Genomic DNA, 115343 nt, shown 5'->3' with positions numbered 1-115343 from the left:
GACGGGCAGTGGTTGCGATGGGCGGTGCCCGGCGCCACCAGGGAGACATCGAGCCGGCAGCCGACGCACCGGAACGCGTCGCCGCGCGCCCCGGCGGGCCCGTGGAGCACGTCCTTGGCTCGCTGGGGACGCCGCCGCCCGGCCGGCCGGGCTCTCCGCCGCGTCACAGGTCACCGAACGCTTCGAGCGGGAACGGCGGCTGAGCCAGGGGACGTACGGCCATCCGCATGAGGATCAGCTGGTTGTCGTCCCCGCAGACGGGGTTCGAGGTCAGCTCGTCGCAGCGGACACACCGGTGGACGACCATCCAGTCACCGGTGCGGAGCACCGCGATGGAGATCGGGGTCATCCGGCCCTCGCAATCGGAGGGACCGCCCTCGACCTGGTCGACGAGGTGCCGGGAGTGGAGGCAGCTGGGGCAGTGGTTGCGCCGACCGCCGTCGGGCGCGGACGCGGCGACGGTCAGCCCGCAGCGGACGCAGGTGAAGGTGTCCAGCGAGGACACGGACATGGGTGAGGACATGGTCGTGCGGTGGCGGGGGTTGTCGTGTGACACCCGGATACTCCTTGCCGAAGGTGAGGAACGAAGCAGCAGGGAAGTACCGAGCACCCCTCGTGTCGGAGCGCCGGAGCGCGTGGCGCGCGTCGGGGTTCGGCCGCGGGCCGTGGTGCGTCAGCAGACGGTGGACGTACGGCGGCGGCTGCGCACGCGGTCAGGCCCGGTCGCCCCGGCGCCACAGGCGCGACGAGGGAGGCTCGGAACCACTGGCCGGGGCATACATCAACTGCTTTCCAGGGCACACGGCCCAGAGGTCACCTGCGGTCGGGCACCGCGGTCGAGGCGCGAGCACCGTAACAACGGGGGCGGCGGCCGGGCCACCGAATTTCACTGCCTTTTAGAAGCATCCGCTCCCGGCACCGGCCGAGAAATGCCCTGGGAAGCGGGAAGCGGGAAGCGGAGATCGGGAAGCGGGAAGCGGGGAACGGGAACAAGGAACAGCGGGAAGCAGAGAACGAAGACCGAGGAACAGGAGCCCACCCGTGCCACCGACCCGCACCACCTCCACCGCAGCGACACCATCCCGCCACCGGGGTTGGCTCACGCTCCTGCTGTTCCTCGCCCTCTGCTACGGCGTGGCCGCCGCGGGCGCGATCGCGACAGGTGACGCGGGCAGCACCTACGCCGCCCTGGACAGGCCCGCATGGGCCCCGCCCGGCTGGCTCTTCGGCCCGGTGTGGACGGTGCTGTACGGGATGATCGCGGTGGCGGGCTGGCTGGTGTCCCGCCGCCCCGGCCCGGGCCGCCGGCCGGCGCTCGTGGCGTGGGGGGTGCAACTGGCGCTGAACGCGCTGTGGACGCCGCTGTTCTTCGCGGCCGAGCAGTACGGACTCGCCTTCCTCGACATCGCCCTGCTGCTGGCGGCCGTGGTGACCACCGTGCTGCTCTCGGCCCGGGTGGACCGGCGCGCGGCCTGGCTGCTGGTGCCGTACCTGCTGTGGGTCGGCTACGCGTCGGCGCTGAACCTGGCGCTCTGGCTGGCCAACTGACGTCCGGGCACGGGCAGGAAGCGGCCACCGCGACAAGGGCGGCCCTTCCGCGCCCACCTGCACCTCCGGGCGCGCGCGGGACGCGGACGACGTCTTAATGCGTCGACAGGGCCCCGGGCCACCCGGCAGAGTGCCTGCCCGTGACGAGCAGCGAACTGTGGACCCGCGAGACCGCCGACCGCTACGACACCGAGGAGGCCGAGAACTCCTCACCCGCCGTCCTCGGCCCCGCTCTCGACTTCCTCGCCGAGCTGGCCGGAGACGGCCGGGCCCTGGAGTTCGCCATCGGTACGGGACGTGTGGGCATCCCGCTGCGGGAACGTGGCGTACCGGTGGTGGGCATCGAGCTGTCCGAACACATGGTTGCGGCGCTGCGCCGCAAGATCGACGAGAGCGCGCTCCCGGTCACCATCGGGGACATGGCCACCACGACGGTCCCCGGCACGTTCACCCTGGTCTACCTCGTGTACAACACCATCTCGAACCTGCTCACCCAGGACGAGCAGGTCGAATGCTTCCGCAACGCGGCACGCCACCTGGAACCTGGTGGCCGATTCGTCATCGAACTGGGAGTGCCGCCACTTCGCTCCCTGCCGCCCGGCCGGACCGCGGTGCCGTTCGACGTCTCCGAGCGGCATCTCGGCTTCGACACGTTCGACCTGGTGGAACAGATCCTGGTCTCGCACCACCTCACGCGCGACGGTGACGACGGCCGCTACCGCCGGAGCAACTCCCGCCACCGGTACGCCTGGCCGGCGGAGCTGGACCTGATGGCGAAGATCGCCGGCCTCGGTCCGGAACGCCGCGTCGCGGACTGGGACGGGACGCCCTTCACCCAGGACTCGCCCCGACACATCTCCGTATGGCGCAAGCCTGCCTGATTTTTCTTGCTGGGACCCATCCGGACGAGCCATGGCTCCGAACAACACAGTGAGGGCCAAGGCACCGGCCCTCACCTGCGCCGTTCGGGGGTGTGGCGGCCCCCCGCCCCCGAACGGCTGCCACGGCGCCGACACGCCCTCCACCGAACCGCTCCAACGGCGGTGACTGGCTCGGCGTCCCGGGGGTATCCGGCGCACATGGCCTTCATCAAGCGTGTAGCCCTCGCCCCTCGCGCTGTACGTCAGCTCCGGCGCGTCCGCTCGGTGTACGCCGTGGGGATGGCGCTCTCCCTGCTCGGGCTGGTCCTCCAGATGGAACGTGATCCCGGTGGCCGGCAGACGCACCTCGCGGCGGTCCTCCTGGTGGCGTTCACCGCCCTGCTCGGGCTGACGGCCGTCCAGCTGTGGCGGCACACGAGGACCCGCCACTGCAGCACGGCGAAGAAGCTGACCCGCGCCGCCTGACGCGTCACCGCGGCATGCCTGGAGCGGCGGTGCCGGGGGTACGTCCGGTGCGCGAGGGACTGTTGGGCCCAGGGGCCCAGCACGGGCCCAAATCCCCTGCGCCACGAGGCGGTTGACCTGCTGTCCTGCGTGGGTCCGGCTGCTGTGCCCTTGACGGCGGTAGGGCGGGACGGGTTCGCTGAGACGCGAGCCACCCCCCGCACCCCCCTCTCCTGACGGACCCGCCGGAGGACGCCCCCATGCCGATCGTCCTGCCCCGCCACCGCGCGAGAGCGGCCCTGCCCACGGCCGTACGCCTGACCGTGGCCCTCACGCTCGCCGCACTCCTGGGCCCCGCCGCCACGTCCACCGCCGTGGCAGCTCCGGCGGCCACGGCCCCCACCGCGACGGCCGAAGCCGAGTCCGCCGCCCCGGCCGCCCTCTGCAACAAGCACTGCGACGCCCGCGACCCGGGCGCCGCGACCTCCGACCGCGTCCCGGTCACCGCCACCCTCTACGGCCGCTCCATCGCCCTCCACCTCTCCGACAACGATGTCATGGGCTGGGCCGCCATCGACAACGGGGCGGCCGGCGACCAGACCTGGCTGGACCGCTCCTTCGACGGCGGCCGCACCTGGGCCTCGGGCAGCAAGCTCGGTGCCACCGTGACCCCGGCCGGCCGGACCGGCTGGCGCTCGCAGATGTACAACGTGGACGACTGGGGCACCGGGGGCATCGGCGCCCTCCGCGCCTGCGGAAAGGCGGGCGACCGCGCGGAGATCGCCTGCACCGGCTGGGCCCGCGTCGACTGGAACGCCAACAGCCGCAGCAAGGCGGCGGCGACGGCCCTGATGATGAACTACGACCGCGGCTCCGGAAGGTTCACGGGCTGGTGGACCTCGGCCACCGCGCTCACCTCGTTGATCGACAACATCCGCGTCAGCCACATGCCGAGCTACCGGTACGCCATCGCCAACACCTTCGAGAAGCTGCGCACGGCGGAGGGCGGTGACTTCACCAACTCCTATCTGGACGACACCGGTTGGTGGGGCCTCGCCTGGGTGGCGGCGTACGACCTGACCGGCGAGCGGCGCTACCTGGACACCGCGCGCAAGGACGCCGACCACATGGCCGCCTACTGGACGGGCACGTGCGGCGGCGGTGTGCAGTGGGCCACGGACAAGCCGTACAAGAACGCGATCACCAACGAGCTGTACATCCAGCTCAGCGCCGCGCTCCACAACCGCATCGCCGGTGACACGACCTACCTCCGGCGGGCGAAGGACGGCTGGGCGTGGTTCAGTTCCAGCGGCCTGATCAACTCCGGCAACACGGTCAACGACGGTCTGCGGGACGACTGCACGAACAACGGCGACACAACCTGGACGTACAACCAGGGCGTCGTCCTCGCCGCCCTGGCCGAGCTTAACCGCGCCACCGGTGACCCGACGCTCCTCACCCGTGCCCGCACCCTGGCCGACGCCTCGACCACCTCGTCCTACCTCAACCCCGGCGGCACCCTCCACGAGCCGTACGAACCCGACGGCACCGGCTGCACGTCGGACGGCGACTCCTTCAAGGGGGCGTACGTCAGGGGCCTCGGCCTGCTCAACAAGGCGCTCCCGGACCGCCCGTACAGCGCCTACCTGCACCGCCAGGCCGACACGGCGTACGCGGAGAACCGCACCAGCCTGGACCAGTACGGCCCCCACTGGGCGGGCCCGCGCAAGGACCTGGGCAACGGCTGTCAGCACAGCGCGCTGGACCTGATGAACGCGGCCGAGGACAGCTGACCGGCCCGACCCCACCCCTGGCACCGCCGGACCCCACCCCCGGCACCGGCGGACCCCACCCCCGGCACCGCCGGACCCCACCCCTGGCACCGCTTCGGGCCGCACCCCGCCCCGACACCACCGCTTCGAGCCGACGTACGCCTGCGAAGGAGCCCTCCGATGCCCGCACCACGTCCGTCCCGGCCATCACGCGCCCTGCGCCGAGCCCTGACCGTCACCGTGACCGCCGCCACCCTGGTCCTCGCCTCCGCGACCATGGCGCACGCGGCCCCGCCACGACCCCTGCCCGGAAACGCGGACGAGCTGGAGCGGACGTTCCAACCCGCCCTGGACTACGACAAGGACGGCTGTTACGCCACCTCCGCGATCGGCCCGGACGGCACCATCGCACCGGGCCTGAAGCTCGGCGGCGCACTCAACGGCGACTGCCGGGACCGCTCCGATCTGGACAGCAGCAACGCCTACTCCCGCGCGAAGTGCGACAACGGCTGGTGCGCGATCCTCTACACGTACTACTTCGAGAAGGACCAGGTCGCCCCTGGAGGGCTGTTCGGAGGCCATCGCCACGACTGGGAACACGTGGTGGTGTGGGTGAACGGCAACAAGGCCGAGTACGTGGCGACCTCGGCCCATGGCGACTTCACGGTCCACAAGGCCGCCGACGTCCCCTTCGACGGCACGCGCCCCAAGATCGTTTACCACAAGGACGGCGCGAGCACCCACTGCTTCCGCAAGGCCACCGCCAAGGACGAACCTCCGGAGAACCACCTGGGCGCCTGGCACTACGCGCCGCTGGTGGGCTGGAACGGCTACCCGGCCGGCCTGCGGGACAGGCTGCTCGCCGCCGACTTCGGCAAGGCGACGATCGGCATCAGGGACGACCGCTTCACCGGCCACCTGGCGAAGGCCCTCCCGAAAGGTGTGCCGTTCGACCCGGCGAGCTGATCGCAGAGCGAGGACGCCCGGTGCCCCGACCCGGTTCACCCGGGGCGGGGAGGCACCCGCGATGAGGTACGCACCACGGCGGGCCTCCGGTCGGCGACTCACCCGGTCCGCGGGTCCGCCCCCTCCGGCCACCCCGACCGGTCAAGGCTCGACGGCACCCGGCGGACGGCATCCGCTGTACGGGTGAAGGAACGGCCGACGGCAGCCGGGAGCCGCGACACCGCTCCTACGATGGGTGCCCGCGCCGATCCTGGGAGCCACCGTGCCGGACCACATCCCGGACCGCCCGCCGAAGACCCCACCCCCGCCGAAGCGCCCGATCTCCCCGCCGCGCCCGGATGCGAGCCTCGCGACCACGGCGCGGGTCGGGATGCTGGTACGGAACCGCCGCGCGGCGAACTGGCAGCTGGAGGCGGCCTCTTGGTCACCGGTAAGGGCGGCGGCCCATGTGCTGCGCAGGCTCCACGAGTGGGGCCACGCTGAAGTGAACGGGCCCGCGCAGGAGTTGACAGAACTTCTGGTGCGCACGGCGGTCGCGGACGGCGGCCGCAGGGTGTCCGTACACCTAGCGGACCAGGGCCGAGAGGCGCTGATCGTCGCACTGTCCCACCAGCCGGTGCACGCGGCTGCGGATCCTGACCTGCTGCCTGAACTCGCCCGGCTGGGAGCGAAGTCGTGCGGCACGGACACGGCGGAGGACGGCAGGCGGGTGTGGGCGGTGTTCGCCCTGTAGGGAGCCCTACAGGGGGAGCAGTTCGTGGTGCGCGGTTCGTCGGCAATTGCCTCAGCGCTTGACGCGGTCACGGACGGCCACGCCGGTGAGGCCCAGCAGGACGGGTTCGATGACGCGCGAGGCCATGCCGATGCAGGTGCTGGCAGCGGTCAAGTCCCGCCCGGAGGAGCGGAAGACCACAGAGCTGAGAGTGACGCCCGGAGCCGCCTCGAAGCGTTTCCCGGAGAAGCGGTCCTCGCGGGACCACCCCAGCAGGTCCCCCAGCCGCGCAAGGGCGTCACGAGCGGCATCCTGCGTCTCGCCGCCGAGTCGGACCGAGGCCGCCGCCTCCAGCACCAGGGAGATCCTGACCTGGGCGGGGGAGACCGTCGCCGCCATCGAGAAGCCCGCTCCGGAGGCCGCGAAGCTGCCTGCCGCCAGGGCCACCAGGGTGAGCCCCGCCAGGGCCACCAGGGCGAGCCCTGCCCGGAACACGCTGTAGCCGAGGGCGAGCGGGAGCCAGAGCGGCAGCACCGCGACGGTGCCGGAGATCCAGCGGTTCGAGGACTTCATCGGCCGGCAGCGGCCGACCGTGGACGCCCTGCTCGCGGAGGCGTACCTGGGCGTAGGGCCCGTGGCGTAGGCGGCCTTCCCGGCCGCGAGCCGGACTGTCAGTGGCGGACGGTAGCGTCGGATCATGTCCAACATGGCCGTCATCGAAGGGGTCCTGGAGAGGATCACGTACGCCAACGAGGAGAACGGGTACACGGTCGCCCGCGTCGACACCGGGCGCGGGGCCGGGGATCTGCTCACGGTGGTCGGTGCGCTGCTCGGCGCGCAGGTGGGTGAGTCGCTGCGGATGGAGGGCCGTTGGGGCTCGCACTCGCAGTACGGCAAGCAGTTCACCGTCGAGAACTACACGACCGTCCTGCCCGCCACCATCCAGGGCATCCGCCGCTATCTCGGCTCCGGGCTGATCAAGGGCATCGGGCCGGTGATGGCCGACCGGATCACCACCCACTTCGGCGTCGACACCCTCGACATCATCGAAAAGGAGCCGAAGCGGCTCGTCGAGGTCCCCGGGCTCGGCCCCAAGCGCACGAAGATGATCGCGGCCGCGTGGGAGGAGCAGAAGGCGATCAAGGAGGTCATGGTCTTCCTCCAGGGCGTCGGCGTCTCCACCTCCATCGCCGTCCGTATCTACAAGAAGTACGAGGACGCCTCGATCTCCGTCGTGAAGAACCAGCCCTACCGGCTGGCCGCCGATGTCTGGGGCATCGGGTTCCTCACCGCCGACAGGATCGCCCAGGCGGTCGGGATTCCGCACGACAGCCCCGAGCGGGTCAAGGCCGGTCTTCAGTACGCCCTCTCCCAGTCCTCCGACCAGGGGCACTGCTACCTCCCCGAGGAGCGGCTCATCGCGGACGGGGTGAAACTCCTACAGGTCGATACCGGCCTGGTCATCGAGTGTCTGGCCGAGCTGGCCGCCGATCCGGAGGGTGTCGTACGGGAGAAGGTGCCGTCGCCCGAGGGGGGCGAGCCGATCGCCGCTGTCTACCTCGTGCCGTTCCACCGGGCCGAGCTGTCTCTCGCCGGGCAGCTGCGGCGGCTGCTGCGGACCGGGGAGGACCGGATGCCGGCCTTCCAGGACGTGGACTGGGAGAAGGCGCTGGGCTGGCTGGCGACGCGTACGGGGGCCTCGCTGGCGCCCGAGCAGGAGGAAGCGGTACGGCTCGCGCTCAGCCGGAAGGTGGCCGTCCTGACCGGTGGGCCCGGCTGCGGGAAGTCGTTCACCGTGCGGTCCATCGTCGAGTTGGCGCAAGCCAAGCGGGCGAAGGTGGTGCTGGCCGCGCCCACGGGGCGGGCCGCCAAGCGGCTGGCCGAGCTGACCGGGGCCGAGGCGTCCACCGTGCACCGCCTGCTCGAACTGAAACCTGGCGGGGACGCGGCGTACGACCGTGACCGTCCGCTGGACGCGGATCTGGTCGTCGTCGACGAGGCGTCCATGCTTGATCTGCTGCTCGCCAACAAGCTCGTGAAGGCCGTGGCACCCGGTGCCCACCTCCTCCTTGTGGGCGATGTCGACCAGTTGCCCTCGGTCGGGGCGGGGGAGGTGCTCAGCGACCTGCTCGCGGAGGGCAGTCCGGTCCCCGCCGTCCGGCTCACCCGGATCTTCCGGCAGGCCCAGCAGTCGGGGGTGGTCACCAACGCCCACCGGATCAACGCGGGGAAGCCCCCGCTCACCGAGGGGCTCAGCGACTTCTTCCTCTTCGTCGAGGACGAGACGGCGGACGCGGGCAAGCTCGCCGTCGATGTGGCGGCCCGTCGCATCCCGGCCAAATTCGGTCTCGACCCGCGCCGTGACGTGCAGGTCCTCGCGCCGATGCACCGCGGGCCGGCGGGCGCCGGTGAGCTGAACGGGCTGCTCCAGCAGGTCATCACGCCGGGCCGGCCCGACCTTCCCGAGAAGCGGTTCGGCGGCCGTGTCTTCCGCGTCGGCGACAAGGTCACCCAGATCCGCAACAACTACGACAAGGGCGAGAACGGCGTCTTCAACGGCACGGTCGGCGTCGTCACCGCCCTCGACCTCGACGAACAGAAGCTCACCGTCCGCACCGACGAGGACGAGGAGATCGGCTACGACTTCGACGAGCTGGACGAGCTGGCGCACGCGTACGCCATGACGATCCACCGTTCCCAGGGCAGCGAGTATCCGGCCGTCGTCATCCCCGTCACCAACAGCGCCTGGATGATGCTCCAGCGGAACCTGCTCTACACGGCCGTCACCCGTGCCAAGAAGCTCGTCGTCCTCGTCGGGTCCCGTAAGGCGATCGGCCAGGCCGTCCGCACGGTTTCCGCAGGCCGACGGTGTACGGCGCTGGATTTCCGGCTCCGAGGCGGCTCCGGAGAAGACTTCTCGTGACTCCCGCACAGAAATGATCGATCAAATCGGTGGGAAACATCACGGAGGTCTTCCGGAACCGCAGTCAAGGGGGCAGGATGAGTAAGTTGGCGGCACTCAGTGCCGCCAGTAGGTCCAATGGACGACCCCGAGTGCACTCTCCTGAGCCGAATGGGGGAGGGTGGAGACAGTCAGGGCACCTCGAAGAAGAGGCACTACGTCGGTGAGGGATGACGTGAGCGAGCACACCAACAACGCTGTAGTACTGCGGTACGGCGATGACGAGTACACCTACCCGGTGATCGACAGCACCGTCGGCGACAAGGGCTTCGACATCGGGAAGCTCCGGGCCAATACCGGCCTGGTGACGCTGGACAGCGGATACGGCAACACCGCCGCCTATAAATCCGCCATCACGTACCTCGACGGTGAGCAGGGCATTCTGCGCTACCGCGGATACCCGATCGAGCAGCTCGCCGAGCGCTCGTCGTTCCTCGAGGTCGCGTACACGCTGATCAACGGCGACCTCCCCAAGGTCGACGAGCTGGCGACCTTCAAGAACGAGATCACCCAGCACACGCTGCTGCACGAGGACGTCAAGCGGTTCTTCGACGGCTTCCCGCGTGACGCCCACCCGATGGCCATGCTCTCCTCGGTGGTCAGCGCGCTGTCCACGTTCTACCAGGACAGCCACAACCCGTTCGACGAGGAGCAGCGCCACCTCTCGACGATCCGCCTCCTGGCGAAGCTGCCGACCATCGCGGCGTACGCGTACAAGAAGTCGATCGGCCACCCCTTCGTCTACCCGCGCAACGACCTCGGGTACGTCGAGAACTTCCTGCGCATGACCTTCTCGGTCCCCGCCCAGGAGTACGAGCTGGACCCGGTCGTCGTCTCGGCGCTGGACAAGCTGCTCATCCTGCACGCGGACCACGAGCAGAACTGTTCGACCTCCACCGTCCGTCTGGTCGGCTCCTCGCAGGCGAACATGTTCGCCTCGATCTCCGCCGGCATCTCGGCGCTGTGGGGCCCCCTGCACGGTGGCGCCAACCAGTCGGTGCTGGAGATGCTCGAAGGCATCCAGGCCAACGGCGGCGACGTCGACTCCTTCATCCGCAAGGTGAAGAACAAGGAGGACGGCGTCCGCCTGATGGGCTTCGGCCACCGGGTGTACAAGTCGTTCGACCCGCGCGCCAAGATCATCAAGGCCGCCGCCCACGACGTGCTGTCCGCGCTCGGCAAGTCCGACGAGCTTCTCGACATCGCGCTCAAGCTGGAGGAGCACGCGCTCTCCGACGACTACTTCGTCTCGCGCAACCTCTACCCCAACGTGGACTTCTACACCGGTCTGATCTACCGGGCCATGGGCTTCCCGACCGAGATGTTCACCGTGCTCTTCGCGCTCGGCCGCCTTCCGGGCTGGATCGCCCAGTGGCACGAGATGATCAAGGAGCCGGGTTCGCGTATCGGCCGCCCGCGCCAGATCTACACCGGCGAGGTCCTCCGCGACTTCGTCCCGGTCGAGGGCCGCTGACCCGATCTCGTTACCGCTCGGTCGAGGGTCGCTGACCCGGGCCCGACCGCGCACCACCCGGCCTGGGGCCGCTGACGCCTCCAGCCGGTCTCGTACCACCGCATCACCTCGCACCACCCCGTAGTGCCCGGCCTCTTCGGCCGACTGCCTTCGCCCCGCGTACCGCGCTTCGCACAGAGCGCGGTGTCCGGGGCGATTCGGCGTTACGGGGGCCGCCGTGGGCGCTGGAGCGGGCGTTACGGGGCCTCCTGGGCGCTGAACCGGGAGCGGGGAGGTCGTTCCTGGGCCCCCGGGGCCCTGGGCGCCCCTGAAGCGCGAGAAACGCCCTGCCGCCGATCCCCCCACGGGTCGACGGTCAGGGCGCTTCCCATATCCCGGAGCGGATTCCCCCCACGGGATCCGGCCGGGCGTCTGAAGGGAGCCGAAGCTCCCGTTGTTGTGCTGTGCTGCGGTCTGCCGGGGTACGTACGCACGGGAGGGCCGCTCAAAGCTCCCCGGTGCACGTGCCCCGGCTCAACGCTTGCCACAGGAGCGTCCCCCAAGACACTCCATCGGACGTCCCCCAAGACATCCTTGGCATCGCACTCTAAGACTCACGACCCCACCAGATGGTTACCCTGAAACCGGTGTGATCTAAATCTCTTTGTGGAAGTTACGTGAAGGCACGCAACCGAAGGCTGTTCGTGACGACGAACACGGACGAAAACGCCATGGCGGCTCCCGCGATCATAGGGTTGAGCAGGCCACTTGCAGCCAGGGGCAGCGCCGCAACGTTGTACCCGAAGGCCCAGAAGAGGTTGCCCCTGATGAGGGAAAGAGTACGCCTGGAAAGGCGGATTGCGTCAGCAGTCACCTTGAGATCTCCACGAACCAACGTGAGGTCGCTCGCTTCGATCGCCGCATCCGTCCCGGTACCCATCGCCAGCCCCAGATCTGCCGTGGCCAGAGCCGCCGCGTCGTTGACCCCGTCGCCGACCATCGCGACGCTCCGGCCCGCCGCCTGAAGGCGCTTGACCACCTCCACCTTCTCCTCGGGGAGCACCTCGGCATGGACCTCGTCGATGCCCACCTCGCGGGCCACGGCCTCGGCCACCGTCCGGTTGTCGCCGGTCAGGAGGACGGGCCGCAGCCCCAGGGCCCGTAGCTGGGCCACGGCGGCCGCGCTGCCGTCCTTGACGGCGTCGGCCACCCCCAGCACGCCCCGGGTCTTTCCGTCCCAGGCCACGGCGACCGCGGTACGTCCCTGCTCCTCGGCCTCCGCCAGGGCGGCGGTCAGCTCCGGGGGGAGGGCGATGCCCGCGTCGGTGAGGAGGCGGGGGCGGCCGACGAGGACGGTGTGTCCCTCGACGACGCCCTGGACGCCGAGTCCGGGGATGTTGGTGAAGTCTTCGGGTGTGGGGAGGGTGGTCCCGTCGAGTCGGTCGACGGCGCCTGTCGCCACGGCCTGCGCGATGGGGTGTTCGGAGGAGTGCTCCACCGCGCCCGCCCGTCGCAGGACGTCTTTCTCGTTTGTGCCTTCGGCGGTGTGGGCGGTGAGGAGGGTCATCTTGCCGGTGGTGACGGTGCCGGTCTTGTCGAGGACGATGGTGTCGACGCGGCGGGTGGTTTCGAGGACTTCGGGGCCTTTGATGAGGATGCCGAGCTGGGCGCCGCGTCCGGTGCCGACCATGAGGGCGGTGGGGGTGGCGAGGCCGAGGGCGCAGGGGCAGGCGATGATCAGGACCGCCACGGCCGCCGTGAAGGCGGCGGTGGGTCCGGCGCCGGTGGCGAGCCAGAAGCACAGGGTGCCGAGCGCGAGCACGATGACGGCGGGGACGAAGACGGCGGAGATGCGGTCGGCGAGGCGCTGGGCGGCGGCCTTGCCGTTCTGGGCGTCCTCCACCAGGCGGGCCATGCGGGCGAGTTGGGTGTCGGAGCCGATCCGGGTGGCCTCGACGACGAGGCGGCCGCCGGCGTTGATCGTGGCGCCGGTCACGGAGTCACCGGCGGCGACCTCCACGGGTACGGACTCGCCGGTGAGCATCGAGGCGTCCACGGCCGAGCTGCCTTCGACGACCCTGCCGTCGGTGGCGATCTTCTCCCCGGGCCGGACCACGAAGCGGTCCCCGACGACGAGCCGGTCGGCGGGGACACGCACCTCCGTACCGCCTCTGAGAACGGCGACGTCCTTCGCGCCCAGGTGCATCAGCGCCCGCAGCGCGGCACCCGACTTCCGCTTCGCGCGCGCCTCCAGGTAGCGGCCCAGCAGGATGAACGTGATGACCCCGGCCGCGACCTCCAGGTAGATCGTGGAGCTCGCGTCGGCGCGCGAGACGGTGAGGTCGAACCCGTGCCGCATGCCCGGCATCCCCGCGTCGCCGAGGAACAGGGCCCACACCGACCAGCCGAAGGCGGCGAGGGTGCCCATCGAGACGAGGGTGTCCATGGTGGCGGCGCCGTGCCGGAGGTTGGTCCAGGTGGCGCGGTGGAAGGGCAGGCCGCCCCAGATGACGACGGGCGCGGCGAGGGTCAGGGAGAGCCACTGCCAGTTGTCGAACTGGAGCGCAGGGATCATGGCGAGCAGGACGACAGGGACGCTGAGGGCGGCGGAGATGATCAGCCGCTGCCGTAGGGCGGCGAGGGAGGCGGCCTGCTCCGCTTCGGCGGCGTCGGGCGATGCGTCGGGTGAGGCATCGGGCGGAGTGGGGGCGGGTGCCTGGTCCGGTTCCTGCTCCGGTTCCTGGTCCGGGGCGGGTCGGCGCTCGGGCTTGTGTGCGGCTCCATGCTCGGGGTTCTGCTCGTGCTCGGGCCCCTGCTCCGACCTTTGCTCCGGTCCCTGCCCCTGCCCCTGCCCCGGCTTCCGGCCCGGCTTCGGCCGAGCCAGAGGGCGGGCCGTGTAGCCGGTCTTCTCGACCGTGGCGACGAGGTCCGACAACTCCAGGCCCTCCGCGAAAGTGACGCGGGCCTTCTCGGTCGCGTAGTTCACCGTGGCGGTGACGCCGTCCATCCGGTTGAGCTTCTTCTCGACGCGTGCGGCGCACGAGGCGCACGTCATCCCGCCGATCATGAGCTCGGCCTCGGAGGCGTTCGCGGCCGGGGTCTTGGCTGCTGCTGTGCTGGCCATGTCCGAACTCCTGGGTAACGCAGGTCGGGCCGTACCTCACCAGTATCTGCTGGTGGGCCCGGCCCGACGGGGAGAGGGTGGTGCGCCGGCGTTCAGGCGGCCCGGCCGACGAGCTCGTAACCGGCCTCGTCGACGGCGGCGCGCACGGCGTCCTCGGTCAGCGGGGCCTTGGAGCAGACGGTGACGCGGCCGGTGGCGGCGACGGCTTCGACGGACGTCACGCCGCCGAGCGCGGAGATCTCCTCCGACACGGCGCCTTCGCAGTGGCCGCAGGTCATGCCCTTCACCTCGTACACCGTGGTGACCGAGTCCGCCGACTCGATCTGCACGTCGGCGCCGCCGCCGTGACAGGAACCGCTGGGCGAGCAGCAGGAGCCGGTGGACTGGGTGGTGGGCTCGGTCTCGGCGGTCATGGCGTTCTCCTCTTCGGCGTACAGGTGTGGCGCGGGGGGCCACAGGGAAGCCCGGGGCGCCCCGCTGACTCCATACTATACCCCTAGGGGTATTGATGAGGGTGGGCGCGCCATGCGCTGCCGGTCGGGGATGCGCTCCTGGGGGTCTCAGGGGGTTCGCTCCTGGAGGCTCCGGCCCTCGCAGGCGTGCGGGGCGAGGTGGGGTGAGTCGTCGCCGAGCAGCGGGTCCAGGTAGCGGTACATGGCCGCCTTCAGCTCCCGGATGTAGGCCTCGCGCTCCTCGCCCTCCTTGGCCATGATCAGGTCGAGTCCCGCCTTGAACACCATGAAGGCCATCTCGGCGACCCGGTGGACCTGGGGGGCGGGGACCTCCGGGAGGTAGCTGAGGAGGATCTCCTCGACCCGGCTCAGCATGGTGGTGTGCAGGGTGTCGTGCTCCTCGGTGATCCGGCCGGGGATCTCCGAGCCGTGCATCAGTACGAAGAACGCCGGGTTCTCGCAGTTGAACGCGATCAGCGGGTCGAGGACGGCGTCCAGCATCCGGTCGAGGGGCAGTTCGAGGTGGCTCGGGGTGAAGGCGGCCCCGTACGTGTCGCGCCAGCGGTGGAGCAGCTGGTCCCCGAGCTCTACGGCGATGGCCTCCTTGTTCGGGAAGAACTGGTACAGCGTGCCCGGGGAGACGCCGGCCTCGCGGGCGATGGCGTTGGTGCTGGACGCGGTGTAGCCGCTGGTGCAGAAGACGCTGGCCGCCGCCTGGAGGAGCTGGGCGATACGCGCCTCGCCCCGGGCCTGGCGGCGGCGCGGGCGGGGCGCCCCCGGTGAGTCCTCCGGCCCCGCGGTGCCGCCGGCTCCGTCGGTCGCGGGTTTTTCGGCTGCGCCGTCCCCTGTGGCGCCCTTCCTGGCTCTGGCCTCCGGCACGGTGATCCCCAGCTTTCGTGATGCGTTTGACAAACGCGAGTGGCCACTCGCATTCTAATGAAACGCGAGCGATCACTCGTGTTTGCCAGTGTAAGTGGCAACGACCGACCCATGCTGCCCTGCGCCGCCGGGTCTCGGTGAAGGGGACACCGCACCATGTCCGAAGTCAACGGTCCACCCGCTTCAGCCGGCACGGCCGGGCCGTCCCGTCCGTCCGGGCCCTCCGGTCCGCAGCCGGCCGGAGGATGGACCCGGTTCGTCACCGCCAGGCCGCGGCTCGCCCTGCTGGCCGCCCTGGTGATCACCGCCCTCGCCGTGTTCGCCGGGAGCGGGGTGGCCGACCGGATGGGCAGCGGTGGCTGGCAGGCCCCCGACGCCGAGTCGTCCTATGCGACCGAGGCGCTGGAGCGGGAGTTCCCCGCCTCGCAGCCCAACGTGCTCCTGCTGGTGGACAGCGGCACCGCCTCCGTCGACGCCCCGGCGGTGGCCGCCGAGGCCGCCCGGCTCACCGAGCGCCTCACCGCCGAGCAGGACATATCCGGAGTCACGTCGTACTGGCAGACCAAGGCGCCCGCCCTGCGTGCCGAGGACGGCCGCGAAGCGCTCATCGCGGCCCGGATAGGGGGCGACGAGACGGAGGCGGGCGAGACGCTCGAACGGATCGTCTCCGACTTCGCCGGCGAGAGCGGGCCGGTCAAGGTCTCGGTCGGCGGGCCCGTCGCCGTCCAGCACGAGATGCAGACGATCATCCAGGAGGACCTGCTGCGGGCCGAGCTCATCGCCCTGCCGGTGACGCTCGTCCTGCTGGTCATGGTCTTCGGCAGCGCGATCGCCGCCATGCTGCCGCTCCTTGTCGGCATCGTCGCGATCCTCGGCACCAACGCCGTGCTGCGCGGACTGACCGAGTTCACCGATGTCTCGGTCTTCGCCATGAACCTCACCACGGCGCTCGGCCTCGGACTCGCCATCGACTACGCGCTGTTCATCGTCCGCCGCTTCCGCGAGGAGCTGGACGCCGGGGCCGACACCCGGACGGCGGTCGGCACCACGCTGCGCACGGCCGGACGCACGGTCCTCTTCTCCGCGCTGACCGTCGCGGTGTCCCTGTCGGCGATGCTCGTCTTCCCGCAGTATTTCCTGCGGTCCTTCGCCTACGCCGGGATCGCCGTGGTCCTGCTGGCCGCGGCCGCCGCACTGATCCTGCTGCCCGCCGCGCTCATGCTGCTGGGCCCCCGGGTCAACGCGCTGGACCTGCGCCGCCTGCTGCGCCGCAGGAAGAGGACGGAAGCCGCTGCCGGGGAGACCGGCAGGGGGTGGGCGCGCTTCGCCGGGCTGGTGATGCGCCGGGCACCGGTCTTCGCCATCGTCACCACGGTGGGGCTCGTCCTCCTCGGACTGCCCTTCCTCGGCGTCAAGTTCGGTACGGCGGACGACCGCCAGCTCCCCGCCGGCGCCGAGTCGCGGGTGGTCCAGGAGCACATACGGGACGGCTTCCCCGGAAGTCCGAGCGGCGGCCTGGAGGTGCTGGTCGAGGGTGAGGGGACGCCTGCTGCGTACGAGGCCCTCAAGGACCGGATCGAGAAGGTCCCGGGCGTGCAGCGCGTCGACGGCCCGGTCACGGGGGACTCGGCCGCGTACTTCGGCGTGCTGCCCGAGGGCGAGGCGGTCGGGGAGGAGACCCAGCAGCTCGTACGGGACCTGCGCGCGCTGCCCGCCGACTCCTTCGACACCTCGGTGACGGGCACGGCGGCGGTCCTCGTCGACTCCAAGGACGCGATCGCGGACCGGCTGCCGTGGGCGATCGGCATCATCGTCGTGGTGACGCTGCTCCTGGTCTTCCTGCTCACCGGCAGCGTGCTCATCCCGATCCAGGCGGTCCTGCTCAACGCCCTCAGCCTGACGGCGATGTTCGGTGCGGTGGTCTGGGTCTTCCAGGACGGCAACCTCTCCGGGATCCTCGCCTTCACCAGCACGGGGGACATCGAGACGACCCTGCCCGTCCTGATGTTCTGCGTGGCCTTCGGCCTCTCCATGGACTACGGGGTCTTCCTGCTCTCCCGTATCAAGGAGGAGTACGACCGCACCGGCGACCACGAAGGCTCGGTCACCTTCGGACTGTCCCGCACCGGCGGTCTGATCACCGCGGCCGCCGTGATCCTCGCGGTCGTGATGGTCGCCATCGGCACCTCACGGGTCACCAACACCAAGATGCTGGGGCTCGGGATCGCCCTCGCCGTCCTGATGGACGCCATGGTGGTCCGCAGCCTGCTGGTCCCCGCGGTGATGAAGCTGACGGGCCGCGCCACCTGGTGGGCACCCAGGCCGCTGCGCGCCTTTCACCAGAGGTTCGGCCTCAGCGAAGGGGAGTCGGCCCCGGCCGGCTCCTCCGGTACGAAGGGTGGGACGGGCGGCGCGGGGGAGCCCACGACCGGGGGAGAGACACCCGAGGCGGGGACCCGGGAAGGGGAGAAGGCCACCGCGGGGGCGTAGAGGGAGTCCTCGTGCGAGACCGCCCCGGAATCCGTTCGGAAACGGCTCCCGGGGCGGCCCCGCAAGGCCTTCTGGAGGGCTGTGGCAGGCGCGCGGAGGGTGTGGCGGCGGGGCGGGGAGGGGGGTGGCCACCGTCCCGGCCGCAGCCCGTTCGAGCCCTGTCAGTGCGATCGCCCAACCGCACGTGACCTGGGATTTCCCTCTCCTGCTCTCTAAAATTGGCGCATGGGGAAAGGGAACCGGATGCACCGGAACATCCGCACGACGGACGACGTACTGACCCTCCTGGACGGCGTGTTCGCACCCGAGGCGCACCGCTGGACCGCCGACTCCGCCTCGTGGTGGGACGGCTTCTACGAGGACCGTGCGAAGCCGGTGCCGTTCTTCGCGGAGAAGCCCGACGAGAGCCTCGTCTCGTACGTCGACCGGGGGCTGGTCACCCCGGGCCGCGCGCTCGAACTCGGCTGCGGCCCCGGGCGCAACGCGCACGCGCTTGCCTCGTTCGGCTTCGACGTCGACGCGATCGACCTCTCCCCGGCGGCGATCGCCTGGGCAGAGGAGCGCGCCGAAGTGCCGGGAGCCGGGGCCCGGTTCCACTGCGGTGACGCCTTCGTTCTGACGGCGGACCGGGACGATGGGGCGGGTGGGGCGGAGTTGTCCGGGCCGTACGACCTGATCTACGACTCCGGGTGCTTCCACCACCTGCCGCCCCACCGGCGTGTCAGCTACCTCGGGCTCCTCGACCGCTGCCTCGCCCCCGGCGGCCACTTCGCGCTCACCTGCTTCGCGGCGGGGGAGGGCGGCATGGGCTCCGAGCTGCCGGACGCGGAGCTCTACCGGCAGGGGAGCCTGGGCGGCGGACTCGCCTACACCTTGGAGGAGTTGCGCGACATCTTCTCGGTCTCGGAGCTGACGGAGACCGAGCTGCGCCGGATGCGCGACGAGGCGCCCGCATCTCCGGTCTTCGGTGAGTCCTTTCTCTGGACGGCGCTGTTCAGGAGGGAGGCCCGGCCGTAAGGGCCGGTCCGGGGCGGGGTCAGCGGCCCCGGTTGCGGGGGCGGGAGGCGACCCAGGCGCGGACGGTGTCGCCGTACCAGTACGGCTTTCCGTTCTTCACCTGGTCGGGCGGCGGGAGGAGGCCGTGTTTGCGGTAGGAGCGGACGGTGTCCGGCTGGACCTGGATGTGCGCGGCAATGTCCTTGTAGGACCAGAGTGTTCTGTCCGTCATCCGTGACACCTCTCTGCGCTGCTCTGTTCTGACCGGTTCTGCTCCGGTGATCACGCAGCCTGCGCCCGGTTGAACGACAACGAACGGCAGGCGGGGTGGGGCTGTTGTGCGCCTGTGACGGAAAACCCGCGTAACGGAGATATGTGTGGCGAAACAGTTACTGGTGTGACAGAAGGGGCGAACGGTAAGTGCCTTGTCGGGCTGGCCCCAGCCGGGTGTCCGCCGATCCCGATGGGGGCCGGTGCCGTCCGGCGGACCTGGCCGAGCCTTCGTCGCCGCCCTGGGCCCGGAACCCGCCGCTGTCCGGGGGGGCCTGGGCGGTTGGCCCGCGGTTCCGGAAGCGGGATGGGAGCCGATTTCGCAGAAGTTCGCCCAGCGGTGTTCAGGCCGCCCGTTTCCACCGGCTCGCCGCTCGCGTGGGCGGCCGGTTCACCGGCGTGGTGGAGCGGGCGGCGCGCTGGTCTGTGAGGGCAAGGGCAGGGGGCGTGTTCCTCACCGTCCGGGCGATGTCAGACCTGGATGCCACGATGATGACCATGAGCACTTCCGAACGCCCGATGCCCCCGTTGGCCGCCGACGAGCGCACCAACCTGGAGAGCTGGCTCGACTTCTACCGCGCCACCCTCGCCCAGAAATCCGCCGAACTGCCCGAGGAGCGGCTCCGTGAGGCCTCTGCGGCGCCCTCGTCGATCACGTTGCTCGGGCTGGTCCAGCACGCCGCCGCCGTGGAGCGGAACTGGTTCCGCCGGGTCCTTGTGCAGGAGGACGTTCCACCGCTGTTCGCCCCCGCCGAGGGGGCACGGGGCACGACGGTGGGTTCGAGCTCACCGAGGACGCCACGTACGAGAGCGCGGTGGCGGTGTGGGAGGAGGAGGTCCGGCGGGGGCGGGAGAACTGCGCGGGGCGGGGACTCGACGAGACCAGCCCGTTCATGGGCGGGGAGGTGACGCTGCGTTGGATCTACACGCACATGATCGGCGAGTACGCGCGCCACTGCGGGCACGCCGACCTGATCCGCGAGCGCATCGACGGGCGTACGGGGGTGTGACCCAGCGGTCAGGGCCGTCCGCAGGAGCGGAGGAACTCGCGGGTGCGGCGCGCGATCGGGAGCGGCTTGTCCGGGTCGCACGGGTACATGTCCTGCTCCACGATCGCGAACAGGTCGACATCCAGGGCGCGCGCCGCGTCCAGGACCGGCTCCAAGGCGGGTACGCCACCGGGCGGTTCGCACATCACGCCCCGCGCCACGGCCGGGCCGAACGGGATCTCCTCCGCCACTACGGCCGCCAGGATCTCGGGGTCGACCTGCTTGAGGTGGAGGTAGCCGATGCGCTCCCCGTACGTCTCGATGAGCTTGACGCTGTCGCCGCCGCAGTAGGCGTAGTGCCCGGTGTCCAGGCAGAGCGAGACGAGGGAGGGGTCGGTGGCGTCGAGGAAGCGGTTGACGTTCTCCTCGCTGTCGATGTGGGTGTCCGCGTGCGGGTGGACGACGATGCGGAGCCCGTAACGCTCCTGGACCTCCCGGCCGAGCCGTTCCGTCTGGGTCGTCAGCTCCCGCCACTGCGCGGGGGTGAGCGTGCGGTCCTCCAGCACCTCGCCCGTCTTGTCGTCGCGCCAGAAGGAGGGGATGACGACCAGGTGTTCGGCGCCCATGGCCCGGGTCAGTTCGGCGATGTCGGCGACATGCGCCCAGGTCCGGTCCCAGACGTCGGGCCCGTGGTGCAATCCGGTGAAGACGGTGCCGGCGGAGACGGTGAGCCCACGGCTGCGGGTCTCGTCCGTCAGCCGGGCCGGATCGGTGGGGAGATAGCCGTACGGACCGAGTTCGATCCACGCGTACCCGGCCTCGGCCACCTCGTCGAGGAAACGCTGCCAGGGCACCTGCTGCGGGTCGTCGGGGAACCACACCCCCCACGAGTCGGGTGCCGAGCCGATGCGGATGCGGGCCGAAGAGGGCGCGGAGGGGGTCATATCGCCCAGCGTCGCGGCCCGTGCGGACGAGTGTCAAGAGTTCGTCCGAATGTCCGGACAAAATGTTGACAGGGTTCCCGGGAGGGGACTAGACCTGGGATCAGCCGGCCACCGGGGGTCGAAGGGATGCGCATGCCTGAGCCGTACGACGTGATCACCATGGGGCGGATCGGGGTGGACCTCTACCCCCTGGACATCGGTGTGCCGCTCGCCCGGGTCGAGACGTTCGGCAAGTTCCTCGGCGGCTCCCCGACGAACGTCGCGGTGGCGGCGGCGCGGCTGGGGCGGCGTACGGCGGTGATCACCCGGACCGGCCGGGACGCCTTCGGGGACTACCTCCACCAGGAGCTTCAGGGGTTCGGGGTGGACGACCGGTGGGTGACGGAGGTCGAGGCGTATCCGACCCCGGTCACCTTCTGCGAGATCTTCCCGCCGGACGACTTCCCGCTCCACTTCTACCGGCAGCCCAAGGCGCCCGACCTGGAGATCCACCCGGCGGAGCTCGACCTGGACGCGGTGCGCGATGCGCGGATCTTCTGGATGACCGGCACCGGGCTCAGCGCCGAGCCCAGCCGCGCCGCGACGCTGGCGGCGCTCCGGGCCCGCAGCGAGAGCACCCGCAGCGAGGGCGCCGGCCGCAGGGGTGCCTTCAGCGAGGGCGCCCACAGCGAGAGCGTCCGCAGCGAGGACCCGGCCAGGGGGGCCCGCGCCGCGACCGTGTTCGACCTCGACTGGCGGCCCATGTTCTGGGACGGCGGAGACCACAGCTCCGTGGCGCCTGCCCGCTACCGGGAAGCGCTCGCCCACGCCACCGTCGCCGTCGGCAACATCGACGAGTGCGAGATCGCGACCGGCGAGCGCGAACCGCACGCCGCTGCCCGGGCCCTGCTCGCGGCCGGGGTGGAGCTCGCCGTCGTCAAGCAGGGGCCGAAGGGCGTCCTCGCCGTCCGCCGCGACGGCTCCACCGCCGATGTGCCGCCGCTGCCGGTGGAGGTCGTCAACGGGCTCGGCGCCGGGGACGCGTTCGGCGGGGCGCTCTGCCACGGGCTGCTGGCCGGCTGGGACGTCGCCCGGACCATGCGGTACGCGAACGCCGCCGGGGCCATCGTCGCCTCCCGCATCGCCTGCTCCTCCGCGATGCCCTTCCCGGACGAGGTGGAGCGGGCGCTCGCAGAGGGGGCGGTCACGGACGACATCGCCTCCGGGCCCTCCGGAGCGGCCTCATGACCCCCGCCACGCCTGCCACCCCCGCCGCCCCCTCCGTCCGCGACCTGGTCCGGCTCCGCGCCGAACACCCCGAAGCGGTGGCCGAAGCCGCCGCCCGACGGAAGCGGCGCCCCCTGCTCCGTACGGCAGACACCGCCACCGCCCACGGGGGCCCGCCCCACCCCGGCCGGCTGATGATCATCGCCGCCGACCACCCCGCGCGCGGCGCCCTCGCCGTCGGGGACCGGGCGCTCGCCATGGCCAACCGGTTCGAGCTGCTCGAACGGCTCTGCCTCGCCCTCTCCCGCCCCGGCGTCGACGGCGTCCTCGCCTCCGCCGACGTCCTGGACGACCTGCTCCTCCTCGGCGCCCTGGAAGACAAGGTCGTCATGGGCTCCATGAACCGGGGCGGGCTCGCGGGCGCCGCCTTCGAGCTGGACGACCGGTTCACCGGGCACCGCCCCGAGGACCTGGTCCGCCACGGGTTCGACGCGGGGAAGCTGCTGCTCCGCATCGACCACGAGGACCCCGGCTCCCTGGACACCCTGCACGCCGCCGCCCGCGCCATCGACGCGATGGCCGCGCACCGGCTGCCGGTCTTCGTCGAACCCTTCCTCTGCCGCCGCGTCGACGGCCGCCTCCGCAACGACCTGGGCGCCGCCGCCGTCGCCACGTCCATCGCCATCGCGTCGGGCCTGGCCGGGACCTCCGCGTACACCTGGCTCAAGGTCCCCGTCACCGCGGACCCGGACGACATGGCGCAGGTCATGGAGACCTCCACGCTCCCCGCCGTCCTGCTCGGCGGCGAGGTGGGCGACGACCTGGACGGGGCGTACGGGAAGTGGCGCGAGGCGCTGCGGCTGCCCACCGTGCGGGGGCTGGTCGTGGGGCGTTCGCTGCTCTACCCGGTCGACGGGGACGTGGCGGGCGCCGTCGACACGGCCGTATCGCTGCTGTAGCCGGGTAAGGAGTGGCCATGGACACGCACCACGAGCGAGACGACGGCGGCACCGGGGGCACTCCTTCCGCCGCGCGCCACCACCTGCCCTCCGGCAGCGCGGGGCGCGGGCCCTATGTCCTGGACATCGACCCGGAAATGGCCGGATGGGACCGGTCCCATCTCCGCGTTCTGGAGCTGGAGCCGGGCGGAGTTCATACGCTTGTCACCGGGGAGTGTGAATGGATCGTTCTGCCGTTGACCGGTGGCTGTACGGTGCGTACGGCAGGTGACACCTTTGAACTGCTGGGCCGGGAAAGCGTGTTCAGCGGGGTGAGCGATTTCGCCTACGTGCCGCGCGACGACCGAGCGCAGATCGCCTCCGGCGCAGGAGGCCGCTTCGCCCTGGCAGGAGCGAAGTGCGAGCGACGACTCCCCGCTCGCTACGGCCCCGCGCCGGAGGTACCCGTCGAACTGCGTGGCACCGGCACCTGCTCGCGCCAGGTCAACAACTTCGCCGCCGCCGACACCTTCGACTGCGACCGCCTGATCGCCGTCGAGGTCCTCACCCCCGGCGGCAACTGGTCCTCGTACCCACCCCACAAGCACGACGAGCAGGTGCCGGGCGAGGAGTGCGAGCTGGAGGAGATCTACTACTTCGAGGTGGCGGGCGGCGGCCTCGGCTACCACCGGGTCTCGCCGTCGCGCGAGGGCGGTACGGATGTCCTCGCCGAGGTCGGCAGCGGTGACGCGGTCCTCATCCCCGACGGCTGGCACGGCCCGTCCATCGCCCCGCCCGGCCGCACGCTGTACTACCTGAACGTCATGGCGGGGCCGGGGGAGGAGCGGGCCTGGCTGATCCGCGACCATCCGGACCACGGATGGATCCGCGACACCTGGCGGGACGAGCCGGTCGACGCCAGACTGCCGCTGTACACGGAGCATCCGCAGACGGCCCGCCCGGACACGGCGCGTCCGTCGCCCGGCCCGGAGGTAACAGGTTGAGCCCGACGAGTCCCGCCGGCCCGAGCCCCGACCCGAGCCGGGGCCCCGACCCGAGCCCGAGCCCCGACCCGAGGCCCGCCCCCACCCGCCGCCTGACCACCGCTCAGGCACTGGTCGCCTTCCTCGCCCGCCAGTACACCGAGCGCGACGGCCGCCGCCACCGGCTGATCAACGCGACCTGGGGCATCTTCGGCCACGGCAACGTCGCCGGGATCGGCCAGGCACTCGTGGAGGCGGGCAACGGGAGCGGCAGGCGGAACGGCGACCGCAGCGGCGTCCGGACCGCGCCCCGCATGCCGTACCTCCAGGGCCGCAACGAACAGGCCATGGTGCACGCGGCCGTGGGGTACGCGCGCCAGTCCGGCCGGCTCTCCGCGCACGCGGTGACCACCTCCATCGGCCCCGGCGCCACCAACCTCGTCACCGGCGCCGCGCTCGCCACCATCAACCACCTCCCCGTCCTCCTCCTCCCCGGCGACACCTTCGCGACCCGGCCCGCCGACCCCGTGCTCCAGCAGCTCGAAGTCCCCTACGCCGGTGACGTGTCGGTCAACGACTGCCTGCGCCCCGTCTCGCGCTACTTCGACCGGGTCACCCGCCCGGAGGCGCTGATTCCGGCGGCCCTCCAGGCGATGCGGGTCCTCGCCGACCCCGCCGGGACGGGCGCGGTCACGCTGGCGCTGCCGCAGGATGTCCAGGCGGAGGCGTACGACTGGCCGGAGGAGTTCTTCGCCGAGCGGGTCTGGCGGGTGCGCAGGCCGGCGCCCGACACGGCCGAACTGGAAGCGGCCGTACGGGCGGTGCGCTCCGCCCGCCGCCCCCTGATCGTCGCGGGCGGCGGGGTCCGCCACAGCGCGGCCGAGGAGACGCTGGCCGCCTTCACCGCCGCCACCCGCATCCCGGTCGCCTCCACCCAGGCGGGCAAGGGGGCCCTGCGCCACGACCACCCGGCGGACGTGGGCGGCATCGGCCACACCGGTACCGCCACCGCCGACGAACTGGCCCGCACCGCCGACCTGGTGATCGGCGTCGGCACCCGGTACACGGACTTCACCACCGCCTCCGGCACCCTCTTCGAGAACCCGGCCGTCCGCTTCCTCAACCTCAACATCACCGGCTTCGACGCCCACAAGCTGGCCGCCCTCCCGCTGGTCGCCGACGCCCGCACCGGCCTGGAGGCGCTCACCAGTGCGCTCGCCGGACGGGGATACCGCGTCGACCCGGCGTACGAGACGGAGTACACCGGCGCGAAGGAAGCGTGGGAGGAACGGGTCGAGGCGTCCTTCACCACCCCCGAGTCCGCCGCGCGCCCCACCCAGACCCAGGTGCTCGGCCTCCTCGACACCCTGGTCACCGAGGACGACATCCTCATCAACGCCGCCGGCTCCCTCCCCGGCGACCTGCACAAGCTCTGGCGCACCCGCTCCCGCGACCAGTACCACGTGGAGTACGGCTACTCCTGCATGGGCTACGAGATCCCGGCCGCGATCGGCGTCCTGCTCGCGACCGGAACGCAGGAGCGGCCCCGCCCCGTCTGGGCGCTCGTCGGCGACGGCACGTACCTGATGAACCCCACCGAGATCGTCACCGCCGTCCAGGAGAACCTGCCGCTGAAACTGCTGATCCTCCAGAACCACGGGTACGCCTCCATCGGCGGCCTCTCCGAGGCGGTCGGCGGCGAGCGCTTCGGTACGGCCTACCGGCACCGCGACACCGACGGAGGCTTCACCGGCCCGCCGCTCCCCGTCGACCTCGCCGCCAACGCGGCCTCCCTCGGCCTGCGGGTCCTGCGCGCCACCACCGTCGACGACCTGCGCAAAGCCCTCGCGGAGGCCCGCAGCGCGGAAGGCCCCACTTGTGTCTACGTCGAGACCGAAACGCCCGACACAGTGTCGGGCCCCCCTCCGGCACAGGCGTGGTGGGATGTTCCCGTGGCCGAAACCGCGAGCCGGCCGGCAGCGGTCGAGGCCCGGGAAGAGTACGACCGGCGGGTCGCCGCCCGACGCCACCACCTGTGAAACCACGCCTGCGCCTGCCTGAAGCCTGAAGGAGTACGTCATGACGAAGACCGTCAACCACTGGATCGGCGGCAAGACAGTGGAGGGCACGTCGGGCCAGTACGGTCCCGTCACGGACCCGGCCACCGGCGCGGTCACCACGCAGGTGGCGCTCGCCTCGGTGGAGGAGGTCGACGCCGCGGTGGCCGCGGCGAAGGCCGCGTACGCGACCTGGGGCACGTCCTCCCTCGCCCAGCGCACCACCGTCCTCTTCCGCTACCGCGCGCTGCTGGACGCCCACCGTGACGACATCGCCGCGCTGATCACCGCCGAGCACGGAAAGGTGCACTCCGACGCGCTGGGCGAGGTCGCCCGTGGTCTGGAGATCGTGGAGCTGGCGTGCGGGATCACCACCCAGCTCAAGGGCGAGCTCTCCACCCAGGTCTCCAACCGGGTCGACGTCTCCTCGATCCGCCAGTCCCTCGGCGTGGTCGCGGGCATCACCCCGTTCAACTTCCCGGCCATGGTGCCGATGTGGATGTTCCCCCTCGCCATCGCGTGCGGCAACACGTTCGTGCTGAAGCCGAGCGAGAAGGACCCGTCGGCGGCCAACCTGCTGGCCGAGCTGGCGGCCGAGGCGGGCCTCCCGGACGGCGTCCTGAACGTCCTGCACGGTGACAAGGTCGCGGTGGACGGTCTCCTCGACCACCCCGACGTGGCGGCCGTCTCCTTCGTCGGCTCCACCCCCATCGCCCGCTACATCCACGCCACCGCCTCCGCCAACGGCAAGCGCGTCCAGGCCCTCGGCGGCGCCAAGAACCACATGCTGGTCCTCCCGGACGCCGACCTGGACGCGGCGGCCGACGCGGCGGTCTCGGCGGCGTACGGCTCCGCCGGCGAGCGCTGCATGGCGATCTCGGCGGTCGTCGCGGTCGGCGCGATCGGTGACGAGCTGGTCGCCAAGATCCGCGAGCGCGCCGAGAAGATCACGATCGGCCCCGGCAACGACCCGGCCTCCGAGATGGGCCCGCTGATCACCGCCGCCCACCGCGACAAGGTCGCCTCGTACGTCACGGGCGCCGCAGCCCAGGGCGCCGAGGTCGTCCTCGACGGCACGGGCCACACGGTGGAGGGTTTCGAGGACGGCCACTGGATCGGCCTCTCCCTCCTGGACAAGGTCTCCACCGACTCCGACGCCTACCGGGACGAGATCTTCGGCCCGGTGCTGTGCGTGCTCCGCGTGGACACGTACGAGGACGGCGTCGCCCTCATGAACGCCTCGCCGTTCGGCAACGGCACCGCGATCTTCACCCGCGACGGCGGGGCGGCCCGCCGCTTCCAGCTGGAGGTCGAGGCCGGCATGGTCGGCGTCAACGTGCCGATCCCGGTCCCGGTGGGCTACCACTCCTTCGGCGGCTGGAAGGACTCCCTCTTCGGCGACCACCACATCTACGGCAACGACGGCGTGCACTTCTACACCCGCGGCAAGGTCGTCACCACCCGCTGGCCGGACCCGGCGGACGCCCCGGCGGGCGTGGACCTGGGGTTCCCGCGCAACCACTGACCGCGAGCCGTCCGGCAGGCCCCGTCGTACCCCCGTGGTCGCGACGGGGCCTGCCGCACGCCGAAAACCAGGTGCCGGGCGGTGGACGCGCCCCGCATCCTGTGACCCATGAACACCCCGCCCCTCCCGCCCCGTTACGAGATCCGCGCGCTGCACACCGCCACCACCGTCACCGTCTACCAGGCGTACCGCCCCGCCATCGGGCTCCCCGCCGCGCGGGACGGGCGGTTCCCCGCCGAGTGGAAGCGGGACCGGATGACGTGGATCAAGCCCAGCTTCCTGTGGATGATGTACCGCTGCGGGTGGGGCACCAAGGAGGGGCAGGAGGTCGTCCTCGCCGTCGAGATCGACCGGAGCGGCCTGGAGTGGGCGCTCGCGCGTGCCGAACTCTCCCACTACGTACGCGATGTGCACCCGGACGAGGCGTCCTGGAAGCAGAGCCTGCGCACCGCCCCCGCCCGGGTGCAGTGGGACCCCGAACGCGACCTGGACCTGAACCCGCTCCCGTACCGCTCCCTCCAGCTCGGGCTGGGCGGGGAGGCGGCACGGCGGTACGCGGACGAGTGGACCGTCTCCGTACGCGATGTCACCCCGCTCGCCCACGAGGTGCACACGGCGGTGCGGGCGGGGGAGCGGGAGAAGGCCGCCGCGCTGCTGCCGGTGGAGACGCCGATCGATCTCGCCGCACCCCGGCCGGTGCGGGCCGGGGTGTAGTCGGGAACGTCGCGGCCGGTGCCGGCCGGGTTGTCGTCAGGGTGTCGGGCCATAGCCGCGGGTCCCGGGGCCCGTCGTGGGCGTCGCGGCCGTCCCGGGCGTCGCAGCCGGGGCGGGCGTCTCGGCCGTCGCGGTCGTTGCGCGGCCAATGTCCGCAATGGGCTTCGGCCGGGATAAGGGCCGTACCGCATCCGGAGTACGGGCAGGGCGCACCGTACCTCTCAGGGAGGCTGCCCACCTCCCCCTGATGGCACTTCGGCCGGTGGCATCCTCCGTTTAGGGTCGAGGGATGGAGACCCCTACTGTTCGATGGCGGCGCCTGCTGCCCCGTACCCCTGGCCGGTGGGCCGCGGCCGTGGCCGCGCTCGCCGTGCTCGTGGGCGGTGGCACCTGGACCGCCGTCGCCGACGACGGCCCGCCCGCCGTGCAGCGCGAGGACCGGATGCTGCGGCCGGGCGGGGTGCCGATCGACACCTCGTACTTCACCGCCGGAGGTTCCGGTAAGCGGCCCGCCGTGCTCATCGGCCACGGTTTCGGCGGCAGCAAGAACGACGTGCGGGCCCAGGCCGAGAAGCTGGCCGCCGACGGATACGCGGTGCTGACCTGGTCGGCACGCGGGTTCGGCAAGTCCGGCGGGGCGATCTCCCTGAACGACCCCGAAGGCGAGGTCAAGGACGTCTCCGGACTCATCGACTGGCTGGCGGAGCGCCCCGAGGTGGAGCTGGACGGGAAGGGCGATCCCCGGGTCGGCCTCACCGGCGCCTCCTACGGCGGGGCCGTCTCCCTGCTCGCCGCCGGGTACGACCAGCGGGTCGACGCCATCGCGCCCGTGATCACGTACTGGAACCTGGCCGACGCCCTCTTCCCCGACGGGGTCTTCAAGAAGCTCTGGGCCGGGATCTTCGTGACCTCCGGCGGGGGTTGCGAGAAGTTCGAGAAGCGGCTCTGCGAGATGTACGAGCGCGTCGCGGTCAGCGGCAAGCCCGACGCCGAGGCGGTGCGGCTGCTCACCGAGCGTTCGCCGTCCGCCGTCGCCGACCGCATCAAGGTGCCCTCGCTCCTCCTCCAGGGCCAGTCCGACTCCCTCTTCCCGCTCGGCCACGCCGACGCCATGCAGAAGGCGATCAGCGCCAACGGCGCGCCCGTCTCCGTCGACTGGATCTCCGGCGGCCACGACGGCGGCGACAACGAGACGAGCCGGGTCGAGGGGCGCGTCGGCGCTTGGTTCGACCGGTACCTGAAGGAGGAGACCGGCACCGACACCGGTCCCGCCTTCCGTGTCACCCGTACCGGAGGCATCGACTCCACCGACGGTGCCGCCCTCAAGCGCGGCGCGAGCAGCGACACCTACCCGGGGCTGCGCAGCGGCGGCAGGGAGATCGCGCTCGCGGAGGGGACGAAGACCTTCCGCAACCCCGCCGGCTCCGCTCCGCCCGCCATCTCCGCCGTCCCCGGCGTCGGCGGCGGCCTCTCCCAGCTCTCCTCGCTCGGCGTCGGCCTCTCCCTCGACTTCCCCGGGCAGTCCGGCCGCTTCGAGTCGGCCCCGCTGGCCACCTCCGTACGCGTCACCGGCACCCCCACCGTCCGCGTGACCGTCAAGGCCACCGAGGGCCGGGACGCGGTGCTCTTCGGCAAGGTGTACGACGTGTCGCCGGACGGCAGGCAGCAGGTGCTGCCCTCCCAGCTCGTCGCCCCCTACCGGATCACCCCCGACCAGCAGGGCAAGCCGGTGGAGCTGGCCCTGCCCGCCGTGGACCACGAGTTCGACGCCGGGCACCGGATGCGGCTGGTCTTCTCCGCGACCGACCTCGGGTACGCGTCCCCGGCCGAGCCCGCGACGTACAACGTCACCCTCGACGGACCCCTGACCGTCCCCACCGCACCCGCTGTCGCCACCGCCGCGGCCACCCTCCCGTGGTGGACCTGGGGCCTCCCGGCCGCCGCCCTCGTCATCGCGGCCGCCCTCCTGCTCACCGCGCGCCGCCGCACCGCGACGCCCGCGCCCGACCCCGAACTCACCGACGTACCGCTCCAGATCACCGGCCTCTCGAAGAAGTACGCGAAGTCCGTCGACCGGTACGCCGTGCGTGAGCTGTCCTTCCGCGTCGAGAAGGGCCAGGTGCTGGGACTCCTCGGCCCCAACGGCGCCGGCAAGACGACCACCCTGCGCATGCTGATGGGGCTCATCACCCCCGACGAGGGCGGGATCCGCGTCTTCGGGCAGGCCATCCGCCCCGGCGCCCCGGTCCTCTCCCGGGTGGGCGCCTTCGTCGAGGGCGCGGGCTTCCTGCCGCACCTCTCCGGACGCGCCAACCTGGACCTGTACTGGCAGGCCACCGGCCGCCCCACCGAGGACGCCCGTATCGAGGAGGCCCTGGAGATCGCCGGGCTCGGCGACGCGCTCGCCCGTGCCGTGCGGACGTACTCCCAGGGCATGCGGCAGCGGCTCGCCATCGCGCAGGCCATGCTCGGCATGCCGGACCTCCTCATCCTCGACGAGCCGACCAACGGGCTGGACCCGCCCCAGATCCGCGAGATGCGGGACGTGATGATCCGTTACGCGGCCGGGGGCCGGACCGTCATCGTCTCCAGCCACCTCCTCTCCGAGGTGGAGCAGTCCTGCACCCACCTGGTCGTCATGGACCGGGGCCGGCTCGTGCAGGCCGGACCGGTCGCCGAGATCACCGGTTCCGGCGACACGATCCTGGTGACCACGGCGGAGGAGGTGTCCGAGCCGCTCGCGGAGAAGGTCGCCGCCCTGCCCGGCATCGGCTCCGCCGTCCGTACCGACGACGGGCGCGGGCTCCTCGTCCGCCTCGACGGGGCCACCACCTCCCGCCTCGTCGCCGACCTGGTCCGCCTCGACGTCCCGGTCACCGGCGTCGGCCCGCACCGCCGCCTGGAGGACGCCTTCCTCACCCTGATCTCCGGAGGAGCAGCATGAGCGCCCCCGTACAGCCCCCCGAGGCCCGGGTGGAGACCGAACACCCGGAAGCCGCTGGCTACCGCGCCGGGCGCACGCTCCCCCTCCGTGTCGAGGCCGTGCGGCAGCTGCGGCGCCGCCGCACCCTGCTCATGGGCGGGATCCTCGCGGCCCTCCCCTTCATCCTGATCGTCGCCTTCGCGATCGGCGGCACACCGGACGGTGAGGGCGGCGGTGGCGGCCGGGGCGGCAACCGGATCAACCTGATGGACGTGGCGACGGAGTCCGCCGCGAACTTCGCCGCCACCTCGCTCTTCGTCTCGGCCGGCTTCCTGCTGGTGGTGCCGGTGGCCCTGTTCTGCGGGGACACCGTCGCCTCCGAGGCGAGCTGGTCCTCACTGCGCTATCTGCTCGCCGCGCCCGTGCCCCGGACCCGGCTGCTCTGGTCCAAGCTCGTCGTCGCGCTCGGCTTCAGCCTCGCCGCGATGGTGCTGCTGCCGCTCGTCGCCCTGGCGGCCGGCACGGCCGCCTACGGGTGGGGGCCGCTGAAACTGCCCACCGGGGGAGCGCTGGCGGCCGGGGACACCGTGCCCCGCCTCGCGCTCGTCGTCGCGTTCATCTTCGTCTCCCAACTCGTCACCGCCGGGCTGGCGTTCTGGCTCTCCACGAAGACGGACGCCCCGCTCGGCGCGGTCGGCGGTGCGGTCGGGCTGACGATCGTCGGCAACGTGCTGGACGCCGTCACCGCGCTCGGCTCCTGGCGTGACTTCCTGCCCGCGCACTGGCAGTTCGCGTGGGCCGACGCACTCCAGCCCGAACTGGAGTGGGGCGGCATGATCAAGGGGGCGGCGATCTCGGTGACGTACGCCCTGATCCTGTTCGCTCTGGCGTTCCGCGGGTTCAGTCGTAAGGACATCGTGTCCTGAACCTGATGTTCCGGGGTTTGCCCGGCCGCAGATGGCCCCGGCCCGGCCCCTGTTGCCGCATCGAGATGGTTCCGCAACGCTTTCGTCGACTCCGCTCGGCGTCCCCGTACGTCACATTCACAGGTGTCCGAGACAGGAACGCGGCACCGTGATGACGTGGGGGTTACGGATGGACCAGCGAAGCGGCAACCGAACAGGGGCACGGTCGGGGGTGCGGGCCGGGCGCCGGTCCGGGGCGGTGGCGCTCCTGCTGGCGGCCGGGATGCTGCTCACCGCGTGCAGCGCCGCCGGGTCGTCGGAGGGCACCGCCACGGACAAGCGCGCCGGCGCACGCCCCCCGCAGGGGACGACCGGGGCGCAGCCCGCACCGGGGGACGCGGCGGCACCGGAGAGGGGCCGGCAGTCCGGGGAGAGCGGTGACACGGCCAAGCCCGACAGCGCCGCCCCGGACTACCTCTCCACCTTCGCCCTGGACGTGGACACCGCGAGCTACGGCTATGCGCGCCGCACCCTGGGCGACGGCAGGCTGCCCGACGCGGCGGTCGTCCGGCCGGAGGAGTTCGTCAACAGCTTCAAGCAGGGGTACGAGCGCCCGAAGGGCAACGGCTTCTCCGTCACGGTCGACGGGGCCCGGATCGGCGCGGGCTCGAAGGGCGGCGCCGGCTCCGGGGCCTCCGACTGGTCGCTGCTGCGGGTCGGGCTGGCCACGAGGGCCGCCCCGCCGAGCGGCGAACGGCCGCCCGCCTCCCTCACGTTCGTCGTCGACGTCTCCGGCTCCATGGCGGGCGAAGGCCGCCTCGGGCTGGTCAAGAAGTCCCTGGACATCCTCACCGACGAGCTGCGCGACGACGACTCGGTCGCCCTGGTCACCTTCAGCGACGAGGCCGAGACCCGGCTGCCGATGACCCGCCTCAAGGGCAACCGGAACAAGATCCGCGACGCGGTCGACGCGATGGAGCCCGCCCAGTCCACCAATGTGGAGGCGGGCGTCGAGCGCGGCTACGAGGAGTCCGTGAAGGGCCACCGCAAGGGGGTCAACAACCGGGTGGTGCTGCTCTCCGACGCGCTGGCCAACACCGGCGACACCGACGCCGACAACATCCTGGAACGGATCGACTCCGCCCGCCGCGAGTACGGCATCACCCTCTTCGGGGTCGGCGTCGGCAGCGACTACGGCGACGCGTTCATGGAGCGGCTCACCAACCGCGGCGACGGCCACACCACGTACGTCGGTGACGAGGAGCAGGCCCGCAAGGTCTTCGTCGACCAGCTGCCCGCCCACATCGAACTCCGGGCGCGCGACGCGAAGGCCCAGGTCGCCTTCGACCGCGGGACCGTGAAGCAGTTCCGGCTGATCGGCTACGAGAACCGCAAGGTCGCCGACGAGGACTTCCGCGACGACAGCGTCGACGGCGGCGAGGTCGGCCCCGGCCACACGGTGACCGCGCTCTACGCCGTACGGCTGCGCGAGGGCGCCTCAGGCCCGGTGGCCGAGGCGACCGTGCGCTGGCTGGACCCCAAGACCCGCAAGGCGTACGAGGAGAGCGGCTCGGTGCGGACCGGGGCGATCGACGGCGCACTGTGGGGCGCCGCGCCGCAGCGCCTCCAAGTGGCTGCCGTGGCAGCCTACTTCGCGGACACTCTGCGCGGCGGCGACCTGCCCGGCACCCCCGCACTCGGCGAACTGGCCTCCCGTGCCGACAGGCTGGCGGCCGAGACCGACGACGGTTCGGTACGCAAGCTGGCGACGGCGATCGGCCAGGCGCAGTCCCTCAGGAACGGCACGGAACCGGAGGACGGGGGAGACGGCGGCGAGGGGGAGATCGGCTGACCCCACGGCTGGTCCGGCAGCTGACGGCGTTCGCACAGTCATGCGAAACCTGGCTGTGTGAACGGCTGCCATCAGTCATGATGTGCGCCATGACCTCATTGTTTCTCGTGCTCTCCGTGATCGTCACCGGCCTCTACGCGGGCTTCATGCTGACGTTCCTGATCGCGGTCATGCCGGGCCTCGGCGACCTGACGGACGAGCAGTTCACGGCGGCGATGCGCCGTTTCAACGAGAAGGTCCCCGGCCCCCTCTTCCTCATCCTCTTCTTCGGGGTGGTCGCCCTGCCCGCTGCCGCGCTCTTCACCGGACTCGGCGAGCACGACGAGGTCGCGGGCCCCGCGATCGTGGGGGCGCTGATCTGCGTGGTCGCCGGTCACCTGGTCACGATCGCCGGGAACGTCCCGCTCAACAACGCGCTCGCCAAGTCGGAGGGCGGCGACGACAGCGCCGCCCGAAAGGCCTTCGAACCCCGCTGGAACACCTTCCACCAGGTCCGGACCGCGTTCGTGCTGGCGGCGTGCGGCCTGCTGGCCCTCGCGCTGTAGAGCGGCTGTCGGCGGTGCGGCTCAGGCTCACACGTTGGGCACCTTGAGCCGGTCCCAGCTGGTCTTCCCCGGGATACCGTCCGCGTCCGTGCCCGTGTAGCCGAGCTTGCGCTGCCAGGCCGCGTACGAGTTCCGGTCGGCGGTCGACCAGGCGGGGCCGGGGCCCACCGTGTACCGGCCGCACCCCTCCGCCTCCAGCCGCTTGCCCATCGCCGTGATGATGGGGCTGTTGCGGCCGACGGTGAAGAACGAGCTCCCCGGGAACGGCTCGTACGTCGGTTTCGGGGGCGGCTTGGAGGGCCCGTCCGGTGCGCCTCCCAGCCGCTTGCCGATCCTGGTACGCATCGAGTTCATGGTGAAGCCGCGCGGATCGACCTTGCCCGGCTGCCACTCCAGGTGCCCGATCACCGACCGCTCGCCCCAGCCGTGTGCCCGGCAGACGGCGGCCGCCGCGCGCTCGATCGCCAGCAGTTGGGCGGCCGGCCACGGGTCCTTGCCGTCGCCGAGGTTGACGCACTCGAACCCGTAGAAGTACCGGTTGCCGTCGGTGTTGGCCTCGTTGTCCGGCGGCAGGGCCTTCTCCGCGATGACGGCCCGCAGGACATCGTCGTCGCCGAGCCCGGCGTGGTTGGCCCGCCCGTTCCCCACGAGGTGGACGGTCCCGTCCTTGGCGATCACGCCGTGGCAGAGGGGGCCGGGGAGGGCGGAGTGCCCGTTGTAGCAGAGCTCCACCGAGGAGGCGGTGCCCGATGTGACGGTGTGATGGATCATGACGCCGTGCGTCGGGCCCAGGGCCCCTTGTGATTCCGGTTGTTGGTACGCCAGCTCCTGTGCTCGACGACGGTGAGTCCTTCGTCGCGGAGGGCTTTGAGCAGCTTGTCGGCGGACAGCGGCGTCGCCATCGTGGCGCTCCTTCCAGGTGGTGCGCGGATTCGCAGGCGTGTTCGGCGGTCGGAGAGCAGGCTCGGATCCCGGACGGCACAACGAAGTTGCGCTCGCCCGAACGGGTTTGCGGAGAGATGGGGGCGCCCTGCGACGTGATTCCGCCTACGGGCCGTACAGGATCGATTTGCCCGTTCTTGCGCCGCCTCGAACGTCGAGCCGTACCGAACGTTTCGTCGGCCTGCCACCCTTGTGGTGCGGATTCCGCTTAGGGGTGCGGGTGGGGTGGGTGGGGAGGGGAATTCTGGCGGCGGTGCCGTACGAGGGGGCGCCCTCGCCCCGCCGTACGCCGGTGCCGTACGACGTGAGGGCGCGCCTCGCCACCGCTCGCCGCGGATCTGGTGCCGGCGGCGGCGTCCTCAAGGAGTTCGAGACGCCGGGCGGGAGCGATGTGGCGTCGGTGACGGAGGTCGCGGAGCCGGCACCCGTGCACCACGTGCTGCTCATCCGGCTCGCCGCTCCCCTGGTGTAGCGCCGCGCGGGGCTGCGGGGCCGCGCCCGGCCTCTCAGTCGGCGATGTCGACGCCGTAGCCGCGTGCCAGGTCCGCGAGCCCGTGGTCGTACCCCTGCCCGACCGCACGGAAGCGCCAGACCGGCCCGCGTCGGTAGAACTCGGCAAGGAGCAGCGTGCGTTCCGTGGTGGCGGCGTCGAGGGTGGCCCTGGCCAGGGGCGCGGCCCCGGTGCCGGGGACTGCGGTGACCTGGACCGCGCCGACGTGCCCGAAGGCCCTCTCCCCGTCGATGGCGGCCGCGACGGCGACCCTGCGGGAGGCGGGTGGGAGCGAGGCCAGGTCGACGGCGATCGTCTGTTCCGCCGGGCCGTCGGTGAGCAGCCGTACGGTGCCGGCGGGGTTCTCGGGCGCACCGTAGAAGACGAAGTCCTCGTCGAAGGTGACCTGTTCGTCGTCGTCGAGGACGAACGCGACGACGTCGATCTCGCACGCGTCCTGCGGAGCCCAGGCCGCGGTGATGTGCCACGACGATGCCGGAGTCCCCTGCGGGCCGGGCAGGTCCACGACACCGCCGCGCGGCAGGACGAGAGGGGTCCGCGGGCGCTCCGGGACCGAGGGCCGGCCCGCCCCGGGGGCGGTGCCGGTTCCGGCGGGGGCGTCCTCCGGGTCGGTCAGCCACTCTTCGTCGTGCACGGGAAGTCCCAGCTCCGGCATCCGCCGTACCCGGCGATCGGTCTCTCCGCCCGACAGGAGGACGGCATCGGTGACACTGCGCGAGAGGTTGATGGCGGCGGAACCACCCAACTCGACGACCCGGGTGCGCGCGGCGGACGCGGCGGGGTGTGTGCCGCCCAGGACGAGGACCCGCCGCCCGGCGAGGGGGCGGCCCTCCGGTGCTGTCGCTGGGGCCGGCCGGCGTGGAGCAGGTACGGCCGCTTCCGGTGAGGAAGGCGAGGAAGGCGAGGAAGGTGCGCCGACAGCTGTGGGTGCAGGGCCGACCGGTTCAGGAACGGCTGCCTGAGTCTCCGGAGCGGCTCCCCGGGGTTCAGGCACGGTCGCCCCGGGAGCGGTCGCTTCGGGCGCGGGGGCGATCGCTTCCGGGCCTCCGGAAGCGGAAGCCTTCGCCGGGAGCGGGGTGGTGGCCGGCTCCGTCCCTGCCGCCTGGTGCGGAGTGCCAGGGCGTACGTCGTCGAGCAGCCGCAGGAAGGTGTGCTCGTCGATCACGGGTACGCCGTCGGCCACCGCCTGCCGCGCCTTGGCCGAACCCGAGCCCGCCTGGTTGGTGACCAGCGCGCTCGTGTGGCGGCTGACCGAGGACATGACGTTCAGCCCCGCGGCGACCGACCGCGCCACGAGCTCGGCGCGCGAGGTGGCTGTCTCCCCGGTGATGGCGATCTTCATGCCCTGCACGAGCGGACCGCCCACTTCCGCCCGCCCCGGATTGCGGTACACGCAGGGCGTCTTCGGCGGCTGAGGCGCGAACTGCGTTTCCTGGCGTGGCGGGCACGCCACCAGGGGAAGGGGCAGATCGAGCCGTGCGGCCTACCGGAGCGTGGCGCGCAGGATGCCGGCCAGCACACGGGTGTCGTCCAGCGCGTCGTGCGCCCGCCTCTGCTCCACGCCGTAGTGCGCCGCGAGCGTGCCCAGCTTCATGTCGGCGGCGGGCGGGTCCACCTGCCGGTTGAGGGCGAGGGTGCACAGCCGCTGGGAGACCGGCAGATAGAGACCGGCCCGCGCGAACTCGTGCGCCAGGAAGTCGTAGTCGAACTGGGCGTTGTGGGCCACCAGGACCCGGTCCCGCAACAGCGCACCTATCTGCTGCGCCACCTGCTCGAAGGCCGGCGCCCCAGCAGCCGCTCGGGGGTCAGCCCGTGCACATGGACCGGCCCCGGGTCGCAGCCCGGATTCAGCAGGGTCGAGAACTCCCCGGTCTGCTCCCCGTCCGGACCGATGGTCACCACCGCGACCGACAGCACCCGGTCCCGCCGCGCGATGACCCCGGACGTCTCCACATCCACCAGCGCCCAGTCGAAGGCGTACTCACGCGGGCCGGAAACATCACGGGAGGAGGAGCGCAGGGTCATGCCCGCAAGGATGATCCGACATGTGCCCACTCCTCAACCGGAATGGCCTTTTTCCTGGATATGCGACGGTGCCGAGGAGTCGGGCCCCGTGCCGCATCTTCTCTTACGCCGCCACTACGCCGCTCCCCGCTAACCTGCCCCGACCAGCCAAAAGGCCCCCCGGATGCGGAGGGCCTCACGGTCGTGCGGTCGGTGTGCCCCCGGCAGGACTCGAACCTGCGGCCAAGCGCTTAGAAGGCGCCTGCTCTATCCACTGAGCTACGGGGGCCGGGAGTCCTGATCGGTGGTTCCGTGGCCGTGCCGGGACAAGGATAGGGCTCCGATCGCCTGGACCCGGTTGCTTCACCTGCGTGGCACGATGTGGAGGTTCGGTGAAGCGAACCGATAATCGCAGGTAGGTGCGGATCCTGCATCGCTTTTCGCGCCATGCGGCCCGGGTGTTGTGCACTCGTTATGCCTGCGCCCCACTCATCCCTCTTGTTCAGAGTTTGTCCGGAGTCCGCGTCCTGGTGCTGTCCAGAGGGTGGAACCGCCGCGCAGAGGGGCCTATACGCTTCAAAAAGGCGCCAAAATTGGGCATTCTTCGCATGTGGTGACCATGGACGTACGGCCTCAGCTCATCGACGCACTTTCCGCCCTGCGCGACCGTGTCGCCGCCGTGCGTCTTCCACTCCCGCTGCCGGGGGCCGAACGCGCCCGGCAGACGAGGGTCGAACTCCTCGCGCAACTCGACGACTACCTCCTGCCGCGCCTGAAGGATCCCGAGGCCCCGCTGCTCGCCGTGATCGGCGGTTCCACCGGGGCCGGGAAGTCCACCCTGGTCAACTCGCTCGTGGGGTGCCGGGTCAGCGAGGCAGGGGTGCTGCGGCCCACCACCCGTACCCCGGTGCTGGTCTGTCACCCCGATGACCACCACTGGTTCGCCGGCGTACGGGTGCTGCCGCAGCTCACCCGTGTCTGGCTGCCACCGGGTCAGGCCCGGGACCCCGACGGCCTCGACGACCTGGCGCCGGGCGCGGACGACGACGCGAACGTGCTGCGGGTGGAGACCGCCGTCAGCCTGCCCCGCGGGCTCGCGATCCTCGACGCCCCCGACATCGACTCCCTCGTCGTACGCAACCGGGTCCTGGCCGCCGAACTCATCTGCGCCGCCGACGTCTGGGTGATGGTCACCACGGCGTCCCGCTACGCCGACGCGGTCCCGTGGCATCTGCTGCGTACCGCGAAGGAGTACGACGCCGCCCTCGTCACCGTCCTCGACCGGGTGCCCCACCAGGTGATCGCCGAGGTCTCCCGGCAGTACGCGGCGCTCCTGACCCGCGCCGGGCTCGGGGACGTACCCCGCTTCACCATCCCCGAACTCCCCGAGTCCGCGGGCGGCGGCAGCGGGCTGCTCCCCACCACCGCCGTCGCCCCGCTGCGCGCCTGGCTCACCCACCGGGCCCAGGACCCCGCCGCCCGGCAGCAGGCGGTGGGGCGTACGGCCTCCGGGCTCATCGAATCGCTCAACGTGCGGATGCCCGGGCTGGCGTCGGCCGTGGCAGGGCAGTACGCGGCGTCCGTACGGCTCACCGGTGTCGTCGAGGAGGCGTACGCCAAGGAGGCCGACCGGATCCGGCGCAGGCTCCAGAGCGGGGCGGTCCTCTCCGGGGACGCGCGGACCCGGTGGCGGGGCTACCCCCTCTACAGCGCACCCGGCGAACTCCTCGAAGCCCTGGTGGACAGCCTGATCGCCCTCCTCCAGTGCGCCGTCTCCGCCGCCGACGACCAGATCCGTACGCGGTGGAGCCGTGAGCCCGCCGCCGGGGTCTTCCGGTTCGAGGGCGCCGGGCGGGAGTCCGGGGGGTGGGGGCCCGCCGAGGACATCGAAGGCCGGATCGCCGTGGCCGTACGGCGGTGGCGGCGGGTCGTGGAGGAGCTCGCCGAGGAAGAGGTGCGCCAGCTCGAACGCAGCGTGGCACCCGACCCGGAGACCGTCGCCGCCCTCCTCGCGGCGGCCCTGCTCGGCGGGCGGCGGGCCCGTGCGGCGGGGGAGCAGCTCGCCGAACGCATCGGCGCCCAGGGCGCGCTGCGCCTGCGTGACAAGGGCGGCCAACTCCTGACGACCTATCTGGACCAGGTGCTCGGCGGTGAACGCGACCGCAGGCTCGCCCCGCTGGACGCCCTCGACATCGCCCCCGAACCGCAGGCCGAACTGATCGCCGCGCTTTCCGTCATGCAGAAGGAGAGGTGGCAGCGATGACTGCCGTCACGGACGAGGACCAGGGCAACGGCACGACGGCCCCCGGCGAGCGGAAGGAGGAGGCTTCAGAAGCTCCGGTGAAGGAGGGCGCCGGGCGCTGGGACGACGGGCTCATCGCGCGGCGCGCCGCGGCGGCCGGCGCCCGGGATGGTGATGCCGGTTCCGGCTCCGGCGGCCTTGGCGGCTCGGGAACCGGCAGTTCCGGTTTCGGATCAGGCCCCGGCGGCTTCGGCGGTTCCGGAACCGGTGATTCCCGTACGGCTGACGGCTCCGCCGATCCCGCGGGATCCACCGACTCCGCTCCCGAGGGCGACGACGTACGGCCGCAGGTCGAGGCGTACGGGCCCTCCGGCGGCCCCCTCCCCACCCGCCTCGACGCCCTGCGCGAGCTCGTCGGACTCTCCCGCGCCCGCCTCGACCGGGACACCCTCGCCGAGGCGGGGCGCGTGCTGGACGAGGCGGCGGCCCGGCAGCGGCTCTCCTCCCGGCACACGGTCGTCGCCATCGCGGGGGCCACCGGGAGCGGCAAATCGACCCTGTTCAACGCCCTCGCCGGGGCCCAGATCTCCGACACCGGGCTGCGCCGCCCCACCACCTCCCAGCCCATCGCGTGCAGCTGGACCGACGGGGCCGCCGGACTCCTCGACCGCCTCGCCATCCCCGGCCGGCTCCGCCGCAGGCCGCACCCCGGGCCCGCCGCCTTCGACGAGGCGCTCCAGGGGCTCGTCCTGGTCGACCTGCCCGACCACGACTCCGCCGCGACGGCCCACCGGGACCAGGTGGACCGGGTGCTTGCGCTGGTCGACGCGGTGATCTGGGTCGTCGACCCGGAGAAGTACGCCGACGCCGCCCTGCACGAGCGCTACCTGCGCCCGCTCGCCGGGCACGCGGAGGTCACCTTCGTCGTCCTCAACCAGATCGACCGGCTGCCCGGCGAGGCCGCCGACCTCGTCCTGGACGACCTGCGCCGCCTCCTCGACGAGGACGGCATGGCGCTCGGCGAGCACGGCGAACCCGGCGCCACCGTCATGTCCCTCTCCGCCCTCACCGGCGACGGGGTGCCCGAACTGCGGGAGATGGTCGGCCGGTTCGTCCAGGACCGTACGGCGGCCACCCGCCGGCTCTCCGCCGACGTGGACGCGGCGGCGACGAGGCTGCGTCCCGTGTACGTGGCGGAGGGGCGGCCGGGGCTGGGGGAGCGGGCCCGGGAGGAGTTCACCGACCGGTTGGCCGAGGCGGTCGGGGCGGCAGCCGCCGGGCAGGCCGCCGAGCGGGAGTGGCGCAGGAACGCGGGCCGGGCGTGCGGGACGCCGTGGCTGCGGCTGTGGCGCTGGTACGAGTCCCGGGGGCTGCCGGGCAGCCTGGACCGGATGGGCCAGGCGCTCGCCCCGCCGGAGGAGGAGCTGACGGCCCGGCAGCGTGTGGAACAGGCGGTCCGGACCGTCGCGGACGACGCCGCCGGTGGGCTGCCCGCCCCCTGGGCCCAGGCGGTGCGCGAGGCGGCGTTCAACGGGGCGAAGGGGCTGCCGGAGGCGCTGGACGAGCTGGCGGCCGCGGGCGGCGGCTCCTCCAAGGACGCGGGGAAGGCGTCGGGCAGGGGGGCGGGTGGGTCGGGGGGTGTCGGCCGGGGCCCGGCCACGGGTCCGGCGCTCGGCGGGCGGCCGGCCAAGCCGCCCCGGCCGAAGTGGTGGCCCGCCGCGGTGCTGGCCCAGGTCTCCATGACCCTGCTCCAGGTCTTCGGCGGCCTGTGGCTGCTCGGCCAGATCGTCGGGATCCTGGAGCCGGGGCTCGTCACCCCCGCCCTGATCATGCTGGCCGGAGTCGTCGGCGGGCCGCTGGTGGAGTGGTCCTGTGCGGCGGCGATCCGCGGCCCCGCCCGGCGCTACGGGCAGGACGCCGAACGACGGCTGCGCGAGGCGGCCGCCGGGTGCGGCCGGGCCAGGGTCCTGGACCCGGTCTCGGCGGAGCTGGTGCGCTACCGGGAGGTGCGCGAGCGGTACGCGGCGGTGACGGAGTTTTCCACAACCGGCCAGTAGTCCACAGGCTCCGGCGCGTTTCGTCTCCGGCGTCCACCATGAAGTCGGCCCACCGGTGAAGCCATACACGGGTGGGCGGAACAACAGGACGACTGAAACGGGGCGGGAAATGAACGAGACGATGGTGACGCTGGTGGGAAACGCCGCCACGGCGGTGGACTTCCGCGAGACGGCCACCGGGGGAATGGCGCGATTCCGCTTCGCCGTGACCCCGAGGCGCCGGGACCGCGAGACCCAGCTGTGGACGGACGGCCCCACCAGCTTCTACACGGTGTGGGCCTGGCGGACGCTGGCCTCGAACCTGGCCGGTTCGGTCGGGATCGGTGAACCCCTGGTGGTGCACGGCCGGTTGAAGGTGCGGGAAGAGGAAAGGGAAGGCGGGCGAAGGACGTTCGTCGACGTCGAGGCGGTCGCGGTCGGACACGATCTGAGCCGGGGTACCGCCGCCTTCCGCCGCGTCGTCCGGACCGAACCGGCGCTGACGGCATCCGTACGGAACGGAGCTGACGGAGAGTCGGAAGACGGTTCCGCCGCGTCACAGGCTCTGGCCGAGCGAACTCCCGAAAGGGTCGCTGTGTCCTGAAAGTGCTGGTCGGAGGGGTGGTCCCGGCGATAACGATTCCGATTCGGAATGGTTGGCCGGGGGCGGTACGGGGGATTGCCGTTCGCCCGGTCCTTAGGATTCCCAGAGCTCATGGGTCACTTGAGTCTGCTGGCGGGGCATTCCCCACACGCGCACCATGCGCGAGGGTCTCGCCCGGAGGGGAATTCTGTGTTTTCTGCGTCTTCAGTGTCCGCTTCGCCGTCCGACGCGAAGGCGGTGCACGCCCTTCACGGCGGAGCGGCGCGCACCGGGGAGACCGGCAGGGGGGCGCGCACCGGGGAGACCGGGCGGAGAGGGCGCGGGCGCGTCTTCCTCCGGCCGGTGACCGCGCTGCTGCTCTCCGGTCTCGTCGCGGCGGCCACCCTCGCCGGTACGGGCACGGCGGCCGCCGACGACCCGGGCCGGCACCAGGGCGGCGCGTCGGCGGTGCTGGACGGGCTGAAGACCTTCGACAGTGCCGTGCTCCGCCTGCCGGGCGAGAACGGCGCCCCCGACCGGACGCAGGAGCTGCCCGCCGGGCTCTTCGAGATGACCGTGGACGGCGGCGGCAAGCTCAAGACGTACTGCATCGACCTCCACAACCCCACCCAGGACCAGGCGAAGTACCTGGAGACCCCGTGGGCCGAGACCTCCCTCGGCGCCAACAGGAACGCCGGGAAGATCCGGTGGATCCTCCAGCACTCCTACCCCCAGGTCGACGACCTCGCCGCACTGGCCGAGGCGGCGGGCACGGGGCCCCTCAGCGAGCGGACCGCCGCCGCGGGCACCCAGGTCGCCATCTGGCGCTACTCGGACGACGCCGATGTCACCGCGTCGGACAAGCAGGCCGAGAAGCTCGCCGACTGGCTGCACAGGAGCGCACGCAACGTCGCCGAGCCCCGGGCATCCCTGACGCTGGAGCCCGCCGCGGTCTCCGGCCGGGCGGGGGACCGGCTGGGCCCGGTGACCGTCCGTACGGACGCGGACCTGGTCTCCGTGTCACCCCCGGTGGACGCGGCGGCGAGCGGGATCACGGTGACCGACGAGAAGGGCGAGCCCGTCACCTCCGCCACCGACGGCGCCCGCCTCTACTTCGACGTGCCCAAGGGCTCCACCGACGGCTCCGCCTCGCTGAGCGTCCAGACCACCACCTCCGTACCGGTCGGCCGCGCCTTCGCCGGGACCACCCGCACCCAGACCCAGATCCTGGCCGGCTCCAGCGGGTCCACGGTCTCCGCCCGGGCCACCGCCACCTGGGCCGAGACGGGCGCCGCCCCCGCGCTGACCGCCCGTAAGAACTGCGCGGCCGGCGGCGTGGACATCACCGCGGCCAACCAGGGGGACGAGCCCTTCACCTTCGAGCTCGGGGGCTACGAGCACACGGTGGCCGCCGGAGCCACCGAGACGGTGACGATCCCGGTCGCCGAGGACCAGCCGTACGACTTCACCATCACCGGCCCCGGCGGCCTCCGGAAGAGCTTCACCGGCGTACTGGACTGCGCCACCAGCGGCAGCGCCATCGCCGCCGAGAGGGACCAGCAGGGCGACGCCGACACCGGAGTGGACACCCAGAGCGCCCGCCAGTCGGTCCCCGCCTCGACCGGCACCACCACCTCCGGCCTGGAGGGCGACCTCGCCGAGACCGGCGGCTCCAGCACCACCTCGATGATCGCCGCCCTCGCCGTCGGCTTCCTCGTCATCGGCGGCGCCGCCCTGCTCGTCATGCGCCGCAAGGAAGCACAGCAGCACGCTGAGTAGTTGGCCGAGCGGTTACGGGCTGCGGCCGTGAGCAGCGGGGGGCGGCCGATCCCCGGACGGGTTTCCGTCCGGGGATGGACGTCAGGCAAGATGGGGTGTATCTGCCCACACCTCTATTGCTGCCGGACGGTTTCTCTTGGCTGAGTTCATCTACACCATGCGCAAGACGCGCAAGGCGCACGGCGACAAGGTGATCCTTGATGACGTCACCTTGAACTTCCTGCCCGGCGCCAAGATCGGTGTCGTGGGGCCCAACGGTGCCGGTAAGTCCACGGTGCTGAAGATCATGGCGGGCCTGGAGCAGCCGTCCAACGGTGACGCGTTCCTGTCGCCGGGGTTCAGCGTCGGCATCCTCATGCAGGAGCCGAAGCTCGACGAGAGCAAGACCGTGCTGGAGAACGTCCAGGACGGCGCGGCCGAGATCATGGGCAAGCTCAAGCGCTTCAACGAGGTCGCCGAGCTCATGGCGACCGACTACTCCGACGCGCTGATGGAGGAGATGGGCAAGCTCCAGGAGGACCTGGACCACGCCAACGCGTGGGACCTGGACGCCCAGCTGGAGCAGGCCATGGACGCCCTGGGCTGCCCGCCCGGCGACTGGCCGGTCACCAACCTCTCCGGTGGCGAGAAGCGCCGCGTGGCGCTCTGCAAGCTCCTCATCGAGGCCCCGGACCTGCTCCTCCTCGACGAGCCCACCAACCACCTCGACGCCGAGTCGGTGAACTGGCTGGAGCAGCACCTCTCGAAGTACTCGGGTGCCGTCGTGGCCGTCACCCACGACCGGTACTTCCTGAACAACGTCGCCGAGTGGATCCTGGAGCTGGACCGCGGCCGCGCAATCCCGTACGAGGGCAACTACTCCACGTACCTCGACAAGAAGGCCGCGCGCCTCAAGGTCGAGGGCCGCAAGGACGAGAAGCGCCAGAAGCGGCTCAAGGAAGAGCTGGAGTGGGTGCGGTCCAACGCCAAGGGGCGCCAGACCAAGTCCAAGGCCCGTCTCGCCCGGTACGAGGAGATGGCGGCCGAGGCCGACAAGATGCGGAAGCTGGACTTCGAGGAGATCCAGATCCCGCCGGGCCCGCGCCTCGGTTCCATCGTCGTCGAGGTCGAGAACCTCTCGAAGGCCTTCGGCGACAAGGTCCTCATCGACGACCTGTCCTTCACGCTGCCCCGTAACGGCATCGTCGGTGTCATCGGCCCCAACGGCGCGGGCAAGACCACGCTGTTCAAGATGATCCAGGGTCTGGAGACGCCGGACAGCGGCTCTGTCAAGATCGGCGACACGGTCAAGATCTCCTACGTCGACCAGTCCCGCGCCAACATCGACCCGAAGAAGACCCTCTGGGCCGTCGTCTCGGACGAGCTGGACTACATCAACGTCGGCCAGGTCGAGATGCCGTCCCGCGCCTACGTCTCCGCGTTCGGCTTCAAGGGCCCGGACCAGCAGAAGCCGGCCGGTGTCCTCTCCGGTGGTGAGCGCAACCGCCTCAACCTGGCGCTGACGCTCAAGGAGGGCGGCAACCTGCTGCTCCTCGACGAGCCCACCAACGACCTGGACGTCGAGACGCTCTCCTCGCTGGAGAACGCGCTGCTGGAGTTCCCGGGCGCCGCAGTGGTCATCTCCCACGACCGCTGGTTCCTGGACCGCGTCGCCACCCACATCCTCGCCTACGAGGGTGACTCCAAGTGGTACTGGTTCGAGGGCAACTTCGAGTCGTACGAGAAGAACAAGGTCGAGCGTCTCGGCGCGGACGCGGCCCGCCCGCACCGCGCCACGTACAAGAAGCTCACGCGAGGCTGATCGTCTTGGCCCGTCACCTCTACAGCTGCCCCCTGCGCTGGTCGGACATGGATGCCTTCGGCCACGTGAACAACGTGGTCTTCCTCCGCTACCTGGAGGAGGCGCGCATCGACTTCATGTTCCGGCTGGCGCCGGGGGACGGCTCGCCGTCGTTCTCGGGCGGGTCCGTCGTGGCCCGGCACGAGATCGACTACGTACGACCGCTGGTGCACCGGCACGAGCCGGTCACCGTCGAGTCGTGGGTCACGAAGATAGGCGCCGCGTCGCTGACGATCGCCTACGAGATCAAGGACCCCGATCAGGTGTACGTACGGGCCTCGACCGTCGTCGTCCCGTACAACCTGGCCGAGGAGCGGCCCCGGCGGATCTCCGCCGAGGAGAAGCTCTTCCTCCAGAAGTACCTGGCAGAGGAGCCCGCCGCGGCATGACGGTGCCTGTGCAGTCGCTGCTGTTCGCCGACGCGAGGGAGGCGGCGGATCTCGCCGCCTTCCTCGGCCGGCTGCTCCACTACGACCGGGCCGCCGCGGTCCGGTTGCAGGCGGGCGGCGGCGACGCACTGGCCGTGTTCGGCCGCCCGCCCTCCTTCGAGGTCCTCGCCATCCGTGCGGCCCGCCTGGCCCGCCCCGAGACGCTGGACGTCACGGTGTCGGCCGGCGAGCTGCTGGAGTCCCTCGACGTCTCCGGGGAGGGCCAGGGTCCGGAAGATGCCTCGGGCAAGGGGCCGGGGGATCTCTCCGGGGAGGGTGCCGGTCAGCGGGGCGGCGCCTTGCCCGCTCCCGTCACCGGGCCGCCCTGGACCGGTGTCCTGCCGCCCCGGGGGCCCTGGCGGGAACAGGCCGGGCTGCCCCGGCCCGACGCCCTGCGCACCGGCCTCCACGCGGCCGTCGCCGAATTCCGTACGCGGGACGAGGCGCTGCCCGAGGAGCTGCGTACCCGCGCCGAACGCGACCGGATCGGCCGGGAGATCTGGTCCCGGCCCGTCGGCGCCACCGAACTCCCGCTGCGCGCGGTCCACGCCGCCCAGTCCCTCGGCTTCCTCCGCGCCGACCCCGGCTTCCCCGTCTCGCTCCTCGCCGCGGGCGGCTGGCTGCGGCTGCGGACCCCGTTCGGCTCGGTCGCCCTCCGCCGCGACCCCGTCGGCGGGCTGGGCGCGCTGGCCCTCTCCGTCGACCACCGCTGAGCCCGCGGGGCCGCTCGCCTTGCGCTGAGCCGCCGGCCGGCGCCGTCAGCCGGCCGTGTTGACCATTGAGGCCGCCGCGTACGTCAGGTAGTCCCACAGCTGCTTCTCGTGCTCGGGCGCGAGCCCCAGCTCGTCCAGCGCCACCCGCATATGGGACAGCCACGCGTCATGGGCCGCCCGGTCCACCCGGAAGGGGGCGTGCCGCATCCGCAGCCTCGGGTGGCCTCGGTGGTCGCTGTAGGTGCGCGGGCCGCCCCAGTACTGCATCAGGAACAGGGCGAAGCGCTCCTCGGCCGGTCCCAGGTCCTCCTCCGGGTACATCGGCCGCAGCAGCTCGTCGTCCGCGACCCCCTCGTAGAACCGGTGGACCAGGCGCCGGAAGGTCTCCTCGCCGCCGACCTGCTCGTAAAAGGTCTGCTCCTGAAGCGTGTCGCGCGGAATCTCTGTCACCCGTCCATGGTCGCAGACGCACCGGCCGAGGTCAGGGGTCCTAGGACCAATGGCCGGGACCACCGCCCCCACCCACCCACCCGCCCGGTCCGCCGCTGCCGCCCGCAGTCGCCCCCGCCGTCCCGCCGCAGGACAGTGGAGACATGGGCGCACACCGCGAAGTCCCGTCCGAGACCGAGCCGGAGATCGCTACCGATCCTGAGGCCGAGCAGGCGCACCACGCCCTGGTGCGGGACATCGTCGCGCAGGGCGGGCTCACCGACCCCGCCTGGCGGGCGGCCTTCGAGGAGGTGGAACGCCACCTCTTCGTGCCGTACTACTACGTGCGCGGCGGCCGGGGTCACGAGCGGCTCTGGGGCGAGGACCCCGATCCCGTACGACGCCGGCGCTGGGCGCGCGGAGTGTACGGGGACGAGGCGCTGGCCACCCGGATGCGGGACGGGGTGCTCATCTCGTCCTCCAGCCAGCCCTCGCTGATGGCCCTGATGCTGGACGCCCTCGACGTACGGGACGGGCACACCGTCCTGGAGATCGGCACCGGCCCCGGCTACAACGCGGCGCTGCTCTCCCACCGGCTCGGCGACACGGCGGTGACCAGCGTCGATCTGGACCCGGAGATCACGGACGCGGCCCGCAGCCATCTCGCCGCCGCCGGATACCGCCCCACGGTCATCACCGGCGACGGGGCCCGGGGCTGCCCGCAGCGAGCCCCGTACGACCGGATCATCGCCACCTGCACGCTGCCCGCCGTACCGCCCGCCTGGCCGGAACAGTGCACCCCGGGGGCGCGCATCCTGGCCCCGGTCGCGACCGGGCTCGTCTCGCTGGACGTACGCACGACGGCGCACGGTCCACGCGCCGAGGGGCACTTCCTGCACACTCCGGCGTACTTCGTACCTCTGCGCGGGGGCGCACCGCAGTCCGAACCGGTCGCGCGCCCCGGCGGAGTGCCGAGGCGCGCGATGGGGGATGAGCTGTTCCGGTTCCTGCTGACCCTGACGGCGGGCAGCCTCGACCCGCGCGAGGCCCTCTCCCTCTGGGAGCGCGAGGAGAGCCCGCAGCGGGAGAGGTACGGCGTCACGGTCGCGGACGGCCGGCAGTGGGCCTGGCTGGACGACCCGGAGGGGCCGTACACCTGGCCCCTGGCCGGGTGAGAACACTTGGCCAGGGGCCAGGCGAGGGCTGCGAGCCGGCCTGATCCGAACCGAGAGGCCCGCCCTACTCCCGGCGGATCGTGATCGTCGTCCAGGCCCCGACGTGCACCTGGTCGCCGTCCTGGAGGGAGACGGGGACATACGGCTGGATCGGGTCCTCGGCGCCGTTGAGCGTGGTGCCGTTCGTGGACTTCTGGTCGACCACGGACCACCCGCCGTCGGGCTGCTGCACGAGCACCGCGTGCTGGTGGGAGACGCCCGGGTCCTCCGGCGGCACCGACAGGTCGATGTCCGGGGACTCACCCGTGCTGTGCCGGCGGCGGCCGATGGTGACCTGGCTCCCGGTGAGCGGCAGGCGCTGTTCGGGGGAGTACGCGGGCAGGTTCAGCCCGGTCGCCTCGGGGCCGCTGCGCTGCATCATCGCCAGGAAGTAGTCGCGGTCCGGCGCGATGACGGCGGTCCAGGTGGTGGCGGTGGGCTGCTGCGGCTGCCCCTGGCCGGGGAGCTGACCGTAGCCCTGGTCCGGATCCTGGCTCTGGCCCTGCTGACCCTGGCTCTGCCGGCCGTGCTGCTGGCCGCCCCGGTCGTAGCCCTGGTCCTGGCCGTAGCCCTGGTCGCGGTCGTAGCCCTGGTTGCCCTGACGCTGGTCCGGATGGCCGCCCTGCTGGCCCTGGTACGGGGCCTGCTGCTGGAACGCCTGGGGCGGCTGTTGTGCCTGGGAGGGCGGCGGCAGCACCCAGTCGTCGCCACCGCCACCGCCGTGGGGGGACTGCTGCTGGGGCGGCGCGAACGGTGAGGACTGCTGGGGCTCGAACGGCGAGGGTGCCGACTGCTGCTGGCGCGAGGGCGGCTGCTGCTGGAAGACCGGCGGAGGCGGCGGTCCCTGCGGGAACGCGCTCGGCGGAGGACCGCCCTGGCCGCCCCGACCACCGCGCTCGTCCTGGCCGGTGTGACCGGACCGGTCGTCGTGCCCCGTCTGCTCCGGGTTGAGCGGCTCGGCGGGACGGTTCATCTGGGAGGGCCGCGAAGCCTGGAACTCGAACGGGTCGTGCTGCTGGGACTGCGACGGCGGCTGGGAATGCTGAGGCGCGCCGCCGGGGCCGCTCTGTCCGCCGGGGCCGGCCTGACCACCCTGGCCGCCCTGCCCACCGGGACTCTGCTGGGCCAGGAAGCCCGGCGGCAGGTTGAGACCGGGCGGCGGGCCGCTGGACACGCCGGGCTGCGGAGCCAGCGGCGTGTACGAGGTCGCCGTGTTGGTGAGGAAGTTCCAGCGGCACTCCTCGCAGTACGGCGCACTCGCCTCGCGCGGCGTGCGGCACTGCGGGCAGAGCTCCGCCTGCATCGTCGGCGGTCCGCCGTCGTTGCCGGCGGGCGGCGGGTAGCCGTAACCGGGCGCGGGGGGCGGCGGAGGCGGCGGGGGGACGGCGCCGGCGGGGGCGCCCGTTCCGGTCATGCGGTGTCCGCAGACCTCGCACCAGTCCTCGGAACCCGACTGGTGTCCGTTCGGGCAGGTCGGCATGTCGGCGCTTCCCCCTCTCCTCGTCCGGCCCGGGGGCCGTCATGCTCTCGATCGGTCGTGACCGTTCGGCCACCGAGTGCTGCTACTTCTTGACGCGAACTGTCTTGGTGGAGCGCGTTTCGAGGGTCATCTCGTCCGCTTCCGCGACCTTCGCTTTCAGTCGCACAGTACCGGTCGCCGCATCGACCACGTCGACCACCTTCGAAAGCAGTTTCGCAGTGTCCTGGTTCCCGGACGCCGATGCCAGTTGCACCGCACGGCCCAGTTTCGCCGTCGCACCGTCGAAGTCGCCCGACTTGCGGGCGTCCAGCCCCTGCTGGATGACCTGTGCCAGTTCCGCCTGGCCTGTGTAGTGCGCGACCTGCGGATTGATCGAGGTCGACGCCACCATGTCGTCCGTCCACACCGCCCGTACGAGCCCCTGCGAGAGCACCTGCGGGGCCCCCGCGCCCGAGGGGTCGGGCAGGATCAGCGAGACCCGGGCCGCCAGCATCTCCTGGCCGATCCCGGCCTCGGGGACCAGCACGCAGACGTGGTAGTCGCGGGACTCGTCGCCCCAGGAACCGGTCGGGTAGTCCCCGGCACGGGGGCCCGCCTCCGTACGCCGGCCGGTCAGGTCCTCGACCGTGGGCGCCACCTGCTTCACGAACCGGATCTCCACCCCGACGGGCGTCCAGAGCCGCAGCGCCACGTCCGCGACCTCCTTGCCCATCGCGTTCTCCATCATCTGCGTGAAGTCGGCGGCGAGACCTGCGGGGTCGGCGACGATGTCGGCGGTGCCCAGCAGGGCGGAGGCGATGGAGGTGACCTCCTTCACCTCCCAGTCGGTGCCGACGCCCCGGGCGTCACAGGTGAACCGGCCCGCGCAGGAGTCCAGCGCGGCCCGCAGGTCCTCGGGCGCCTCGTGCTCGTTGCGGCCGTCGGTCAGCAGGATGCCGTGCCGGATGTCCACGTCGGCGGCGCCCAGCAGCCGGTCGGCCAGCCGCAGCCAGGTACCGATCGCGGTCCCGCCGCCCGCGCTCAGCCTCCGCAGGGCCTCCTTCGCCTGGGCCTTCGTCTGCGCGTCGGCGACCGCGAGCCGCCCGTTGCCCGGGTAGACGTCCTTGGCCACATGCGTACCGGCGACCACCGCGAACCGCGTGCCGTCGCGCAGCGTGTCGATGGCGGCGGCCGTCGCGTCGCGTGCGTTGCGCATCTTGGTGGGCGGGTAGTCCATCGAACCGGAACAGTCGACCATCAGCACCACCGCGGCGCTCGCCCCCTGCCCCGGCCCGGACCCGTACCCGGGTATGTGTCCGGGTGAGGCCGTCGCGCCGGGCAGCGGGATGCCGCCGGTGGTGCCGCCGCCGGTCGAGGTGACGGTGACGATCGCGTTCACCTCGCGTCCGCCCTCCGGCAGGAACGCGTTCTGGTACACCTCGACGGAGAACTGCGGCACGTTCGACTTCGAGAAGTTGGCCATCTGGTCTGCCCCCTGCGGCTCAAACGGTGGTGCAGGCCGATCCTGCCCCTTGCGGCTCCACGGCGAACGGCAGCAGCGCCACTGTTACGTTGTCGTGGCCCCCGCCGTCGAGTGCGTGCCCGACGAGCACCTGGGCGCCGTGCAGCGGGCGCTGGTGGGCCTCGGGAGGCACGGCGGCGGCCATCTCCTCGGCGGATTCCGCGTAGTTCCACAGGCCGTCCGTGCAGACCACCACCAGGCCGGGGCGGTCCGGCTTGAACGACGCGGTGTGCGGCTCCAGTTCGTAGGAGTCGGCGCCGAGCCAGCCGGTGATGGCGTGGGCGCGCTCGTCCGCGTACGCCTCCGCCTCGTTCATCAGGCCCGCCGCCACCATCTGCGCGGCCCAGGAGTCGTCCTCGGTGAGCCGGGCGGGTGGGCTCGTCCGGTCGTCCGGCACCCAGTAGACCCGGCTGTCGCCGACCCAGCCGACGACCAGCAGACCGCCTGCCATGATCGCGCCGACCAGGGTGCAGGCCGGGGCGTTCTGATGGCGGTGGGCCTCGTGCTCCGCCGATCCGGGCGGGTCCTGGGCCAGTGCGTTCACCGCCTCCGACGCGGCGACGATCGCCTCGTGCATGGCCTGCTGCGGGTGGGTGCCGCGCGGCAGGGACTCCAGCAGCGCCTCGTTGGCGGCGCTCGCGGCGGCGGCCGACGCCTCGTCGGGCCGGCTCGCCGAGGAGACGCCGTCGCAGACGATCGCGACGACGGCGGGCGATCCGTTCGGCAGCGCGGTCGAGGAGACCGCGAAGGAGTCCTCGTTACGGTGGTGGCGCAGGCCCCGGTCACTGACGGCGGCCACCGAGCCGAGCTCCTGCTCCATGTGGTCGCGCTCGCGGGGCTGGGCGTGCCCGCAGTTCTCGCAGTACCCGTCGGGGTCGACCCGGCCGGACCGGCAGGCCACACAGACCTTCGTCCCGGCGGCGGGCGTCGGCGTGGGCTCCGCCGTACGGGGATCGGGCGCGGCGAGCGCGAAGTCGCCGGAGCCGTCGGGGGATTCGGCGGGCGGGGACGCGGTGGGTGCGGTGGCGGGCCCCGCAGCGGGCGTACCGGCGGGCTCCGGAGCGGTCGGCCCCGCAGACGCCGCCCGGTCACCGTGGCCCCCCGGACTCGCGGTCCCGTCGTCGTGGCGCACCGGCGGTGCCGGGGTCTGCCCGTCGTGGCCCACCGGAGGCGTCGCCGCCTGCACGTCAGGGCGTCCCGGGGGCGTCGCGTGCCCGCCCTCGTGCGCCGGAGGCGTCGTCGGCAGCGGCGTGCCGCCCGAGTCCGTGCCGGGCAGGTCCGTCGGCCGGACCACCGGCGCGGGCACGTCGGAGCTGTCCGTCGAAGGGGCGGCCGGCCACTCCACGGCCGCCACCGGCGCCGCGGGTGCGTCGGGCGCGGCGAGCGGCGTCGGCGGGGCGGCTGGGGGCGCGGCAGGCGAGGGCTGAGTCGCAGGCGGGACGGCGGACGCCGGTGGGGCCGGTGGGGATACGGCAGTCGCGGGCGGGCCCGCAGGCGGTACGGAAGACGGGGCCGGGGCCGCAGGCGGGACGGCATGGGCGGGCTGAGCCGCAGAGGACAGGGCAGGCCCGGGCGGAGCCGCCGGTGGTACGACGGGCGCAGGTGGCGCAGCGGACCCGGGTGGGCCCGCAGGCGGCACGGCGGCGCCCGACGGCCCCGCCGGGGGCACCGTGATCGCCGTCGTCGGGCGGTCGTCCGGGCGGGACGGTACGGCCGTGAGGTCGTAGCCGCACGCACCGCAGAACAGGTCGCCGGACGCCGGCGGTTCCTCGCAGCCGGGACACCTCGCCAGGGCGGGCTGCTGGTGGCTCTCTGACATCTTCACACCCACGTCCGGGGGCGGAAACGGTTGGCCCGCTCCACCAGTTCGATCCTCTCGTCGCCCCGCTGGGCGAGCCGGGCGAGCATGCGGTACGAGCGTTCCAGGCCCGACCGCAGCCCCCGCTCGTCCAGTCCGGCGTCGAGCAGCCTCCGGGTGTCCGGAGGTCCGGCCGGCGATCCGCCCGGCGGCGGGGCGCCGGGACTACCGGAGAGTACCCAGTCCAGCGCCTTGCCCAGTACCTCGGTCGTCAACTGTTCGCGGCGCACCGGGTCCAGGCCGAACCCGGTCAGGGCCGACACCTGGACGGCGGCGGCCGTCAGGTCGGTCAGCAGGGGCTCGGCGGGGTCCCGCTCGCGCAGCCGTGCGCGTACGGCTGCGACCCGGGCCGCCGTGTAGTGGATCGACGCCTCCGGCACCGACTCCAGGGTGTGTGCCGCCCCCGCCCGGTCCCCGGCGGCGATCTGCACCCGGGCCAGGCCGAACGCCGCGCTCACGAAGCTCGGATCGGTCGCCCACACCAGGCGGTAGTACTCGGCGGCGTTGTCCAGCTGGCCCAGCACCTCCGCGCAGATCCCCAGCGCCAGCTTGGGCGCGGGCTCCCCGGGGAACGCGTCGTACACCGCGTCGAAGGAGAGCGCCGCGACCTCGTGGTCCCCGGTCACCAGCGAGGCGATGCCCCGGTACCAGACGACCCGCCAGTCGTCCGGGTGCCGGGCCTCCAGCTCGGTCAACGCAGCGGCGGCGGAGTCCTGTTCGCGCATCTCCAGCCGGGCCCGCAGCTCCCGCAGCCGGGTCTCCAGCGAGGCCGCGGGCACCATCCGCAGGGCCGAGATCAGCTCGGCGGGGGCGGAGGCCATCAGCCCGGCGAGAAACCCGGCGTTCGGGTCGTTCGCGTCCACCCGGGGGACCGGCAGCGCCAGGGCGGTGCCCCGCGCGTCGAAGAGGGCCAGCCGTACGTCCCCGGCGGTCGTCCCGAGCGCGCCGTACGGGCCGGTCGGGTCCGGCCGCTCGGCGGATACGGCCTCCCGGGGCGCGGGCACCGACGCGGGGGCGTGCGCGGGTGGTGCGTACGCCGCTGCCGGGCCACCACTCTGCGGACCGGCGTACGCACCCGTGCTCCGGGCGCCCTGCGGACCAGCGGTCGGGGCCGTCTGCGAACCGGTGCTCGCACCACCCCGCACATGGGTCGCCGCAGCCGTCAGCGGAGCCGCCCCCGAAGCAGGCCCCGCGCCCGCCCCGGGCCGGACGGCTGCCCGCCCATCGGCAGTGCCCCCGCGACCGCAGAAGTCACGGCCCCCGGAGCCACCGGCACGCCACCACCCTGCGCCGGAATGGCGGGCAGCGGACCCGTACCGCCCTTCCGGCGGCCGAAGCGCCCGCCGCGCCCCGAGGACGCCGCCCGGGCGCCCAGCCGGGACACGTCGTCCACCTGCTCGGCGAACAACTCCGTGTCCGTCACCCGCAGTTCCGGACCGAACAGCGTCGACAGCGCCGGTCTCGGCCGGCCCGTCTGGAGCGCCACTACCTCGCGCAGCACCCCCGTCAGCTGCTCGGCCATCTCTGAGGCGGAGGCGAACCGCCGGGCCGGGTCCGGGTCGGTGGCCCGGACCAGGAGACGGTAGAAGGACTCGTAGGTGCGCAACACCTCGATGTGGTCGGGGTCCGGGAGCGAGTCCACGAAGATGCTCGTGTACCCCTGGAAGTCGAAGGTGAGGACCGCCAGCGTCCGCGCCACCGTGTAAAGGTCGGAGGCGACCGACGGGCCGACCTCGGCGATCTCGGGGGCCTGGTAGCCGACGGTGCCGTAGATCGCGGACTCGTCGTCGTCCATCCGGCGGACCGCGCCCATGTCGATCAGTTTGAGCTGGTCCTCGGTCTGGATCGCGTTGTCGACCTTGAAGTCGCAGTAGAGCAGGTTCCGGCTGTGCAGATGGCCGAGCGCCTCCAGCGCCTCGATCCCGTACGCGCAGGCCTGCTCCACCGGGAGCGGGTCGCGCTGGCCGGAGGGGGTGCGGCGCTGGTTGGCGATCTCCTTGAGCGCCTTGCCGCCGACGTACTCCATGACGATGTATCCGTCGAGTGAGCCGGTCCGCTGGTCCAGGTGCTCCACGAAGTTGTAGATCCGGACGATGTTGGCGTGCTCGATCTCGGCGAGGAAGCGGCGCTCGGAGATGGCCGCCGCCATCGCGTCCTGGTCGCCGGTGTCCAGCAGTCCCTTGAGGACCACCCAGCGGTCCGAGACGGCCCGGTCCACCGCGAGGTAGACCCAGCCGAGCCCGCCGTGCGCCAGGCACCCCACCACCTCGTACTGGCCGTGCACGATGTCGCCGCCGGTCAGCTTCGGCACGAAGGAGTAGGGGTGGCCGCACTTGGTGCAGAACCCCTCCGTGCGGCCCGGCCGCTCACCACGTGAACGCCCCACCGGGGCCCCGCAGTCCGAGCGGGAGCAGAATCGCTTGCGCTCGGGCACCTCCGGGTTCTCCATCACCGCCGTGCGCGGGTCTGGCCGGGGCACGTCCGGGACCTGCACCAGGCCGACGCCGAGCCGACCCCGGGTGGAGGAGGCGGCCGACGAGCCCGAGGAGCGCACCGAGACCGAACGGGAGGTGGAGGAGCCGGAGAGCGAGCGCGACAGCCGCCCCGACACCGAACGCCGCGAGGTCGACGAACGCGACGAGGTCGACGAACGCGACGAGGAGCGCGCGGAGGCACCCGAGGAGGAGCGCTGGGAAGAGCTGGTGCGGTCGCTGGAACGGCCACTGGCCCGGCCGCCGCCCGCGATCCCGGTGGGCGGCGAACTGAGCATGCCCGTCGGCGAGACGACCGGGGCCAGACCGCAGGTGTCGCAGAACAGCTCACCGCCGCCCATGTCCTCGTAGGCACCCTCGCACGCCGGGCGCTGGCACTGCGTACTCATCGTGTCTCCCCCTGATCCCCCTGGCCGCCCTGCCCGCCGTCGTCCCGCCGGTCCCCGGGACCCTCGGGCGGACGCGGTGTCAGCAGCTCGGCCACCGCCTGCTGGTAGCGCAGCACGTTCTGCTCGGCCACCCGCAGATCGCAGGGCGCGCTCCACAGCATCCGGCGGGCCGCGTCGTACCTCTCGATCAGCAGCGGGTCCTCCGCCAGACCGTGCCGGGCCACCTTCGCCTTGTACGCGTCGAGTCGGCCGCGCAGCTCGGCGCGGACCGCCAGCGGGGCCGTCACCGAGGTCAGCGACTCCCGGGCGCGCAGCAGCTCCTCCTCGGCCTCCTGCTCCAGCGACTCCAGGAGCGGGGAGAGCCGGTTCCACTGGGCGCGCCTGCGGTACTCGGCGGCGATGTCCAGCCGCTCCTGGAGGGCGGTCGCCGGACCGCTGACGGCGGGCACCTCCGAGGCGGCGATCTTGGCCAGCACCTCGCCGCGCGCCGCCCGCGCCTCGGTCAGCGTGCGGTCGGCCCGTGAGAGCACGTCCCGCAGCCGCATCAGCCGCGCCTCGGCGTCCTGCCGCACCGCGAGCACCGCTTCGATCTCCCGCCGTACGTCCTCCAGGGCGCGGGCCGCCCGGTCGTAGCGGGAGGTGTCCGGGCGGCCACCGCCGGGCGCGGCGCTGCCGGGGCCCGGCAGCCAGAACGCCAGCGGGTCGGAGATCACCTGCACGCGCAGCGTGGTGAGCTCCTCGGTGATCTCCTCCAGGTCGTCCCCGGCCGGGTGCTCACCGGGCCGCACCCCGACCGAGTGGGCCAGCGAACGGGTGCGGTGCAGCTCGGCGGCGAGCAGATCGATCCGGGCGGGCAGCGCCGACCAGACGGAGTCCGAGGCGACGACCATGTCCAGCGACCTGGCGTACAGCTCGTTCATCCGGGCCACCAGCTCCTGGAGCGAGAACCGCTCCGACAGCCGGGCCGGTCCCGTCACCGAGGAGGGCGGCACCGCACCGGAGTTGGCCACGGTGACCGCCTCGCCGCGCAGCAGCTCGGTCAGGGCGGCCAGGTCCTCCCGGCTGGGGTGGCGGCGGCGGGCCCGTATGTCCCGGGCCTCCTCCAGCGCGCCCGCGTAGGCGTCGAAATACCCCCACAGCAGCGTGATCGACTGCTCGGTCCCGGCCCAGCGCTCCCGGGTGACGCCGGTCAGCTCGGCGCCCTCCAGCAGGCGGCGGCCCGCATGGTCCTGCAAGGCCAGGAGCGAGGTCTCGATGGCCTCGTGCTCCGCGCCGAGCCGGGCCAGCGCACGGTCCGCCTCGTCCCGGTCCATGACCGGGCCGGGGGGCCTCCCCGCGAAGCTGGGGAAGGATCCCGCGACGCCCATAGATCACCTCTCCGCTCTCGCCGCCGGGCCGGTGGGCCCGGACGGGGTCAGTTGCTCCGGTACGTACGCGTCCGCTCCGGCACACGTCCCCTGAGGCACGTACGCGTTGCGGCGCGCCGGGTTCACTCGCTGCGGTACTTCGGGGCCGGCGGCGCCGTGATGCCGGGCAGCCCGGCCGCCAGCCACTTGCGGTACGACACCATCCAGGCGCTGTCCTTCCCACCCGCCCGGTAGTCGACCAGGACCTTGTTGACCCGGGCCACCAGATCGTCGGCCCCCTTCTTCGCCGCGACGCCGTAGAACTCGGTGGTGAACGGCCCCGCCCCCTTGAGGGCCACCGCCGGGTCCTGCGCCGCCTGCCCGGCGCCCAGCGCGTTGTCCGTGAGGACGGCGTCGACCTCGCCGAGCTGGAGCCGGACCAGGCAGTCCAGCTGGTTGGGGACGGTCAGCTGGTCCCGGTCCCGCTCGGTGCCGTCGAACTCGTCCTTGAATATCGCCCCGTACGACTCCTTCTCCAACGCCTCGTACGCGGTGGTGCCCTCGCCGGAGCAGACCCGCTTGCCCTTCAGCGAGGCGTCGTACCCCGTGATGGGGGAGTCCTTGGGGGCCAGGATCTGCTGCCCGGTCCGGAAATAGGCGGTGGAGAAGGACACCTGCTCCAGCCGCTTGCAGTTGATGGTCATCGTCCGCACGATGACGTCGACCCGGTCCCGCTCCAGGGCGGCGATGCGCTGGTTGGTGGGGATGGTCCGGAAGATCACCGCGTTCGGGTCGCCCAGGATGTCCTTGGCCAGCGCCCGCACGAGGTCGATGTCGAACCCTTCGAGCTCACCGCTGTACGGGTTGCGGTAGCCCCAGCGGTAGCTGTTCTGGTCGACGCCCGCGACCAGCTTCCCGCGCGCCTTGATCTTCGCGATGCCCGGGCCGTCCGCTGACGAGGGCGGCAGGCTCGCCTCCGGATCGGTGCACGCCTCGGCCCGCACCGGCACGGTCGCCGTCACACCGGCGCCCGCCGTCTCCGCCTCCGCGGCCCGCCCGCTGTGCCAGGAGAGCGGCAGCAGGGTCAGCGCGGCGGTGATCACGCACGCCACCGCCATCGCCGTCACCCCGCCCCAGCCGCGCAGCGCGCTCCGCGCGGGGCGGCGCCTCGCCGACGTCCTCGACCTGGTCATCGCTGCCCCTCTCACCGGTACTCCGAGAGCCTGCGGTTGACCCCGAGGATCGCGGCGACCGCTCCCAGCACCGCCAGTGCGGCGGCTCCTGTCGGCAGGCCCCGCAGAGCCCCTCGCCCGTCCTCGGCGGCCGCGGTGAACTCGCCCTGCTCATGGGCGAGCGCCGTCCGCAGCGCGGTGTCGACCTGCTGGAAGGACTGGCCCGTGGAGTCCTTCGCCCCGATGATCTGGACCAGCGCGCCGTCGTAGTCGCCCTGGTCGTCCGTGGCGCGCGCCTTGCGGTGGCGCTCCTGCCACTCGGTGACGCTCTTGGCGGCCTTGGCCACCGGGGTGCTGCCGCTCTCGTCGTCCGCGAGCCGCTCGGCCTGCTTCAGCTGCGCCTGGAGGGCCTTCATGCCCGCGATGTAGTCCGTCTCGTACTGGTCGGCCGAACCGTCGGCGGTCAGCACGGCGCCGCGCGCCACCAGGGTGAGGTTCTCGTTGGCGCGCGCCTTCAGGGAGTTGATCCGCGCGTTGTTGAGCACGTCGAGTGACTCCTGGCCGTGCACCATCGCCGACCGCAGCTCGGTGCGGGCCACCGTGTGCCCCACCGCCAGCCAGAGCAGCACCACCGAGGCGGCGGCCGTCGCCACCAGCAGCCCGTGGTTGAACACCCGGTTGGTGCGGCGGTAGTTGCGGCGCTGCATCCACACCAGCGCAACCAGCACGATGAGTCCGGCGGCGAGCGAGAGGAAGGGCCACTGCCGGGCGTCGGCGGCGTCCCGGTCGAGTCGGCCCGTCTCCGCCGCGTACAGCCGCTCGGCGGCCGGCAGCAGCTCGGCGCTCATCTTCTGGTTGGCGTACCGGAGATAGGCACCGCCCAGCGGCAGGCCCTGCCGGTTGTTGGCGCGGGCCCGCTCGATCAGACCGGTGTAGACGGGCAGCAGCTCGTTGAGGGTGGTGATCTCCTGCGCGGAACTGGTCGAGGAGTCGGTGTTCGCCGACGCCTTCACCAGCAGCCGGGCCGCTTCCTCGATGTCCGTGCGGTACTGGTCCTGCACGGCCTTCGGCTCCTGCGCCCCCGCGAGGAAGCCGCTGGCCGCCATCGTGTCCGCGTCGGCCAGCGAGCGGTAGATGTCCGCCGCGTCCGCGCTGAGCGGCTGGCTGCGCCCCACCACGTCGTCGGCGGCGGAGGCCCGGTGCGAGATCTCCAGGGCGGTCACCGCTCCGAACGCCGCGACCAGCAGCGCCAGCACGGCCCCGATGATCTGGAGGCGGCCGGGCTCGGTCGTCGCCACGGCGCGCAGCCGACGGGTCCGCACGGCCCAGGTGCTCCGCCGTTGTGCGGGCAGGCCGGTGGGCGCGGGCGCCTGATCGGGCGGGCGCCGCGTCTGCGGGCCGCCCTGCGGCAGCTGTGTCACTCGACCTCCCCCTCGGTCACTGACGGTCCCCGGGCCCCGGGCGATCGGGGCCGGTGCCCGGCCAGAAGTATGGCCGCGGGGACGGGCACGCACATCACGAACGCCTGGATCCCGAACCGGTCAACGCATTCGATCAGGGCGGACGCGGCCGATCAAGGCGATCGGAGCAACGTGCCCTGAAACATCCCCATAAGCGAAGCGGCACTCCCACCTGCCCCTTCGCACCGCTCCGGATCCGTCCCGAGCCTCCCCGACCGTCCAGCCGTCCCCACGCGTTCCGGACTCCCCATCAGGTACACGTGTGGGGCGCCCGATCGGTTCCCCCGCCCTCCCGCGTTCCCCCGAACGGGGGGGGGGTGCCCCGCCGCGTTGAACGCGACAGGACACCCCCCCGTCCGGGCCTTCCGGGAGATCAGGCGTACTGCGCCCGCAGCCGCCGGTGGACCTCCGGCGCCGCTCCCGTGACGTCCAGGCCCAGCAGCGCCGCCCCCAGCACCGGCGGCTCGGACACCACCCGAACCTCGGCCTTCGGGGCCCGTACCGTCAGCAGTTCGGCGATCCGGTCGTTCAGCTGCGGATGGCGCGCGGCCAGCACGCTGCCGCCCAGCAGCACCGGAGCCTTCTCCTCCAGCAGCCCGAGCCGGGTGAGCGCCACCGACGCCATCGACACCACCTCCTCGGCCAGCCGCTCCACCAGCGCGACCGCCACCGGGTCCCCGGCGGCCGCCGTGGCGAACAGCACCGGCGTCAGCTCGTGCCGCCGGGTCAGCGGCACCGCGCCCCGGTGCAGGGCCTCGATCAGCGCGTACATGGAGTCGAGGCCGAAGTGGTCCGGCAGCGCGCGGGCCAGCTCGGTCGGCTCACCGCGCCCGTCCTCGGCGCGGGCGGCGAACCACAGCGCCTCCTCCGCCAGCCCCGCACCGCCGCCCCAGTCACCGGATATCCGCCCGAGCGCGGGGAAGCGGGCGGTCCGCCCGTCGGGCACCATGCCCACGCAGTTGATCCCGGCCCCGCAGACCACCGCGACGCCCCGGGGCTCGTCCACCCCCGCGCGCAGGATCGCGAAGGTGTCGTTCCGCACCTGGACCGAGGTGCCCCAGCCGCGGGCCTCCAGCGCCCGCGCCAGCTCGGCCTCCTCGACCGGCAGATCGGCGTTGGCGAGACAGGCGGATATATGCCCGAACGAGCCGGGTGCGGACGGCAGTTCCACGCCCGCCGGGTCCGGCAGTGCGGCCACCGCCCGTTCCAGGACCGACCCCAGGACGTCGATCGCGGAGTCGACGCCCACCAGCGGTGGCTGGAAGCCCCCGCCCCGGGCGGTGGCAAGGACCGTGCCCTCCGCACCGATCAACGCCACATCGGTCTTGCTGTTGCCCGCGTCGATGGCGACGACCGAGACGCTCACGCCCACGCGAGGTGCTCCCGGTTGTGCGCGATCAGCCGGTCGGTGAGCTGCTCGGCGTACTCGTACTGGCCGATCAGCGGGTGGGAGAGCAGCGCCTTGAAGACCCGGTCCCGGCCACCGCGCAGCGCGGCTTCCAGGGCGAGGTCCTCGTACGCCGTGACGTGGGCGATCAGACCGGCGTACAGCGGGTCCAGCGCCGGGACGGCCAGCGGGGTCGCACCGTCGTGGCCGACCCGCGCCTGCACCTCGATGACCGCGTCGTCCGGGAGGAACGGCAGCGTCCCCTTGTTGTACGTGTTCACCACCTGGACCGGCGAGCCCCCGCCGCCCAGCAGGGAGGCCGCGAGGTCCACCGCCGCCTCCGAGTAGAACGCGCCGCCGCGCTTGGCGAGCAGCTCGGGCTTCGTATCCAGCGCCGGGTCGCCGTACATCGCCAGCAGCTCCTTCTCCATCGCCGCGACCTCGGCGGCCCGGGACGGCTTGGTGCCGAGCTCCCGTACGACCTCGTCATGGGCGTAGAAGTAGCGCAGGTAGTACGAGGGGACGACGCCGAGCCGGTCCACGATCTGACGGGGCATGTGCAGGTCGTCGGCGATCGCGTCGCCGTGCTCGGCGAGCAGCCTCGGCAGCACGTTCTCGCCGTCCGGGCCGCCCAGGCGCACGCCCAGCTCCCAGGTGAGGTGGTTGAGCCCCACATGGTCCAGGTGGACCTCGGAGGGGTTCACGTCCAGCAGCCGGGCGAACTTGCGCTGGAAGCCGATCGCCACGTTGCACAGGCCGACCGCCTTGTGCCCGGCCTGGAGCAGGGCCCGGGTGACGATGCCGACCGGGTTGGTGAAGTCGATGATCCAGGCGTCCGGGTTGGTGCGGCGCACCCGCTCGGCGATGTCCAGGACGACCGGCACGGTCCGCAGCGCCTTGGCGAGGCCGCCGGCGCCGGTGGTCTCCTGGCCAACGCAGCCGCACTCCAGCGGCCACGTCTCGTCCTGGTTCCGCGCGGCCTGTCCGCCGACGCGCAGCTGGAGGAGGACCGCGTCGGCGCCGGCCACACCCGCGTCCAGGTCGGTGGTCGTGGTGATCTTCCCGGCGTGGTCCTGCTTGGCGAAGATCCGCCGCGCCAGGCCGCCGACCAGCTCCAGCCGGTCGGCCGCCGGGTCGACGAGCACCAGCTCCTCGACCGGCAGCGTGTCCCGCAACCGGGCGAAGCCGTCGATCAGTTCAGGGGTGTAGGTGGACCCGCCACCAACTACTGCGAGCTTCATTGTCAGCCCTTTACTCCGGTGAGTGTGACGCCCTCGACAAATGCCTTCTGAGCGAAGAAGAAGACGGCGATCACGGGGGCCATGACCAGAACGGTCGCGGCCATGGTCAGGTTCCAGTCGGTGTGGTGCGCGCCCTTGAAGGATTCCAGGCCGTAACTGAGCGTCCAGGCGGCCGGGTTCTCGGAGGCGTAGATCTGTGGTCCGAAGTAGTCGTTCCAGGCGGCGAAGAACTGGAAGAGGGCGATGGCCGCGATGCCGGGCTTGGCCATCGGCAGGACGACCTTGATCAGCGTGCGGAACTCACCGCACCCGTCCACCTTGGCCGCGTCCAGGTACTCGTTCGGGATGGTCAGAAGGAACTGCCGCAGCAGGAAGATGGAGAACGCGTCACCGAAGGCCATCGGGATGATCAGCGGCCACAGGGTGCCGGAGAGGTCCATCTGCTTCGCCCAGAACAGGTACATGGGGATGATGACGACCTGCGGCGGCAGCATCATCATCGAGATGACGAGCATCAGGGACAGCTTGCGGCCCCGGAAGCGGAACTTCGCCAGCGCGTACGCCACGGGGATGGACGACACGACGGTGAGTACGGTGCCGAGTCCCGCGTACAAGAGGGTGTTGCGCCACCAAGTAAGGAAGCCGGGGGTGTTGAAGACGCGTTCGTAGTTGCCCCACTCCCAGGTGTTGGGGGTGAGGTCGCGGGTGAGCGCCTGCTGGTCGTTCATCAGCGAGGTCAGCACCACGAAGACGAACGGCAGCACGAAGAAGAGCGCGGCGGCGATCCCGAGTGAGTGGACGGCGATCCAGTGCAGCAGCGCCTTACGGCGTGCGGTGCGCGCGGCCGGCGTGCGCGGGGCCTTCGCCGGGGAGGCGGGGGCGGGCTTGTCGAGGAGTTGGGGCATGGCTCAGTCACCGGCCTGGATCAGGTTGTTGCGGCCCCGCATGAGCAGCGCGGTGAAGGCCATGGCCAGGGCGAACAGGATGAGGGCGACGACACAGGCGGCGCCGTAGTCGAAGCGCTGGAAGCCGAGGTTGTAGACGAGCTGGGGAAGGGTGAGTGTCGACTTGTCGGGATAGCCGGGTTCGAAGGACTGTCCTGAGCCGCCGATGACGCCGGAGGCGACCTTTCCGGCCACCAGCGGCTGGGTGTAGTACTGCATCGCCTGGATGACGCCCGTCACCACGGCGAACAGCACGATCGGCGCGATGTTCGGCAGGGTCACGAAGCGGAACTTCTGCCAGGCGGAGGCGCCGTCCAGCTCGGCCGCCTCGTACTGCTCGGTCGGCACGTCCAGCAGCGAGGCCATGAAGATGACCATCAGGTCCCCGATGCCCCAGACCGCGAGCATGGTGAGGGCAGGCTTGGACCAGGCGGCGTCGTTGAACCAGCCGGGCGTCGGCAGCCCCAGATCGCCGAGGATCGCGTTGACCGGGCCGGTGCCCGGGTTGAGCAGGAAGACGAAGGCGAGCGTCGCGGCGACGGGCGGGGCCAGGTACGGGAGGTAGAACAGCGTCCGGAAGACGCCCGTCCCCGTCTTGATCTTGGTGATCAGCAGCCCGATCCCTAGCCCGAAGACGACCCGGCAGGTGACCATGACGACCACCAGCCAGAGCGTGTTCCACAGCGACGGCCAGAACATCGGGTAGTCGCGGAAGACGTACGTCCAGTTCGTCAGCCCGTTGAAGACCGGCGCCCCGAACCCGTCGTACTCCGTGAAGGAGAAGTAGACCGTCGAGACCATCGGGTACGCGAAGAAGACCGAGAACCCGATCAGCCACGGCGACATGAAGGCCGCGTTCCGCAGCGCCGACCGGCGGCGCTTGGAGCGGAGGGTGTGCGTCGTCATCGTCGGCTACTTGGCCTTGGCGATGTCGGTGTCGATCTGCTTCGCGGTCTTCTCCAGACCGGCCTGGAGGTCCTTCACCGCGCCCTTCTCGTACTGGTAGCCGAAGTCCTGGAGGGTCTGCTGGTACGTGGAGCCGTTGACGGCCCCGTCAGGCGTGCTGGACTTCGGGTGCTGGGCGATGTCCAGGAAGGTCTTGAAGCGCGGGTCGAACTTCAGGTCGGGCGACTTCAGCGCCTCGAAGGTGGAGGGCACGTTGCGGATGCCGTTGGCGAAGTTGACGACCGCCTCCGTGTCGCTGGTCATGTACTTCACCAGCTCCCACGCGGCGTTCTGCTTCTTGCCGGCCGGGGCGATGCCCACGATCGTGCCCGAGAGGAAGCCCTTGCCGTAGCTGTCCGCCTCGTCGTCGGCGACGGGCATCGGCGCGACGCCGATCTCGAAGCCGGCCCCGGCGTCCTCGGCCATCCCGAGCCGCCACTCGCCGTCCAGCTGCATGGCCACCTGGCCGGTGTGGAAGGGGTGCTTGGCGCCCCACTCGTCACCGAAGGTGCCGCGGTACTTCTCCAGCTTCGCGTAGCCGCCGAGGTCCTCCACGAGCTTCTTCTGGTACGTGAACATCTCCGCGAACGCCGGGTCCTTGGCGATGTTCGACTTGCCGTTCTCGTCGAAGTACCTGTGGTCCCACGAGGAGAGGTAGTGGTCGGCGACGGTCTCGTAACCGTGGAAGTTCGGCATGAAGCCGAGCTGCTGGTAGCTGTCGCCCTTCTCCACCGTCAGCTTCTCGGCGACGCTCGCCAGCTCGGACATCGTCTTCGGCGGGGCGGTGATCCCGGCCTTCTTGAAGGCGTCCTTGTTGTAGTAGAGGCCGTACGCGTCCGTGAGCAGCGGCAGGGCGCACCGCTTGCCCTCGAACTGGGTGTAGTCGAGGAGGACCTTGGGGAACGTCTTCTCCAGGTCCAGGTCCGACTTCTCGATGAACGGCCCGAGGTCGGCGAAGGCGCCCGACGAGCAGAACTTGCCGACGTTGGCGGTGGTGAAGGAGGAGACGACGTCCGGCCCGTTCGAACCACCCGCGCGCAGCGCCTGGTTGAGCTTGTCGTCGTTGATGTTGCCGGAGACCTTCACCGTGATGTTCGGGTGGGCCTTCTCGAACCGGTCGATGTTGTCCTGGACGGCCTTGACCTCGGCGGGCGAGCTCCAGCCGTGCCAGAAGTTGATCGTGGTCCTCGCCTTCGGGTCGTCGGTGGCTCCGGCCTCGGACTGACCGGTACACGCGGTGGCGAGAACCGATATCGCGGCGACGGCGACAGCGGTGGTGGTGAGACGGCTTGTGCGCATGACAGAGCTCCCAGGGGCGGGGAAGAGAGGCAGACGGCAGGGACGGGTACGGGGGTCGGTTCAGCGCGAGGTGTCGAACACTTCGTCGCGGGTGTCGGCGAGCGCCCTCTCCAGGGCGCCGCGCAGCACGGGGGTGCGGTCGATCTCGCCGACGACCAGCCGGGGCCGGGAGGCGGCGAGTTCGGCCAGCTCGGACTGGATCAGGGAGCGCAGGACCTCGCCGCCGGAGGCGAGCGCGCCGCCGGAGAGCACGATGACGCCGGGGTCCAGGACGGCGGTGACGGAGGCGAGACCGGTGGCGAGCCGGTGGGCGTACTGGCCGAGCAGCTCGGTCAGCGCCTCGTCCTGCTCGTACGCCGCGGCCGCCCGCTCCAGCAGGATGGCGGCGGCCTTGGCGTGCGGCTGCTGCGGGGGGTCGATGCCGAGCGCCTTGGCGATCCGGGGCACCGCCTGGGCGCCCGCCAGCTCCTGGAAGCCGCCGCTGTTGGCCTTGACGACCTGGCGTACGAGGGGGGTGCCGGGCACCGGCAGGAAGCCGACCTCGCCCGCGCCGCCGGTGAAGCCGCGGTGCAGGCGCCCGTTGATGACGAGGGCGGCGCCGAGGCCCTCCTCGTTCCACAGCAGCACGAAGTCCTCGTGGCCGCGGGCCGCACCGAGGCGCTGCTCGGCCACGGCGACCAGGTTGACGTCGTTCTCGTACTCCACCGGCATCGGCAGGAAGGCGGCCAGCTCGTCCAGGAGCGTGGGGGAGTGCCAGCCGGGCAGGTGCGAGGCGTACCGCAGCCGCCCGGTGCTCGGGTCGAAGGCGCCCGGGGTGCCGATCACGACCCGGTGGATGTCGGCGCGGGTCAGCCCGGCCTCCTTCACCGCCCCGTCCAACGCGTTGGCGACCTGCCGCACCACGCTGTCGGCGCGCCGCCCGGGCGTCGCCAGCTCGAACTGCCCGACGCTCGCCCCGGTCACATCGGCGACGGCGGCGATGATGCGCCGCTCGTTCACATCGAGTCCGGCGACGTGGGCGGCGCGCGCGTTCACGGTGTAGAGCTGCGCGTTGGGCCCGGGCCGCCCCTCACTGGTGCCGGTGGCGACGACCAGCCCGGCCGCCTCCAGCCGGGCGAGGAGCTGGGAGGCGGTGGGCTTGGAGAGACCGGTCAGCTTGCCGATCCGGGTGCGGGAGAGGGGCCCGTGCTCCAGCAGCAGATCGAGGGCGGCCCGGTCGTTCATGGCCCGCAGCACCCGGGGGGTGCCCGGTGTGGTTCCCGTCATCGTGGATGCCCCACCCTCGTCGACTCTGTTAGGAAAGTTTCCTAATCTGGGAGGACGGTAAGACGCAGGTCACCGGGGCGTCAATGGGGGACGTCTGTCCGGAAATGAAAGCGTTACCTCGGGCGCCGGGGCACGCGGACGCCCCCGGCCGCCTTCCTGGGTTCCAGGGGCGGCCGGGGGCGTCGCGGCACGGGCCTACTTGTTCAGGTTGGTCTGCGGCGGTATCGGCGTCGCCGCCATCGACTGCGGGGAGGTGGCCGACGCGTACGCCGAGGGGGCCGCCATCGCCGCCGTCGGGTCCGCCGTGGACTCGCCCTCCGCCTGGAGCGGCACCGCGCCGATCATGCGGATGCCCGCGTCGTCCAGCGCCTGCTTGATGCGCCAGCGCAGCTCGCGCTCCACGCCCACCGACTTGCCCGGCATCGTCTTCGCGGTGACCCGGAGCGTCATGGAGTCCAGCAGGACCGCGTCCAGGCCGAGCACCTCCACCGGGCCCCACAGCCGCTCCGACCAGGGCTCGTCCTTCGCCATGGCCTCGGCGGCGGTGGAGATCGCCTCGCGGACGTGCTCCAGGCTCTCCGTCGGGCGGACCGTGACGTCGACGCCGGCGGTGGACCAGCCCTGGCTGAGGTTGCCGATCCGCTTGACCTCGCCGTTGCGGACGTACCAGATCTCGCCGTTGTCGCCGCGCAGCTTGGTGACCCGCAGGCCGACCTCGATGACCTCACCGGAGGCCACCCCCGCGTCGATCGTGTCCCCGACCCCGTACTGGTCCTCCAGGATCATGAAGACGCCGGAGAGGAAGTCTGTGACCAGGTTGCGGGCGCCGAAACCGAGCGCGACACCGGCGACGCCGGCAGAAGCGAGGAGTGGCGCCAGGTTGATCTTGAAGGCGCCCAGCACCATCAGCGCGGCCGTTCCCATGATCATGAAGGAGGCCACCGACCGCAGGACCGAGCCGATCGCCTCCGAGCGCTGACGTCGGCGCTCCGCGTTCACCAGGAGGCCGCCCAGCGCCGTGCCCTCCACCGCCTGGGCGCTGCGGTTCATCCGGTCGATCAGATTGGTCAGAGCGCGGCGGATCAGATAGCGCAGCGTGACCGCGATAGCCACGATCAGCAGGATCCGCAGACCGGTGCTCAGCCAGGTGGACCAGTTCTCCTCGACCCACCCCGCGGCGTTCCCGGCCTGCTCGGCGGCTTCCTCAAGCGAGCCGCCCGGCTCGGGTGACGGCGCTGCGGCCAAGAGGACGGACAGGTGCACGGCGGGGACCTCCAGAAGGACGACGGTTGACCGATAACACTAACGAAGCCGGGGGAGCGGTTCGTTGCCGTCCTCGGGGAGAGACAGGTCTCACCGGGGAAAGGCGTGCTGTGGCCGATCGCACAGTGCGCGCGGCCGCCCTGGTGAGGCACCGCTCCGGAGCCGGGCCGGCGCCCGCCGTGGCGGAGGGTGAGAAAAATCCTCCCGGCCCGTTACCCCTACGTGGTGGCGCTTCGACCAGGCATGAGGAGAGACTGAGATCGGATCGTCCCGGCGCGAGCCACGCGCCGCCGGCGTACAAGGAGGCATCCACCGTGCCGCACGTCCTGGTTCTCAACGCGTCGTACGAGCCGCTCGGCGTCGTACCGCTCCGCCGCGCGCTCGTCCTCGTCCTCGAGAACAAGGCCATCTGCCTCGAGGAGACCGGCGCCTTCCTGCACAGTGCCACCCGTGCCGTGCCCGCGCCCAGCGTGGTCCGGCTCAAGCGCTTCGTGCGGGTCCCCTACCGGGGGCCCGTTCCCCTGACGCGCCGGGCGCTGTTCGCCCGGGACGGGGGGCGCTGCATGTACTGCGGGGCCGCCGCGACCAGCGTCGACCACGTGATCCCGCGCAGCCGCGGTGGACAGCACGCGTGGGACAACGTGGTGGCGGCCTGCCGCCGCTGCAACCACGTCAAGGCCGACCGTCATCTCCCCGAGCTCGGCTGGCGGCTGCGCCACCAGCCCGCCCCGCCGACCGGCCTGGCCTGGCGGATCATCGGGACCGGACACCGCGACCCGCGCTGGCTGCCGTACTTGCAACCGTTCGGCGCGGACGACGTGATGGCCCGGATCGACGGCGTCTCCGCCTGAGACCGGGCCTTCGTCGTCCCCCGGCCGGGCCTGCGGTACGGGTCGCCCCGCGACCGGGTACGCCAGGGCGCGACCGCGTACGCCGGAGGTCACTCGGCGACGGCGTACGCCTCCACCGACCACAGCGAGTAGCCGTACTGCGTCGCCCGGGCGTCGCCCTGCACCCGGATGAACCGCGTGTCCTTCGCGTCCATCCGCACCGACTCGCGCCCGCCCCGGCCCTCCCGGACGGTCGCCGCGGTGCGCCAGGTGCGGCCGTCGGCGGAGACCTGTATGCGGTAGCCGGTGGCGTACGCGTCCTGCCAGGACAGCACCACCTGCCCCAGCCGCACCGGCTGCTCCAGCTCGGTCTGCCACCACGCGCCGTCCTCCACCGGCGAGGACCACCGGGTCTCCGGGTCGCCGTCCGAGGCGGCGGAGGCCGGGAAGTCCGGGGTCTCGTCGCCCGAGGACGAGGCCTTGGCCGTACGTGCCAGATCCGGGCCGCCCGTACGCGGGAAGGCCCGCACGGTCAGCGTGGACTCCTGGCCGCCGAAGGTCAGCGGCACCTCGTACTCACCCGCCGGGGTGTCCGCCGGAACGGTGATGTCCACCGGCACCTCGGTGTGCGATCCGCGCGGCACCGTCGTCTGCTTCGGGACCCGCACCTCGATGCCCTTGGGGGCCTTCGCGGTCAGCGCGCCCTTCACCTCGGCCGGACGCCGCCCGGCCAGCCGCGCCGCGACCCGCTGCGGCTCGCCGCCGATCTCCGCGTCCGTCTCGCCGTGCGCCAGGTCGAGGGTGGCGGCGGGCTCGTCGCCGAACCACGGCACCAGGGCGCGCAGCCGCGGGGTGCCCGCCGGGATCGCGGGGGCCGAGGGCAGGCTGGGGCTCAGGTACGACGGGGGCGTGGTCCGGGCCTCCTCGGGGACCGTGACCCGTACGGCATCGGCGCGCAGCCCCTTCGCGGCGGTCTGGGTCCAGCCGGTCGGGGACAGCTGCCCCAGCGCCCGCCAGCCCTCGCCCGGAACGTGGGCCTCCACGACCGCGCCGGTCAGGGCGGGTCCCGGCTCGGCGAGCGCCGTCACGGCCTCCACCGGGCGGGCCCGGTCCAGCCGGACCGTGTAGCTGTGGGTGTCCTTGGTCACCCGGCCACCGGTCCGGTCGACCCCGTTCCAGCCGTCGGCGGCCTTCTCGGCCCGGTCCAGGAAGGGGTCCAGCACGCCCTTGCCGACCGTGGCCCGGCCCGCGGCGATCTCCTGGCGCAGCGGCTCCAGCGCCAGCTGGGCCCGCCAGGCGGCCGCCCCGTCGCCTGCCGCCTGGGCCTGGAGCAGGTCCACGGCGATCTCCCCCGCGTGGCCGTAGCGGGCCAGCTGCTCGGTCCAGGGGCGCACCTCTTCGGCCAGGCGCCCCTCGGCGGGGGTGGCGAGCCGGTCGGGGGCCTGCCGCATCACGGTGAAGGCCGCCCGCAGCTCGCGCGCCGCCCGCTCACGTACCGGGGCGGCGGCCGCCCGGGACTGCCAGAACGCGGCGAACAGGGGTTGCAGATAGGCGGACTCCTCCGAGCCGAGCACCGAGTCCGCGCTGTTGCCCGCCAGCGCCCGCAGCGCCTCCCGGGCCCCCGTGTCACCGCCCGCCAGATCGTCGATCGCCGCCTGCCAGGACTCGTCCGCGCGGTAACCCTTCGGGTTCCAGGCGAAGTCGGCCGCGGTGAACAGCGGAATGCGCGAGGCGGACGCCTGCTCCATCGCGTTGGCCAGCAGCGCCGCCGAACCGCTCGCCACCGCCGGGTCGCGGCCGGTGTACGGGCCGAGGAAGATCCGGTCCTGGGCGTAGTCGTTGACCGGGTAGTTGTCCATGGTCACCAGCGGGTGGCGGAACGCGGCGCGCGCCCCGGCCAGCTCACCGCCGGTGATCTTCTTCGGTACGACCCCGACGCCCGTCCAGGCCACCTGCACCCGGTCGTCCAGCTCGGCGGCGAGCGCCGTGCGGTAGTCGGTGGCCCCGTCCTGGTAGAACTCCGTCGGCAGCACCGAGAGCGGGGCCGCGCCCGGATGGCGCTCCTCCAGGTGGCCGGCGACCGCCCCGGCCACCTTCGCCTGGGCACGGGCCGCAGCCTTGGGGCCGTTGCCGAACGTCTCGGCGTCCAGGTCGCAGTGCCACTCGCTGTAGCTGACGTCCTGGAACTGGAGCTGGAAGACCCGCACGCCCAGCGCCCACATCGCGTCGATCTTCTTGGTCAGCGCCCGGACGTCCTGGTCGGAGGCCATGCACATGGCCTGCCCGGGCGAGACGGCCCAGCCGAGCGTCACATGCTCGGCCTCGGCCTTCCGCGCCAGCGCCCGGAACTCGGTCCGCTTCTGGGCCGGGTACGGCTCCCGCCAGCGGGCCAGCCGGTAGGGGTCGTCGCCCGCCGCGTAGAGGTAGCGGTTCTGCTTGGTGCGGCCCATGAAGGCGAGCTGCGCCAGCCGCTCCTCCTGGGTCCAGGGCTGTCCGTAGAACCCCTCGGCCATGCCGCGTACGGCGCTGCCCGGCCAGTCCCGCACCATGACCCCGGCCACGGCGCCGCCGCTCACCAGCTGCCGCAGCGTCTGGACCGCGTGGAACAGGCCGTCCTCGCCGAGCCCGTCCAGGGCCACGGTGGCGCGGCCGGCGACCTGGCCGGACGCGATCCGGTAGCCGCCTGCGGGCAGATCGGCGCGGTCGGGTGCGCGCAGCGCCCGCAGCGCCTCCCCGGCGCCCGGGCCGCCGATCCGGACCAGGGGCCCGCGGCCGGGCAGGCTCTCGTGCAGGGCCGTGACACCGGCCGCGCGCAGCAGGGAGCGCAGCTCCTCCACGGCGTACGGATCGGCGCCCGGCTCGGCGACGACGGTGGCTTCGGTACCGAGCGGCAGGGCCGGGCCGGTGGCCTTGATGCTCTGCGGCCGGGGCCAGACGGCGGGCGGCTGTGCGCTGTCGGCGCGGTCGGGCGCGGTGGCGGGGGGTTTGCCCGGGTCGGCGGGGGCGGCGGTCGCGGCCGGTGCGAAGGGGCTCAGCAGCCCGCCGATCACAGCGACGGCAATGGCCGTGGCCTGCTTCCTGCGCCCGATCCGCACGTCGCGCTCCCTCGAAAGGCCTGAGTGGGGTCCGAGCCCACCACCCGTGCGCGAGGGTGTCAATGCGCATGGCTGTTCTGCCGGATTTGCCGGGAATGGTGACGCCTTCGCGCCTGGTGGGGCGGGTGTGGCTGACGGGAGTGGCTGAAAACAGTCCATGCCTGCCGTACGGGGGAACGGAATGTGACCCACGGCACGTTGGGCTCGTTGTCTCAACATGTACGCCGTCATGACGGCGTACATGACGGGTAGGTCACGTCCAGGTCTGGGCATGCGAGGTCTGGGTAGGCCCTCAAGGTCCTGTTCTCCACGGCCAGGAGGCCACCATGCCCGCATCCGCGCAGCTTCTGCTCTCCGCCCTCTCCAAACAGGTACCCGCCCAAGCCGATCCCGCACCGCTCACCAGCGGACTTCCCCTCGCCGATGTCGCCTTCCTGATCAGCGGGCCGCCGCTCGCCGATATCCCGCTCCAGCTCGGCGAATCGTCCTTCGCCGAGGCCGCACCGCTGACCAGCGAGCCCCCGCTCGCCGATGCCACCCCGCTCACGAGCGAGCCTCCGCTCGCCGCCGTCGCCCCTCTGACCAGCGAGCCGACCGCACCCGGCACCGCAGGGGGCATGGAGTTTCCAGGAGTCTGAATGGGCTTGTCCCGGCTCGCCGCACTGCACGGTGTCGCCACCTCCTACTCCCCGTCCCCGGATGTCACGGTGTCCGTCCCCGACGACACGGTGATCGCCGTGCTCGCCGCGCTGGGCGTGGACGCCGGCACTCCGGAGGATGTACGGAGGTCACTCGTCGCCGCGGAGTCCCGCTCGCGCCTGCTGCCGCCCACCGTGGTGGTCTGGGCCGGTGAGCCGCTGCCGCCCGCGCTGACCGCGCTGCCGGCCGGCTCGACCGTCACGGTCGAGCCGGAGCCGGCGGGCGGGCCCCCCGCGCCCGCCACCTCCTGGAAGGTCCCGGAGGCCGCCTCGTCCCTGAGGGCCCCGGGGGCCGCGGACGGCGCCTCGGGGACGGCCGGGCCCCCGCCCGGCTGGAGCCGCCCCCCGTACGGCGTCCACCGCGTCCACGTCCGTACGCCCGACCACCACGAGGCCACCGCCACCCTCGTCGTCGCCCCGGCCCGGGTCCCGCAGCCGCCCGAGCGCACCCACGGCTTCCTGGTCCAGCTCTACTCCCTGCTCTCGGCCCGCTCCTGGGGCATGGGCGACCTCGGCGACCTGGCCGACCTCGCCGCCTGGGCCGGGCGCACCCTCGGCTCCGGGTTCGTCCAGGTCAACCCGTTGCACGCGGCCGTGCCCGGGAAGCCCACCGACCCCTCCCCGTACCGGCCCTCCTCGCGCCGCTTCCCCGACCCCGTGCACCTGCACGTCGAGTCGATCCCGGAGTACGGGCACGTCCGCGACCGCACCACCCTGGAGGACCTCCACCAGGACGCCGCCGCCCTCAGCGAGGCCGTGCTCAACAAGGGCGCCCTGATCGACCGGGACGCCGTCTGGGAGCTCAAGCGGCAGGCCCTGGAGCTGATCGCCGAGGTGCCCCTCACGCCCGGCCGCCGCGCCGCCTACTGCGACTTCCTCGCCGAGCAGGGCCAGGCCCTGGAGGACCACGCCCTGTGGTGCGCGCTCGCCGAGGTGCACGGGCCCGACTGGCACAGCTGGCCCGAGCCCCTGCGCGACCCCCGCTCCCCGGGGACCGCCCGCGCCCGCTCCGAGCTGCTGGACCGGGTCGACCTCCACTGTCGCCTCGCCTGGCTGACCGCCACCCAGCTCGCCGACGCCCAGCGGGCCGCCGAGGACGCCGGGATGGAGGTCGGGATCGTCCACGACCTGGCCGTCGGTGTACACCCGGCGGGCGCCGACACCTGGGCCCGGCAGGACGCCTTCGCCCACGGCATGTCCGTCGGCGCGCCCCCGGACGCCTTCAACGCGCGCGGCCAGGACTGGGGCCTGCCGCCCTGGCGCCCCGACGCCCTCGCCGCCACCGGTTACGCCGCCTTCCGGGGCCTGCTGCGCGGCCTGCTGGCCCATGCGGGCGCCCTGCGCATCGATCACGTCATGGGCCTCTTCCGGCTCTGGTGGGTGCCGCAGGGCCACCCGCCCACCGACGGCACGTATGTCGCGTACGACGCCGAGGCGATGCTCGCCGTCCTCGTCCTGGAGGCCCACCGCGCCGGTGCCGTCGTCGTCGGCGAGGACCTCGGCACGGTGGAGCCCGGCGTCCGCGAGGCGCTCGCCCGGCGCGGGGTGCTCGGCACCTCCGTGCTCTGGTTCGAGCGCGACTGGGACGGCGACGGCCGACCGCTGGCCCCCGAGCAGTGGCGCCGCGACTGCCTCGCCACCGCCACCACCCACGATCTGCCCTCCACCGCCGCCCGGCTGAGCGGCGACCATGTGACGCTCCGCCACCGTCTCGGCCTGCTCACCCGTCCCCTGGAGGAGGAGCTCACCGAGGACGTCACCGGTACGGCGGAGTGGCTGGCCCTCCTCGCCCGGCTGCGGATGCTCCCCGAGGGCGACGGCGACGAGGAGGCGGCCGTCCGCGCGGTCCACCGCTTCCTGCTCGCCACCCCCGCCCGGATGACCGGCGTCTGGCTCCCCGACACCGTGGGCGACCGCCGCCCGCAGAACCTCCCCGGCACCTGGGACCAGTACCCCAACTGGCGGCTGCCCATCGCCGATCCGGAGGGCCACCCCGTCACCCTGGAGGAGATCGCCGCCTCGCCCCGGCTGCACGGCCTGATGGAGGTCCTGCGGCCCGCGAAGGCCCGTACGGCACCCCCGGGCGAGCGCCCCGCCTAGCCGTTCGCTACGTTTGCACCGTGGACAAGAAGAACGCTATGCGCGCCGGCGTCGTTGCGACCGGGACGACGCTGATGATGCTGCTCATGTCGGCCCCGGCTCTCGCGCTCACCCGCGACGACGGTGACGACCCGGGTCCGGGCCTCAGCGCGATGGAGACCATCGGCCTCTACGTCTTGGCGCCCATCGTCATCTTCCTGGCGATCACGGCCCTGGTCATGGTCCTGGACAAGTCCAAGAAGCAGGTCTGACCCGCACCCGTACAAAGGATGCGCCGCCGGTAGGAGCTACCGCGCGGCGCATCCGCGTGTCCGGCGCCGGACGGCACGGAGGGCTCGGCCGGCTCGGACGGCGCCCCGGTAGGTTGCGGCCATGACCGAGTGGGACGTCAAGAAGCTCCGCATCCTGCGCACCCTGCGCGACCGGGGCACCGTGACGGCGACCGCCGAGGCGCTCCTGATGACCCCCTCGGCCGTCTCCCAGCAGCTCACCAACCTGGCCAGGCAGCTCGGCGTGGAGCTGTTGGAGCCGCAGGGCCGCCGGGTCCGTCTCACCGACGCCGCCCACCTCGTCCTGCGCCACGCCGAGGCGGTCTTCGCCCAGCTGGAACGGGCGGACGCCGAACTCACCGGCTATCTGCGCGGCGAGGCGGGCGAGGTGAGGGTCGGCGCGTTCTCCACCGCCGTGCCCGCCCTCGTCGTCCCCGCCGTGCGGCTGCTGCGCGCCGATGACCGCCCGGGACCCGACGTACGCGTACGGGAGGCGGAGGCGGCCCAGGCGTACGAGCTGCTCACCGCGGGCGAGGTGGATCTGGCGCTCTCGCTGGCCGCCCACGCCCCGACCGCCCGCGACCCCCGTTTCTCTCTCTTCCCGCTGCTGGCCGACCCGCTGGACGTGGCGCTCCCGGCCGCCCACCCGCTGGCCGGCGCGCCCGCGCTGCGCCTCGCCGACCTGGCCGCCGACCGCTGGATCTTCGGTGGCTCGGGCCCCTGGTCCGAGATCACCACGGCCGCCTGCGAGGCGGCGGGCTTCGTCCCCGAGCAGGCCCACAGCGCCGCCGGCTGGACCGCGATCCTGGCCCTGGTCGAGGCGGGCATGGGCATCGCGCTCGTCCCCCGGATGGCCTCCCGGGAGCAGCGGCGCGAGGGCGTGGTGATGCGGGTCCTGGAGGCGGACCAGCCGCGCCGCCACGTGGTGGCGGCGGTCCGGCACGGTGCGGAGACGGGCCCGGCGGTGGCCCGGGTGCTCAAGGCGCTCACGGACATCGCCGCATCGTTCAGCTGAGCTGAACAGTATCTACGAGAACTTTCGATGGACCTGATGGGTCCGTCGGCGCGAAGGTAGGGCCATGACCTTCGACGCGAGTGAGACCACATTCCAGAACCCCGACACCGACCCCCACGCCAATGACGCCGCGCCCTACGGCGGCGGCGACCCCTACGCCGACTACCGCGAGGCGGGCGACCTCCCCTTCACCGAGCTGGTCGACCTCGCCGACCGCCGCCTCGGCGCCGGAGTGATCGCCGCCAACGACGAGTTCTTCGCCCAGCGCGAGAACCTCCTCCTGCGTGAGCGCGCCGCCTTCGACCCCGAGCACTTCGGCCACAAGGGCAAGATCATGGACGGCTGGGAGACCCGCCGCCGCCGTGGCGCCGACGCCGGGAACCCCTTCCCCGCCCCCGAGGACCACGACTGGGCGATCGTCCGCCTCGGCGCCCCCGGCATCGTGCGCGGCCTGATCGTGGACACCGCCCACTTCCGGGGCAACTACCCCAGCGCGTATCCGTGCAGGCCACCGCCGTCGAAGGCGCCCCGAGCCCCGAGGAGCTGCTCGCCGACGACGTGAAGTGGGAGGAGATCCTTCCGCCCACCCCCGTACGGGGCCACGCGGCCAACGCCTTCGAGATCACCGGCGGCCGCCGCTACACCCACCTCCGGCTCTGCCAGCACCCCGACGGCGGCATAGCCCGCCTCCGGGTCCACGGCGAGGTCGTCCCCGACCCGGCCTGGATCGCCGCGCTCGGCACCGTCGACCTGATCTCGGTCCTCAACGGCGGTACGTACGAGGACGCCTCCGACCGCTTCTACTCCTCGCCGACCCAGATCATCCTGCCGGGCACCTCCCGCAAGATGGACGACGGCTGGGAGAACCGCCGCCGCCGGGTCCGCGACACCAACGACTGGGTCCGCTTCCGCCTCCCCGCCCAGGGCGCCGTGCGCGCGGTCGAGATCGACACCGCCTACCTCAAGGGCAACTCCGCCGGCTGGATCGCCCTCCAGGGCCGCAACGGCGACACCGGCGAGTGGTTCGAGATCATCCCGCGCACCCGCCTCCAGCCCGACACCCCGCACCGCTTCGTGCTCCGCGCCCAGGCCGTCGTCACCCATGTCCGCCTCGACGCCTTCCCCGACGGCGGGGTGGCCCGGATGCGGCTGCACGGCGGCTTCACGGAGTCCGGCACGGCCGAGCTCACCCGCCGCTACGAGGAGTCCGCCGCGTAGCCCTTTGCCACCGCCCGGCGGACGGCTGCGCTCCGGCGCCCGCCCGCCGGGCGGTCTCCAACGGGGCCGGCGGCTCAGGCGGCGTACGCGGAGAGCCGCAGCGTCCGGGCCAGCACCCGCCAGGTGCCCCAGGCGAACGCGCTGTTCACCCCGTTGCAGAACACCTCGCCCGTGCAGTCGGTGGGCCGGTCCTGCCAGGCGCGGACGGTCAGGGTGTGGAAGCCGAGCGTCCGCGAGAACGCGAACCGGATGTGCAGGCCCCGGCCCAGCTGGTGGCCCGGCAGGGTGTTGATCTGGAAGAAGTCGTTCCCGATGTACTCGACCTCCACCGGGTTGCCGCCCAGCAGCTCGCAGCGCGCGCCCGCCCGGATCCGGCCCGCGCAGCCGCCGCTCACCGGGAAGAGCCAGAAGTGGTCGGTCAGCTGGGCCCGGACCGCGTGTGGGCTGGTGAAGGGGTGCAGACCGAGGCTGTACCCGTAGGTATAGAGGCCGTAGCAGCCCGCCGGGCCCGCGCGGCACTCGCTACGGGGCTCCGCGGCGGCCGGGCCCGTCAGCAGCCCCGCGCACAGGGCCAGCGCGACCGGGACAGCGGCGAAGCCCGGCATCGACCCTCCCGTGACCTGCGACCGAAGCATCCTGCGACGACCCTTCGGACCGTAGGTCACGGGAGCCCCCACCGCGCGCGGACACCTGCCGCAGGCGTGGCCCCGGCGGGCGCTACCCTGCACGGGACCGGAACCGACCGCACACCACCCGGGGGAGCCAGATGGCGGAGGCGCTGCTGTGTGCCGGACTGGATCCGGACGATCCGGACTGCACCACGCTCGTCGTGGTCGTCACGGAGGAGGAGGGCCACCAGGAGAGGGCCGTGGCCGGGCTCGTCCCGTACGGCTACGAGGGGGACGGCTGCCTCTACCTGGTGCGGACCGACGGCTGGGCCGAACGGCGACTGGAGGGCCGGCAGCTCACCGTGGACATCGTCGCGTACCCCGCCCTGCTCGACGGGCCGGAGGGCGGCGCCGAACGGTTTCCCGAGCGGTCCGACGCCGATCCGGCGGCGCTGCGGCTGCTGCGCGTCCGGGCGTGCGTCGAACCCGACGCGTACGAGCGGGCCTCGGAGATCACCCTCGTCCTGACCGCGCCCGCCGGAACTCCGGCCGAGGAGGCCGTGGCCCTGGTCCGGTCCGGCGAGGACCGGCCCCTCGTCGTGGCTCCCCCGCCCGAGCGGGAGTGAACGCCGAGGGGGCGCCCCCGCCGCCGCGGCGGAGAGGACGCCCCCAGGAGCACCGTACGGACTACGCCGTGGCCGCCGCCGCGTCCGCCGCCTGGGCCTTCAGGGCGCGCTCCACGCCCGACCGCGACTCCGACATCAGCCGGCGCAGGGCCGCGCTCGGCTCGGCCGAGGCCAGCCACGCGTCGGTGGCGTCCAGCGTCTCCTGGGAGACCTGGAAGGCCGGGAAGAGGCCCACCGCGATCTGCTGGGCCATCTCGTGGCTGCGCGAGTCCCAGACGTCCTTCACCGCGGCGAAGAACTTCTCCGTGTACGGGGCCAGCAGCTCGCGCTGGTCCGACTGGACGAAGCCGCTGATGACCGCTTCCTGGAGCGCGTTGGGCAGCTTGTCGGACTCCACGACCGAGGCCCACGCCTGAGCCTTGGCCTCCTCCGAGGGCTGCGCCGCCCGGGCCACGGCCGCGTGGCGCTCGCCCGCCGCAGTCCTGTCGCGCTCGTACTCGGCGGCGATCTCCTCCTCGTCCAGCAGCCCGACCGCCGCCAGCCGCTGTACGAACGTCCAGCGCAGCTCGGTGTCGACGGTGAGGCCCTCGATCACCTCCGAACCGTCCAGCAGCGACTGGAGCAGGTCCAGCTGCTGCGGGTTGCGGGCCGTCGCCGCGAAGGCGCGGGCCCACGCCAGCTGGTGGTCGCTGCCCGGCTCCGCCGCCCGCAGGTGCGCCAGCGTCGCGTCCGTCCACTGGTTGAGCGCGGCCTCCCGGGTCTCCGGCGCCGCGTACAGGTCCAGGGCCAGCTTCAGCTGCCGGTGCAGCGACTGGACGACGCCGATGTCCGACTCCTTGCCGATGCCCGAGAGCACCAGCGAGAGGTAGTCGCGGGTCGCCAGCTCGCCGTCGCGGGTCATGTCCCAGGCGGAGGCCCAGCACAGGGCGCGCGGCAGCGACTCGGTGAAGTCGCCCAGGTGCTCGGTGACGACCCGCAGCGACTCCTCGTCGAGGCGGACCTTCGCGTACGACAGGTCGTCGTCGTTGAGCAGGATGACCGCCGGACGGGCGGTGTTCTCCGGGAACGGCACGGTGGTGCGCTCGCCGTCGACGTCCAGCTCGATCCGGTCGGTCCGGACGAGCTTGCCGTCCGCGTCCAGGTCGTAGCAGCCGACCGCGATCCGGTGCGGGCGCAGCGTCGGCTCGCCCTTGGCGCCGGCGGGCAGCGCCGGGGCCTCCTGGAGGACGGTGAAGGAGGTGACGTGACCGTCCTCGTCGGTCTCGATCTCCGGGCGCAGGATGTTGATCCCGGCCGTCTCCAGCCACGCCTTCGACCAGGTCTTCAGGTCCCGGCCGGAGGTCTTCTCCAGCGCACCCAGCAGGTCGGAGAGGCGCGTGTTGCCGAAGGCGTGCGCCTTGAAGTACGCCTGCACACCCTGGAAGAACGCGTCCTTGCCGACGTACGCGACGAGCTGCTTGAGCACCGAGGCGCCCTTGGCGTACGTGATGCCGTCGAAGTTGACGAGGACGTCGTCCAGGTCCCGGATGTCCGCCATGATCGGGTGCGTGGAGGGCAGCTGGTCCTGCCGGTACGCCCAGGTCTTCATGGAGTTGGCGAACGTGGTCCAGGAGTGCGGCCACCGGGAACCCTCGGCGTCCGCCTGGCAGGCGATCGAGGTGTAGGTGGCGAACGACTCGTTCAGCCAGAGGTCGTTCCACCACTCCATCGTCACGAGGTCGCCGAACCACATGTGGGCCAGCTCGTGCAGGATCGTCTCGGCCCGCACCTCGTACGCCGCGTCCGTCACCTTGGAGCGGAAGACGTACTGGTCGCGGATGGTGACCGCGCCCGCGTTCTCCATCGCGCCCGCGTTGAACTCCGGCACGAAGAGCTGGTCGTACTTGGCGAACGGGTACGCGTAGTCGAACTTCTCCTGGAACCACGCGAAGCCCTGCCGGGTGACGGCGAAGATGTCCTCCGCGTCCAGGTACTCGGCGAGCGAGGGGCGGCAGTAGATGCCGAGCGGGACGGACCGGCCGTCCTGCTCGTAGCTGCTGTGCACCGAGTGGTACGGGCCGACGATGAGGGCCGTGATGTACGTGGAGATGCGCGGCGTCGGCTCGAACGCCCAGACGTCGGCCTTCGGCTCGGGCGTCGGCGAGTTCGAGATGACCGTCCAGCCGGAGGGGCCTTCACGGTGAACCGGAACGTGGCCTTCAGGTCCGGCTGCTCGAACGAGGCGAAGACACGCCGGGCGTCCGGCACCTCGAACTGGGTGTACAGATAGGCCTGCTCGTCGACCGGGTCGACGAACCGGTGCAGACCCTCACCGGTGTTGGTGTACGCGCAGTCGGCGACGACCTTCAGCTCGTTGGCGCCCTCGCGCAGCCCGGCCAGGGCGATCCGCGAGTCGCGGAACACGGCGGCGACGTCCAGCGCCTCACCGTTGAGCACGGCCTCGTGGACGGCCGGGGCGACCAGGTCGATGAAGGTCTCGGCACCGGCCTCCGCGGAGTCGAAGCGCACGGTGGTCACGGACCGGTAGGTGCCGCCCTCCTGCGCTCCGGAGAGGTCGAGATCGATCTCGTACGCGTCCACGGTCAGCAGGCGCGCCCGCTCCTGTGCCTCTTCGCGGGTCAGATTCGTGCCAGGCACGCGGTCATCTCCTAGGTGTGCGACTTGATATGCGGCGTTCCCGTCATCCTTCCACGTGCCGAGCACTCAGCGCGATGTCCGTTTTCCGCCGGACGCGGACGGCTCCGGGGGAGACGCTCGGACCATGACCGGATACGAGCGCCGCCCCAGCACAGGAAACGAGCCCCGCCCCAGCGCCGGGAACGAGCACCGACCCGTCGTGCGGTACGAGGCCCGCCCCATCGCGCCCGCCGCCCTCGCCGAGCTCCGCGTCACCGACGACGCGGGCCGCCCCTGTGCCCCGTACACGGAGACGGGCGGCGGGGCCCCCTTGCGCTGCTGCCTGCGCGGCGGCGAGCCGGGGGAGCGCATCGCCCTGGTCTCCTACGCCCCGCTGCGCCGCTGGGCGGCCGCGACCGGGGCGGCCCCGGGGGCGTACGACGAACAGGGCCCCGTCTTCATCCACGCCGAGGAGTGCGCGGGCCCGGACCCGGAGAGCCCCGGTTACCCGTTCTCGCGCCCCGGCGCACTGCGCACGGTCCGCCGCTATGACACGCGCGGGCACATCACCGGCGGCCGGCTGCTGGAGCTCCCGGCCGAGGCGGAGAAGGGCTTCGACGCCGCCTTCGACGAGGCGTTCGCGGACCCGGAGGTGGCGCTGGTGCACGTACGGGCGGTGGAGTACGGGTGCCTCCACTTCGAGGTGCGGCGGCCCTGAGGCGGGTACGCAAGGGGCGGTCACCGGACTCCGGTGACCGCCCCTTGCGTACGCGTGCGCGTAAAGGGTCCGCGTCCGCATGAAGGGCCGCGCGTCAGCCCTTCAGCTCGGCCGCCACCAGCTCCGCGATCTGGACGGCGTTCAGCGCCGCGCCCTTGCGCAGGTTGTCGTTGGAGACGAAGAGGGCGAGGCCGTTGTCCACGGTCTCGTCGACCCGGATGCGGCCCACGAAGGAGGCGTCCTTGCCCGCCGCCTGGAGCGGGGTCGGGATCTCCGAGAGCTCCACGCCCTCGGCGTCCTTCAGCAGCTCGTAGGCGCGCTCCACACCGATCGGGCGGGCGAAGCGGGCGTTGATCTGGAGCGAGTGGCCGGAGAAGACCGGGACCCGGACGCAGGTCCCGGAGACCTTCAGCTCCGGGATCTCCAGGATCTTGCGGGACTCGTTGCGGAGCTTCTGCTCCTCGTCCGTCTCGAACGAACCGTCGTCCACGATGGAGCCCGCCAGCGGCAGCACGTTGAACGCGATGGGGCGCTTGTAGACGCCGGGCTCGGGGAAGTCCACGGCCTCGCCGTCGTGGACCAGCTTCTCGGCGTCGGCGACGACCTTGGACGCCTGGCCGTGCAGCTCGGCCACGCCGGCCACCCCGGAGCCGGAGACGGCCTGGTAGGTGGCGACGGTCAGCGCTTCGAGACCGGCCTCGGCGTGCAGCGGGCGCAGCACGGGCATCGCGGCCATCGTGGTGCAGTTCGGGTTGGCGATGATCCCCTTGGGGCGGACCCGGGCCGCGTGCGGGTTGACCTCGGAGACGACGAGCGGGACCTCGGGGTCCTTGCGCCAGGCGGAGGAGTTGTCGATCACCACGGCGCCCTGGGCGGCGACCTTCTCGGCCAGCGCCTTGGAGGTCGCGCCGCCGGCGGAGAACAGCACGATGTCCAGGCCGGTGTAGTCGGCCGTGGAGGCGTCCTCGACGGTGATGGCGGAGCCCTTGAAGTCGATCGTGGAGCCCGCGGACCGGGCGGAGGCGAACAGCCGCAGCTCGTCGGCCGGGAAGTCCCGCTCGGCCAGGATCCTGAGCATGACTGTGCCGACCTGACCGGTGGCGCCGACGATTCCGACCTTCACGAGGACTCCTCTGTTCTGTACACCTGTGCGGCTGTGCGGCCCGTTTGCCGCTCCATGATGCGTATGACCGGGCCCGGCTTGTCCAATCCACTGTCCGACCTGCGGACTCATCGGGCGAGGGCCACAGATTCTGCATCGGCCGTGTGTGCCAAGGGGAACATCTGCGGTCGCCCTCCCCAGGGTGTGAGCATGAACACGTACAGCGGGGCGGGTGCTCGTGGAGAGCGCCCGCCCCGCTGCCTTACCGGTGGAGCTGTTACGGCGTGACCTTCTCGATCACGACGCTGCCGGTGCCCGCGGCGGTGCCGCGCGCGTTGACCAGCTGGACCTCACCGAAGAACTGACGCCCCTCGGGAGCCGCACCGGCGACCACGACCTCGGCGCCGACCTGCGCCGAGGCGCCGTTCGCCAGGCTGTAGGTCTTCGACGCGTCGACCTTCAGGGTGCCGAGTGAGGCCGAGTAGTACACGTCGCGGTAGTCGTACGTGGTCGACCCGGACGGAACCGAGTAGCCCTCGACGATCACCGTGTACGTACCGGCGGCCGGGTTGGCCAGGCTGACCTTCTCCTCCGAGCCGGCGGTGGTGCCGCTGCCGACCTGGGTCGCGCCCCGGAAGACGTACAGGTCGAGGTCGGCGTTGGCGTCCGACGTACCGCCGATGGCGAAGTCCAGCTTCTCGACGCCCGCACCGATGGTGACCGTGGTCTGGCGGGTCTGGCCCGTGGAGATCGACGGCTTGTCGACCTTGGCCGAGCCCAGCGAGCCGCCCTTGAGCTTGCCCTCAAGAGGCGCGGCCGTGTTGGTGACCTTCCAGTTCACCGCGGCCGGGGCACCGATCTTCGCCTCGGCGATGGTCTGCACCGCCGGGTCGAAGGTGGCGCCGAGGATCGACACGTCCAGCTTGAACGGGTTGTCCAGCAGCGGCGACGTACGGCGCGACTCGACCTCGACCTCCCACACGCCGGGGAACGGGTCCTTGTAGGAGCGCACGTCCGGGCGGCAGGTGTTGGCCGGGTTCTCGTAGTTCGGGTAGCAGTTGACCGTGGAGGTCGGGTCGACCGGCGTCCCGTACGGGTGCAGGGCGATGAACCGGGTCTGGCTGCCCGAGCGCAGCGCGCTGAGGGCGACCTCAAGGGTCTTGGCGCCCTCCGGCACGTTGAAGAAGTACGAGGTGGTGCTGTTGCGCTGCACCGAACTCGACGACTTGAACGCGTAGCCGGGGCCGTTCAGCTCGTTGGCGACGACGACCGTGGACATGACCTGGTGGTCGATGCCGATGGTCTTGTTGTCGTCCAGCTCCAGGATGGCGCTGTGCACGCCGGCCTTCTTGGCCTTCGCCGTGACCTTCAGCTTCACCGGGGTGTCGAGCGGCAGCGAGACGTACTCGGGGCTGCTCAGCTTGAAGGTGCCGTCGTTGTTCTTCCACGACAGCTTGTGCTGGACGTTGCGGTCCGGGCCGGTGGTGCGGGTGACGGTGATCTCGTAGACCTTCGTCTCGCCGACCTTGAGGCCGCCCTCACGGTCGTAGAGGCCGGTGCCGAAGCCCGGGTCCTTGAGCGCGAAGTCGATCGCGGTGTCGACCGGGGCCTTCACCTTGTACTCGTGCGCCGGGTTGCCCTTCTTGGTGATGAGCTTCCAGGCGGCGACGATGTCGATCAGGCCGGAGCCCTGGACGTGCGCGGGCACGTCCTTGATCTGGCTCGCCGAGCTGGTCAGCGCGACCCGCAGGTCGGCCGGGGGCAGCTCCAGGTCCTTCTGCTTCGCGGCGGAGAGCAGCAGGGCGGCGGCACCGGCGGCCTGCGGCGAGGCCATCGAGGTGCCCTGGAGCATCGAGTAGCCGGGCGGCAGGGCGTAGCCCGCCTCCTTGACCGGACCGCCCTCGGCCCAGGTCTGGGTGGTGTTGATCGCCGCGCCCGGGGCCGAGATGGTCGGCGTGAAGCCGCCGTCCTCACGGGGACCGCGCGAGGAGAAGGGGAGCATGTCGTACTTCTTGGTGACGTTGGAGCCGTAGTTCGCGGCCCAGGTCTCCTTGGAGATCGACGCGCCCACCGAGATGACGTGGTCGGCCAGGGCCGGGTCACCGATGGTGTTGAGGCCCGGACCGCTGTTGCCGGCCGAGATGACGAGCTGGACGCCGTAGATGTCGATGAGGCGCTTGTAGAGCTCGGCACGGGCGTTGTTGCCGTCGTTCAGCGGCGGCAGGCCGCCGATCGACATGTTGACGATGTCGACACCGTGGTTGACGACGAGGTCGATCATGCCCTCGGTCAGCGCGATGTTGGTGCAGCCGCCCGACCAGGTGCAGGCGCGCGAGGAGACGATCTTGGCGCCGGGCGCCGCGCCGTTCATCGCGCCGCCGAACAGGCCGTTGGCCGCGGTGATGCCCGCGACGTGCGTGCCGTGCGAGCCCTCGATGACACCGATGTTGACGTAGTCGGCCTTGGCGCCGGCCGCGTTGTAGACCACGTTCTTGCGGGTCTCGACGACGAACGGGATGCGCTCGACGACCTTGGTGCGCGGGTCGTCCTCGCCGAAGTACTCGACCTGGAACTTGTCCTTGTACGGCTTGAGGGCCTTGTCGTCGGAGAAGTCCGCGTTCTCGTTCAGGTCGACCCGGACGGTGCCCTTGACCGGGTCGTAGAGCACGCCCCAGACGTCGGTGGTGTCACCGTCGCGGTTGAGGTCGCCCGCCATGTCGCCGCCGGTGGTGGCCGACTCGGCGAAGGTGGCGAACTTGTAGCTGCCCTCCGGGGCGGTCCAGGTCTTCCCGGCGGCCGTGAACGTCGGTCCGGTCACGGTCTGCGTCATCCGCAGCCAGGTGCCGTCGCCGTCGTTGACCGGGTCGGTGGCGGTGACCCAGTCGACGATCTTGCGCTCGCCGGTGGTGGTCTTCTTCAGCGCCGGGTGGCCGAGGTCGACACCGGAGTCCAGGACACCGATGGTGATTCCGCGACCGTCGGCCTTCGGGTTCTTCTTGACGAAGTCGACCGCGCCCGTCTCGAAGGACGGGTTGTACGGGTTGGCGGCCGGGGTGTTCTTGCCCGGCGCCGGGTAACTGCCGGTGGCCTTGAGCTGCTTGGCGCCCGTGGCCCGGTCGCCCGCGGGCGTCGGGTCGTCCAGCTTGATCTCCTGCTTGAGATCGATGCCGAGCACGGACTTGAGCTTGGAGGCCGCCTCGATGGTGGCCTCGGCGGTGCTGGTCGGCACCGTCGCCCGGACGTAGCCGAGCTTGTCGTAGGTCTGGCCGAGCACGGACCCCTTGACGGCGTCGAGCTGCTCGGCCACCTGCTCGGTCGCCCCCGGGGTGGTGGCGATCATCATCGTGATGTTCTTCTCGCCCTTGGCTTCGGCCTTCGCCAGAACTTCGGCGTCGGCCTTGCCGAGCTTGTCGCCCCGGTCGCTCGTGGCGGCCGGTTTGACGGGTGCCGGTGCCGGGTCGTCGACGGCGAACACCGGTGCCGCGCCGGAGGCCGCGAGGGCGGCGGCCAGGCCGGCAGCGGCCGCTATGCGCGCGGCTCGTCTCGCCCCGGGTATGGAGCTGGGGGATTCCTTGGTCATCAGCATCCCTGTAATTGAAAGAGAGAGTCCGGAATTCGGTACCGGATGACCGCTCACCCTGTCGTAAATGACAGGGCTTTGTGGAGAGTTGACGGAGACGAGACAGGTACATGGCATAGATCCGCCACGGGGGACGATACGTCACGAGGGACGAATGAGGCGAAAGCGCACGCCGGAAGCGCTCATTCCGGGCGTGTGGTCCGGACCAGTGGCACCAGGGCCGCCACGGCCTCCTCTCACCGCGGCAGCACGATCAGATAGGCGGCCGGCTCCCGGTCGTCCGCCGCCATCAGTGCCGTCCGCACCACTGTGGCCTGCTGGTCCATCGCCTCGCGCAGCTTCCCCGGGGTGAGGTGGACGACCGTGACCCCGAGCCGTTCCAGCCGCTCCCGCTTGGCGGCGTACGCGGACCACTGCGGGTCCTCCGAGCGGTCCGGGCCCCGGCTCCCGCCCCGCCGCCCCTGGCTCGGCGGACCGAACCGGGGCGCCCGGGTGTCCAGCTCGACGGCGACGGCGAGATCCGGCCAGTACGCGTCGACCCCGCCCAGCTCCGGCCCGCCCGGCAGCCGCAGCTCCACGTTCCACAGCGGCTCCGGCAGCCCGTGCTCGCGCACCATCGCGTACAGCCGCTCCTCCGCCACCGCCCGCCCCTCCGCCAGCAGCGCGTCCACCGCACCCGCCACCGCCGGCCGCCCCAGCAGCTTCGCCGCGCTCAGCTCCCGCACCACGGCGCCCGGTTCGCAGTGCCCGGCCCGCACGGCCTCGGTCAGCAGCCGCGTCACGTCCTCCGCCTCGCCCAGGCCCGCCACCGCGTCGGCCAGCGCCCGCTCCACCGGGGCGGCGGGCACCCCGGCCCTCCGCACCGGCGCGGGCAGCGCGGCGGTCCGCACCACCTCCACGAACCGCGTGGAGCGCAGCCGCCGGGTGCGCGGCACCAGGACGTCGATCCGGTGCAGCTCCTCCAGGTCCGGCACCGAGGCGAAGCCGTACAGCGCGAGCGCCGCCAGGCCGGTCACCATCGCCTCGCCGAATCCGTCGTCCGGCTGCTGCGGCGGCGTACGCCGGGCGGAGACCGGCGGGCGTCCCGCGTACAACAGGGCGCCGTGCAGCCGCTCATGGCCGCTGGGCGGGCCCGGGTGCAGCAGATGGACGCCGGGCAGCAGGTGCTGCCAGGGGCCGCCGGGCAGACAGTGCGCGGACGTCTGCGCGGCGGAGACGCCACGGGCGCGGAGCTGGGCGGCGGAGAGGACGCGGTGCGCCACGGCCTGGAGGTGGTGCGGGGGGCGGGTGAACAGGGGGAGAGGGAGGACGCGGGAGACAGCGGGGTGTTCTGGGTCATGGGCGATGGTTTCCCGCCACCCCAGGGCGTCCTAACCGCTGTTACACGCCCGTCGACTATTCCGGACAACACCGCTCTAAAGTACGGGCGTTCGATGACCGAAAAGGGGCATCCTGCGAGAAATGGGGAGGGGGCGCACCGCGCGGATGTACGAGCGCCGATTTCACGCCGCGCACACGCCGGTCCCGCGCGCCCCCTGGGGCCTGCCTCACTGCTCCGCGAGGCGCCGCCCCGGACGGACCCGCCCCCGGGGGCCTGTCTCACTGCCGGGCGAGGCACCCCTCACCGACCCGCCCCGGGATGCCCGGCCGACCGGTCGGCGAGGCACCCCCGGGACGGACCCGCCCACCTCTACGCCCGGGCGTCGCACTCCTGGCCGCGCAGCACCCGCGCCAGGTCGTCCCGGGCCTCCAGGACCAGCCGGCGCAGCGCCGGAGCGGCCTCCGGGTGCCCGGCCAGCCAGGCATCGGTCGCCGCCAGGGTCTCCGGGCTGTCCTGGAGAGCCGGGAAGAGCCCCTTCACGACGTGCATGCCGATCTGGATGGACCGCTCCGCCCAGATCCCCTCGATCACCTCGAAGTAGCGGCCGGCGTACGGCGCCAGCAGCTCCCGCTGAGAGGGCTGCTCGAACCCCGCGATCGTCGCCTCGACCAAGGCGTTGGACAGCTTGTCCGACTCCACGACCGCCGCCCACGCCTGCGCCTTGACCGCCTCCGAGGGGCGTGAGGCCAGGCACCGTACGTGGTGGCGCTTGCCGGACGCCGTGTCGTCACGGGCCAGTTCGGCGTCGATCGCCGTCTCGTTCGCCACGCCGTGCGAGGCGAGCGGGGAGAGGAAGGCCCAGCGCAGCTCCTGGTCGGTCTCCAGACCGTCGATGCGGGCCGTGCCCTCCAGCAGCCCGCCCAGCAGCTGGAAGTCCGCCTCGGAGCCCGCGACCGCCGCGAAGAAGCGGGCCCAGGTGAGCTGGTGCTGGCTGCCCGGCTCGGCTCCCCGCAGCTCCCGCAGGGCGCCTTCGGCGAGTGCCCGGCCGCCCTCCTCGCGCCAGGCGGGGGCGGCGTAGTTCACCAGCGCCGACTGCGCCCAGGCGTGCAGCATCTGGAGGACGCCGATGTCGCTCTCGCGCCCGGCGTGCGCCAGCACCAGCGCGACGAAGTCGCGGGCGGGCAGCAGCGCGTCCCGGGTCAGGTTCCACAGCGCCGACCAGCACAGGGCGCGGGCCAGCGGGTCGCTGATGGAGCCCAGGTGGTCGCGGAGGGTGGCCAGCGACCCCTCGTCGAAACGGATCTTGCAGTACGTGAGGTCGTCGTCGTTGACCAGGATCAGGTCGGGCCGCTCCGCCCCGGCCAGCTCCTTCACCACCGTGCGCTCCCCGGCCACGTCCACCTCGGCCCGCGCGTACCGCGTCAGCTCACCGTCCGGCGTACGCCGGTACAGGCCGACCGCGACCCGGTGCGGGCGCAGCTCCGGGTGGGAGGCGGCGGCCTCCTGGACGACGGCCAGCTCGGTCAGCGCCCCGGCCGCGTCGTACGTCGCCACGGGGGTGAGCACGTTGACGCCGGCCGTCTGGAGCCAGGAGCGCGACCAGGCCGTCATGTCACGCCCCGAGGTCTCCGCGAGCACCGAAAGAAGGTCGCCCAGCCGCGTGTTGCCGTACGCGTGACTCTTGAAGTAGCGCCGCGCGCCCTCAAGGAAGGCGTCGCGTCCCACGTACGCCACGAGCTGCTTCAGTACGGAGGCGCCCTTGGCGTACGTGATGCCGTCGAAGTTCAGCTTGGCGTCCTCCAGGTCACGGATGTCGGCCGTGATCGGGTGGGTGGAGGGCAGCTGGTCGGCGCGGTAGGCCCACGCCTTGCGGTTGTTGGCGAAGGTGATCCAGCCGTTGGTGAAGCGGGTCGCCTCCACCATCGAGAAGGAGCCCATGAAGTCCGCGAAGGACTCCTTCAGCCACAGGTCGTCCCACCACTCCATGGTGACGAGGTCGCCGAACCACATGTGGGCCATCTCGTGCAGGATGACGTTGGCGCGCCGCTCGTAGGCGGCCGAGGTGACCTTGCCGCGGAAGATGTACTCCTCGCGGAAGGTGACCATGCCCGGGTTCTCCATCGCCCCGAGGTTGTACTCCGGCACGAACGCCTGGTCGTACTTCCCGAAGGGGTACGGGTAGTCGAAGTTGTCGTGGAAGAAGTCCAGGCCCTGCTTGGTGACCAGGAAGACGTCGTCCGCGTCGAAGTGCTTGGCGAGCCCCTTGCGGCACATCGCGCCGAGCGGGATCTCCAGGGTGGTGCCGTCCTCGAACGTACGGCTGTAGTGGTCGGTCACGTAGTGGTACGGACCGGCGACGACGGCCGTGATGTAGGTGGAGATCGGCTCCGTCTCCGCGAACCGCCACACCCCGCCCTCGTGCGACTCCTCGGCCCCGTTGGACCAGACCCGCCACCCTTCCGGGGCGGTCACCTGGAAGCGGTAGGGCGCCTTCAGGTCCGGCTGTTCGAAGTTGGCGAAGACACGGCGGGCGTCGGCCGGCTCGTACTGCGTGTAGAGATAGACCTCGCCGTCCTCCGGGTCGACGAAGCGGTGCATGCCCTCGCCGGTCCTGCTGTACGCGCACCGGGCGTCGACCACGAGGACGTTCTCGCCCTCCAGGAGCCCGTCCAGGGCCACCCGGGCCCCGTCGAAGACAGCGGCCGGGTCGAGGGCCTGCCCGTTCAGCGTCACGGCGTCCACACCCGGCGCGACCAGGTCGGCGAAGGTCGAGGCACCCGCGCGGGCCGAGCGGAACCGGATCGTGGTGAGCGAGCGGAACGTACGCGGACCGGAGTCACCGTCGGCCCCCTCGGGCTCGCCGACGGCCGAACGCAGGTCGAGTGCGACCTCGTAACCGTCGACGGTCAGCAGCTCGGCCCTCTTCCGGGCCTCGTCGCGGGACAGGTTTTCACCGGGCACGGGCACTCCTTCGTGACGCGCGTCAATGTGTCGTGTTCGAACCTATTGATCCTTGCACGCGTCTCCGGCGGCCGGTATCCGGTCAGGCCGTAGTGGCCGGGGCCGGGAATGACCGGCCCCTCGGCGGCGTTCCCGCCCACAGCAGCAACAGGCCTTTCCTGAGGAGAGAGATGTCCGACAACACCCCCGCGAACGGCAAGACCCCGGCCGACTTCTGGTTCGACCCGCTCTGCCCGTGGGCGTGGATGACCTCCCGCTGGATCCTGGAGGTCGAGAAGGTCCGCGACATCGAGGTGCGCTGGCATGTGATGAGCCTGGCCGTCCTGAACGAGGACAAGCTGGACGACCTGTCCGAGGAGTACCGGGACCTGCTGGAGAACAAGGCATGGGGTCCGGTCCGGGTCGTCATCGCCGCGCAGCAGCTCCACGGCGACGAGGTCGTCGGCCCCCTCTACACGGCCCTCGGCACCCGCTTCCACAACAAGGGCGAGGGCCCCACCCGCGAGGCCGTCGTCGGCGCCCTGAAGGACGTCGGCCTGCCCGAGGAGCTGGCGGACCACGCCGACAAGGACACGTACGACGCAGAGCTCCGCGCCTCCCACAAGGAGGGCATCGACAAGGTCGGCCAGGAGGTCGGCACCCCGGTCATCGCCGTGCCCGGTGCCGACGGCGAGCAGGTCGCCTTCTTCGGCCCCGTCGTCACCCCCGCCCCCAAGGGCGAGGACGCGGCGAAGCTCTGGGACGGCACGCTGCTGGTCGCCTCCATCCCCGGCTTCTACGAGATCAAGCGGACCCGCACGCAGGGCCCGGTCTTCGACTGAGAACCCTTCCCGAAGGCCTTTCCCCAGGGGCCTTCGGAGGGCCTTTCCGGTTGTCACGGGCCGGGAGCACGGACGTGCTCCCGGCCCGTTGTCAGTGGCGGACCGTACGGTGAGGACCATGCGAATCTCACCGGAGATGATCACGATCGACTGCCCCGACCCGCAGACGCTGGCCGCCTGGTGGGCCACGGCGCTGGGGGTGGAGGGGACACAGGACTACGGCGAGTTCGTCATCGTCCCGGCGACCCCGCTGGTCCTCGGCTTCCAGCGGGTGCCCGAGCCCAAGACCGCCAAGAACCGGGTGCACGTCGACTTCTCGTCCCCCGACCGCCCGGCGGAGGTGGAACGACTGACGGGGCTCGGCGCGACGGTGGTCGGCGAGCACGCGATGCACGGGCTGTCCTGGACGGTCCTGCAGGACCCGCAGGGCAACGAGTTCTGCCTGGCGGACGAGGGCACGGAGTGACCTAGGGACCCGAGGGCGTCCACCCCCACCCGAGGGTGTCCGCCCCCGCCTCTTGCCGCCCGGTCGAACTCTCGTTCATGATCTGCCCCATGCCGACCGAGAGCCGCCACGACAGCGGTACGGAGCGGAGCCCGGGGAGTCCGCGGAACCCGGGCCCGCCCCTCCCGCGCCGGGTGCGGATCGGCTACGGCCTCGGCTCGCTCTGCACCGGCACCTTCGCCACCGTGCCCGGCCTGATCCTGCTCTACTACCTGACCAATGTGCTCGCGGTCTCCCCGGCCCTCGCCGGGGCGGCGGTCTTCCTGCCCAAGGCCTGGGACGTCCTGATCAACCCGCTCGTCGGCGCGGTCTCCGACCGCAGCCGGCTGCGCGGCGGCCCGCGCCGTCCGTTCCTGCTCATCGGCGCCTGCACCCTGCCGCCGCTCTTCGCGCTGATCTTCGCCGCGCCCCCGCTGCGCGGCATGGCGGCCGCCGCGTACGTCGCCGCCCTCTTCCTGCTCGCCGCGACCGCCTACGCGGTCTTCCAGGTCCCGTACGTGACCATGCCCGCCGAGATCACCGAGGACCCGGCCGAACGCCGCCGGGTGCTGAGCTGGCGGGTGGGCTTCCTCGGCGCCGCGATCCTGCTCTCCGGAGCGCTGGCCCCCGCCATCGCCCACGCGGACGGCGGCACTCCGGCGAGCTACCGGCTGATGGGCATCGCCGTCGCCGTTCTGCTCGCGGTGGGCATGTTCGGCGCCTGGTTCGCCACCCGGTGGGCCCCCGCCGTGGCCCGCTCCACCGCCGAACCCTCCCTCCGCGCCCAACTGGCCGTGGCCCGCACGAACCGGCCCTTCCTCTTCCTGGCCGGCATGTGGTTCCTCCAGGCGCTTGCGGTGGGCGTGATGCTGGCGGGGGTCCAGTATTTCGCCACGTACACCCTCGGCTCACCGGGCGCGGTGACCCCGCTCTTCGCGTGCCTGATCGGCCCGTTGGTCCTGGTCATGCCGGTGTGGACGAGGCTGGCCCGACTGCGCGGCGCGAAGTACGCGCAGGGCTGCGCCACCCTGCTGTACGTCGCCGGGGCGGCGGCCCTCGCCCTCACCGGCCAGGTCGGCAGCGCCCTCGGCTACGCGGCTGTCGCGGTCATCGGCATCGCCTACGCGGGCCTCCAACTCCTGCCGCTGACCCTGCTCGCGGACACTCTGGCCGCCGACACCGCCCGTACGGGCAAGCGCCGTGCGGCCACGTTCACCGGTCTGTGGACGGCGGCCGAGACGCTGGCGTTCGCGCTGGGCGCGGGCGTCTTCGCCCTGGTCCTGGCGCTGACCGGTTTCCGCTCCTCGGACGCCGACCACGAGGTCGCCCAGCCCGCCGCCGCGCTGACCGGCATCACGGCGGGTATGAGCCTGCTGCCCGCACTCCTCGCCGCCGCGAGCCTGTGGCTGCTCCACCGCTATCGCGAGGACCCCGCCGACGCCCCGGAGGAACCCGCCCGTGTCCCATGACCAGGACGACGCCCCCGCCCTCCCGCCCGGCCGCCCAGCGGCAGAGATCCTCACCGAACTCACGGCGCTGCGCACCGCCGACGCCCCCACCCGGGGCGGCCGGACCTTCGCCTACGTCTACGACGCCGGGCGCGAGGGCCTGGACGAACTGGCCGCCGACGCCTACGCCGCGTACGCCACCGTCAACGGCCTCGACCCCACGGTCTTCCCCAGCGTGGCGCGCCTGGAGAACGACCTGGTCGGCGCGGCGGCGGCCCTCCTCGGCGCCCCGCCCGGGGCCCAGGGCACCTTCACCAGCGGCGGCACGGAATCGATCCTGCTGGCGGTCAAGACGGCCAGGGACCACGCCCGTTCGACGCGCGGGGTGACCGACCCGCAGCTCGTGCTCCCCTCCACCGCGCACGCCGCGTTCCACAAGGCCGCCGCCTACCTGGGCCTGGAACCGGTGGTGGTCCCGGTGGACCCGGTGACGTACAAGGCGAACCCCACCGCGATGGCCGCCGCGATCACACCCCGCACCGCCCTGGTGGTCGCCTCGGCCCCCTCGTACGCGCACGGGGTCATCGACCCGGTGGCGAGGATCGCGGAGGCGGCGGCCGAGCACGAGGTGCTGTGCCATGTGGACGCGTGCATCGGCGGCTGGCTGCTCCCGTACCTGCGCCGGGCGGGCCGCGCGGTCGAACCGTTCGACTTCTCCCTCCCCGGCGTCACGTCCGTCTCGGTGGACCTGCACAAGTACGGCTACGCGGACAAGGGCGCCTCCGTGGTCCTCTACCGGGACGCCGAACTCCGCCGCCACCAGTATTTCGCCCACGCGGGCTGGCCGGGCTACCCGGTGGTCAACCCGACGGTCCAGGGCACCAAGCCGGCGGGCCTGCTGGCCCAGGCATGGGCGGTGCTCCAGCACATAGGCGAGGACGGCTACACGACCTTGGCCGCGCGGGTGGCGGAAGCCTCCGACCACCTCACCGAGGCCCTCCGCGCCACCCCGGACCTCCACATCCTCGGCGAACCGGAGGCGGGGCTGGTCGCGTTCACGGTCCTCACCCCCGCCACCCCCGGCGGAACCGCCGGCACCCCCGACCTGAGCCTCCTCCTGCATCTGGCCGACGAGATGCGCGCACGCGGCTGGTACCTCCAGCCCCAGCTCTCCTTCGACGGCCTCCCGCCCAACCTCCACCTCACCCTGACCCCCGCCACGGTCGACCGGGTGGACGCCCTGCTCACCGACCTGACGACCGCCCTGGCGACAGCCCGCACCCTTCCCCCGGTCACCCCCGACCCGGCCCTGACGGACCTGGCGGCGACCCTGGACCCGGACACCCTCACCCCGGAGGACGTCTCCGGCATCCTGGCCTTCGCTGGCCTGGGGGAGGACCCCGACAGCCCGGCCGGCCTCCCGGAGCGCATGGCCCCGGTCCTGTTCCTCCTGGACACCCTGCCGGGCCGGCTGAAGGAACGGCTGCTGACGGAGTTCGTGGGGTCGGTCTTCCGGCTGCGCTGAGGGGCCGGAGAGGTCGCCGTCCGGCACTCCCGGGCCGTCGCACCAGCTTCAGCGGGCCCCCTTCACCCCGCGCCCGGTGCCGCCGCCTCCAGCTCCGCCACCGTGCCCGACATCACCGTACGGATATGGCGTGTCAGGTGGTCCGCCGGCCAGTCCCACCACGCCACCGCCAGCAGGCGCGCGATGTCCGCCTCCTCGTAGCGGGTGCGGAGCAGCCGGGCCGGGTTGCCGCCGACGATGCCGTAGTCCGGGACGTCCGAGACGACCACGGACCGCGAGCTGACGATCGCGCCGTGCCCGATGCGGACGCCCGGCATGACGACCGCCTCGTAGCCGATCCAGACGTCGTTGCCGATCACCGTGTCGCCCCGGTTCGGCAGGCCCGTCAGCAGGTCGAAGTGGTCGGCCCAGGAGCCGCCGAGCGTCGGGAACGGGAACGTGGACGGTCCGTCCATACGGTGGTTGGAGCCGTTCATGATGAACCGCACCCCCGTGGCCAGCGCGCAGAACTTCCCGATGACCAGACGCTCCGGCCCGTAGTGGTAGAGCACGTTCCGGGTCTCGAACTCCGTGGCGTGCTCCGGGTCGTCGTAGTACGAGTACGCCCCCACCTCGATCAGCTCCGAGGTGACCAGCGGCTTCAACTGCACCACACGCGGCTGGCCGGGCATCGGGTGCAGGACGGTGGGGTCGGCCGGGACAGGGGCAGAACTCATGGGCTCGTTTCCGGGGAGGGGCGCGGGCAGGCGGACCGGGTCATGGTGGCAGCCCCGGCCCGGCTCGGGCACGGGGATTTCGCTACGCCACCCCCGCCGCGCACCCCATCCGCATCGGCGCCCCCTGCGACCAGTGGGCCGCCACGCCCCGCATCACCAGCGCGCTGTCCAGCACCGCGCTGCCCGGCGGGAAGCGGTCCGGGTCCTCGAAGAACGAGGAGCGTACGGTACGGGGCCGGCCCGCCGTCACCTTCCAGGCGTCCGTGGACAGTTCGAGGACGTCCAGGTGGGAGCCCCGGGCGTTGGGGGAGAGGCCCCGGCCGCCGAGCCGGAAGAACTCCGACGCCTCCGCCAGGTCCGTGAACAGCCCGCTCCCGTGCAGCTCCTCGGCCGGCTCCACCGTCGCGTCGACCTCCACCTCACCGTCCCGGGTCGCGAAGGCCACCCGTACGGCGTCGGCCTCCTCCCGCACCGTGAAGTCCGCCCGGCCGTGCTCGCCCGGGTAGATCCGGCCGCCCGCGAAGGCGTTGAGGCGGGAGGCGGTGTCGCGGCGCGGGATGTAGACGCCGGACTCCACACCGTCCGGGCCGTCCCACTCGACGGAGATCCGGTGCGCCGCGTTCTCGCTGGTCAGCCCGGTCGCGGCCGGGGCCCAGCCGGGGCGGACGCCACCGATCCGGAGCAGGCAGATCCCCGCCACCGCCTGCCCGCGCACCAGTTGGGGCCGCAGCGGCGCGGGCAACAGGGCCGCAGCGACGGACGGGTCCACCCGGTAGTTCACCAGGAGGCGGCGTTCGATGGTGCTGGAGAGCCGGGGCCGGATCATGGGGCATCGCCTTCCGGGGCGGGATGCCACTTGGTGTGGCGGAGCACGATCTGCTCGGGGCACACCGCGCTCAGGAAGCGTCCCACGCACATGGCGAGGCGCTCCTCGGCGAGCGAGTAGAGGATGCGGTTGGCGTCCCGGCGCTCGGTGACGAGCCCGGCGCCCTTGAGCACGCCCAGGTGGCGCGAGATGGACGGGGCGCTGATCGAGAACCGGCTCACGATCTCCCCGGCGGCCAGCTCACCCCCGCGCAGATCCTCCAGGATCTGGCGGCGGGTGGGGTCGGCGAGCGCGCGGAAGGCACTCGCCTCCTCGTCATCGGAGGCAGGAGCGTGAGCGGCGGAGGGTGGTTCCATGCTCTATGTTTAGCATGTGAGCTAAATAGCTAACAACTCGGTTCACGGCAGGGGAAAGCCCCCGCGAGTCACGTCCTCGCGAGGGCTCTCCGTCCATCCGCCTGCCGAAGTGAAGGTTGAGAAGACGATCACGAGGCAGGGCGTCTGTGGTGCGCCGGCGTCACATCAGGGGGCGAGCAGCAGCACGTCCGCGCGCTCCTTGGCGGCGGCGTAGCGCTTGGCCACGTCCTGCCAGTTGACGACCCGCCACATCGCCTCGATGAAGTCCACCTTCTGGTTCTTGTACTGGAGGTAGAAGGCGTGCTCCCAGGCGTCGAAGACCAGGATCGGGACCGAGCCCTGGCCCACGTTGCCCTGGTGGTCGTAGACCTGCTCCACGATGAGCTTGCCGCTGAGGGGCTCGTACGCGAGCACGCCCCAGCCGGAGCCCTGGGTGGTGGCCGAGGCCTTCGTCAGCTGGGACTTGAAGCCCGCGAACGCGCCGAAGGACTCGGTGATCGCGTCGGCGAGGTCGCCCACGCCGTCCGCCGCGAGGGGCTCGCCGCCGCCGTCGCCCGTCATGTTGTGCCAGTAGATCGAGTGCAGGATGTGGCCGGAGAGGTGGAACGCGAGGTTCTTCTGGAGGCCGTTGATCGCACCCCAGGCCTCCTTGTCGCGGGCCTCTTCCAGCTGCTCCAGGGTGTCGTTCGCGCCCTTGACGTACGCGGCGTGGTGCTTGTCGTGGTGCAGCTCGATGATCTGCGGGTTGATGACCGGTTCGAGCGCCGCGTAGTCGTACGGGAGTTCCGGGAGCGTGTACGTGGCCATGATGCGAGCCCTCCGACTGCTGGGAATGCCGTCCAGTTGTTATTGCAACCTATATGCAGGAGCAGGCTAACAGCAGCAAGGTCCTCAAGTGATCAGCCCTTCGGCCTAGGACCGGCGCCCCGCTCTTCCGCCCCCTCTCCCGCAGGTCTTCCGCGCTTTGTCCCGCAAGGGTGATTTGCTCCTCCTGTCGTGCTGCGTACGCCATCGCAGGTTTGGACCCGTCGTTCCGGGGGACCCGGCCAAGCGGCCGGGCGTTGCGGAGCCGGGGTCCGCAGGCGCGCCGCTCGCCGCTGACCGCCCCACCGATGCAGGAGGACTTGATGGCACCCCGCAATGCCCCCGACGCCCCCGATGCCCCGGGCGGCGGCCCCGGCCGCTCCCGCGACCCGAAGCTGGCCCTGCCCGTCGCGGACGCGGCGGGCTGGGGCCCTCTCGACGTCCGCGCCGTCGACACCGTGCGGCTGCTGGCCGCCGACGCCGTGCAGAAGGCGGGCCACGGCCACCCGGGCACCGCGATGAGCCTGGCCCCGCTGGCGTACCTGCTCTTCCAACAGGTCATGCGGCACGACCCGGCCGACGACCAGTGGCTCGGCCGCGACCGCTTCGTGCTCTCCTGCGGCCACTCCAGCCTCACCCTCTACATCCAGCTGTACCTGAGCGGGTACGGGATGGAGCTGACGGACCTGGAGGCGCTGCGCACCTGGGGATCGATCACCCCCGGCCACCCCGAGTACCGCCACACCCGGGGCGTCGAGATCACCACCGGGCCGCTCGGCCAGGGGCTCGCCTCCGCCGTCGGCATGGCCATGGCCGCCCGCCGGGAACGCGGCCTCCTCGACCCCGACGCGCCCGCCGGCACCAGCCCCTTCGACCACCACGTGTACGTCGTCGCCTCCGACGGCGACCTGATGGAAGGCGTGACGGCCGAGGCCAGTTCGCTGGCCGGACACCAGGAGCTCGGGAATCTCGTCGTCTTCTACGACTCCAACCACATCTCCATCGAGGAGGACACCGACATCGCCTTCAGCGAGGACGTGACCGCCCGCTACGCCGCGTACGGCTGGCACGTCCAGACGGTCGACTTCACCCGCACCGGCGACTACGTGGAGGACGTCGACGCCCTCCTCGCCGCCGTCGAGGCCGCGAAGAGCGAGACCGGCCGCCCCTCCCTGATCCTGCTGCGCACGATCATCGGCTGGCCCGCGCCCACCAAGCAGAACACCGGCAAGGCCCACGGCTCCGCGCTCGGTGACGACGAGGTCGCCGCCACCAAGAAGCTGCTCGGCTTCGACCCGGACGCCGACTTCACCGTCGAGGACGACGTACTGACCCACGCCCGCGCGGTACGGGAGCGGGGCGCAGAGGCCCACCGCGCCTGGGAGCCCGGCTACCGGCGGTGGCGCTCCGGCAACCCCGAGCGTGCCGCGCTCCTGGACCGGCTGCTGGAGCAGAGCTTCCCCGACGGCTGGACCGACAGCCTGCCCGTCTTCGACGCCGACCCCAAGGGCATCGCCACCCGCAAGGCCTCCGGCGATGTGCTGAGCGCGCTGGCGCCGGTGCTGCCCGAGCTGTGGGGCGGCTCGGCCGACCTCGCGGGCAGCAACAACACCACCATGGAGGGCGAGCCGTCCTTCGTGCCCGAGGGCAAGCAGACCGGCGAGTTCCCCGGCAACCCCTACGGCCGTACGCTCCACTTCGGCATCCGCGAGCACGCCATGGGCGCCGTCCTCAACGGCATCGCGCTCCAGAGCCTCACGCGCCCCTACGGCGGTACGTTCCTGATCTTCAGCGACTACATGCGCCCGGCTGTCCGCCTCGCCGCCCTGATGAAGCTCCCGGTCACCTACGTCTGGACCCACGACTCCATCGGCCTGGGCGAGGACGGCCCCACCCACCAGCCGGTCGAACAGCTCGCCGCCCTCCGCGCGATCCCCGGTCTCGACGTCGTACGGCCCGCCGACGCCAATGAGACCACCGTCTGCTGGCGCACCGTCCTGGAGCACCACGACCGGCCCGCCGGCCTCGCCCTCACCCGGCAGCCGCTGCCCGTCCTGGAGCGCGGGGAGGGCGCGTACGCCCCCGCCTCCGGAGCGGCCCGGGGCGGCTACGTGCTCGCCGACAGCCGCGAGGAGACGCCCGACGTCATCCTCATCGGCACCGGCTCCGAGGTCCACATCGCCCTGGAGGCCCGTGAGTTGCTGGCCGCCGAGGGCCACGACGCGCGGGTCGTCTCGCTGCCCTGCCGCGAGTGGTTCGCCGACCAGCCGTACGCGTACCAGGACGAGGTCCTGCCGCCCGGGGTACGGGCCCGGGTCAGCGTCGAGGCGGCCGTCGCCCAGGGCTGGCGGGATGTCGTCGGCGACGCGGGCCGCATGGTCAGCCTGGAGCACTTCGGCGCGTCCGCCCCCTTCGAGCGCCTGTACGAGGAGTTCGGCATCACGCCCCGCGCGGTCGCCGACGCCGCCCTGGCGAGCATCCGCGCGGCGGCCGGCCCCGTCCGGCCCGGCGGCGAGCGCGCCGGCGCCACCCCGACCGAAGGCGGCACCGGCGACGCCGGTTAGACCCCCGCCTCCCCAAGACCACATCCGCCCCCCCCGTAAAGCCACCACCGCCTCCCGAAACCATCACAGTCGACGTCTCTACGAACAGGAGCCCCATGTCCCCCGCACGTACCCCCCGCTACACCGTCCCCGGCCTCGGCGTCGACCAGGGCCGTCAGGTCATCGACCTCCTGACGCTCCGCCTGCACGCGCTCAACGACCTCTCCCTGACGCTCAAGCACATCCACTGGAACGTCGTCGGGCCGCACTTCATCGCCGTCCACGAGATGCTGGACCCGCAGACCGCGGCCGTACGGGAGATGGCCGACGCGGCCGCCGAGCGCATCTCCGCCCTCGGCGGCGAGCCGCAGGGCACGCCGGGCGTCCTGGTCAAGGAGCGCACCTGGGAGGACTACAGCGTCGGCCGCGCCGACGCCATCGCCCACCTCGGCGCCCTGGACCTGGTCTACACGGGGATCATCGAGGACCACCGCGCGGCGGTCGCGAAGGCCGGCGAACTCGACCCCGTCACCGAGGACCTGCTCATCGAGCACCTGCGCGGCCTGGAGCAGTTCCAGTGGTTCGTCCGCGCCCACCTGGAGAGCAGCTCCGGGACCCTGTCCAACGCGGGCGCCGACACCGAGGAGGAGGCGGCCGCCGCAGCGTCCCCGAAGCGCGCGGCCGCCCAGCGCACCCCGGCGAAGAAGACCGCGCGGCCGGCCCCCGCCAAGAAGACGGTGGCGACGGCGGCCAAGAAGACCGCCAAGAAGACGGCGAGCAAGCGCACCACGCGCTGAGAACCGGCGCCTAACCGCGCCACTCCTCCCGCGCTCGCACCGCGAGGTCCGGGAAGTCCGTCACCACCGCGTCCACGCCCTGCCCGTAGTGGAAGGCGTACTCGGCGAACGCGTCGCCGAAGTCGTTCGGCGCGGTACCCCGGCGGTGGGCGGCCGGGAGGAACTGGTTCTCCGCGCGGAAGGTGTACGCGCCGACCTTCAGGCCCGCCGCGTGCGCGTCCGCGAGGAGCGTGTGCGGCGGGACGAGGGTGGACTTGTCCGGCCCGATCCACTGCGCGTACGAGGCGATCTCGCGCAGCCCCGCCGGGCTCATCATGTCCTTGTAGGTCACCGCGTGACCATAAGGGCCGCCGCTCGTGCCCAGCGCCTGCCAGAGGGGGAGGCCGAGGCGGGCGGCGGCGATGCGGTGCAGGCTGGACGGCTCGAAGGACTGGACGACGCACTCCCGGGCGGTCAGCCGGTTGCGGCGGATCACCCGGATCAGCTCCTCCTCCAGCGGCAGCCCGATCGCGCGGAAGTACGTCGGGTGCTTGGTCTCCGGGAAGACCGCGATCCGGCGGCCCGACTCCTTCGACAGCCGCCGGGCCAGGTCGATCACCTCCTGGAAGGTCATCACCTGCCCCCGGCCGTCGAAGACCGTGTTCCGGTTGCGGACCAGCGGCAGCCGCTCCACCGTGCGCAGCGTCCTCAGCTCGCGCAGCGTGAAGTCCTCGGTGAACCAGCCGGTCACCGCTTTGCCGTCCACGGTCTTCGTGGTGCGGCGGTCCGCGAACTCCGGCCGCCCGCCGACATCCGTGGTCCCGCCGATCTCGTTCTCGTGCCGCACGACCAGGACGTGGTCCTTCGTCGGTACGAGGTCCGGTTCGATCCAGTCGGCCCCGGCCCGTACGGCGTAGGTGTACGAGTCGGCGGTGTGCTCCGGGCGCCAGCCCGCCGCCCCGCGGTGGCCGATCACCAGAGGTCCGGAGGGGCGGTGGGGGCCTGGCGCGGGGCCCGACGCGACGGCGGGGGCGGTGGCGGCGGCTGTGACGGCCGCGGTGGCCAGGAGGACCGAACGACGCCTCGGTGCAGCGGACATGACAGCTCCTCGGGTGGCGGAACCACCACGGAAGCGAGGCCGGATGACCTCCCGGCGTACGGCACCCGACCCTGCGGTGTCGGGCAGCCCACGTGTTTCCGGGCCGCGCCGAGCACGCGTGGGGAGCGGTACCCGGCCCCCGCGACCGAACCGCGCCCGGTACCCGTACCGGAACCGTGAACTCCGGCCCCTGACCGGCCCCGGGCCGCGCCCCTGGCCATAATGCGCTCGTGAACAGTCCCGTCCCGCTGCCCGCCGAACACATACCCTCCGGCACCGCCGCCTGGCGGACCCCCGATGCCCAGCGCTGGCTCGGCGCCGTGCCCGCCCGGTGGGCGCACCCGCTCCGGGCGGTGCTGCCGCTGGTCGTCTCGATGGTCTGGTACATGGCGGCGTCACCCGTCGCCCCCTGTACGTCCGCCGAGCCGTGCGGCACCGACTGGCCGGGGCTCGGGATGATGGTCGTGCTGGTGCTGACCCCGTACTGGGTGTGGCGGCAGCCCCGGCTCGCCCTCGTGGGGCTGGCGGCCGGGCTGGTGGGGTTCGCGGAGGACGGCGGCTTCACCGCGTCGTTCGGCGAGCCGTACGCGCTGGCCTACCCGCTGTCCGCCGCGTTCACCACCGCCGGGATCGTCCACCGGCTCACCCTCGCCGGGCGGCAGCGGGCGCTGGCCCTGGAGGCGGCCGGGCCGGTCGAACAGCCGCTGCCCGCCGCCGCGCGGACGTTCCGCCGGGGCCGGTTCTCCTTCGGCCTGGCCGTGCTGATGCTCGCCGTCGCCGGGTTCGGCTACTGGCAGGCCCAGCAGCTCGCCGACGCGTACGAGGAGCGGGCCGCCGGCGCCACGCACCTGACCGGCCGGGTCGTGGCCCATGAGGAGGACGACGACGGCAACGACATCCTGAAGGTGCTGGCCGAGGAGCGGACCCACCGCTTCGCGACGGCCGTCCCCGAGGACTTCCCCGTGGACAGCAGGGTCGGGATCGTGGTGGACGGCGACTGGGCCGCGCTGGTCGCGGAGCCGTACGACGCGGTCGGCTGGGAGCTGCTGGCGCTGATCGGCACCGCCGCCGCGCTGGCGTTCTTCGCCAACGCCGTGGACGGGCGGACGCGTTCGGCGCGGCTGCGGCGCCGGCCGCTGCCGGTGCTGCGCGTGCTGGTGCGCGAGGACCACGAGGACGGGCGTACCTGGGTCTTCGCGGCCGACGACCCGGAGGCCCTCCGGCCGATCCTGCACTTCCACTCCTTGCACGCCTTCGAGGAGGACGAGGAGGAGGACGGCGACGGCCGGGCGGCGGACCCCGTCGACCTCACCAAGGTCCGGCAGATCCTCTCCGGCGACGACCCGCCCCCGCCGCTGCGGGAGGGCGTCCTGTACGGCGTCCCCTACGCCGGTGCCGAAGTCGCCCTCGCCGCACGCCTCGACGCGGACGAGCCCGAGGTGGTGGTCGAGTGCAGCGTCACCGCGGTGAAGCCGGCCGCCCCGGGGCCGGTGACGCGCCGACCCGGGCGCCCCAGGCGGAAGAACGTGCAGCGGCCCCTGGAGGAGGTCGTCGCCGCCATGACGCCCGGCACGGGCCTGCGGGTGTGGAAGGCGCACGGCTTCTCGCGCGGTGTGGTGGGCCTCGGCCTGCTGGTGGTGCAGGGCGGCGGCATCTGGGCCATGGTCGACGACGGGCCCTCGTGGCACTGGTGGTGGCTGCCGCTGGGCCTGCCGTGGCTGGTCTCGGCGGTGGCGACGGCGCTCACCTGGCGGATCACCGCCGACCGCGACGGGCTCTGGGTGACCGGGGCATGGCGCGTGCGGCGGGTCGCGTGGGACGCGATCACCTCCGTACGCGATGCCGGTGACGGCATCCGCGTCGGCACGGGCGAGGGCCACCCCGACGTCGAGTTGTCGCCCACCGGCTGGCCGTGGCTGGAGCGCCGGCTGGGCCGCGAGCCGTACGCGGTGCGCGCCGCCGGGGAGGCGCGGGCGCTGGTGCTCCGGCCGGAGCTGCGGCCCACCGAGGAGGCGCCGACGGCCCGGCAGGGCACGCCGGTCGGGCCGCCGCTGGTGGCCGTGTCGGTGCTGTGGGGCGCGGCGGTACTGCTTCTGCTGTGACCACCGCGCCCCGGACCGCCTACTTCCGCTGCGCCGGGATCTCCGCCGCGTCCTCGCCCCGGCGCCGCCGCTGACGTACGGCACCGATACCGATCAGCACCACTGTCAGCGCACCCGTGGCCAGTAGCTGGTCGCGGGTGTCCGGCTGGCGCAGCATCAGCAGGAAGATGGCCGCCATGCCCGCGAGCGCGACGATGGTGAGGACCGGGAAGAGCCACATCCGTACGACCAGCTTCGCAGGGGCCTCGCGCTCGGTGCGGCGGCGCAGGATCAGCTGCGAGACGGCGATGAAGATCCACACGACCAGGATCACCGCGCCGATCATGTTCAGCAGCCAGGGGAACACGTCGTCCGGTCGCCAGTAGCTGAGCAGCACGCACAGGAAGCCGAACACCGACGAGAACAGCACCGCGTTGCGCGGCACCCCGGACGAGATCCTGCCGAGCAGCGCCGGTCCCTGGCCCCGGGCGACCAGGGACCGGGCCATCCGCGAGGCGCCGTAGATGTTGGCGTTCATCGCGGAGAGCAGCGCGATGAGGATGACCACGTTCATGATCTGGGCGGCACCGCCGATGCCGAGGTGGTCCAGCATCGCGTAGAAGGGGCCGACCTCGGCGACTTTCGGGTTGTCCCACGGGACCAGGGTGACGATGACGGCCATGGAGCCGATGTAGAAGACCGCGATGCGCCACATCGCCGTACGGACCGCCTTCGCGACGCCCTGCACCGGGTTCTCCGACTCGGCGGCGGCGATGGTGACCGTCTCCAGACCGCCGTACGCGAAGACGGAGGCGAGGAGCCCGATGATGAAGCCGTCCATGCCCTTGGGCAGGAAGCCCCCAACGCCGGTGAGGTTGGTCAGGCCGGGCGCGTCCGTGTCCGGGAGCACGCCGAGGATCGCGAGCAGGCCGAGCACCAGGAACAGGGTGATCGCGATGACCTTCAGCGCGGCGAACCAGAACTCGAACTCACCGAAGTTCTTCACGGCCGCCAGGTTCGTCCCCAGGAAGACCACCATGAACAGGGCGACCCACGCCCACTCCGGTGTCCCGGGCAGCCAGCCGCTGACGATCTGGGCGGCACCGATGCCCTCCAGGCCGACGGCCACGCAGAGCAGGAACCAGAAGGACCAGCCGGCGGTGAACCCGGCCCAGGGGCCGATCGCCCGTTCGGCGTGCACGGAGAAGGAGCCGGAGGCCGGGTTGGCGGCGGACATCTCGCCGAGCATGCGCATCACCATCATGACGAGCAGCCCGGAGAGCGCGTACGCGACGACGATCGAGGGCCCGGCGGCGGCGATCCCGGCCCCGGAGCCCACGAAGAGCCCGGCGCCGATGACCCCGCCGAGGGCGATCATCGAGAGGTGGCGCTGTTTGAGGCCGTGGGTGAGCGCGGAGTCCGTCGAGGGTCCGGTGGAGGCCGCGGAGTCAGCGGTGGGGGGAGACGCGGAGGTCCGAGACATGGACAAGCTCTGTTCGCTAGCTGAGACGGGGGACGAACCCACAGTCTGGACATCCGCACCGCTCACAAGGAACGGGTGTCCGCTATACGGGCACGAGGCTCACGCAAGGTGCACACCCGCCTACCGGTCGGCAGGAGCCGCCCCCTTGCCCTCCCGCCACTGACGCCCCACCGCCACCAGCAGTACCAGCGCCGTCGCCCCCGCCGACCACAGCACCTGCGGCCGCGCGTCGGCGTCCGTCAGCATCAGCAGCAGCACCCCCAGCAGCCCCGCCAGCGTCAGCCAGGTCAGATACGGGAAGCACCACATCCGCAGCGACAGCGCCCCCGGCGCCTCCCGCTCCAGCCGGGCGCGCAGCCGCAGTTGGGAGGCGGCGATCAGCGCCCAGACGAACAGCAGCACCGCGCCGACCGAGTTGAGCATGTAGAGGAACACCGTGTCCGGCCAGACCAGATTGAGCAGGACGGAGACGAAGCCGAAGGCCACCGACGCCAGCACGGCCCGCCGCGGAACCCCGCCCTCCGACCCGGGCCTGCGGGACACCTTCAGCAGCCCGCGCGGCGCCTCCCCGCGCTCCGCCAGCGAGAACACCATCCGAGAGGACCCGTACAGATTGGCGTTGAGTGCCGAGAGAAGCGCCACGAACACCACGATGTTCATGATCTGCCCGGCGGACGGCACCCCGATCGAGTCCAGCACCTTCACATACGGGCTCAGCCCGGCCTGCTGGGCGGTCCACGGCAGCACGGTCACGATGACCAGCATGGAGCCGACGTAGAAGAAGAGGATGCGCACCACGGCGCTGCGCACCGCCCGTCCCACCGCGCGCGCCGGGTCGTCCGTCTCGGCGGCGGCGATGGTGACGACCTCCAGGCCGCCGAAGGCGAAGACCACGGTCAGCACACCCGCGACAACCCCGCTCCAGCCGTTCGGCAGGAAGCCTCCCTGCCCGCTCAGGTTGGTCATCCCGACCGGGTCGGTGTCCGGCAGCCATCCGAGGACCGCCAGCACGCCGAGTCCCAGGAAGACGACGATCGCGCCGACCTTCAGGGAGGCGAACCAGAACTCGAACTCGCCGAAGTTCTTCACCGCCGTCAGATTGGCGGCGGTGAACACGACCATGAACAGCAGCACCCACGCCCACGGTTCGACCGCCGGCACCCACCCATGGGCGATCCGCGCGGCGGCCGTCGCCTCCACGGCGAGGACCACGACCAGCAGGAACCAGTACAGCCAGCCGACGCTGAACCCGGCCCACCGCCCGAGCGCCCGCTCCGCGTGCACGGAGAAGGAGCCGGAGGCGGGCATCGCGGCGGACATCTCGCCGAGCATCCGCATCACCAGCATCGCGAGCGCCCCCGCGATCAGATACGAGACGACGATGGCGGGCCCCGCCACAGCGATCCCGGCACCTGACCCGACGAACAGCCCGGCCCCGATCACCCCGCCGAGCCCCAGCATCGTGAGATGACGTTGTTCCAGCCCGTGTTCGAGGGGCTCTGCGGGGGGCGTGGGAACCTCGGGCGGGGTGGCGGGAGCCTCGTGCATGGTGTGCGGGTCACTCTCGGATCATTTATGGGGAACCTACAGTCTGCGGCCGGGATCCCCCTCCCGCCAAAACGGACCACCTACCGCCTCACCTCCGTGACGAGCATCACGCCCAGAGGTGATTGCGTGGCGGCCTTTGTGCGAACCCCACCAACCCGCCAACCACCGCTTTGTGGGCGGCTGATGGTGATCGGTCGTTCACCGCTGGGCTAACGTCGGCAGCAGTCCCACCCCACCTGCCTGCCCTCACCCGCGGAGTCCCGATGAGCACTGCTGCCGCCCCCGTCCGTTCCGGAGCGGTCCTCGCCGACCTGCTGCCCGCAGCCCGGCACCGCTACGCCGTGGACGCGGCCCTCGTGCTGGGCGGCGCCGCTCTCACCGGCATCGCGGCCCAGATCGCCGTCCCGGTCCCCGGCTCCCCGGTCCCCGTCACCGGTCAGACCTTCGCCGCGCTCCTCATCGGCACCGCGCTCGGCGCCCGCCGCGGCTTCCTCTCCCTCGCGGTGTACGCGCTCGTCGGCATGGCCGGCATGCCGTGGTTCGCCGAGGGCACCTCCGGCTACGCGATGCCGTCCCTGGGCTACGTCCTCGGGATGCTGCTCGCCGCCACCGTCGTCGGCGCCCTCGCCCGCCGGGGCGGTGACCGCTCGGTGCTCCGCACGGCGGGCACGATGGCGGCCGGCTCCGCGATCATCTACGCCGTCGGCGTGCCCTACCTGGCACTCGCCACCGGCATGTCCCTGAGCGCCGCCGTCGCGGCCGGGCTCGTCCCGTTCCTCATCGGCGACGCCCTCAAGGCGGCCCTGGCCATGGGCGCCCTGCCCGCCACCTGGAAGCTCCTCGGCCGCCGGGGCTGACCCCGCTCAGGCCCCGTACGGGCCCCCGAAGAGGCCCGCCGGATCGTACTGGGAGACCAGACCGGCGAGCCTCTTCGCCGTTTCCGGCTCATGGAAACCGGCGGTACGGTCCCCGCCGCCGAAGGCGAAGTTCAGCGACCGCCCCAGGACGGCCGGCTCCAGCACCCGCCCCACCTCCCCGTACAGCGCGCGCACCGCGCCCACCTCCGTACCGTCCAGCGGCGACAGCAGCCGCAGCAGGAACCGGGCGTCGCGGTACGGCACGGCGCTGGGCACCTCCGGCCGCGCGGCCAGCGCCCCGCCCAGGTGGTTGAACTGCACCACGGTCATCATCGGCGCCCGGGGCCCGGCCAGTTCGAAGGCGCGTACGGTCCGCTCCGCGTCCGGCTCGCCGAGCACCGCACTGTCCCCGTAGTACGCGTGCGGGAACGGCGGGTCGCTGTGGATGGTGTGGCTCTCGGTGTACGGCATCTCCCGCAGCGAGTCCGACAGGACCGCGGAGCCCGTCGCGCCGCGTGGACCAGCCGACCCGATCGCCCGCAGCGGGGCCACCAGCCGCTCGCCCTCCGCCACGTCGCCCGTGAAGGCCACCCGCACGGAGATCACGTACCGGCCGCGCAACTCCTCGGGCAGCTGGGGCATGGCCGGGTAGACGAGGGCGGCCAGCGACGACGTCACGGTGTCCGGCACGGTCCGCGTCCACCCCAGGTAGCCGCGCACCACCTCGCCCGCCCACGCCCCGTCGAAGACGACCGACCCGCCGTAGAGCCGCTCCACCGCCACCAGCCCGATCTCCAGCCCGGTCACCACCCCCAGCCGGTGCCCGCCCCCGCGCAGCCCCCAGAACAGCTCCGGCTCGCGCTCCGGCGTGACCCGGCGCGCGGTGCCGTCCGCGGTCACCACGTCCAGCGAGCGCACGTGGTCGGCGGCGTACCCGAACTCCCGCGCCAGGATGCCGAGTCCGCCGCCCAGCGTGGAGGAGACGGCGCCCACGGAGGGGGAGGAGCCGTTGGGCGGGGCGAGACCGTGCGGGGCCGCCGCCTCGATCACCCGGCCCCAGGTCGCGCCCGCGCCGATCCGGGCGGTGCGGCGGACCGGGTCGATCTCGACGGAGTCCAGGGCGGCGGTGGCGATGAGGACCCCGCCCTCGACGGGGCCGGGGAGGCCGTGGCCGGAGGCGTGCGCGGAGACCCGGAGCCCGCGCCCGCCGGCGTACGCCACGGCCTGCCGTACGTCCTCGGGCGTGGCGGCCTCCACCAGCCGGTCGGGCCGGATCGGGAAGCCCGTCTGGAAGGTGGGGGGTTCTGCGGGTCCGGCATGCCCTGCGGATGCGGAAACCATGAGGGAGGCTCTCCTTCGCTCGCGCTTTTCGCGGTACGGAGGAGAGCCTCCCCGAAATACGTGACATCTACAGTCACGCGTCACTCACGTACCGGTCACTCGGCGGGAGTGACCGCCTTGCGGCTGCGCGCCTCGCGCACCAGCGAGATGCCCACCACCAGCGCCGCCACCAGCAGCGACAGCACGACCTGCTCGCGGGCGGTGTCGTCGGTCAGCATGTAGACCAGGACGAAGGAGATCATCGCGATCGTGGCCCAGGTCAGATACGGGAAGAGCCACATCCGGACGACCAGCTTGCCCGGGGTCTCGCGCAGGATGATCCCGCGCATCCGCAGCTGGGTGAAGCAGATGACCAGCCAGACGAAGAGCGCCACCGCGCCCGAGGAGTTCAGCAGGAACTGGAACACCGTGTCGGGCCACTGGTAGTTGAAGAACACCGCCACGAAGCCGAAGACCACCGAGGACAGGATCGCCGCCTGCGGCACCCCCCGCGTGTTGACCTTGGCGAAGGACTTCGGGGCATCGCCCCGCTCACCGAGCGAGAACGCCATCCGGGAGGCGGTGTAGAGGCCGGAGTTGAGACAGGACAGCACGGCCGTCAGCACGATGAAGTCCATGACCTGGCCGGCGTGCGGGATGCCGATCGAGTCGAGGGCGGCCACATAGCTGCCCTTCTCCAGGATCGAGGGGTCGTTCCACGGCAGCAGCGTCAGCACCACGAAGATGGAGCCCAGGTAGAAGACGGCGATACGCCAGATCACGCTGTTGGTGGCCTTGGACACGGCCCGCTGCGGGTCCGAGGACTCGCCGGCGGCCAGGGTCACGATCTCGCTGCCCATGAACGAGAAGACCACCATCAGCACACCGGTCAGGATGGCCCCCGGTCCTTCGGGGAAGAACCCGCCGCTGTCCGTCAGATGGGCGAGACCCGACCCCGGGTTGTCCGAACCGGGCAGGAACCCGAAGACGGCGAGCAGGCCGACGACGACGAACGCGCCGATCGCCACGACCTTGATCCCGGCGAACCAGAACTCGAACTCGCCGTAACTGCCCACCGAGACCAGGTTGGTGGCGGTCAGCACGACCATCACGATCAGGGCCCAGGCCCACTGCGGGACGCCCGGGATCCAGCTCTCCAGGATCTTGGCGCCGGCCGTGGCCTCGACGGCGAGCACCACGACCCAGAAGAACCAGTAGAGCCAGCCGATGGAGAAACCGGCCCAGCGGCCCAGCGCCTGGTCGGCGTAGGCGGAGAAGGAGCCGGAGCTGGGACGGGCGGCGGCCATCTCACCGAGCATCCGCATCACGAGGACGACCATCAGGCCGACCATCGCGTACGAGAGCAGGATCGCCGGACCGGCGGCCGCGATACCCGCGCTGGAGCCCACGAAGAGGCCCGCGCCGATCACACCGCCGATCGCGATCATCGAGAGGTGGCGGTTCTTCAGGCCGGCCTGAAGCCCGCCGGAGGAGTCGGGCCGATCCGGCTCGCCGGGCTCGTGCCCCGGCTCCGCCAGCGTCGTCTGCGACGTCATGGGGGGAAGTCCTAACGTTTCCGTGCATGAGGGTGTGCCCTGCTCCACGTGGGGTGGTGCGGAAGACAAGGCCACGCATTCAAGCCCGGAAGACGGCAGAAACGGAACCCTCTCATCCGGATCATTTGCCTGATCATTACCCAAGTGGCCTTCGCCACACCGTCCGAGCGGGCGGTCTCCGCCCCGCGACCTGACAGGCTCCGACCCCGCCGGCCGCCACCCCGCGAAGTTCGTGCCACACTTCGCACCATGCGCGTGTACCTCGGATCCGACCATGCCGGTTACGAACTCAAGAACCACCTCGTCGAGTGGCTCGGTGCCCACGGGCACGAGGCCGTCGACTGCGGCCCCCACATCTACGACGCCCAGGACGACTATCCGCCGTTCTGCCTCCGCGCCGCCGAGAAGACGGCCGCGGACCCGGACAGCCTCGGCATCGTGATCGGCGGCTCCGGCAACGGTGAGCAGATCGCCGCCAACAAGGTCAGGGGCGTCCGCGCCGCACTGGCCTGGAGCGAGCAGACCGCCGCCCTCGGCCGTGAGCACAACAACGCCAACGTGGTGGCGATCGGCGGCCGGATGCACACGGTGGAGGAGTCCACCAAGTTCGTCGAGATCTTCCTCTCCACGCCGTACTCGAACGAGGAGCGCCACACGCGCCGCATCGAGATGCTCTCGGCGTACGAGAACACCGGCGAGCTCCCCCCGATCCCGGCCCACCACCCGCAGCAGGGCTGACCCGCCTCACTCCGCCTGTGCCGCCGGGTCCCGCACCCGGCGGCACGGCCATGTCACCCGCCCGTCCGCCCGCCAGCAGGAACCCCAGGAGCAGCCCGCCGTGCCCGAGGGACACACGATCCACCGCCTCGCCCAGGACCACGCCGAGCGGTTCACGGGCGGACCGGTCCGGGTGAGCAGCCCGCAGGGCAAGTTCTCCGACAGCGCGGCCCTCCTCGACGGGCACACCCTCACCACCACCGACGCCCACGGCAAGCACCTCTTCCTGGGCTTCGGTGACACCGGCTGGGTCCACATCCACCTCGGCCTCTTCGGCAAGCTCGGCTTCGGCACCGCCCCGCCCCCGCCGCCCACCGACACCGTCCGCCTCCGCCTGGTCAACGCGGCCCACTGCGCCGATCTGCGCGGCCCCACCACCTGCGCCCTGATCACCGAGCCCGAGAAGCGCGCGATACACGAGCGGCTGGGCCCGGACCCGCTCCGGGGCGACGAGGACGGCGAGCGCGCCTGGCAGCGGATCTCCCGCAGCCGGACCACCGTCGCCGCGCTCCTGATGGACCAGAAGGTCATCGCGGGCGTCGGCAACGTCTACCGGGCCGAGGTCCTCTTCCGGCACGGCATCGACCCGTACCGCGCGGGCAGGGACCTCACCCGCGCCGAGTGGGACGCGGTCTGGGCGGACCTGGTGGAGCTGATGCGCGAGGGCGTACGGAACAACCGCATCGACACCGTCCGCCCCGAGCACCTGCCCGAGGCGATGGGCCGCCCGCCCCGCAAGGACGACCACGGCGGCGAGGTCTACGTCTACCGCCGGGCCAACCTGCCCTGCCACATCTGCCAGAGCGAGATCCGGACGGCGGACCTCGCCGCCCGCAACCTCTTCTGGTGCCCGCGCTGCCAGGGCCCCGGCCTGTCGGGTAACTGAGCGCGCGCCCGCCGTCCGGTCAGGGCCGGGGCCGGAGCGCGCGCCCGCGCGCCCCGCTCAGAAGCCGTGCGGCAGCCACGGCTCCACGTGCCACGAGAACGCCGTCGAGACCTCCTCCACGGCACCCGGCCGCAGCTCCCGCACCCGCCCCGCCGCCGCGAGCGAGGTGAACGACACCCCGCCCAGGTAGGCGGTGCCCAGCTCCCGTACCGACAGCTCCAGATCCGGCGTGCGATCCGGCGCACGCCGGCACGAGGCACTGCCCTTCGCGTCCGCCACCAGGTGCCAGCGCCCCGCGTTCCACGGGCAGAAGGCGTCCTCCACCTCCAGCACCACATCCAGCGGCGTCCGGTACGCCCGCGCCTCCAGCGCCGCCCCCACCTCCACCAGCCGTACGTAGAGCCCGTCCTGCACCCGCGCCTCGCACCGCCGCACATCCGAGACCAGCTGCATCAGCGGCTCGTCCACCGGCCGCTCGCCCGTCTCCACGGTCGACGTCAGGTCGATGCCGAACAGGAACCGCCACAGCGCCGCGTACGACGCCGGATCCAGCGCCGCCAGATCCCGCAGCGCCACCGTTCCCTTCGGCCCCGCCCGGTTCCAGTCCGGCCGCACCCGGAACGTGGCGTACCCGGCCACCTCCCCGTCCCGCTCGGCCAGCACGCACTGCAACGGGGATGCGCCCGCCCGGTCCTGCTCCGTGTCGATCACCGCGGCCTGCTCCCACTTCGGCTGCCGCACCGGCGTGCCCGGACGCTCCGCGGCGAGCCGCCCGTACACGTCCTCGCAGGCGGGCAGGGCCGCCACCGGATCCGCGTACCGCACCCGCACCTCGTCCGTGCCCGGCGGCAGGTCCAGCTGTACGCGGGCGGTGTCGACGTCCAGGCTCAGGGCCCGGGTCGCGGCGCCGTACCCGAAGCGCCCGTAGATGGCGGGCTCGGACGCGGTGAGCACGGCGAGCGGCTCGCCCCAGGACCGTACGTCGTCCAGCTGGCGCCGCATCATCTTCCGCAGCAGCCCCTGCCGCCGGTGCGTCCCGGCCACGCTCACCATCGTCACCCCGGCCGTGGGCACCGCCACTCCGCCGGGCACGGTCAGCCGGAAGCTGTACGCCCCCGCCGTACCGACGCACGCCTCCCCGTCCCAGAGCCCGATGGACCGGTCGTGCTCGGTCAGCTCCTGCCAGAGCGCCCGCGACTCCGGAGGCCTCTCCACCCCCCCGAACGCACGCTCCAGACAGGCAAACCAGGCGTTCCATTCGGCAGGTCGCAGCACACGGAGTTCTGAAGTCATAGGCCATCCCTACCAGGGCGCGCCGAAGCGGACGACTCGATTTCGCCCGGATCGAGACCGGGGTCCCCCTGCACCGGCGGCGTCCGGGTGGAT

At 72.2% G+C, this 115343-nt stretch carries 82 protein-coding genes, 1 tRNA gene and 8 pseudogenes (1 of these 91 only partly in view); 48 read left to right on the top strand and 43 right to left on the bottom strand.

Annotation, left to right across the window (positions count from 1 at the left end; translation table 11 throughout):
• Together D6270_RS10795 and D6270_RS10790 are read right to left on the bottom strand one after the other, a co-directional pair.
• Window positions 1–167, bottom strand: the start of a protein-coding gene (locus tag D6270_RS10795) for an RNHCP domain-containing protein (protein ID WP_109165607.1). The gene continues 253 nt to the left of window position 1, outside the view; only the first 167 of its 420 coding nucleotides appear in the window; it begins with the start codon at window positions 165–167; its stop codon lies off the left edge, out of view.
• Window positions 164–556, bottom strand: a complete 393-nt coding sequence (locus D6270_RS10790; protein WP_376201424.1) for an RNHCP domain-containing protein — start codon at window positions 554–556, stop codon at window positions 164–166. The genes D6270_RS10795 and D6270_RS10790 overlap by 4 nt, the downstream gene beginning before the upstream one ends.
• Window positions 557–1041: 485 nt before the next feature.
• Between D6270_RS10790 and D6270_RS10785 the strand changes: the two genes are divergently transcribed.
• The 6 genes from D6270_RS10785 to D6270_RS10760 all read left to right on the top strand — a co-directional run bounded on the left by D6270_RS10785 (window position 1042) and on the right by D6270_RS10760 (window position 6344).
• Window positions 1042–1548, top strand: a complete 507-nt coding sequence (locus tag D6270_RS10785) for a TspO/MBR family protein (RefSeq protein ID WP_109165608.1) — start codon at window positions 1042–1044, stop codon at window positions 1546–1548.
• A 140-nt stretch (window positions 1549–1688) separates the two neighbouring features.
• Window positions 1689–2429 (top strand): class I SAM-dependent DNA methyltransferase, encoded by a 741-nt coding sequence (locus D6270_RS10780; RefSeq protein WP_109165609.1) that lies wholly within the window; start codon window positions 1689–1691, stop codon window positions 2427–2429.
• Between the two features lie 198 nt (window positions 2430–2627).
• On the top strand, window positions 2628–2894 hold the full coding sequence (locus D6270_RS10775) for a hypothetical protein (protein ID WP_109165610.1): 267 nt from the start codon (window positions 2628–2630) through the stop codon (window positions 2892–2894).
• Between the two features lie 239 nt (window positions 2895–3133).
• On the top strand, window positions 3134–4666 hold the full coding sequence (locus D6270_RS10770; protein WP_109165611.1) for a glycoside hydrolase family 76 protein: 1533 nt from the start codon (window positions 3134–3136) through the stop codon (window positions 4664–4666).
• 159 nt (window positions 4667–4825) lie between these two features.
• Window positions 4826–5611 (top strand): NPP1 family protein, encoded by a 786-nt coding sequence (locus tag D6270_RS10765; protein ID WP_109165612.1) that lies wholly within the window; start codon window positions 4826–4828, stop codon window positions 5609–5611.
• Window positions 5612–5846: 235 nt separating this feature from the next.
• Entirely contained in the window at window positions 5847–6344 is a 498-nt protein-coding gene (locus D6270_RS10760; protein WP_109165613.1) for a hypothetical protein, read from the top strand.
• A gap of 306 nt (window positions 6345–6650) precedes the next feature.
• Here D6270_RS10760 and D6270_RS10750 read toward each other — a convergent pair.
• A pseudogene (locus D6270_RS10750) lies at window positions 6651–6869 on the bottom strand (hypothetical protein); the annotation flags it as partial.
• Between the two features lie 151 nt (window positions 6870–7020).
• Between D6270_RS10750 and D6270_RS10745 the strand changes: the two are divergent.
• Entirely contained in the window at window positions 7021–9246 is a 2226-nt protein-coding gene (locus D6270_RS10745; RefSeq protein WP_109165614.1) for an SF1B family DNA helicase RecD2, read from the top strand.
• A 214-nt stretch (window positions 9247–9460) separates the two neighbouring features.
• Window positions 9461–10759, top strand: coding sequence for a citrate synthase (locus tag D6270_RS10740; protein ID WP_109165615.1), 1299 nt, complete (start codon window positions 9461–9463; stop codon window positions 10757–10759).
• Between the two features lie 652 nt (window positions 10760–11411).
• Here the strand turns inward: D6270_RS10740 and D6270_RS10735 are convergent.
• The 3 genes from D6270_RS10735 to D6270_RS10725 all read right to left on the bottom strand — a co-directional run bounded on the left by D6270_RS10735 (window position 11412) and on the right by D6270_RS10725 (window position 15193).
• Window positions 11412–13862 carry a heavy metal translocating P-type ATPase gene (locus D6270_RS10735; protein ID WP_109165616.1) on the bottom strand — a complete coding sequence of 817 codons (2451 nt, stop codon included), beginning with the start codon at window positions 13860–13862 and terminating at the stop codon, window positions 11412–11414.
• Window positions 13863–13954: 92 nt separating this feature from the next.
• Window positions 13955–14275, bottom strand: a complete 321-nt coding sequence (locus tag D6270_RS10730; protein ID WP_109165617.1) for a heavy-metal-associated domain-containing protein — start codon at window positions 14273–14275, stop codon at window positions 13955–13957.
• Window positions 14276–14422: 147 nt separating this feature from the next.
• Window positions 14423–15193 (bottom strand): TetR/AcrR family transcriptional regulator, encoded by a 771-nt coding sequence (locus tag D6270_RS10725; protein ID WP_109165618.1) that lies wholly within the window; start codon window positions 15191–15193, stop codon window positions 14423–14425.
• A gap of 156 nt (window positions 15194–15349) precedes the next feature.
• Between D6270_RS10725 and D6270_RS10720 the strand changes: the two genes are divergently transcribed.
• Both D6270_RS10720 and D6270_RS10715 read left to right on the top strand, forming a co-directional pair.
• Window positions 15350–17683 (top strand): MMPL family transporter, encoded by a 2334-nt coding sequence (locus tag D6270_RS10720; RefSeq protein WP_109165619.1) that lies wholly within the window; start codon window positions 15350–15352, stop codon window positions 17681–17683.
• Between the two features lie 243 nt (window positions 17684–17926).
• Window positions 17927–18700: a class I SAM-dependent methyltransferase gene (locus tag D6270_RS10715; protein ID WP_109165620.1), complete on the top strand. Its 774-nt coding sequence runs from the start codon at window positions 17927–17929 to the stop codon at window positions 18698–18700.
• Between the two features lie 19 nt (window positions 18701–18719).
• Here the strand turns inward: D6270_RS10715 and D6270_RS10710 are convergent, their stop codons facing one another.
• Entirely contained in the window at window positions 18720–18911 is a 192-nt protein-coding gene (locus tag D6270_RS10710) for a helix-turn-helix transcriptional regulator (RefSeq protein ID WP_010064909.1), read from the bottom strand.
• Between the two features lie 536 nt (window positions 18912–19447).
• Here D6270_RS10710 and D6270_RS10705 point away from each other — a divergent pair.
• Window positions 19448–19959, top strand: a pseudogene (locus tag D6270_RS10705) (DinB family protein).
• 8 nt (window positions 19960–19967) lie between these two features.
• On the opposite strand, the gene D6270_RS10700 reads toward D6270_RS10705, so the two are convergent.
• Window positions 19968–20882: a sugar phosphate isomerase/epimerase family protein gene (locus D6270_RS10700; RefSeq protein ID WP_109165621.1), complete on the bottom strand. Its 915-nt coding sequence runs from the start codon at window positions 20880–20882 to the stop codon at window positions 19968–19970.
• A 132-nt stretch (window positions 20883–21014) separates the two neighbouring features.
• Here D6270_RS10700 and D6270_RS10695 point away from each other — a divergent pair, with 132 nt between their 5' ends.
• The 10 genes from D6270_RS10695 (at window position 21015) to D6270_RS10650 (ending at window position 34530) form a co-directional block, all read left to right on the top strand.
• The gene (locus D6270_RS10695) at window positions 21015–22109 is read left to right on the top strand and encodes a 5-dehydro-2-deoxygluconokinase (RefSeq protein ID WP_109165622.1); all 1095 of its coding nucleotides are present in this window, start codon (window positions 21015–21017) and stop codon (window positions 22107–22109) included.
• Window positions 22106–23047, top strand: a complete 942-nt coding sequence (locus D6270_RS10690; protein WP_109165623.1) for a Cgl0159 family (beta/alpha)8-fold protein — start codon at window positions 22106–22108, stop codon at window positions 23045–23047. Before D6270_RS10695 ends, D6270_RS10690 begins: the two co-directional genes overlap by 4 nt.
• A gap of 17 nt (window positions 23048–23064) precedes the next feature.
• Complete coding sequence (gene iolB, locus D6270_RS10685) at window positions 23065–24030, top strand: 5-deoxy-glucuronate isomerase (RefSeq protein WP_109165624.1); 966 nt, start codon at window positions 23065–23067, stop codon at window positions 24028–24030.
• A complete protein-coding gene (gene iolD, locus D6270_RS10680) occupies window positions 24027–26048 on the top strand; it encodes a 3D-(3,5/4)-trihydroxycyclohexane-1,2-dione acylhydrolase (decyclizing) (protein WP_391039435.1) in 2022 nt (673 codons plus the stop codon). Before iolB ends, iolD begins: the two co-directional genes overlap by 4 nt.
• Before the next feature lie 40 nt (window positions 26049–26088).
• Window positions 26089–27591, top strand: coding sequence for a CoA-acylating methylmalonate-semialdehyde dehydrogenase (mmsA, locus tag D6270_RS10675; protein WP_109165625.1), 1503 nt, complete (start codon window positions 26089–26091; stop codon window positions 27589–27591).
• A 108-nt stretch (window positions 27592–27699) separates the two neighbouring features.
• Window positions 27700–28305 (top strand): DUF4291 domain-containing protein, encoded by a 606-nt coding sequence (locus tag D6270_RS10670; protein WP_109165626.1) that lies wholly within the window; start codon window positions 27700–27702, stop codon window positions 28303–28305.
• Window positions 28306–28594: 289 nt separating this feature from the next.
• Window positions 28595–31249: an alpha/beta fold hydrolase gene (locus D6270_RS10665; RefSeq protein WP_109165627.1), complete on the top strand. Its 2655-nt coding sequence runs from the start codon at window positions 28595–28597 to the stop codon at window positions 31247–31249.
• A complete protein-coding gene (locus tag D6270_RS10660; RefSeq protein WP_109165628.1) occupies window positions 31246–32154 on the top strand; it encodes an ABC transporter permease in 909 nt (302 codons plus the stop codon). Before D6270_RS10665 ends, D6270_RS10660 begins: the two co-directional genes overlap by 4 nt.
• A gap of 169 nt (window positions 32155–32323) precedes the next feature.
• Window positions 32324–33985 carry a vWA domain-containing protein gene (locus D6270_RS10655; RefSeq protein WP_109165629.1) on the top strand — a complete coding sequence of 554 codons (1662 nt, stop codon included), beginning with the start codon at window positions 32324–32326 and terminating at the stop codon, window positions 33983–33985.
• Window positions 33986–34062: 77 nt separating this feature from the next.
• Complete coding sequence (locus tag D6270_RS10650) at window positions 34063–34530, top strand: anthrone oxygenase family protein (RefSeq protein ID WP_109165630.1); 468 nt, start codon at window positions 34063–34065, stop codon at window positions 34528–34530.
• A 27-nt stretch (window positions 34531–34557) separates the two neighbouring features.
• Here D6270_RS10650 and D6270_RS10645 read toward each other — a convergent pair.
• Window positions 34558–35432, bottom strand: a pseudogene (locus tag D6270_RS10645) (peptidoglycan-binding protein).
• 269 nt (window positions 35433–35701) lie between these two features.
• Between D6270_RS10645 and D6270_RS10640 the strand changes: the two are divergent.
• Window positions 35702–35944, top strand: coding sequence for a hypothetical protein (locus D6270_RS10640; protein ID WP_158650498.1), 243 nt, complete (start codon window positions 35702–35704; stop codon window positions 35942–35944).
• Window positions 35945–35978: 34 nt separating this feature from the next.
• Here D6270_RS10640 and D6270_RS10635 read toward each other — a convergent pair.
• Together D6270_RS10635 and D6270_RS10630 are read right to left on the bottom strand one after the other, a co-directional pair.
• Window positions 35979–38008: pseudogene (locus D6270_RS10635) on the bottom strand (TerD family protein).
• Window positions 38009–38203: 195 nt separating this feature from the next.
• Window positions 38204–38276, bottom strand: a tRNA-Arg gene (locus tag D6270_RS10630).
• Window positions 38277–38606: 330 nt separating this feature from the next.
• Here D6270_RS10630 and D6270_RS10625 point away from each other — a divergent pair.
• From D6270_RS10625 to D6270_RS10595, 7 genes are all read left to right on the top strand, one after another.
• A complete protein-coding gene (locus D6270_RS10625) occupies window positions 38607–40250 on the top strand; it encodes a dynamin family protein (protein ID WP_109165633.1) in 1644 nt (547 codons plus the stop codon).
• Window positions 40247–42286: a YfjP family GTPase gene (locus D6270_RS10620; RefSeq protein WP_109165634.1), complete on the top strand. Its 2040-nt coding sequence runs from the start codon at window positions 40247–40249 to the stop codon at window positions 42284–42286. Before D6270_RS10625 ends, D6270_RS10620 begins: the two co-directional genes overlap by 4 nt.
• Before the next feature lie 109 nt (window positions 42287–42395).
• A complete protein-coding gene (locus tag D6270_RS10615) occupies window positions 42396–42869 on the top strand; it encodes a single-stranded DNA-binding protein (RefSeq protein ID WP_109165635.1) in 474 nt (157 codons plus the stop codon).
• A gap of 189 nt (window positions 42870–43058) precedes the next feature.
• A complete protein-coding gene (locus D6270_RS10610; protein ID WP_376201372.1) occupies window positions 43059–44627 on the top strand; it encodes a Cys-Gln thioester bond-forming surface protein in 1569 nt (522 codons plus the stop codon).
• Between the two features lie 136 nt (window positions 44628–44763).
• Window positions 44764–46428: an energy-dependent translational throttle protein EttA gene (gene ettA, locus D6270_RS10605; protein ID WP_109165637.1), complete on the top strand. Its 1665-nt coding sequence runs from the start codon at window positions 44764–44766 to the stop codon at window positions 46426–46428.
• Window positions 46429–46433: 5 nt separating this feature from the next.
• On the top strand, window positions 46434–46856 hold the full coding sequence (locus D6270_RS10600) for an acyl-CoA thioesterase (RefSeq protein WP_109165638.1): 423 nt from the start codon (window positions 46434–46436) through the stop codon (window positions 46854–46856).
• Entirely contained in the window at window positions 46853–47608 is a 756-nt protein-coding gene (locus D6270_RS10595) for a DUF8010 domain-containing protein (RefSeq protein WP_109165639.1), read from the top strand. The genes D6270_RS10600 and D6270_RS10595 overlap by 4 nt, the downstream gene beginning before the upstream one ends.
• Window positions 47609–47653: 45 nt before the next feature.
• Here D6270_RS10595 and D6270_RS10590 read toward each other — a convergent pair whose 3' ends face one another.
• On the bottom strand, window positions 47654–48058 hold the full coding sequence (locus D6270_RS10590) for a globin (RefSeq protein ID WP_109165640.1): 405 nt from the start codon (window positions 48056–48058) through the stop codon (window positions 47654–47656).
• A gap of 143 nt (window positions 48059–48201) precedes the next feature.
• Here D6270_RS10590 and D6270_RS10585 point away from each other — a divergent pair, with 143 nt between their 5' ends.
• The gene (locus D6270_RS10585) at window positions 48202–49212 is read left to right on the top strand and encodes a methyltransferase domain-containing protein (protein ID WP_109165641.1); all 1011 of its coding nucleotides are present in this window, start codon (window positions 48202–48204) and stop codon (window positions 49210–49212) included.
• Between the two features lie 64 nt (window positions 49213–49276).
• Here the strand turns inward: D6270_RS10585 and D6270_RS10580 are convergent, their stop codons facing one another.
• The 14 genes and pseudogenes from D6270_RS10580 to D6270_RS10515 all read right to left on the bottom strand — a co-directional run bounded on the left by D6270_RS10580 (window position 49277) and on the right by D6270_RS10515 (window position 69294).
• On the bottom strand, window positions 49277–50731 hold the full coding sequence (locus tag D6270_RS10580) for an FHA domain-containing protein (RefSeq protein ID WP_109165642.1): 1455 nt from the start codon (window positions 50729–50731) through the stop codon (window positions 49277–49279).
• Between the two features lie 82 nt (window positions 50732–50813).
• Entirely contained in the window at window positions 50814–52193 is a 1380-nt protein-coding gene (locus D6270_RS10575) for a vWA domain-containing protein (protein WP_109165643.1), read from the bottom strand.
• A 19-nt stretch (window positions 52194–52212) separates the two neighbouring features.
• On the bottom strand, window positions 52213–53586 hold the full coding sequence (locus D6270_RS10570; protein WP_413251915.1) for a PP2C family protein-serine/threonine phosphatase: 1374 nt from the start codon (window positions 53584–53586) through the stop codon (window positions 52213–52215).
• Between the two features lie 467 nt (window positions 53587–54053).
• Window positions 54054–56971, bottom strand: a pseudogene (locus D6270_RS10565) (tetratricopeptide repeat protein).
• Entirely contained in the window at window positions 56968–58338 is a 1371-nt protein-coding gene (locus tag D6270_RS10560) for a hypothetical protein (protein ID WP_109165645.1), read from the bottom strand. The pseudogene D6270_RS10565 and the gene D6270_RS10560 overlap by 4 nt, the downstream one beginning before the upstream one ends.
• A 122-nt stretch (window positions 58339–58460) precedes the next feature.
• Window positions 58461–59510 carry a glutamate ABC transporter substrate-binding protein gene (locus D6270_RS10555; protein ID WP_109165646.1) on the bottom strand — a complete coding sequence of 350 codons (1050 nt, stop codon included), beginning with the start codon at window positions 59508–59510 and terminating at the stop codon, window positions 58461–58463.
• Between the two features lie 11 nt (window positions 59511–59521).
• Window positions 59522–60910 carry a GlnX family signal transduction membrane protein gene (locus D6270_RS10550; RefSeq protein WP_109165647.1) on the bottom strand — a complete coding sequence of 463 codons (1389 nt, stop codon included), beginning with the start codon at window positions 60908–60910 and terminating at the stop codon, window positions 59522–59524.
• Window positions 60911–61322: 412 nt separating this feature from the next.
• Window positions 61323–62321 carry an N-acetylglucosamine kinase gene (locus D6270_RS10545; RefSeq protein ID WP_109165648.1) on the bottom strand — a complete coding sequence of 333 codons (999 nt, stop codon included), beginning with the start codon at window positions 62319–62321 and terminating at the stop codon, window positions 61323–61325.
• Window positions 62312–63577 carry a 6-phospho-beta-glucosidase gene (locus D6270_RS10540; protein ID WP_109165649.1) on the bottom strand — a complete coding sequence of 422 codons (1266 nt, stop codon included), beginning with the start codon at window positions 63575–63577 and terminating at the stop codon, window positions 62312–62314. The genes D6270_RS10545 and D6270_RS10540 overlap by 10 nt, the downstream gene beginning before the upstream one ends.
• A gap of 2 nt (window positions 63578–63579) precedes the next feature.
• Window positions 63580–64482 carry a carbohydrate ABC transporter permease gene (locus D6270_RS10535; RefSeq protein ID WP_109165650.1) on the bottom strand — a complete coding sequence of 301 codons (903 nt, stop codon included), beginning with the start codon at window positions 64480–64482 and terminating at the stop codon, window positions 63580–63582.
• 3 nt (window positions 64483–64485) lie between these two features.
• The gene (locus tag D6270_RS10530; RefSeq protein WP_109165651.1) at window positions 64486–65427 is read right to left on the bottom strand and encodes a carbohydrate ABC transporter permease; all 942 of its coding nucleotides are present in this window, start codon (window positions 65425–65427) and stop codon (window positions 64486–64488) included.
• Window positions 65428–65433: 6 nt separating this feature from the next.
• On the bottom strand, window positions 65434–66765 hold the full coding sequence (locus D6270_RS10525) for an ABC transporter substrate-binding protein (RefSeq protein ID WP_109165652.1): 1332 nt from the start codon (window positions 66763–66765) through the stop codon (window positions 65434–65436).
• 60 nt (window positions 66766–66825) lie between these two features.
• On the bottom strand, window positions 66826–68031 hold the full coding sequence (locus D6270_RS10520; protein WP_109165653.1) for an ROK family transcriptional regulator: 1206 nt from the start codon (window positions 68029–68031) through the stop codon (window positions 66826–66828).
• Between the two features lie 195 nt (window positions 68032–68226).
• Entirely contained in the window at window positions 68227–69294 is a 1068-nt protein-coding gene (locus D6270_RS10515; protein ID WP_109165654.1) for a mechanosensitive ion channel family protein, read from the bottom strand.
• 314 nt (window positions 69295–69608) lie between these two features.
• Between D6270_RS10515 and D6270_RS10510 the strand changes: the two genes are divergently transcribed.
• On the top strand, window positions 69609–70145 hold the full coding sequence (locus tag D6270_RS10510) for an HNH endonuclease (RefSeq protein WP_031122726.1): 537 nt from the start codon (window positions 69609–69611) through the stop codon (window positions 70143–70145).
• A gap of 89 nt (window positions 70146–70234) precedes the next feature.
• On the opposite strand, the gene D6270_RS10505 is transcribed toward D6270_RS10510, so the two are convergent.
• Window positions 70235–73219: a glycoside hydrolase family 84 protein gene (locus tag D6270_RS10505; RefSeq protein WP_109165655.1), complete on the bottom strand. Its 2985-nt coding sequence runs from the start codon at window positions 73217–73219 to the stop codon at window positions 70235–70237.
• A gap of 326 nt (window positions 73220–73545) precedes the next feature.
• Between D6270_RS10505 and D6270_RS10500 the strand changes: the two genes are divergently transcribed.
• The 5 genes and pseudogenes from D6270_RS10500 to alc all read left to right on the top strand — a co-directional run bounded on the left by D6270_RS10500 (window position 73546) and on the right by alc (window position 78519).
• Entirely contained in the window at window positions 73546–73857 is a 312-nt protein-coding gene (locus D6270_RS10500; RefSeq protein ID WP_109165656.1) for a hypothetical protein, read from the top strand.
• Complete coding sequence (malQ, locus tag D6270_RS10495; RefSeq protein ID WP_109165657.1) at window positions 73858–76017, top strand: 4-alpha-glucanotransferase; 2160 nt, start codon at window positions 73858–73860, stop codon at window positions 76015–76017.
• Window positions 76018–76037: 20 nt separating this feature from the next.
• The gene (locus D6270_RS10490) at window positions 76038–76268 is read left to right on the top strand and encodes a hypothetical protein (protein ID WP_109165658.1); all 231 of its coding nucleotides are present in this window, start codon (window positions 76038–76040) and stop codon (window positions 76266–76268) included.
• Window positions 76269–76389: 121 nt separating this feature from the next.
• The gene (locus D6270_RS10485) at window positions 76390–77301 is read left to right on the top strand and encodes a LysR family transcriptional regulator (RefSeq protein ID WP_109165659.1); all 912 of its coding nucleotides are present in this window, start codon (window positions 76390–76392) and stop codon (window positions 77299–77301) included.
• 64 nt (window positions 77302–77365) lie between these two features.
• Window positions 77366–78519, top strand: a pseudogene (gene alc / locus D6270_RS10480) (allantoicase).
• A gap of 74 nt (window positions 78520–78593) precedes the next feature.
• On the opposite strand, the gene D6270_RS10475 reads toward alc, so the two are convergent.
• Window positions 78594–79124: a hypothetical protein gene (locus D6270_RS10475; protein WP_109165661.1), complete on the bottom strand. Its 531-nt coding sequence runs from the start codon at window positions 79122–79124 to the stop codon at window positions 78594–78596.
• 161 nt (window positions 79125–79285) lie between these two features.
• Here D6270_RS10475 and D6270_RS10470 point away from each other — a divergent pair, with 161 nt between their 5' ends.
• Entirely contained in the window at window positions 79286–79753 is a 468-nt protein-coding gene (locus D6270_RS10470) for a hypothetical protein (protein ID WP_109165662.1), read from the top strand.
• Window positions 79754–79814: 61 nt separating this feature from the next.
• Here the strand turns inward: D6270_RS10470 and pepN (D6270_RS10465) are convergent.
• A pseudogene (gene pepN, locus D6270_RS10465) lies at window positions 79815–82390 on the bottom strand (aminopeptidase N).
• A gap of 124 nt (window positions 82391–82514) precedes the next feature.
• Between pepN (D6270_RS10465) and D6270_RS10460 the strand changes: the two are divergent.
• The gene (locus D6270_RS10460) at window positions 82515–83087 is read left to right on the top strand and encodes a DUF1203 domain-containing protein (protein ID WP_202418328.1); all 573 of its coding nucleotides are present in this window, start codon (window positions 82515–82517) and stop codon (window positions 83085–83087) included.
• Between the two features lie 94 nt (window positions 83088–83181).
• On the opposite strand, the gene D6270_RS10455 is transcribed toward D6270_RS10460, so the two are convergent.
• The 4 genes and pseudogenes from D6270_RS10455 to pepN (D6270_RS10440) form a co-directional block, all read right to left on the bottom strand.
• Entirely contained in the window at window positions 83182–84210 is a 1029-nt protein-coding gene (locus D6270_RS10455) for an aspartate-semialdehyde dehydrogenase (RefSeq protein ID WP_109165664.1), read from the bottom strand.
• Between the two features lie 256 nt (window positions 84211–84466).
• Entirely contained in the window at window positions 84467–87775 is a 3309-nt protein-coding gene (locus D6270_RS10450) for a S8 family serine peptidase (protein ID WP_204117134.1), read from the bottom strand.
• Between the two features lie 230 nt (window positions 87776–88005).
• Window positions 88006–89108: pseudogene (locus D6270_RS10445) on the bottom strand (hypothetical protein).
• A 351-nt stretch (window positions 89109–89459) separates the two neighbouring features.
• On the bottom strand, window positions 89460–92051 hold the full coding sequence (gene pepN / locus D6270_RS10440) for an aminopeptidase N (protein WP_109165666.1): 2592 nt from the start codon (window positions 92049–92051) through the stop codon (window positions 89460–89462).
• 170 nt (window positions 92052–92221) lie between these two features.
• Between pepN (D6270_RS10440) and D6270_RS10435 the strand changes: the two genes are divergently transcribed.
• The 4 genes from D6270_RS10435 (at window position 92222) to D6270_RS10420 (ending at window position 96329) form a co-directional block, all read left to right on the top strand.
• Window positions 92222–92872: a mycothiol-dependent nitroreductase Rv2466c family protein gene (locus tag D6270_RS10435; RefSeq protein ID WP_109165667.1), complete on the top strand. Its 651-nt coding sequence runs from the start codon at window positions 92222–92224 to the stop codon at window positions 92870–92872.
• Window positions 92873–92990: 118 nt separating this feature from the next.
• The gene (locus D6270_RS10430) at window positions 92991–93338 is read left to right on the top strand and encodes a VOC family protein (RefSeq protein ID WP_109165668.1); all 348 of its coding nucleotides are present in this window, start codon (window positions 92991–92993) and stop codon (window positions 93336–93338) included.
• An 89-nt stretch (window positions 93339–93427) separates the two neighbouring features.
• Window positions 93428–94825 (top strand): MFS transporter, encoded by a 1398-nt coding sequence (locus tag D6270_RS10425; RefSeq protein ID WP_225976821.1) that lies wholly within the window; start codon window positions 93428–93430, stop codon window positions 94823–94825.
• A complete protein-coding gene (locus tag D6270_RS10420) occupies window positions 94815–96329 on the top strand; it encodes a pyridoxal phosphate-dependent decarboxylase family protein (protein ID WP_109165670.1) in 1515 nt (504 codons plus the stop codon). Before D6270_RS10425 ends, D6270_RS10420 begins: the two co-directional genes overlap by 11 nt.
• Window positions 96330–96391: 62 nt before the next feature.
• Here the strand turns inward: D6270_RS10420 and D6270_RS10415 are convergent, their stop codons facing one another.
• The 4 genes from D6270_RS10415 to D6270_RS10400 all read right to left on the bottom strand — a co-directional run bounded on the left by D6270_RS10415 (window position 96392) and on the right by D6270_RS10400 (window position 99034).
• Window positions 96392–97045, bottom strand: a complete 654-nt coding sequence (locus D6270_RS10415) for a CatB-related O-acetyltransferase (protein WP_109165671.1) — start codon at window positions 97043–97045, stop codon at window positions 96392–96394.
• An 82-nt stretch (window positions 97046–97127) separates the two neighbouring features.
• On the bottom strand, window positions 97128–97871 hold the full coding sequence (locus D6270_RS10410; protein ID WP_109165672.1) for a DUF2071 domain-containing protein: 744 nt from the start codon (window positions 97869–97871) through the stop codon (window positions 97128–97130).
• Entirely contained in the window at window positions 97868–98227 is a 360-nt protein-coding gene (locus D6270_RS10405; RefSeq protein ID WP_109165673.1) for a metalloregulator ArsR/SmtB family transcription factor, read from the bottom strand. The genes D6270_RS10410 and D6270_RS10405 overlap by 4 nt, the downstream gene beginning before the upstream one ends.
• Window positions 98228–98392: 165 nt before the next feature.
• Window positions 98393–99034, bottom strand: coding sequence for a superoxide dismutase (locus tag D6270_RS10400; protein ID WP_109165674.1), 642 nt, complete (start codon window positions 99032–99034; stop codon window positions 98393–98395).
• Window positions 99035–99354: 320 nt separating this feature from the next.
• Between D6270_RS10400 and tkt the strand changes: the two genes are divergently transcribed.
• Both tkt and D6270_RS10390 read left to right on the top strand, forming a co-directional pair.
• A complete protein-coding gene (gene tkt / locus D6270_RS10395) occupies window positions 99355–101595 on the top strand; it encodes a transketolase (protein ID WP_109165675.1) in 2241 nt (746 codons plus the stop codon).
• Between the two features lie 95 nt (window positions 101596–101690).
• On the top strand, window positions 101691–102371 hold the full coding sequence (locus D6270_RS10390) for a Dps family protein (RefSeq protein ID WP_109165676.1): 681 nt from the start codon (window positions 101691–101693) through the stop codon (window positions 102369–102371).
• Between the two features lie 10 nt (window positions 102372–102381).
• Here D6270_RS10390 and D6270_RS10385 read toward each other — a convergent pair whose 3' ends face one another.
• Window positions 102382–103449 carry a glycerophosphodiester phosphodiesterase family protein gene (locus D6270_RS10385; protein WP_109165677.1) on the bottom strand — a complete coding sequence of 356 codons (1068 nt, stop codon included), beginning with the start codon at window positions 103447–103449 and terminating at the stop codon, window positions 102382–102384.
• 374 nt (window positions 103450–103823) lie between these two features.
• Here D6270_RS10385 and D6270_RS10380 point away from each other — a divergent pair, with 374 nt between their 5' ends.
• Window positions 103824–105551 carry a hypothetical protein gene (locus tag D6270_RS10380; RefSeq protein WP_225977037.1) on the top strand — a complete coding sequence of 576 codons (1728 nt, stop codon included), beginning with the start codon at window positions 103824–103826 and terminating at the stop codon, window positions 105549–105551.
• Window positions 105552–105570: 19 nt separating this feature from the next.
• Here D6270_RS10380 and D6270_RS10375 read toward each other — a convergent pair whose 3' ends face one another.
• Together D6270_RS10375 and D6270_RS10370 are read right to left on the bottom strand one after the other, a co-directional pair.
• A complete protein-coding gene (locus D6270_RS10375) occupies window positions 105571–107013 on the bottom strand; it encodes an amino acid permease (protein WP_109165678.1) in 1443 nt (480 codons plus the stop codon).
• Between the two features lie 120 nt (window positions 107014–107133).
• Entirely contained in the window at window positions 107134–108561 is a 1428-nt protein-coding gene (locus tag D6270_RS10370; RefSeq protein WP_109165679.1) for an amino acid permease, read from the bottom strand.
• 263 nt (window positions 108562–108824) lie between these two features.
• On the opposite strand from D6270_RS10370, the gene D6270_RS10365 reads away from it, so the two are divergent.
• Window positions 108825–109418, top strand: coding sequence for a biotin transporter BioY (locus D6270_RS10365; RefSeq protein WP_109165680.1), 594 nt, complete (start codon window positions 108825–108827; stop codon window positions 109416–109418).
• A gap of 6 nt (window positions 109419–109424) precedes the next feature.
• Here the strand turns inward: D6270_RS10365 and D6270_RS10360 are convergent, their stop codons facing one another.
• Window positions 109425–110759, bottom strand: a complete 1335-nt coding sequence (locus tag D6270_RS10360) for an FAD-binding oxidoreductase (RefSeq protein WP_109165681.1) — start codon at window positions 110757–110759, stop codon at window positions 109425–109427.
• 95 nt (window positions 110760–110854) lie between these two features.
• Window positions 110855–112294 (bottom strand): amino acid permease, encoded by a 1440-nt coding sequence (locus D6270_RS10355; protein ID WP_109165682.1) that lies wholly within the window; start codon window positions 112292–112294, stop codon window positions 110855–110857.
• Between the two features lie 249 nt (window positions 112295–112543).
• Here D6270_RS10355 and D6270_RS10350 point away from each other — a divergent pair, with 249 nt between their 5' ends.
• Window positions 112544–113032 carry a ribose-5-phosphate isomerase gene (locus D6270_RS10350; protein WP_109165683.1) on the top strand — a complete coding sequence of 163 codons (489 nt, stop codon included), beginning with the start codon at window positions 112544–112546 and terminating at the stop codon, window positions 113030–113032.
• Between the two features lie 100 nt (window positions 113033–113132).
• Window positions 113133–113957, top strand: coding sequence for an Fpg/Nei family DNA glycosylase (locus D6270_RS10345; RefSeq protein WP_109165684.1), 825 nt, complete (start codon window positions 113133–113135; stop codon window positions 113955–113957).
• Between the two features lie 57 nt (window positions 113958–114014).
• On the opposite strand, the gene D6270_RS10340 is transcribed toward D6270_RS10345, so the two are convergent.
• A complete protein-coding gene (locus tag D6270_RS10340; RefSeq protein ID WP_109165685.1) occupies window positions 114015–115250 on the bottom strand; it encodes a GNAT family N-acetyltransferase in 1236 nt (411 codons plus the stop codon).
• Window positions 115251–115343: the final 93 nt, after the last annotated feature.

The sequence above is a fragment of the Streptomyces griseus subsp. griseus genome, assembly GCF_003610995.1.
In the GTDB taxonomy this organism is placed as follows: domain Bacteria; phylum Actinomycetota; class Actinomycetes; order Streptomycetales; family Streptomycetaceae; genus Streptomyces.
This window is presented reverse-complemented; position numbering and strand designations above follow the sequence as displayed.

Bases quoted from the DNA above. Each gene is read 5' to 3' on its own strand.
- D6270_RS10535 (WP_109165650.1), bottom strand. From the start codon at position 64,482: ATGCCCCAACTCCTCGACAAGCCCGCCCCCGCCTCCCCGGCGAAGGCC.
- D6270_RS10615 (WP_109165635.1), top strand. From the start codon at position 42,396: ATGAACGAGACGATGGTGACGCTGGTGGGAAACGCCGCCACGGCGGTG.
- D6270_RS10485 (WP_109165659.1), top strand. From the start codon at position 76,390: ATGACCGAGTGGGACGTCAAGAAGCTCCGCATCCTGCGCACCCTGCGC.
- D6270_RS10380 (WP_225977037.1), top strand. From the start codon at position 103,824: ATGGTCTGGTACATGGCGGCGTCACCCGTCGCCCCCTGTACGTCCGCC.
- D6270_RS10735 (WP_109165616.1), bottom strand. From the start codon at position 13,862: ATGGCCAGCACAGCAGCAGCCAAGACCCCGGCCGCGAACGCCTCCGAG.
- D6270_RS10620 (WP_109165634.1), top strand. From the start codon at position 40,247: ATGACTGCCGTCACGGACGAGGACCAGGGCAACGGCACGACGGCCCCC.
- D6270_RS10370 (WP_109165679.1), bottom strand. From the start codon at position 108,561: ATGCACGAGGCTCCCGCCACCCCGCCCGAGGTTCCCACGCCCCCCGCA.
- D6270_RS10360 (WP_109165681.1), bottom strand. From the start codon at position 110,759: ATGGTTTCCGCATCCGCAGGGCATGCCGGACCCGCAGAACCCCCCACC.
- D6270_RS10385 (WP_109165677.1), bottom strand. From the start codon at position 103,449: ATGTCCGCTGCACCGAGGCGTCGTTCGGTCCTCCTGGCCACCGCGGCC.
- D6270_RS10430 (WP_109165668.1), top strand. From the start codon at position 92,991: ATGCGAATCTCACCGGAGATGATCACGATCGACTGCCCCGACCCGCAG.
- D6270_RS10765 (WP_109165612.1), top strand. From the start codon at position 4,826: ATGCCCGCACCACGTCCGTCCCGGCCATCACGCGCCCTGCGCCGAGCC.
- D6270_RS10340 (WP_109165685.1), bottom strand. From the start codon at position 115,250: ATGACTTCAGAACTCCGTGTGCTGCGACCTGCCGAATGGAACGCCTGG.
- D6270_RS10400 (WP_109165674.1), bottom strand. From the start codon at position 99,034: ATGGCCACGTACACGCTCCCGGAACTCCCGTACGACTACGCGGCGCTC.
- D6270_RS10700 (WP_109165621.1), bottom strand. From the start codon at position 20,882: ATGACCCCCTCCGCGCCCTCTTCGGCCCGCATCCGCATCGGCTCGGCA.
- D6270_RS10520 (WP_109165653.1), bottom strand. From the start codon at position 68,031: ATGACGGGAACCACACCGGGCACCCCCCGGGTGCTGCGGGCCATGAAC.
- D6270_RS10350 (WP_109165683.1), top strand. From the start codon at position 112,544: ATGCGCGTGTACCTCGGATCCGACCATGCCGGTTACGAACTCAAGAAC.
- D6270_RS10540 (WP_109165649.1), bottom strand. From the start codon at position 63,577: ATGAAGCTCGCAGTAGTTGGTGGCGGGTCCACCTACACCCCTGAACTG.
- D6270_RS10575 (WP_109165643.1), bottom strand. From the start codon at position 52,193: ATGGCCAACTTCTCGAAGTCGAACGTGCCGCAGTTCTCCGTCGAGGTG.
- D6270_RS10580 (WP_109165642.1), bottom strand. From the start codon at position 50,731: ATGCCGACCTGCCCGAACGGACACCAGTCGGGTTCCGAGGACTGGTGC.
- D6270_RS10665 (WP_109165627.1), top strand. From the start codon at position 28,595: ATGGAGACCCCTACTGTTCGATGGCGGCGCCTGCTGCCCCGTACCCCT.
- D6270_RS10595 (WP_109165639.1), top strand. From the start codon at position 46,853: ATGACGGTGCCTGTGCAGTCGCTGCTGTTCGCCGACGCGAGGGAGGCG.
- D6270_RS10730 (WP_109165617.1), bottom strand. From the start codon at position 14,275: ATGACCGCCGAGACCGAGCCCACCACCCAGTCCACCGGCTCCTGCTGC.
- D6270_RS10710 (WP_010064909.1), bottom strand. From the start codon at position 18,911: ATGACGGACAGAACACTCTGGTCCTACAAGGACATTGCCGCGCACATC.
- D6270_RS10715 (WP_109165620.1), top strand. From the start codon at position 17,927: ATGCACCGGAACATCCGCACGACGGACGACGTACTGACCCTCCTGGAC.
- D6270_RS10695 (WP_109165622.1), top strand. From the start codon at position 21,015: ATGCCTGAGCCGTACGACGTGATCACCATGGGGCGGATCGGGGTGGAC.
- D6270_RS10475 (WP_109165661.1), bottom strand. From the start codon at position 79,124: ATGCCGGGCTTCGCCGCTGTCCCGGTCGCGCTGGCCCTGTGCGCGGGG.
- D6270_RS10410 (WP_109165672.1), bottom strand. From the start codon at position 97,871: ATGATCCGGCCCCGGCTCTCCAGCACCATCGAACGCCGCCTCCTGGTG.
- D6270_RS10525 (WP_109165652.1), bottom strand. From the start codon at position 66,765: ATGCGCACAAGCCGTCTCACCACCACCGCTGTCGCCGTCGCCGCGATA.
- mmsA (WP_109165625.1), top strand. From the start codon at position 26,089: ATGACGAAGACCGTCAACCACTGGATCGGCGGCAAGACAGTGGAGGGC.
- D6270_RS10720 (WP_109165619.1), top strand. From the start codon at position 15,350: ATGTCCGAAGTCAACGGTCCACCCGCTTCAGCCGGCACGGCCGGGCCG.
- D6270_RS10470 (WP_109165662.1), top strand. From the start codon at position 79,286: ATGGCGGAGGCGCTGCTGTGTGCCGGACTGGATCCGGACGATCCGGAC.
- D6270_RS10690 (WP_109165623.1), top strand. From the start codon at position 22,106: ATGACCCCCGCCACGCCTGCCACCCCCGCCGCCCCCTCCGTCCGCGAC.
- D6270_RS10435 (WP_109165667.1), top strand. From the start codon at position 92,222: ATGTCCGACAACACCCCCGCGAACGGCAAGACCCCGGCCGACTTCTGG.
- D6270_RS10560 (WP_109165645.1), bottom strand. From the start codon at position 58,338: ATGGGCGTCGCGGGATCCTTCCCCAGCTTCGCGGGGAGGCCCCCCGGC.
- D6270_RS10655 (WP_109165629.1), top strand. From the start codon at position 32,324: ATGGACCAGCGAAGCGGCAACCGAACAGGGGCACGGTCGGGGGTGCGG.
- D6270_RS10450 (WP_204117134.1), bottom strand. From the start codon at position 87,775: ATGCTGATGACCAAGGAATCCCCCAGCTCCATACCCGGGGCGAGACGA.
- D6270_RS10375 (WP_109165678.1), bottom strand. From the start codon at position 107,013: ATGTCTCGGACCTCCGCGTCTCCCCCCACCGCTGACTCCGCGGCCTCC.
- D6270_RS10745 (WP_109165614.1), top strand. From the start codon at position 7,021: ATGTCCAACATGGCCGTCATCGAAGGGGTCCTGGAGAGGATCACGTAC.
- D6270_RS10415 (WP_109165671.1), bottom strand. From the start codon at position 97,045: ATGAGTTCTGCCCCTGTCCCGGCCGACCCCACCGTCCTGCACCCGATG.
- D6270_RS10530 (WP_109165651.1), bottom strand. From the start codon at position 65,427: ATGACGACGCACACCCTCCGCTCCAAGCGCCGCCGGTCGGCGCTGCGG.
- D6270_RS10425 (WP_225976821.1), top strand. From the start codon at position 93,428: ATGCCGACCGAGAGCCGCCACGACAGCGGTACGGAGCGGAGCCCGGGG.
- D6270_RS10355 (WP_109165682.1), bottom strand. From the start codon at position 112,294: ATGACGTCGCAGACGACGCTGGCGGAGCCGGGGCACGAGCCCGGCGAG.
- D6270_RS10625 (WP_109165633.1), top strand. From the start codon at position 38,607: ATGGACGTACGGCCTCAGCTCATCGACGCACTTTCCGCCCTGCGCGAC.
- D6270_RS10460 (WP_202418328.1), top strand. From the start codon at position 82,515: ATGACCGGATACGAGCGCCGCCCCAGCACAGGAAACGAGCCCCGCCCC.
- D6270_RS10660 (WP_109165628.1), top strand. From the start codon at position 31,246: ATGAGCGCCCCCGTACAGCCCCCCGAGGCCCGGGTGGAGACCGAACAC.
- D6270_RS10405 (WP_109165673.1), bottom strand. From the start codon at position 98,227: ATGGAACCACCCTCCGCCGCTCACGCTCCTGCCTCCGATGACGAGGAG.
- D6270_RS10585 (WP_109165641.1), top strand. From the start codon at position 48,202: ATGGGCGCACACCGCGAAGTCCCGTCCGAGACCGAGCCGGAGATCGCT.
- D6270_RS10500 (WP_109165656.1), top strand. From the start codon at position 73,546: ATGCCCGCATCCGCGCAGCTTCTGCTCTCCGCCCTCTCCAAACAGGTA.
- D6270_RS10555 (WP_109165646.1), bottom strand. From the start codon at position 59,510: ATGACCAGGTCGAGGACGTCGGCGAGGCGCCGCCCCGCGCGGAGCGCG.
- iolB (WP_109165624.1), top strand. From the start codon at position 23,065: ATGGACACGCACCACGAGCGAGACGACGGCGGCACCGGGGGCACTCCT.
- D6270_RS10365 (WP_109165680.1), top strand. From the start codon at position 108,825: ATGAGCACTGCTGCCGCCCCCGTCCGTTCCGGAGCGGTCCTCGCCGAC.
- D6270_RS10670 (WP_109165626.1), top strand. From the start codon at position 27,700: ATGAACACCCCGCCCCTCCCGCCCCGTTACGAGATCCGCGCGCTGCAC.
- D6270_RS10390 (WP_109165676.1), top strand. From the start codon at position 101,691: ATGTCCCCCGCACGTACCCCCCGCTACACCGTCCCCGGCCTCGGCGTC.
- malQ (WP_109165657.1), top strand. From the start codon at position 73,858: ATGGGCTTGTCCCGGCTCGCCGCACTGCACGGTGTCGCCACCTCCTAC.
- D6270_RS10650 (WP_109165630.1), top strand. From the start codon at position 34,063: ATGATGTGCGCCATGACCTCATTGTTTCTCGTGCTCTCCGTGATCGTC.
- tkt (WP_109165675.1), top strand. From the start codon at position 99,355: ATGGCACCCCGCAATGCCCCCGACGCCCCCGATGCCCCGGGCGGCGGC.
- D6270_RS10775 (WP_109165610.1), top strand. From the start codon at position 2,628: ATGGCCTTCATCAAGCGTGTAGCCCTCGCCCCTCGCGCTGTACGTCAG.
- D6270_RS10770 (WP_109165611.1), top strand. From the start codon at position 3,134: ATGCCGATCGTCCTGCCCCGCCACCGCGCGAGAGCGGCCCTGCCCACG.